This window comes from Rhodanobacter sp. G1, assembly GCF_055397855.1.
This window is the reverse complement of the sequence record NZ_AP039674.1, coordinates 3,262,542-3,371,532: the sequence shown is the minus strand read 5'-3', so window position 1 is coordinate 3,371,532 and position 108,991 is coordinate 3,262,542. Positions and strand designations below refer to the sequence as shown.

The 108,991-nt window shown below is 68.6% G+C and carries 107 protein-coding genes, 2 tRNA genes and 1 pseudogene (2 of these 110 only partly in view); 57 read left to right on the top strand and 53 right to left on the bottom strand.

What is annotated here, in order from left to right; translation table 11 throughout:
- A protein-coding gene (gene ligB / locus ACZ5Z2_RS14970; protein ID WP_464759397.1) for an NAD-dependent DNA ligase LigB crosses the window boundary here: on the top strand, positions 1-149 show its 3' end. It extends 1,537 nt beyond the left edge of the window; the window shows 149 of its 1,686 coding nt (coding positions 1,538-1,686); the start codon falls outside the window, past its left edge; the stop codon is at positions 147-149.
- Positions 150-223: 74 nt separating this feature from the next.
- Here the strand turns inward: ligB and ACZ5Z2_RS14965 are convergent, their stop codons facing one another.
- Complete coding sequence (locus tag ACZ5Z2_RS14965) at positions 224-643, bottom strand: YchJ family protein (protein ID WP_464759396.1); 420 nt, start codon at positions 641-643, stop codon at positions 224-226.
- A gap of 5 nt (positions 644-648) precedes the next feature.
- A complete protein-coding gene (locus ACZ5Z2_RS14960) occupies positions 649-846 on the bottom strand; it encodes a hypothetical protein (protein WP_464759395.1) in 198 nt (65 codons plus the stop codon).
- 166 nt (positions 847-1,012) lie between these two features.
- Here ACZ5Z2_RS14960 and ACZ5Z2_RS14955 point away from each other — a divergent pair, with 166 nt between their 5' ends.
- The 3 genes from ACZ5Z2_RS14955 to ACZ5Z2_RS14945 are packed head-to-tail and all read left to right on the top strand — an operon-like array spanning position 1,013 to position 2,218.
- On the top strand, positions 1,013-1,201 hold the full coding sequence (locus ACZ5Z2_RS14955; protein WP_464759394.1) for a hypothetical protein: 189 nt from the start codon (positions 1,013-1,015) through the stop codon (positions 1,199-1,201).
- On the top strand, positions 1,198-1,614 hold the full coding sequence (locus ACZ5Z2_RS14950) for an AHH domain-containing protein (RefSeq protein WP_464759393.1): 417 nt from the start codon (positions 1,198-1,200) through the stop codon (positions 1,612-1,614). Before ACZ5Z2_RS14955 ends, ACZ5Z2_RS14950 begins: the two co-directional genes overlap by 4 nt.
- 13 nt (positions 1,615-1,627) lie before the next feature.
- Entirely contained in the window at positions 1,628-2,218 is a 591-nt protein-coding gene (locus tag ACZ5Z2_RS14945) for a hypothetical protein (RefSeq protein ID WP_464759392.1), read from the top strand.
- Positions 2,219-2,297: 79 nt separating this feature from the next.
- Here the strand turns inward: ACZ5Z2_RS14945 and ACZ5Z2_RS14940 are convergent, their stop codons facing one another.
- Entirely contained in the window at positions 2,298-2,849 is a 552-nt protein-coding gene (locus tag ACZ5Z2_RS14940) for a HutD/Ves family protein (protein ID WP_464759391.1), read from the bottom strand.
- A 132-nt stretch (positions 2,850-2,981) separates the two neighbouring features.
- Here ACZ5Z2_RS14940 and ACZ5Z2_RS14935 point away from each other — a divergent pair, with 132 nt between their 5' ends.
- From ACZ5Z2_RS14935 to ACZ5Z2_RS14920, 4 genes are read left to right on the top strand one after another with little or no spacing between them, the layout of a single operon-like run.
- Positions 2,982-4,421 (top strand): Wadjet anti-phage system protein JetA family protein, encoded by a 1,440-nt coding sequence (locus ACZ5Z2_RS14935; protein WP_464759390.1) that lies wholly within the window; start codon positions 2,982-2,984, stop codon positions 4,419-4,421.
- A gap of 10 nt (positions 4,422-4,431) precedes the next feature.
- On the top strand, positions 4,432-5,064 hold the full coding sequence (locus ACZ5Z2_RS14930; protein ID WP_464759389.1) for a DUF4194 domain-containing protein: 633 nt from the start codon (positions 4,432-4,434) through the stop codon (positions 5,062-5,064).
- Positions 5,051-8,476, top strand: a complete 3,426-nt coding sequence (locus ACZ5Z2_RS14925; RefSeq protein WP_464759388.1) for an SbcC/MukB-like Walker B domain-containing protein — start codon at positions 5,051-5,053, stop codon at positions 8,474-8,476. Before ACZ5Z2_RS14930 ends, ACZ5Z2_RS14925 begins: the two co-directional genes overlap by 14 nt.
- Complete coding sequence (locus ACZ5Z2_RS14920) at positions 8,473-9,681, top strand: Wadjet anti-phage system protein JetD domain-containing protein (RefSeq protein ID WP_464759387.1); 1,209 nt, start codon at positions 8,473-8,475, stop codon at positions 9,679-9,681. Before ACZ5Z2_RS14925 ends, ACZ5Z2_RS14920 begins: the two co-directional genes overlap by 4 nt.
- Here the strand turns inward: ACZ5Z2_RS14920 and ACZ5Z2_RS14915 are convergent.
- The 6 genes from ACZ5Z2_RS14915 to ACZ5Z2_RS14890 form a co-directional block, all read right to left on the bottom strand.
- A complete protein-coding gene (locus tag ACZ5Z2_RS14915; RefSeq protein WP_464759386.1) occupies positions 9,664-10,329 on the bottom strand; it encodes a hypothetical protein in 666 nt (221 codons plus the stop codon). The genes ACZ5Z2_RS14920 and ACZ5Z2_RS14915 overlap by 18 nt on opposite strands.
- A gap of 84 nt (positions 10,330-10,413) precedes the next feature.
- Entirely contained in the window at positions 10,414-11,799 is a 1,386-nt protein-coding gene (locus ACZ5Z2_RS14910; protein WP_464759385.1) for a methyl-accepting chemotaxis protein, read from the bottom strand.
- A 124-nt stretch (positions 11,800-11,923) separates the two neighbouring features.
- Positions 11,924-14,182, bottom strand: coding sequence for an ankyrin repeat domain-containing protein (locus tag ACZ5Z2_RS14905; RefSeq protein WP_464759384.1), 2,259 nt, complete (start codon positions 14,180-14,182; stop codon positions 11,924-11,926).
- 465 nt (positions 14,183-14,647) lie between these two features.
- Complete coding sequence (locus tag ACZ5Z2_RS14900) at positions 14,648-16,084, bottom strand: M20/M25/M40 family metallo-hydrolase (protein ID WP_464759383.1); 1,437 nt, start codon at positions 16,082-16,084, stop codon at positions 14,648-14,650.
- Positions 16,085-16,236: 152 nt separating this feature from the next.
- Positions 16,237-16,647, bottom strand: a complete 411-nt coding sequence (gene mscL, locus ACZ5Z2_RS14895; protein ID WP_464759382.1) for a large-conductance mechanosensitive channel protein MscL — start codon at positions 16,645-16,647, stop codon at positions 16,237-16,239.
- A 103-nt stretch (positions 16,648-16,750) separates the two neighbouring features.
- Positions 16,751-17,437: a fumarylacetoacetate hydrolase family protein gene (locus tag ACZ5Z2_RS14890; RefSeq protein ID WP_464759381.1), complete on the bottom strand. Its 687-nt coding sequence runs from the start codon at positions 17,435-17,437 to the stop codon at positions 16,751-16,753.
- A gap of 127 nt (positions 17,438-17,564) precedes the next feature.
- Between ACZ5Z2_RS14890 and ACZ5Z2_RS14885 the strand changes: the two genes are divergently transcribed.
- The 5 genes from ACZ5Z2_RS14885 to ACZ5Z2_RS14865 all read left to right on the top strand — a co-directional run bounded on the left by ACZ5Z2_RS14885 (position 17,565) and on the right by ACZ5Z2_RS14865 (position 23,406).
- Positions 17,565-18,806: an efflux RND transporter periplasmic adaptor subunit gene (locus ACZ5Z2_RS14885; RefSeq protein WP_464759380.1), complete on the top strand. Its 1,242-nt coding sequence runs from the start codon at positions 17,565-17,567 to the stop codon at positions 18,804-18,806.
- 71 nt (positions 18,807-18,877) lie between these two features.
- Positions 18,878-19,564: an ABC transporter ATP-binding protein gene (locus tag ACZ5Z2_RS14880; RefSeq protein WP_464759379.1), complete on the top strand. Its 687-nt coding sequence runs from the start codon at positions 18,878-18,880 to the stop codon at positions 19,562-19,564.
- 181 nt (positions 19,565-19,745) lie between these two features.
- Entirely contained in the window at positions 19,746-20,909 is a 1,164-nt protein-coding gene (locus ACZ5Z2_RS14875) for an ABC transporter permease (RefSeq protein WP_464759378.1), read from the top strand.
- Positions 20,910-20,919: 10 nt separating this feature from the next.
- Positions 20,920-22,227 (top strand): ABC transporter permease, encoded by a 1,308-nt coding sequence (locus tag ACZ5Z2_RS14870; protein ID WP_464759377.1) that lies wholly within the window; start codon positions 20,920-20,922, stop codon positions 22,225-22,227.
- 102 nt (positions 22,228-22,329) lie between these two features.
- Entirely contained in the window at positions 22,330-23,406 is a 1,077-nt protein-coding gene (locus ACZ5Z2_RS14865; RefSeq protein WP_464759376.1) for an alpha/beta fold hydrolase, read from the top strand.
- Here ACZ5Z2_RS14865 and ACZ5Z2_RS14860 read toward each other — a convergent pair.
- From ACZ5Z2_RS14860 to ACZ5Z2_RS14845, 4 genes are all read right to left on the bottom strand, one after another.
- The gene (locus ACZ5Z2_RS14860; RefSeq protein ID WP_464761722.1) at positions 23,378-24,769 is read right to left on the bottom strand and encodes a short-chain fatty acid transporter; all 1,392 of its coding nucleotides are present in this window, start codon (positions 24,767-24,769) and stop codon (positions 23,378-23,380) included. The genes ACZ5Z2_RS14865 and ACZ5Z2_RS14860 overlap by 29 nt on opposite strands.
- Before the next feature lie 101 nt (positions 24,770-24,870).
- Positions 24,871-25,770 carry a drug/metabolite exporter YedA gene (yedA, locus tag ACZ5Z2_RS14855; protein WP_464759375.1) on the bottom strand — a complete coding sequence of 300 codons (900 nt, stop codon included), beginning with the start codon at positions 25,768-25,770 and terminating at the stop codon, positions 24,871-24,873.
- Between the two features lie 204 nt (positions 25,771-25,974).
- Positions 25,975-26,847 (bottom strand): methylated-DNA--[protein]-cysteine S-methyltransferase, encoded by an 873-nt coding sequence (locus ACZ5Z2_RS14850; RefSeq protein ID WP_464759374.1) that lies wholly within the window; start codon positions 26,845-26,847, stop codon positions 25,975-25,977.
- Positions 26,848-26,928: 81 nt separating this feature from the next.
- Entirely contained in the window at positions 26,929-27,201 is a 273-nt protein-coding gene (locus ACZ5Z2_RS14845; RefSeq protein WP_464759373.1) for a hypothetical protein, read from the bottom strand.
- Positions 27,202-27,279: 78 nt separating this feature from the next.
- Between ACZ5Z2_RS14845 and ACZ5Z2_RS14840 the strand changes: the two genes are divergently transcribed.
- Together ACZ5Z2_RS14840 and ACZ5Z2_RS14835 are read left to right on the top strand one after the other, a co-directional pair.
- Positions 27,280-27,639 (top strand): Rieske (2Fe-2S) protein, encoded by a 360-nt coding sequence (locus ACZ5Z2_RS14840; protein WP_464759372.1) that lies wholly within the window; start codon positions 27,280-27,282, stop codon positions 27,637-27,639.
- Positions 27,640-27,678: 39 nt separating this feature from the next.
- Entirely contained in the window at positions 27,679-28,959 is a 1,281-nt protein-coding gene (locus tag ACZ5Z2_RS14835) for a nucleotide sugar dehydrogenase (RefSeq protein ID WP_464759371.1), read from the top strand.
- Here the strand turns inward: ACZ5Z2_RS14835 and ACZ5Z2_RS14830 are convergent, their stop codons facing one another.
- From ACZ5Z2_RS14830 to ACZ5Z2_RS14810, 5 genes are all read right to left on the bottom strand, one after another.
- Positions 28,960-30,801 carry an SLC13 family permease gene (locus tag ACZ5Z2_RS14830; protein WP_464759370.1) on the bottom strand — a complete coding sequence of 614 codons (1,842 nt, stop codon included), beginning with the start codon at positions 30,799-30,801 and terminating at the stop codon, positions 28,960-28,962.
- A 288-nt stretch (positions 30,802-31,089) separates the two neighbouring features.
- Positions 31,090-31,791, bottom strand: a complete 702-nt coding sequence (gene trmB / locus ACZ5Z2_RS14825; protein WP_464759369.1) for a tRNA (guanosine(46)-N7)-methyltransferase TrmB — start codon at positions 31,789-31,791, stop codon at positions 31,090-31,092.
- Between the two features lie 220 nt (positions 31,792-32,011).
- Positions 32,012-32,812 (bottom strand): thiazole synthase, encoded by an 801-nt coding sequence (locus ACZ5Z2_RS14820; protein WP_464759368.1) that lies wholly within the window; start codon positions 32,810-32,812, stop codon positions 32,012-32,014.
- Between the two features lie 66 nt (positions 32,813-32,878).
- The gene (thiS, locus tag ACZ5Z2_RS14815) at positions 32,879-33,079 is read right to left on the bottom strand and encodes a sulfur carrier protein ThiS (protein WP_464759367.1); all 201 of its coding nucleotides are present in this window, start codon (positions 33,077-33,079) and stop codon (positions 32,879-32,881) included.
- Positions 33,080-33,155: 76 nt separating this feature from the next.
- Positions 33,156-35,378: a DUF6600 domain-containing protein gene (locus tag ACZ5Z2_RS14810; protein ID WP_464759366.1), complete on the bottom strand. Its 2,223-nt coding sequence runs from the start codon at positions 35,376-35,378 to the stop codon at positions 33,156-33,158.
- Positions 35,379-35,549: 171 nt separating this feature from the next.
- On the opposite strand from ACZ5Z2_RS14810, the gene ACZ5Z2_RS14805 reads away from it, so the two are divergent.
- The 6 genes from ACZ5Z2_RS14805 to ACZ5Z2_RS14780 all read left to right on the top strand — a co-directional run bounded on the left by ACZ5Z2_RS14805 (position 35,550) and on the right by ACZ5Z2_RS14780 (position 39,840).
- A tRNA-Gly gene (locus tag ACZ5Z2_RS14805) sits at positions 35,550-35,623 on the top strand.
- A 60-nt stretch (positions 35,624-35,683) separates the two neighbouring features.
- Positions 35,684-36,151: an ATP-dependent zinc protease family protein gene (locus ACZ5Z2_RS14800; RefSeq protein WP_464759365.1), complete on the top strand. Its 468-nt coding sequence runs from the start codon at positions 35,684-35,686 to the stop codon at positions 36,149-36,151.
- Positions 36,148-37,071, top strand: coding sequence for a 30S ribosomal protein S6--L-glutamate ligase (rimK, locus tag ACZ5Z2_RS14795; RefSeq protein ID WP_464759364.1), 924 nt, complete (start codon positions 36,148-36,150; stop codon positions 37,069-37,071). Before ACZ5Z2_RS14800 ends, rimK begins: the two co-directional genes overlap by 4 nt.
- Positions 37,072-37,182: 111 nt before the next feature.
- Entirely contained in the window at positions 37,183-37,665 is a 483-nt protein-coding gene (locus tag ACZ5Z2_RS14790) for a hypothetical protein (protein WP_464759363.1), read from the top strand.
- A 61-nt stretch (positions 37,666-37,726) separates the two neighbouring features.
- A complete protein-coding gene (locus tag ACZ5Z2_RS14785; protein WP_464759362.1) occupies positions 37,727-38,164 on the top strand; it encodes a BlaI/MecI/CopY family transcriptional regulator in 438 nt (145 codons plus the stop codon).
- Positions 38,161-39,840 (top strand): TonB family protein, encoded by a 1,680-nt coding sequence (locus ACZ5Z2_RS14780; RefSeq protein ID WP_464759361.1) that lies wholly within the window; start codon positions 38,161-38,163, stop codon positions 39,838-39,840. The genes ACZ5Z2_RS14785 and ACZ5Z2_RS14780 overlap by 4 nt, the downstream gene beginning before the upstream one ends.
- Positions 39,841-40,080: 240 nt before the next feature.
- On the opposite strand, the gene ACZ5Z2_RS14775 is transcribed toward ACZ5Z2_RS14780, so the two are convergent.
- Positions 40,081-40,879 (bottom strand): IS5 family transposase gene (locus ACZ5Z2_RS14775; RefSeq protein WP_464759360.1). Its coding sequence is split into 2 segments (ribosomal slippage): positions 40,081-40,609 and positions 40,608-40,879, totalling 801 coding nucleotides; the frame shifts between segments, so codons are not numbered across the junction.
- 108 nt (positions 40,880-40,987) lie between these two features.
- Between ACZ5Z2_RS14775 and ACZ5Z2_RS14770 the strand changes: the two genes are divergently transcribed.
- Together ACZ5Z2_RS14770 and ACZ5Z2_RS14765 are read left to right on the top strand one after the other, a co-directional pair.
- Positions 40,988-41,674, top strand: coding sequence for a response regulator transcription factor (locus tag ACZ5Z2_RS14770; protein ID WP_464759359.1), 687 nt, complete (start codon positions 40,988-40,990; stop codon positions 41,672-41,674).
- Positions 41,675-41,880: 206 nt separating this feature from the next.
- Positions 41,881-42,957: a sensor histidine kinase gene (locus ACZ5Z2_RS14765; protein WP_464761721.1), complete on the top strand. Its 1,077-nt coding sequence runs from the start codon at positions 41,881-41,883 to the stop codon at positions 42,955-42,957.
- Between the two features lie 9 nt (positions 42,958-42,966).
- Here ACZ5Z2_RS14765 and ACZ5Z2_RS14760 read toward each other — a convergent pair whose 3' ends face one another.
- From ACZ5Z2_RS14760 to ACZ5Z2_RS14750, 3 genes are all read right to left on the bottom strand, one after another.
- Complete coding sequence (locus ACZ5Z2_RS14760; protein ID WP_464759358.1) at positions 42,967-43,401, bottom strand: hypothetical protein; 435 nt, start codon at positions 43,399-43,401, stop codon at positions 42,967-42,969.
- Between the two features lie 72 nt (positions 43,402-43,473).
- Positions 43,474-44,421, bottom strand: coding sequence for a serine/threonine protein kinase (locus tag ACZ5Z2_RS14755; protein ID WP_464759357.1), 948 nt, complete (start codon positions 44,419-44,421; stop codon positions 43,474-43,476).
- A 259-nt stretch (positions 44,422-44,680) separates the two neighbouring features.
- A complete protein-coding gene (locus tag ACZ5Z2_RS14750) occupies positions 44,681-45,118 on the bottom strand; it encodes a hotdog fold thioesterase (protein ID WP_464759356.1) in 438 nt (145 codons plus the stop codon).
- 29 nt (positions 45,119-45,147) lie between these two features.
- Here ACZ5Z2_RS14750 and ACZ5Z2_RS14745 point away from each other — a divergent pair, with 29 nt between their 5' ends.
- Positions 45,148-46,233 carry a 2Fe-2S iron-sulfur cluster-binding protein gene (locus tag ACZ5Z2_RS14745; protein ID WP_464759355.1) on the top strand — a complete coding sequence of 362 codons (1,086 nt, stop codon included), beginning with the start codon at positions 45,148-45,150 and terminating at the stop codon, positions 46,231-46,233.
- A gap of 3 nt (positions 46,234-46,236) precedes the next feature.
- On the opposite strand, the gene ACZ5Z2_RS14740 is transcribed toward ACZ5Z2_RS14745, so the two are convergent.
- Genes ACZ5Z2_RS14740 through ACZ5Z2_RS14730 form a run of 3 tightly spaced genes read right to left on the bottom strand, consistent with a single transcriptional unit; the run spans position 46,237 to position 47,658 of the window.
- The gene (locus ACZ5Z2_RS14740; protein WP_464759354.1) at positions 46,237-46,683 is read right to left on the bottom strand and encodes a rhodanese-like domain-containing protein; all 447 of its coding nucleotides are present in this window, start codon (positions 46,681-46,683) and stop codon (positions 46,237-46,239) included.
- A 58-nt stretch (positions 46,684-46,741) separates the two neighbouring features.
- Positions 46,742-47,149: a hypothetical protein gene (locus ACZ5Z2_RS14735; RefSeq protein ID WP_464759353.1), complete on the bottom strand. Its 408-nt coding sequence runs from the start codon at positions 47,147-47,149 to the stop codon at positions 46,742-46,744.
- 50 nt (positions 47,150-47,199) lie between these two features.
- Complete coding sequence (locus ACZ5Z2_RS14730; protein ID WP_464759352.1) at positions 47,200-47,658, bottom strand: YiiD C-terminal domain-containing protein; 459 nt, start codon at positions 47,656-47,658, stop codon at positions 47,200-47,202.
- 152 nt (positions 47,659-47,810) lie between these two features.
- Here ACZ5Z2_RS14730 and ACZ5Z2_RS14725 point away from each other — a divergent pair, with 152 nt between their 5' ends.
- From ACZ5Z2_RS14725 to ACZ5Z2_RS14705, 5 genes are all read left to right on the top strand, one after another.
- Positions 47,811-48,485, top strand: coding sequence for a PAS domain-containing protein (locus tag ACZ5Z2_RS14725; protein WP_464761720.1), 675 nt, complete (start codon positions 47,811-47,813; stop codon positions 48,483-48,485).
- 82 nt (positions 48,486-48,567) lie between these two features.
- Positions 48,568-49,323: a uroporphyrinogen-III synthase gene (locus ACZ5Z2_RS14720; RefSeq protein WP_464759351.1), complete on the top strand. Its 756-nt coding sequence runs from the start codon at positions 48,568-48,570 to the stop codon at positions 49,321-49,323.
- Between the two features lie 52 nt (positions 49,324-49,375).
- Positions 49,376-50,479: a uroporphyrinogen-III C-methyltransferase gene (locus ACZ5Z2_RS14715; protein WP_464759350.1), complete on the top strand. Its 1,104-nt coding sequence runs from the start codon at positions 49,376-49,378 to the stop codon at positions 50,477-50,479.
- On the top strand, positions 50,476-51,729 hold the full coding sequence (locus ACZ5Z2_RS14710) for a heme biosynthesis HemY N-terminal domain-containing protein (RefSeq protein WP_464759349.1): 1,254 nt from the start codon (positions 50,476-50,478) through the stop codon (positions 51,727-51,729). The genes ACZ5Z2_RS14715 and ACZ5Z2_RS14710 overlap by 4 nt, the downstream gene beginning before the upstream one ends.
- A 157-nt stretch (positions 51,730-51,886) precedes the next feature.
- Positions 51,887-52,906 (top strand): alpha/beta fold hydrolase, encoded by a 1,020-nt coding sequence (locus ACZ5Z2_RS14705; protein ID WP_464759348.1) that lies wholly within the window; start codon positions 51,887-51,889, stop codon positions 52,904-52,906.
- Positions 52,907-52,909: 3 nt separating this feature from the next.
- Here ACZ5Z2_RS14705 and ACZ5Z2_RS14700 read toward each other — a convergent pair whose 3' ends face one another.
- The 3 genes from ACZ5Z2_RS14700 to polA form a co-directional block, all read right to left on the bottom strand.
- Complete coding sequence (locus ACZ5Z2_RS14700; RefSeq protein WP_464759347.1) at positions 52,910-55,195, bottom strand: DNA helicase II; 2,286 nt, start codon at positions 55,193-55,195, stop codon at positions 52,910-52,912.
- A 26-nt stretch (positions 55,196-55,221) separates the two neighbouring features.
- A complete protein-coding gene (locus tag ACZ5Z2_RS14695; protein ID WP_464759346.1) occupies positions 55,222-55,440 on the bottom strand; it encodes a hypothetical protein in 219 nt (72 codons plus the stop codon).
- Positions 55,441-55,810: 370 nt separating this feature from the next.
- A complete protein-coding gene (gene polA, locus ACZ5Z2_RS14690; RefSeq protein ID WP_464759345.1) occupies positions 55,811-58,576 on the bottom strand; it encodes a DNA polymerase I in 2,766 nt (921 codons plus the stop codon).
- Positions 58,577-58,669: 93 nt separating this feature from the next.
- On the opposite strand from polA, the gene ACZ5Z2_RS14685 reads away from it, so the two are divergent.
- The gene (locus tag ACZ5Z2_RS14685; protein ID WP_464759344.1) at positions 58,670-59,206 is read left to right on the top strand and encodes a DUF2782 domain-containing protein; all 537 of its coding nucleotides are present in this window, start codon (positions 58,670-58,672) and stop codon (positions 59,204-59,206) included.
- A gap of 262 nt (positions 59,207-59,468) precedes the next feature.
- Here the strand turns inward: ACZ5Z2_RS14685 and purH are convergent, their stop codons facing one another.
- The 10 genes from purH to cutA all read right to left on the bottom strand — a co-directional run bounded on the left by purH (position 59,469) and on the right by cutA (position 69,226).
- Positions 59,469-61,076, bottom strand: coding sequence for a bifunctional phosphoribosylaminoimidazolecarboxamide formyltransferase/IMP cyclohydrolase (gene purH / locus ACZ5Z2_RS14680; RefSeq protein ID WP_464759343.1), 1,608 nt, complete (start codon positions 61,074-61,076; stop codon positions 59,469-59,471).
- A 123-nt stretch (positions 61,077-61,199) separates the two neighbouring features.
- The gene (locus tag ACZ5Z2_RS14675) at positions 61,200-61,487 is read right to left on the bottom strand and encodes a helix-turn-helix domain-containing protein (RefSeq protein WP_464759342.1); all 288 of its coding nucleotides are present in this window, start codon (positions 61,485-61,487) and stop codon (positions 61,200-61,202) included.
- 160 nt (positions 61,488-61,647) lie between these two features.
- The gene (locus ACZ5Z2_RS14670) at positions 61,648-62,493 is read right to left on the bottom strand and encodes a zinc-ribbon and DUF3426 domain-containing protein (RefSeq protein WP_464759341.1); all 846 of its coding nucleotides are present in this window, start codon (positions 62,491-62,493) and stop codon (positions 61,648-61,650) included.
- Between the two features lie 45 nt (positions 62,494-62,538).
- Complete coding sequence (gene prmA, locus ACZ5Z2_RS14665; protein WP_464761719.1) at positions 62,539-63,441, bottom strand: 50S ribosomal protein L11 methyltransferase; 903 nt, start codon at positions 63,439-63,441, stop codon at positions 62,539-62,541.
- Between the two features lie 169 nt (positions 63,442-63,610).
- Positions 63,611-64,975, bottom strand: a complete 1,365-nt coding sequence (gene accC / locus ACZ5Z2_RS14660) for an acetyl-CoA carboxylase biotin carboxylase subunit (protein WP_464761718.1) — start codon at positions 64,973-64,975, stop codon at positions 63,611-63,613.
- Positions 64,976-64,996: 21 nt separating this feature from the next.
- A complete protein-coding gene (gene accB / locus ACZ5Z2_RS14655; RefSeq protein ID WP_464759340.1) occupies positions 64,997-65,458 on the bottom strand; it encodes an acetyl-CoA carboxylase biotin carboxyl carrier protein in 462 nt (153 codons plus the stop codon).
- A gap of 59 nt (positions 65,459-65,517) precedes the next feature.
- Complete coding sequence (gene aroQ / locus ACZ5Z2_RS14650; protein WP_464759339.1) at positions 65,518-65,958, bottom strand: type II 3-dehydroquinate dehydratase; 441 nt, start codon at positions 65,956-65,958, stop codon at positions 65,518-65,520.
- Between the two features lie 140 nt (positions 65,959-66,098).
- Positions 66,099-66,674 (bottom strand): TlpA family protein disulfide reductase, encoded by a 576-nt coding sequence (locus ACZ5Z2_RS14645; RefSeq protein WP_464759338.1) that lies wholly within the window; start codon positions 66,672-66,674, stop codon positions 66,099-66,101.
- On the bottom strand, positions 66,671-68,833 hold the full coding sequence (locus ACZ5Z2_RS14640) for a protein-disulfide reductase DsbD family protein (protein WP_464759337.1): 2,163 nt from the start codon (positions 68,831-68,833) through the stop codon (positions 66,671-66,673). Before ACZ5Z2_RS14640 ends, ACZ5Z2_RS14645 begins: the two co-directional genes overlap by 4 nt.
- Positions 68,834-68,899: 66 nt before the next feature.
- A complete protein-coding gene (gene cutA, locus ACZ5Z2_RS14635; protein ID WP_464759336.1) occupies positions 68,900-69,226 on the bottom strand; it encodes a divalent-cation tolerance protein CutA in 327 nt (108 codons plus the stop codon).
- Positions 69,227-69,462: 236 nt separating this feature from the next.
- Between cutA and groES the strand changes: the two genes are divergently transcribed.
- The 4 genes from groES to ACZ5Z2_RS14615 all read left to right on the top strand — a co-directional run bounded on the left by groES (position 69,463) and on the right by ACZ5Z2_RS14615 (position 75,354).
- Entirely contained in the window at positions 69,463-69,756 is a 294-nt protein-coding gene (gene groES, locus ACZ5Z2_RS14630; RefSeq protein WP_049623107.1) for a co-chaperone GroES, read from the top strand.
- Positions 69,757-69,859: 103 nt separating this feature from the next.
- Positions 69,860-71,503 carry a chaperonin GroEL gene (gene groL, locus ACZ5Z2_RS14625; protein WP_464759335.1) on the top strand — a complete coding sequence of 548 codons (1,644 nt, stop codon included), beginning with the start codon at positions 69,860-69,862 and terminating at the stop codon, positions 71,501-71,503.
- A 266-nt stretch (positions 71,504-71,769) separates the two neighbouring features.
- Positions 71,770-73,584, top strand: coding sequence for a DNA helicase RecQ (recQ, locus tag ACZ5Z2_RS14620; RefSeq protein WP_464759334.1), 1,815 nt, complete (start codon positions 71,770-71,772; stop codon positions 73,582-73,584).
- Positions 73,585-73,671: 87 nt separating this feature from the next.
- Positions 73,672-75,354, top strand: coding sequence for a cation:proton antiporter domain-containing protein (locus ACZ5Z2_RS14615; RefSeq protein WP_464759333.1), 1,683 nt, complete (start codon positions 73,672-73,674; stop codon positions 75,352-75,354).
- Between the two features lie 3 nt (positions 75,355-75,357).
- Here the strand turns inward: ACZ5Z2_RS14615 and ACZ5Z2_RS14610 are convergent, their stop codons facing one another.
- The 6 genes from ACZ5Z2_RS14610 to ftsY all read right to left on the bottom strand — a co-directional run bounded on the left by ACZ5Z2_RS14610 (position 75,358) and on the right by ftsY (position 80,182).
- Positions 75,358-75,615, bottom strand: a complete 258-nt coding sequence (locus ACZ5Z2_RS14610) for a hypothetical protein (protein ID WP_464759332.1) — start codon at positions 75,613-75,615, stop codon at positions 75,358-75,360.
- A 972-nt stretch (positions 75,616-76,587) separates the two neighbouring features.
- Positions 76,588-76,663: transfer RNA gene (locus ACZ5Z2_RS14605), tRNA-Phe, on the bottom strand.
- A 35-nt stretch (positions 76,664-76,698) separates the two neighbouring features.
- Entirely contained in the window at positions 76,699-76,977 is a 279-nt protein-coding gene (locus tag ACZ5Z2_RS14600) for an oxidative damage protection protein (RefSeq protein WP_464759331.1), read from the bottom strand.
- Entirely contained in the window at positions 76,974-78,035 is a 1,062-nt protein-coding gene (gene mutY / locus ACZ5Z2_RS14595) for an A/G-specific adenine glycosylase (protein WP_464759330.1), read from the bottom strand. The genes ACZ5Z2_RS14600 and mutY overlap by 4 nt, the downstream gene beginning before the upstream one ends.
- On the bottom strand, positions 78,032-79,108 hold the full coding sequence (locus ACZ5Z2_RS14590; protein ID WP_464759329.1) for an AsmA family protein: 1,077 nt from the start codon (positions 79,106-79,108) through the stop codon (positions 78,032-78,034). Before ACZ5Z2_RS14590 ends, mutY begins: the two co-directional genes overlap by 4 nt.
- Positions 79,109-79,120: 12 nt before the next feature.
- Positions 79,121-80,182 carry a signal recognition particle-docking protein FtsY gene (gene ftsY / locus ACZ5Z2_RS14585; protein WP_464759328.1) on the bottom strand — a complete coding sequence of 354 codons (1,062 nt, stop codon included), beginning with the start codon at positions 80,180-80,182 and terminating at the stop codon, positions 79,121-79,123.
- A gap of 77 nt (positions 80,183-80,259) precedes the next feature.
- Here ftsY and rsmD point away from each other — a divergent pair, with 77 nt between their 5' ends.
- The 8 genes from rsmD to bla all read left to right on the top strand — a co-directional run bounded on the left by rsmD (position 80,260) and on the right by bla (position 86,885).
- Complete coding sequence (rsmD, locus tag ACZ5Z2_RS14580; RefSeq protein ID WP_464759327.1) at positions 80,260-80,820, top strand: 16S rRNA (guanine(966)-N(2))-methyltransferase RsmD; 561 nt, start codon at positions 80,260-80,262, stop codon at positions 80,818-80,820.
- 27 nt (positions 80,821-80,847) lie between these two features.
- A complete protein-coding gene (coaD, locus tag ACZ5Z2_RS14575) occupies positions 80,848-81,405 on the top strand; it encodes a pantetheine-phosphate adenylyltransferase (protein WP_464759326.1) in 558 nt (185 codons plus the stop codon).
- The gene (locus ACZ5Z2_RS14570) at positions 81,398-81,901 is read left to right on the top strand and encodes a hypothetical protein (protein WP_464759325.1); all 504 of its coding nucleotides are present in this window, start codon (positions 81,398-81,400) and stop codon (positions 81,899-81,901) included. Before coaD ends, ACZ5Z2_RS14570 begins: the two co-directional genes overlap by 8 nt.
- 53 nt (positions 81,902-81,954) lie before the next feature.
- Positions 81,955-82,215, top strand: coding sequence for a YfhL family 4Fe-4S dicluster ferredoxin (locus ACZ5Z2_RS14565; RefSeq protein WP_464759324.1), 261 nt, complete (start codon positions 81,955-81,957; stop codon positions 82,213-82,215).
- Positions 82,212-83,936 carry a gamma-glutamyltransferase gene (gene ggt, locus ACZ5Z2_RS14560; RefSeq protein WP_464759323.1) on the top strand — a complete coding sequence of 575 codons (1,725 nt, stop codon included), beginning with the start codon at positions 82,212-82,214 and terminating at the stop codon, positions 83,934-83,936. Before ACZ5Z2_RS14565 ends, ggt begins: the two co-directional genes overlap by 4 nt.
- Positions 83,937-84,014: 78 nt before the next feature.
- Positions 84,015-84,881: an MBL fold metallo-hydrolase gene (locus ACZ5Z2_RS14555; RefSeq protein ID WP_464761717.1), complete on the top strand. Its 867-nt coding sequence runs from the start codon at positions 84,015-84,017 to the stop codon at positions 84,879-84,881.
- Positions 84,881-85,912 (top strand): TMEM43 family protein, encoded by a 1,032-nt coding sequence (locus ACZ5Z2_RS14550; RefSeq protein WP_464759322.1) that lies wholly within the window; start codon positions 84,881-84,883, stop codon positions 85,910-85,912. Before ACZ5Z2_RS14555 ends, ACZ5Z2_RS14550 begins: the two co-directional genes overlap by 1 nt.
- An 88-nt stretch (positions 85,913-86,000) precedes the next feature.
- On the top strand, positions 86,001-86,885 hold the full coding sequence (gene bla, locus ACZ5Z2_RS14545) for a subclass B3 metallo-beta-lactamase (protein ID WP_464759321.1): 885 nt from the start codon (positions 86,001-86,003) through the stop codon (positions 86,883-86,885).
- A gap of 546 nt (positions 86,886-87,431) precedes the next feature.
- Here the strand turns inward: bla and ACZ5Z2_RS14540 are convergent.
- The 4 genes from ACZ5Z2_RS14540 to ACZ5Z2_RS14525 form a co-directional block, all read right to left on the bottom strand.
- On the bottom strand, positions 87,432-88,814 hold the full coding sequence (locus ACZ5Z2_RS14540; protein ID WP_464759320.1) for a leucyl aminopeptidase family protein: 1,383 nt from the start codon (positions 88,812-88,814) through the stop codon (positions 87,432-87,434).
- Positions 88,815-88,875: 61 nt separating this feature from the next.
- Positions 88,876-89,574, bottom strand: coding sequence for an HAD family hydrolase (locus ACZ5Z2_RS14535; protein ID WP_464759319.1), 699 nt, complete (start codon positions 89,572-89,574; stop codon positions 88,876-88,878).
- Between the two features lie 11 nt (positions 89,575-89,585).
- On the bottom strand, positions 89,586-90,848 hold the full coding sequence (locus tag ACZ5Z2_RS14530) for a LysM peptidoglycan-binding domain-containing protein (protein WP_464759318.1): 1,263 nt from the start codon (positions 90,846-90,848) through the stop codon (positions 89,586-89,588).
- A 253-nt stretch (positions 90,849-91,101) separates the two neighbouring features.
- The gene (locus ACZ5Z2_RS14525; protein ID WP_464759317.1) at positions 91,102-92,499 is read right to left on the bottom strand and encodes a DegQ family serine endoprotease; all 1,398 of its coding nucleotides are present in this window, start codon (positions 92,497-92,499) and stop codon (positions 91,102-91,104) included.
- A 333-nt stretch (positions 92,500-92,832) separates the two neighbouring features.
- Between ACZ5Z2_RS14525 and ACZ5Z2_RS14520 the strand changes: the two genes are divergently transcribed.
- The 6 genes and pseudogenes from ACZ5Z2_RS14520 (at position 92,833) to ACZ5Z2_RS14495 (ending at position 98,917) form a co-directional block, all read left to right on the top strand.
- The gene (locus tag ACZ5Z2_RS14520; RefSeq protein ID WP_464759316.1) at positions 92,833-94,995 is read left to right on the top strand and encodes an adenosylcobalamin-dependent ribonucleoside-diphosphate reductase; all 2,163 of its coding nucleotides are present in this window, start codon (positions 92,833-92,835) and stop codon (positions 94,993-94,995) included.
- Between the two features lie 307 nt (positions 94,996-95,302).
- A pseudogene (locus ACZ5Z2_RS14515) lies at positions 95,303-95,380 on the top strand (histidine biosynthesis protein HisIE); the annotation flags it as partial.
- Between the two features lie 471 nt (positions 95,381-95,851).
- Complete coding sequence (locus ACZ5Z2_RS14510) at positions 95,852-96,583, top strand: TSCPD domain-containing protein (RefSeq protein WP_464759315.1); 732 nt, start codon at positions 95,852-95,854, stop codon at positions 96,581-96,583.
- Between the two features lie 44 nt (positions 96,584-96,627).
- Positions 96,628-97,671, top strand: coding sequence for a hypothetical protein (locus ACZ5Z2_RS14505; protein ID WP_464759314.1), 1,044 nt, complete (start codon positions 96,628-96,630; stop codon positions 97,669-97,671).
- A gap of 76 nt (positions 97,672-97,747) precedes the next feature.
- A complete protein-coding gene (locus ACZ5Z2_RS14500) occupies positions 97,748-98,251 on the top strand; it encodes a hypothetical protein (RefSeq protein WP_464759313.1) in 504 nt (167 codons plus the stop codon).
- A 126-nt stretch (positions 98,252-98,377) separates the two neighbouring features.
- A complete protein-coding gene (locus ACZ5Z2_RS14495; RefSeq protein WP_464759312.1) occupies positions 98,378-98,917 on the top strand; it encodes a DinB family protein in 540 nt (179 codons plus the stop codon).
- A gap of 91 nt (positions 98,918-99,008) precedes the next feature.
- Here the strand turns inward: ACZ5Z2_RS14495 and ACZ5Z2_RS14490 are convergent, their stop codons facing one another.
- On the bottom strand, positions 99,009-100,322 hold the full coding sequence (locus tag ACZ5Z2_RS14490; protein ID WP_464759311.1) for a glycoside hydrolase family 2: 1,314 nt from the start codon (positions 100,320-100,322) through the stop codon (positions 99,009-99,011).
- Positions 100,323-100,611: 289 nt separating this feature from the next.
- On the opposite strand from ACZ5Z2_RS14490, the gene ACZ5Z2_RS14485 reads away from it, so the two are divergent.
- The 5 genes from ACZ5Z2_RS14485 to ACZ5Z2_RS14465 all read left to right on the top strand — a co-directional run bounded on the left by ACZ5Z2_RS14485 (position 100,612) and on the right by ACZ5Z2_RS14465 (position 103,908).
- Positions 100,612-100,974 carry a hypothetical protein gene (locus tag ACZ5Z2_RS14485; RefSeq protein WP_464759310.1) on the top strand — a complete coding sequence of 121 codons (363 nt, stop codon included), beginning with the start codon at positions 100,612-100,614 and terminating at the stop codon, positions 100,972-100,974.
- Positions 100,975-100,982: 8 nt separating this feature from the next.
- Positions 100,983-101,441, top strand: a complete 459-nt coding sequence (locus tag ACZ5Z2_RS14480) for a DUF3828 domain-containing protein (RefSeq protein ID WP_464759309.1) — start codon at positions 100,983-100,985, stop codon at positions 101,439-101,441.
- Positions 101,442-101,776: 335 nt separating this feature from the next.
- A complete protein-coding gene (locus tag ACZ5Z2_RS14475; RefSeq protein WP_464759308.1) occupies positions 101,777-102,388 on the top strand; it encodes an OmpH/Skp family outer membrane protein in 612 nt (203 codons plus the stop codon).
- 163 nt (positions 102,389-102,551) lie between these two features.
- A complete protein-coding gene (locus ACZ5Z2_RS14470; protein ID WP_464759307.1) occupies positions 102,552-103,472 on the top strand; it encodes a M14 family metallopeptidase in 921 nt (306 codons plus the stop codon).
- 61 nt (positions 103,473-103,533) lie between these two features.
- Positions 103,534-103,908: a YciI family protein gene (locus tag ACZ5Z2_RS14465; protein WP_464759306.1), complete on the top strand. Its 375-nt coding sequence runs from the start codon at positions 103,534-103,536 to the stop codon at positions 103,906-103,908.
- Positions 103,909-103,930: 22 nt separating this feature from the next.
- Here the strand turns inward: ACZ5Z2_RS14465 and ACZ5Z2_RS14460 are convergent, their stop codons facing one another.
- Positions 103,931-104,689 (bottom strand): META domain-containing protein, encoded by a 759-nt coding sequence (locus ACZ5Z2_RS14460; protein ID WP_464759305.1) that lies wholly within the window; start codon positions 104,687-104,689, stop codon positions 103,931-103,933.
- A gap of 107 nt (positions 104,690-104,796) precedes the next feature.
- Here ACZ5Z2_RS14460 and ACZ5Z2_RS14455 point away from each other — a divergent pair, with 107 nt between their 5' ends.
- Both ACZ5Z2_RS14455 and ACZ5Z2_RS14450 read left to right on the top strand, forming a co-directional pair.
- Positions 104,797-105,510, top strand: a complete 714-nt coding sequence (locus ACZ5Z2_RS14455) for an HAD family hydrolase (protein WP_464759304.1) — start codon at positions 104,797-104,799, stop codon at positions 105,508-105,510.
- Positions 105,510-106,052: a PIN domain-containing protein gene (locus ACZ5Z2_RS14450; protein WP_464759303.1), complete on the top strand. Its 543-nt coding sequence runs from the start codon at positions 105,510-105,512 to the stop codon at positions 106,050-106,052. Before ACZ5Z2_RS14455 ends, ACZ5Z2_RS14450 begins: the two co-directional genes overlap by 1 nt.
- On the opposite strand, the gene ACZ5Z2_RS14445 is transcribed toward ACZ5Z2_RS14450, so the two are convergent.
- The gene (locus ACZ5Z2_RS14445) at positions 106,010-106,285 is read right to left on the bottom strand and encodes a hypothetical protein (protein WP_464759302.1); all 276 of its coding nucleotides are present in this window, start codon (positions 106,283-106,285) and stop codon (positions 106,010-106,012) included. The two genes, ACZ5Z2_RS14450 and ACZ5Z2_RS14445, sit on opposite strands and share 43 nt — an antisense overlap.
- A gap of 92 nt (positions 106,286-106,377) precedes the next feature.
- On the opposite strand from ACZ5Z2_RS14445, the gene ACZ5Z2_RS14440 reads away from it, so the two are divergent.
- Positions 106,378-106,563: a CPXCG motif-containing cysteine-rich protein gene (locus tag ACZ5Z2_RS14440; RefSeq protein ID WP_464759301.1), complete on the top strand. Its 186-nt coding sequence runs from the start codon at positions 106,378-106,380 to the stop codon at positions 106,561-106,563.
- A 7-nt stretch (positions 106,564-106,570) separates the two neighbouring features.
- Here the strand turns inward: ACZ5Z2_RS14440 and pncA are convergent, their stop codons facing one another.
- The gene (gene pncA, locus ACZ5Z2_RS14435; protein WP_464759300.1) at positions 106,571-107,212 is read right to left on the bottom strand and encodes a bifunctional nicotinamidase/pyrazinamidase; all 642 of its coding nucleotides are present in this window, start codon (positions 107,210-107,212) and stop codon (positions 106,571-106,573) included.
- Between the two features lie 79 nt (positions 107,213-107,291).
- Here pncA and ACZ5Z2_RS14430 point away from each other — a divergent pair, with 79 nt between their 5' ends.
- Positions 107,292-107,666: a hypothetical protein gene (locus ACZ5Z2_RS14430; protein ID WP_464759299.1), complete on the top strand. Its 375-nt coding sequence runs from the start codon at positions 107,292-107,294 to the stop codon at positions 107,664-107,666.
- A 413-nt stretch (positions 107,667-108,079) separates the two neighbouring features.
- On the opposite strand, the gene cls is transcribed toward ACZ5Z2_RS14430, so the two are convergent.
- A protein-coding gene (gene cls, locus ACZ5Z2_RS14425; RefSeq protein ID WP_464759298.1) for a cardiolipin synthase crosses the window boundary here: on the bottom strand, positions 108,080-108,991 show its 3' portion. 468 nt of this gene lie beyond the right edge of the window; the window shows 912 of its 1,380 coding nt (coding positions 469-1,380); the start codon falls outside the window, past its right edge; its stop codon occupies positions 108,080-108,082.

Genomic DNA, 108,991 nt, shown 5'->3' with positions numbered 1-108,991 from the left:
GGGCCACGCTGGCCGCGCAGGATGAAGACGGCTGGCGTGCGCGCGGCGCCAGTGCCGCGCGTGCCCGGCAACTGGCCGCTTTCTTCGCCCAACCCGAGGTGCGCGCCCTGGCCGTCCAACTGCATGCGGCCGGCGTGCCGGGCTTCTAGAACCCGCGTCCCGGGTCACGTGGGAGCATGCCTTCGTGCGCGATGGCTTTCGTCCTGGCCGAAGCCAGGGGCCGTCATGCGCCTGGGTGTTCCTGCATCAGTTCGCCGTCCACGTAATACCAGCGCCCCGCCTCGCGCACGAAACGGCTGATCTCGTGCTGGCGCTGCGCGCGCCCGCCGCCCAGGCGGTAGCGGGCCACGAATTCCACCGTGGCGTGTGCGTCGTCGATGCGCCGCTCCTCGCGCACGTCCAGGCCCAGCCAGGTGGGCGCGGGCTGTTGCGCGGCGAGCCGCAGCGAGGCGGGGCGGGTGTCGGCGTGCCAGGTGGCCAGCAGATAGTCCTCGCGCCTGAGCACGTAGGCGCTGTAGCGCGAGCGCATCAGTTGCGCGGCGCTGTCGGCCACGGCGTTGCCGTCGTGCAGCGGGCCGCAGCACGCGGCGTAGCCGGCGGGATTGCCGCAGGGGCAGGGCGTGAGCGTGTCGACCGCCTTCAAGGCGATCAGGCAGGCCGGCCGCGCAGCACGCGGGCCGGCAGCATCAGCAGGGCGCCGAGGAAGGAGAACACCGCGCCCACCGTGATGCCCACCAGCCGGAACGGCAGGCAGACCAGCCACACGATGGGATAGAGCACCAGCGCCAGCAGCGCGAGCGGCCAGCAGAACACCAGCAGCAACAGCCAGAGCAGGAAGGCGGCCATGGCTTCACCTCGACGGTCAGGGGTGTTCATTCTGGCGCGAATTGCGCCGCGCCGGACAGATGACGCATGGCAGGGTTTCAGCGGGCGAAACCGGTGTCGTTTGCCATGGCATACTGACTCACCGCCAAGAATGGCAGCAAGCCCGGGCGCAGCCAAAGGACAGGCCATGACGGCAAAGCCGCACGAACTCCAGACGACCGGTGTGTTGGCACCCACCGTGCCAGCCGCGCTGCTGGATCTGACGCTGGCGGCCAACCGCATCGCTGGCCAATCCCGCGACGTCAACTCGTACCAGTTGCGCAACCAGCTGCTGACCCGCGAGGAAAAGCGCGCGTACGCTACCGCAACGGCATGACCCTGCCGACGTCGGCGGAAGTGCTCAGTGCAAATGCGGAGCGCCGCGACTACAACCACCGGCGAACCTTGTCGCGGAACCTTGTTCAAGGGACGGCCCGGTCGCGCCCGGCGGAGGTGTGTGCCCATCACATTGTCGCCTTGCGTGCATCGGAAGCAGAGCTTTCGCGCAAACGAATTTTCGATTGTGGCATTGGCATCAACGATGTCGATAACGGGGTCTTCTTGCCCAGCTCCTCCAACAAGTTGCCCGGCCACCCTGACGCACCGCGCCACGATCCTCATCACCATGAGGAATACCACTTTACTGTTTACGCCGAACTGCGGCGTGTAAAGCCAGGAGATGCCAACGCATGTCGCGCCACATTGAAGAATCTCCGGACAGCGATATTGACTGGCTTGCTGCCGCTTTGACGTGGATACATCGATGACGATCTGGGAATTGCGTTGCGCCTCCATCAACGATTTTTCGATGGTGGTTCCGCTTGATACGCGTGACATGCGCGCTTACTTGTTCGATGCCAATGGCGAGCCGCTCGACTGGAGGCATGTGCCCCGCATCGGCTTTGCCGACAGCTCGCGCAAAAAGCATAAAAAGCCGCCCGCCGATATCAGTGCCATGGTGCCGGGTGCGCTGGTGCTGAGCGCCCGTGCGTACGAGGTGCTCGGCCCGTTCCTCGCCCAATTCGGGCAGCTGCTTGAGCTTCGCAGCGAGACGGGGCTCGATCCGCGTCATTTCTACAACGAGGCGGCGCCTGGCACGCGGTATTTCTATAACGTCACCCACCTGGTGTCGTGCGTGGATGCCGAGCACTCGGAGCGCAGTGCGCTCGGCCACATACGGCTTGAAGTGTTCGACACGTCGAATGTGCCCAGCGAGGCCGCCGTGTTCAAGGATCCGGCGACGGCGATGTCGCGCATCTATGTCAACGATGCCGGCAAGGCGATCATCGAGGAGTTGGTCGCGTCGGCCGGGCTGAGCGGCATCGAGTGCGCGCCGCCCAAGCCCAGCCTGTAGGGAGCCAACGTATCCCGACGTTCGGGGGGTATTCCGAGGCGAATGCGCCGCGCCGGAAACGATGACGCATGGCGGGGTTTCAGGGAAACTCCACCCGAACCATCAGGGCCTCCGCGTCTGCGTCCAGCACGCAGTGGCCGGCGCCGGAGGGCAACCAGGCCTGCTCGGCAGCGAGCGGCCCGTCGTCGGTGTCGATCTGGCCGCGGGCACAGAACACCAGCGCCGTGTGTGGCGCCAGCACGTGCCGCCCCGGCCTATGCACGGCGGTGAGCATGCCGCGCACGCGTTCGCGTCGGCACATCAGGTTGAAGTCGCGGCTGGGGCCGCCGGCCAGCGCCACGTCCACGCCCAGCTCGCCGGGGAACGCAAACGGCGCACAGGGCGTGGTGAGCGCGTGCGTGCGGCCGTCGGCCAGGTGCATGGTGAAGCCGTCGCCGTCCAGCAGGGCGATCACGCGGTCGATGCCGGGGAAGGCGGAGAACGGCGCGGCGCTGTCCACCTCGGCGATGCTCACGCGCCACAGGAAATCGTCCATGCCCGCGCCGGCCGGATGCACGAGCAGCTCGCGCGTGCGGCCCTGGCCGTTCTTCCAGGGCCGGGCGGGGCAGTCGGCGAGTCTGACGATGGGCATGGCGCGCCTCGGGTGTTGCGGGTGCCGCATGGTAGCGGCGCGCGGCCGCCCGTCCGCAAGTTTCCACTGCGCCATGCGGCATAATTCCGGTCGATCGACAGAGACGCTGGACATGACCGGACGGATTCCCGCTTGAGCACCGATGTTGCGCCGCCCCTGTTCGCGGTCGTGCCGGGCGGGTTGTTCGCGCCGCTGGCCAGTCCCAACCGCGAGCGCTACTGGGCCCTGCTGTGCCGGCTGTTCGACGAGCTGTTCGGCCCCAACGCGCCGCTGCCGCCCAGCATCGGCTTCCCGCGCCGCGAGATCACCGCGGCGATCGAGCGCTACCTGCTCACCGACGATCCGTGGGTGAGCGAGGAGGGCGACCTGCCCGGCGCCTCGCTGCCCGAACGCGCGAACGCGATCTACGAGCGCTTCCGCTCCAGCGGCTGGCTGCGGCAGGAGCGCGTGGGCGCGCGCGAGATGGTGGCGATGCTGCCGCAGGTGGCGCAGTTCCTCTCCGCGCTGGTGGAGTTCGCCGAGCACGGCCCCACCTTCGTCTCCGCCAAGGTGCGCTCGATCGAGCTGCAGTTGCGCCAGGTGGTGGAGGGCCACGCCTTCGGCGACGCGCTGGACGAGGCCGCCGACCAGGCGCGCCGGCTGCTGGTGTCGCTGTCCTCGATGAGCCTCAAGGTGCGCGACCTGATGCCGGAGCTGAGCCGCGCGGAAACCACCGCGCAGTTCGCGCGGCAGTGGTTCGAGCGCTACGTGTCGAGCTTCTTCGTGGGCGACTACGCCGACCTGCACAAGGCCGACCACCCGCTGGCGCGGCGCAGCGCGATCCTAGCGATGGCGCAGCAGGTGGAAGGCACCGCGCTTCACGACACCGTGCTGGGCTGGTACCGCGAACACCTCACCGGCGGCGACGACACGCGCGCGGCGGAGCGCCTGCAACGCAGCCTGCGCCGGCTGCGCGAGCTGGAACGCATCGACGAATACCTCGGCCGCCTCGACGAGGACATCCGCCAGGCCAATCGCCGCGCGCTGGCCTTCCTCGACTACCGGCTGCGCGCGCCGGCGAAGCTCGACGTGCTGCTCAGGCGTGCGATCCGCGGCGCGCTGAATGCGCCGGAAGACGCCTTGCGCCTGCCGGTGGCACCGGGCGCGCTGATGGACGAATCGCAGCTGCGGCCGCCGCGCCGCAAGCCGCAGCCGATCCCGCGCAGCGCCAGCGTCGTCGAGCATCCCACGCCCGAGCAGCTCGCGCGGCTCAGCCTGCTGCGGCGGATGAAGCGCGCGCGGCTGGTCAACGCCGAGGACATGGCGCGCTACGTGGCGCGCCACCTGCCGCACGCGGGCAGCGTCGATTCCGCCCGGCTCGGCATCGCCTCCATCGAAGACCTGCGCGCCTACCAGACCCTGCTCACCCTGGCGCTGCGCAGCCACCGCATCGGCGGCCTGCGCCGCGACGATCCGCTCGGCCGCGTCGCGCGCGGCTTCCGCGTGGAGCTGCTGGACGCGGGCGAGCGCGCCGACAACGGCTACCTGCGCGCGCCGCGCTTCGTCGTCCACCGCCTGAAGAACATCGCCTGAAGGGCCACGCATGAAACGCAGCTGGAACCAGTTGAGCCAGCAATCCAACGGCATCCACCTCGCCGCCGATTTCGAGCGCGCCGCCTACCGGCTGGTCACGGAGCAGGTGCTCTACGCCAGCGACCGCGCGGCGCGCACGGCCTACCACCTGGTGGAAGACCACTTCGACGACTACGTGGCCGCGCTGGCGCCGCTGGGCATCCGGCTGGAGCGCAACGCGCACTACCGCTACATGGTCGCCATGCCCGCGCACGGCGAGGGCGCGCCGGTGACGCTGGAGGAAACCCTGCTGCTGCTGGTGCTGCGCCAGCGCTACGACGAGGCCGCGCGGCAGGGCCAGATCGAGGAGCAGGGCGAGGTGGTGGTTGAACTGCCCGAGTTGCAGGAGGCCTACCAGGCGCTCGCTGCCCGCGCGATGCCCGACGTCGGCGCGCTGCGCGCGCTGGCGCGCACGCTCAGGCGCTGGGGCGTATGCCGGCTGGTGGAATCCGAGGGCGACGATCCGCAGCCCTTCCACCTGCGCGCGCGCCCTGCCATCGTGGAGATCGCCGGCGAGCAATGGCTGCAGCGGCTGGATCAGCACAATCGCGACGACGCGGACGCCGGCGACGACGCCACGGAGGACGACGATGCAACTGCTTGAGCGCGTGCACCTGGTGCAGTTCTTCCTGTTCGAGGCGCAGACGCTGGAGCTCGACGCCACCAGCGCCATCATCGCGCCCAACGGCGCGGGCAAGAGCGCGCTGCTCGACGCCTTGCAGCTGGTGCTGCTGGGCGGCGACCGTTCGCGCATCCGCTTCAACGCGCAGGCTGGCGGCAGCGCCCGCGCGCGCAGCATCCGCGACTACTGCCTCGGCGTGTACCGCAGCGGCGAGGAAGGCCGCAAGCGCCGCACCGCCACCACCTACGTCACCCTGGTGTTCCGCGACCAGGACACGGGCGCGACGCTCAGCGCCGGCATCGCGCTGGGCGCCTCCGCCGACGAGCCCGACCACCGCATCTACGGCCAGTACATCGTGCCCGGCGTGGCGCTGGAACTGGCCGACCATCTCGAGGCGAACGGCCGTCTGCCGCTGGAATGGGCCACGTTCAAGGAACTGGCCGTGCGCCGCTGCCGCGAGGCCGGCGGCAAGCCCGAGCTGCACACCAGCAGCGAGCGCTTCGTCAAGGATCTGCTGTTCCGCCTGCGCGCCGCGCCCGCCGCGCATCCCGATGTCAACGCCTATCGCAAGGCGTTCCAGAACGCGCTGAACCTGCAGCGCGTGGAAGACGTGGATCTGTTCGTGCGCACGCTGGTCGCCGAGGATCGCCCCACCGACATCGCGCGCTTCCGCGCCCTGCTGGAAACCTTCCGCCAGCTCAAGGAGAAGATCGAGCAGGTGGTGGCGCGCATCGCCGCTGCCGAGACGGTGGATGCGCAATACGACAGGATCGCGCAGCAGGCCACGCGCGCGGCCAGCCACCGCGCGCTGGGCGCCGAGTACGCGCGCGACCTGCTCGCCGAGCAGGTGGAGCAGGCCGAGCTGGCCTGCGCGGCCGCCGCCGACCAGTTGGCCGGCACGCGCCGCGCGCTGGAGGAAGCCGGCTACGAGCAGCAGGCCGCCGAGGACGCCCACGCGCAGGCCAATGCACGCCTGCAAGGCAGCCAGGGCTACGGCGAGCAGGCGCAGATCGACGAACTGGCCGGGCGCGACCGCGCGGAACTGGCGCGGCTGAAGAGGGAACTCGCGCGCGACGTCGCCTTCGTGCGCGAGCAGTGGCAGGCGCTGGGTGCGCTCGGCCTGCCCGGCGTGGATGCCGACGCGCTGGCCAGCGCGCAGGCCAGCTGGAATGCGTGGCACGAGGCGCTGTCGAAGCTCACCGACGAGGCCGCGCTGCCGTGGCCGGCGGAATCCATGCACGGCGAGGCGCGGCAGGCGCTGACTGCCGCACGGCCATTGATCGACGCGCTGGACGGCCACGCGCGTACCCTGCACGCGCGCTTCGACGAGGCGCAGGGCAAGCTCGCCGCCGCGCGGCAGAACCAGAAGCGCCTCGCCGCCGGCCAGGCGGAGCTGAACGCCGACGTGGTGCGCCTGATGGGCTACCTGCGCGACGAGGGCATCGACGCGCGGCCGGTGTGCGACCTGGTGCGGGTGGACGATGCCGCGTGGCAACCGGCGATCGAGGCCTACCTGCGCAGCAACGTGGAGGCGCTGCTGATCCCCGCCGCCGACGAGGAGCGCGCGGTGAAGCTGTACCGCGCGCTGGCCGGCGGTCGCAGCGTCTACGGCGTCAAGCTCGCGCTCTCCAGCCAGAACCGCCGCGGCCGCGGCGCCGGGTCGCCCGAACCCGGCAGCGTGGCCGCGCTGCTCGGCGGCGACAACGCCGAGGCGCTGGCCTACCTGCGCCGCCAACTGGGCGAGCTGCGCTGCGTGGACAGCGAGGCGCAACTCATCGCCAGCCGGCAGGGCCTCACCCGCGACGGCCTGCTCGCCAAGGGCGGCAGCATCGAGCGCCTGCGCCTGCCCGCCAGCGGCGAGCTCCGCATCGGCGCCACCGACAACCGCGCACGCCTGCGCGTGCTGCGCGAGGAGATCGACGCCGCCGAACGCGCGGTGCGCGCGCTGGAACCCGAGCTGCGCCGTACCGAAGCCTGCCAGCGCGGCCTCGCGCGGCTGGCCAACCCCGACGAGGCCGCGCAGGCGCTGCGCGACCGCGTGCTGGAACACCGGCAGGTGGAGCAGCGCTATCGCGCGGCGCTGGAGAACCGCGATGCCGCGGCCGATCCCGACCTGCTGCGCCTCGCCGAACAGGTGCGCGAGCTGCACGACCGCCTCGCCGCATGCCGCAAGCTGCGCGACGGGCTGCTCGGCAAGGTGGCGGTGGACGAAGGCGCCGAGAAGAACGCGCAGCGCCTGCTCGAAGGCTTGCAGGCGCAGGAAGACCTGGTGGCGCAGCGCGCCGTGGAGGCGTTCCGCCATCCCGACGTCGACCCCAACCGCGTCGAGCGCCTGCGCGAGGAACTGGACGCGAAATACCCGGCGCTGGAAGAGCGCAGCCGGCGCTGCGAGGAGCGCGCGCAGGACAGCGACAGGCAACTCGGGAACCTGCTGCCCGAGGCGTGGAGCGCGCTGGCGCAATACGCCAAGGATCACGCCCTCGCCATCGAATTCGACACGGTGGACTGGCGCGCCGCGCGCCGCCTGCTGGCAAAGGAGCTCGCCCACCTGCGCGACAGCGAGCTGGCCAACTACAGGGAGGAAGCCGACCGCGCGTACGCCACCGCCACGGAAACCTTCCGCAGCAACGTGGCCAGCACGCTGCACGACAACTTCGACCGCCTGCGGACGCAGGTCAACACGCTCAACCGCACGCTGCGCGCCAGCCCCGCCTTCTCCAACAACGAGCGCTACCAGTTCCACCACGAGGTGGCGCCCGAATACCGCGAGCTGTACCGCTTCATCCAGCGCGTGGTCGAGGTGGGCGGCGAGGACAACCTCTTCGACGGCGCGGGCGAGGTGCCGGCGGCGTTCCGCGAGCTGATCGAGGACAACGCCGCGCAGCGCGGCGCCGCCTCGCCGCTGGACGACTACCGCCGCTTCTTCCGTTTCGAGGTGCAGATCCGCCACGACGACAAGGTGATCGGCTCGCTCAGCGAGCGCATGCGTTCCGGCTCCGGCGGCGAGCACCGCGCGCCGCTGTACGTGATCGCCGGCGCCGCGCTGGCCGCCGCCTACGGCAAGAGCGAGGCGCATCCCGGCGGCATCGGCCTGATCCTGCTCGACGAGTTCGGCGACAAGATCGACGCGCAGAACGCGCGCGCCACCGTGGACTACCTGCGCTCGCTGGGCCTGCAACTGGTGCTGGCCGCGCCGGACACCGCGCAGGGCACGCTGTCCGGCGTGCTGGACAGCTACATCGAGCTGTTCCGCGACGGCGACCTGCTGCAGGCCATGCGCATGGAGATGACGCAGGAAGCGCGCGAGCTGCTGCTCAGCGACCAGTTCGACCTGCATCCCGAACTGCTGGCCGAGGAAGCCGCGCGCATCGCCCGCGAGCAGGCACAGGCGTGAGCCCCGCGCGGCGCGTGCTGGAACGCCTGCTGCGCCGCGCCGAGAGCGCGCGGCGGCGCGGCGCGGACGAGCGCGTGTCGCAGCCCATGGCCAGCGTGGCCGAATACACGGCCAGCCTCGCCGCGCTGCCCGAGCTGGAAGCCTTCCACGCCGAGATCGCGCTGGCCGAACGCACCGGCGCGATTGCCGTGCAACGCGACGCGCATCGCGGCGACGGCACGAAGCTGCTGCGCCTCACCGTGGCCGACCTGCCCGTGTTGGCGCGCCACCTGGGAGCAGCCTTGCTGGACGAACGCGTGGCGGAAGCCGAGCGTTGGCTGGCGCCGTGGCGCGCCCGCTTCCCGGTGCTGGACGAAGCCGTCGCCGCCTGGCGCCAGGGCCGCAAGCTGCGCGGCCACGGCCCCGAAGCCGCCGCCGAACTGGCCGATGCCGCGCGCGCCGTGGCGGCGCGTGCGGACGACGCCGGCCACGAGCGCATCCTGCGCCGCGAGAGCGCGCGCCTGTTCGGCGACAGCAAGCGGCTGGAAAAGCTCACGCCGTGGCTGGAGCTGCTGGTCACCGGCGAACTGGCCGCCAGCGGCCTCGCCCGGGAGGACGTGTGGTCGTCCATCGGGCTGCGCCGCGAGCCGCAGCCTTTGCTGCTGGCGGGGCGCGGCACGGCGACGCTGGCCGACACCGTGTTGCCGTTGGTGCGGCCCTACCTGGGGCTGCCGGTCGAATCCCTGCAGTCGGTGGCCACCACGGCGCGCTGCGTGCTCAGCATCGAGAACCTCGCCAGCTTCCACGATGCGGCGCAGGCGGAAGGTTGCGCCGACGCGCTGCTGCTCTACACCGGCGGCATGCCCTCGCCGGCGTGGCGCGCGGCCTACGTGCGCGTGCTGCGCGCGTTGCCGCCGGCGATGGCGGTCTTCCATTGGGGCGACATCGACGAAGGCGGCTTCCGCATCGCCGCCGCGCTCGCCGCCGCGGCGAACGAGGCGGGGCGCATGCTGTTGCCCTGGCGGATGTCGCCGGCGGCGCTGCCGCCCGCGGTGGCGCAAGGCGCGGAAGCGCCCGATGCCGCGCTGCTCGCCGCGATGCAGCGCTGGGCCGTGCGCGCCGGTTGGCCGCAGGTGGCCGAGGCGCTGGCACGGCAACCGATCCGTCTTGAACAGGAACGGCTCGATCCCGCGATGCCCGAACCGGATTCAACCGGCGGCGGATGAGCGCAGCAGATCCGACCGGTCGCCGAAGTCGAAAGCCAGTTGCCGCGGAACGCGTTCCGCGCGTCGCCGGCGCCAGGGCCCGAGCTGCGGCGGCGCGTTGCCCGGTTCGCGTTGAAGCGGAATCGGAAGCTGGTGGGCGGCCAGCCACCTTGCCCTGGCGCAGCAGCGGTAGGCGTGGGAAGCGGAGATCAGCAACCGGGCGGCGACGGTGCGCATGCGCCGGTCGTGCAGGCGCAGCAGCATCACCCAGGCCAGCGCCAGCGAGAGCGGCAGGCGATCCTCGTCCGGCGCGTCCGCCGCCGTGGCTTCGGCATCCAACAGCCCGGACAGCGTGTCGCGCCCTTCGTCGCTGACCAGGCGGCGGGCCAGCGGGTGGGCATCGTCGTCGCCGAACCCATGATCCAGCCGCACGCCGGAACGGAACCAGCGGCCGGCGTGGTACAGCCTGCGGTACAGGCGATGGATCACCTGCCGCTGGAATTCCGTGTCGAGAAAGTCGGGCGCCCGGCCCTGCTCGACGGCCAGTTCGCACGCTTCCAGCCACGCCTGCTGGCAGACGTCCGCCTGGCTGTGCTCGCCGCGGGTAGCGCGGGCGAGTTGCGCCAGGTCGGCTTTGCGTTGTGCGAGGAAATGCGCGAACCCGTCCATCGGCGCCTCGCGGGCAGTATCGACGGAAGTGCGTTTTACCCCGGGTTTGCGACAGCGGTATGAAGGCGCGCCCGGATCGGTTGCTCAGCTTGCGCTGCCCGCCTGCAGTTCGGCGATGGTGCGGCTTGCCTGGGCCAGGCCGTTGGCTTGCGCGCGGGCATCGTCGGCGATCTGCCGGATCAACTGGCCCACCTGGCCCGACGAGCCGGTGATGGCCTGCATCGACTGGCCGGCGCGCTCGGCATGGCCGGCGCAGCTGGTCACGGCATCGGTGGTGCTCTGCACCAGGGCCTGGATGTTCCTGGCGGACTCGGCGCTGCGTTGCGCCAGCGCGCGCACCTCCTGCGCCACCACCGCGAAGCCCTTGCCCAGTTCGCCGGCGTGCGCGGCCTCCACCGCGGCGTTGAGCGAGAGGATGTTGGTCTGGAAGGCGATCGAGTTCATCACCGAGATGATCTCGCTCATGTCCCTGGAGTGCTGGTTGATGTCGGCGATGTCGGCCACCAGCCGCGCCACCAATGCGCTGCCGGCGTTCGCGCTCTCGGTGGCTTCGGCGGCCAGCCTGTTGGCGGTCTGCGCCTCGCCGGCGATCGCGGGCACGGTGGCGTTGAGCTCCTCGACCGAGCGGCGCAGCGCCTGCGCGGCCATCGTCTGGCGCGTCACGTCGGTGGCCAGCTTGACCACCTTGTGCGGCCGGCCCGAGGCGTCGAGGATGGGGTTGTAGCTGGCCTGCAGCCACACCGGACTGCCGTCGCGGCGCACGCGCTTGTACAGGCCGGCGTTGTACTCGCCGTCGTGCAGGCGCTTCCAGAATTCGGGGTAGGCCGCGCTTTCGCGCTCCTTCTTTTCGACGAACATGCGGTGGTGCTGGCCGATCACCTCGTCGCGCCGGTAGCCCATCGCGGCGAGAAAGTTGTCGTTGACGTCCTGCACGACGCCATCGAGGTCGAAGGTGATGACGGCCTGTGCGCGGTCGATGGCTGCGAGCCTGCCCTCCATGTCCGCCGCCGCGAGGCGTTGCTCGGTGACGTCGGTGGCGTGCTTGACCACGCGGCGCACGCGTCCGAGCGGGTCGCGGATCGGGCTGTAGCTGCCCTGGATCCAGACCTCGCGGCCGTTGGCGTCGATGCGCCGGAACAGGCCGCTGTGCGGCTCGCCCTCGCCGAGCCGCCGCCAGAACTCGCGGTAGGCCTCGCTGCCGCGCTCGGCGGGATCCACGAACATGCGATGGTGCTGGCCGACGACCTGCTCGCGGTCGTACCCGAAGCAGCGCAGGAAGTTGTCGTTGGCCTCCAGGATCGTGCCGTCCGGCGCGAACTGGATCACCGCCTGCACGCGGTCGATGGCCTCGACGCGGCCGAGCAGGTCATGCCGCTCGCGCTGGTCTTGCCATGCCTGCCGCAGTTTGCGCAGGTGCTCGAAGCGCAGGCCGCGCAGGCGATCGAACAGGGAATACAGGGTCGTGGTCATACGGCTCTCCCCGAGCTCGGGCGTCATCCTTCTCGCCACGATAGCGGCAGGGACGGACGGGACTTGAGGAGCAAGCGGCTGTTTCGTCACCGGCTGCGCGTGCGGCAAACGCGCCGCACGCGCATCAGAACAGCCACTGCGCGGCCTGCGCGCGCTGGCGCGCATCCAGGTGCGGGTTCGGCGGCGTGGGGCCGTAGCCCAGCAGGTAGTCGATGGCGCGATGGCCCTTGGTGTCGGCCTGCTGCGGGTCGGCGCCCGCGTCCAGCAAGGCCTTGATCAGATCCGGCGAGCCGTTGGCGGCGGCGTACATCAGGGCGGTGCGGGCGTCGTCGCCGAGTGGCTGGCTGAAGCCGCCCTGGACGCCCCAGGTGGTCGCGTTGACCGCGGCGTGCTGTTGCAGCAGCAGGTTCGCGATGCCGGCCTGGTCGAATTGCGCGGCTTCCATCAGCGCGGTCTTGCCGATGGCGTTGCGTTCGTCGACGTCGGGTTCGTGCTGCAACACCTGCGGGAAGGCCGCGGGGTCGGCCACCGCGACCAGCAGCAGCGGATCCACGCCGGCGTACTGGGCGCAGGCGCTGATTTCCGGGGCATCGGTGTGATCGTTGCCGTCCAGCTGCTGCGCGATGTCGTGCAGCGACGCGTGTTCCAGCAGCATCCTCCGCAGCGATGTCGCGGGAACGCTGCCGCCACAGTTTCCTCCCCACGTTGCCATGAACAAGGCGATCTTGGCGGCCTGCTCGCTGTCGGCACGGTCGAGGTGCATCTGCTTGCGGTAGTAGGTGGAAAGCTGGTCGTGGGCGGCGACGTAGAGCTTGCGCAGGTATTGGCTTACGGCGTAGTTGTTGAGGCTGGTGTAGCCCCAGACCTGGTACGGATAATCGAAACTGGGGGTGGGCGCGTGGAGAAGATTCGCTTGCAGGAAGTATCGCGGGTTCAGTCGTAGTTGCTCATTGGCAGCGTTTTGCGCGGTCGCCAAGCCATAGCCCGCCGAGCCTTGGAATGAATCGATGAAGTTGCCGTCGGCCTCGGTGGAAGCTGTTTCGAAGGCTGTCACTGCCTTGGCTGGGAATCCCATGCGTTCGAAGTCGCTCTCGGCGCAACCCGAGCGGGGCATGAAGTTGTCGCGGTTGCTGCCGTAGTACTCGTCGGTGGCGGCGATAAGCGCAGGGTGTGCAATCAGGAGCGGACAGGGAATGTCGTAGTACGAGCTGTTCGTGATGCCGGTTTCTGAAGCCAGCCGAATGATATTGAGCAGCGAATCGTCGCTGCCGTCGTAGGGCATAAGCGGGAAGTCGTTGACCTTTCCTGGTGAAGATGTCGCTTTCTGGTACAGGTCGCTTTGCAGTGCGCGGATGATGGCGTCGCGCGCAGGCGTCCGTGGCTCGAAGCTGTGCAGGAACAACGCGTAGTCGAGTTCGCCCTGTGCGTCCACGTGGGAATAATGTTCGAGGATGGGGGCGGCCTGCTGCGGCTGCGTGTCCATCTCATCGAGTGCGGCGTAGCGGCTTCCGGATGGTGACAGGGCTGGTTCGCTGCTTGCAGCGACAGCCCGGCTCGCGGCGGGCGGCGGCGTGACGTGCGGGTTCAACTGCCCTGGATGGAGCGCGAGCGCTTCGTCTTTCGAGTAGTCGACCGGCCCATCCACGGGGCAATCGAGCACGGGGCCACCCAGCGCCTTGAGCATGTTGTCAGCCGCGACGAACTGCGGCACGCGCCCGATCACCGTGCGGCAGGGCAGGCGCACCCACGTTCCGTCCACGGGCGATGTGGTCGCAAAGCCGATGCCCATCACGTTGCCTGTGCGGTCGAACGGGTTGCCAAGCATCCTGAACAAGCTGCCATCCACGTCGCGCAGTGCGGCGTAAAGACGGATCAGTGGTGACTGGTTTTGTGTGGCCGAGGCGAAGCTCCGGTAGAACCCTGAGTTGTCTGTTTTCCAGTCATAGCTCTTTTGCCCAGGGAATGTCGGGCGAAACTCATCGGCGGCTTGCTCGGCTTTCGCGATCGACGCATCCATGCCCTCGAAATCGCCGCGCAGGAAATCGGCGTAGGCATCGACGATCTGCACACGGGCATCGGGCACAACGCCCTTGGGCGCCGGCCAGACGGGCTGTCCCGCCGACACGCGATCGAGGTTGGACTGGATGACGACCATCAGGCCGCGGGGATCGCCGGCGTTCTTCCATTCGTCCGCGTCGACGGCGACCTTTGGCCTGGCGCTGGACGCGCATCCCGGCTGCCCTGCAGCGCAGGCCGGGCTTGCCGGCGACATGCTGGCGCCGGCGGTGAAGCACGGTACGCACAGCGCAAGCATGGCGAGCCAGCGTGCGTGCGCGATGCGGGGCCGGGTGATGGGCGATGTGGTGCGGGCCGCTTCCTGCATGGTCGAGTCTCGATGTGCGGAGATGAACCTGTCGCTGGTTCAGGGAGGGTCTGGTTGATCGACTTCCTGCTCGTCATCCCGGCCTTCGCCCACTGCTGTCCGGAATAATCTGGGGATGGTGTCGAAGGATGAAGGCCCGCGCCGCTTGCACGAAGCATGGCGAGAAGGCGACTTCATTTCCGATAACGACCACCTATCCAGACTGTCATCCCGGCGAAGGCCGGGATCCAGTAGCGACCATGTTCGCTCAGGCCGCACGGCCACTGGATGACTCGCTTCGCTCGCCCCTTCGGGGCCGCCCTGCGGGCGTTCTGCGCGCTTCGCGCTTGTCCGGCCTGCGCCGGAATGACGAGAAAGACCCCGGCCACGAATGTTCAAAATTATTCCGGACAGTAGTGGGCCTGCGCCGGGATGACGAGCAAAATCCGAGCTCGCCTGAGGGCGCTGTCGCGGCGAGAGGCAGCCTCACTCCTCGGCGCCATCCCCGGCGAATGCTTCCGGCGCGGAACCGAAATCGCCATCGGCCTGCGCCGCCATGTACGACCACGCCGCGTACGCCGCCACGTTCTGCGCCAGTTCCTTGGGATCGACCTTGTCCAGCGTGTCGTTGCTGGTGTGGTGCCAGTCGAAGTAGCGCGTGGCGTCCTGGTCGAGGGTGAGCGCGGCCATGCCTTTTGCGTGCATGGAGCCGAGGTCGGAACCGCCGCCGCCGGGTCGCGCGGCGTCGTAGGCCACGCCCAGCGGCTCGAGCACGGCAGCGATCTGTTCGATGGCGTGGCGCGCCTGCGGCTTCACGCTGGCGCTCATGCGGTAGACCTTGCCGGCGCCGAGGTCGGAGTCGGTGCCGAGCATGAAGTCCGCGACTTCCTTCGCGTGCCTGTCGGCGTAGGCACGCGCGCCCCACAGGCCCATCTCCTCGTTGGCGAAGGCGATCACGCGGATGGTGCGGTCGGGGCGCTGCGGCAGGTCGCGGATCAGCTTGGCGGCGGCCATCGAGATGGCGATGCCGGCGCCGTCGTCGATCGCGCCGGTGCCGGGATCCCACGAGTCCAGGTGCCCGCCGATGGCGACGACCTGGTTCGGGTATTTGCTGCCGGTGATCTCGCCGATCACGTTGGCGCCGGTGTATTCGCCCACGATGCCGCAGTCGAGGTTGAGCTTCACCGTCACCGGCTTGCCGTAGGCCAGCACGCGTTCGAGCTGGTCGGCGTCGGGGTTGGACAGCGCGGCGGCGGGGATGCCCTTGTCGCCGGGCTTGAAGCCGGTGACGCCGGTGTGGGCGATGCGCTCGTGCGCGTCGGTGCCGGCCGAGCGCAGCAGGTAGCCGGCGGCACCCTTTTCTGCGGCGATCACCGGGCCGGCCGTGCGCACCGCCGAGCCCATGCCGTAGTCGTGGCCGTCCTGGTGACGCTGCATGCGGTAGCCCACGTAGACGATCCTGCCCTTGATCGCGGCGGGGGCGGCGGCCTTCAGCGCGGCGAGGCTGTCGAAGCCGACGACTTGCGCGGTAAGCCCGCCCTTGGGCGTACCCGGCGAATAGCCCAGCGCGGTGAGCACGAGGTGCTGCGGGAACGGTGCCACGATGGCGCCGCTCTCATGGCGTCGCACCCACTTGGGATAGGTCGCCGGCTCGGTGTAGACCTTGTCGAAGCCCAGCGCCTTGAACTTCGCCACCGCCCAGTCGCGGGCGCGCTGGTCGGCGTCGCCGCCGGCGAGGCGCGGGCCGATTTCGGTGGTGAGCGATTGCAGCACGGCGTAGGCGGTGCCGTCGTGCAGTGCCTTGTCGCGCAACCGTTCGGCCGTCTTTACGGCCGCATCGGGGATGACGGTGTCGGCGGCGCTGGCCGCGCCTGCGGCAAGCAGCAGGCCGGCGGCGAGCAGGGTGAGGGCAGGGCGGCGCATGCGCGGGATTCCCGGTTGGAGTGGGTTTTGCCCGTCATCCCGGCGCAGGCCGGGATCCAGTTGGGGCTGCGCTACATCCGAGCCCCGTGATCGCTGGATTCCGGCCTGCGCCGGAATGACGGCCAGGAAACAGGATGCCGAATCCTTACGGCCTACTGCTTGTTCTTCAGCAGGTCGCGGATCTCGGTGAGCAGGGCCACGTCGGCCGGCGGCGCGGCGGGCGTCTCTTCCTGCTTCTTCTGCAGGCGGTTCACTACCTTGATCAGCATGAAGATCGCGAAGGCGACGATGACGAAGGTGATGATGGTGTTGATGAAGCTGCCGTAGTTGATCGCCACCTCGGCGATCTTGTGCTTGGGATCGCTGTCGTCGGCGGGCTTGAGCACCCATTTCATCGCGGAGAAATCGATGCCTCCGGTGAGCACGCCGATCGGCGGCATGATGACGTCGCTGACCAGCGAGCTGACGATCTTGCCGAACGCGCCGCCGATCACGATACCGACGGCCATGTCCAGCACGTTGCCGCGCATCGCGAATGCCTTGAATTCCTGCAGCATGCTCATTGGTGCTACTCCCCGTGGGTGATAAGCCGGATGGCTGGAGAGACTCTAGCGCAGCATGCGCTGTTCCGGCATGCGGGCCGGGGTGGCGGAATCCCGCGGCGGTTCAGGCGACGCGGCCAGCCAGTTCGGCGTAGCCGGCGAGTTCGGCGTGGAAGCGGTCGCCGCGTTCCAGCGCGGCCACGCCGGCGGGCGTGCCGGTGAACACCAGGTCACCGGGCTGGAGCTCGAACAGCGTGGAGAGCGCGGCGAGGACGTGCGGCACGTCGTGGATCATCTCGCCCAGCCGTGCGTGCTGGCGCAGCGTGCCGTTCACCGCGAGGCGCAGCTCGGTGTCCGGGCCGGGCAGGGCGCCGTCGAGCCTGCGCAGCGCCGACACCGGCGCGGAATGGTCGAAGGCCTTGGCCACGTCCCACGGATGACCCTTGGCCTTGGCCTGCGCCTGCAGGTCGCGGCGGGTGAGATCCAGCCCCACGCCCACGCCCCACACCAGCGCGGCGGCGCGCTCCGCCGGCACGTCGCGGCCGCCCGCGCCCAGCGCCAGCACCATCTCCACTTCGTGGTGCAGTTCCTGCGTGGCGGAGGGATAGGGCACGTCGGCGCCGTCGGTCACCACCGCGTCGGCCGGCTTGCAGAAGAACATCGGCCGGCCGGGTTCCACGGCGGCGCCCATTTCCTTCGCATGGTCGGCGTAGTTGCGGCCGATGCAGAAGATACGGCGTACCGGGAAGCGCAGCGTGCTGCCGAGTACCGGCAGGCTGGGGATGGCATGCGGGGCGATGGCGTAGTCCATGCCGCCTAGCGTAGCGCCTCGTGGACGCCGGATGACAGCTGTCACGCGCGACGCCTGATGCTTGCCCGTGTCGCGCGCAGGGTGCCGAACCTACCGTATCCGGCATGAAACCATCGAGGGGACTGCGGTGAGCAATACCGATCTGCTGAAGGAATTGCGCATCGAGCGCCACCAGCGCGAGGCACACGACGGGCGCATGCCGCGCTGGCCGTGGATCGCTGGTGCCGCGGTGCTGCTGCTGGCGCTGATCGGCGGCGGCGCCTGGTGGGCGATGGGCCATCGCGCCATCGCGGTGCAGACCGCCATGGCGGTGTCGCCGGCCAGCGACCCGGGTGCCGGCGCGGTGCTGCAGGCCACCGGCTACGTCACCGCGCGGCGGCAGGCCACGGTGTCGGCGCAGATCACCGGCACGCTTACCGCGGTGCTGATCGAGGAAGGCGATCACGTGAAGAAGGGCCAGGTGCTGGCCCGGCTGGACGACAGCGCCTACAAGGCCGCGCTGGATGCGGCGCAGACGCAGGCCGCCGCTGCGCATGCGCTGGTGGCCCAATACCAGGCCCAGCTGGCGCAGAACCTGCGCGATGCCGCGCGCCAGCAGTCGCTGGCCGTGCAGGGCCTGGTGCCGAAGCAGACGGCGGAGCAGGCGTGCACGCTGGCCGACAGCACGCGCGCCCAACTGCTCGCGCAACAGAAGACCGCGGCGTCGGCCGACGCGCAGGTGGCCGAGGCGCGGGTCAACTTCGACTACTGCGTGGTGCGCGCGCCGTTCGACGGCGTGATCACCACCAAGGACGCCCAGGTCGGCGAGATCGTCTCGCCGTTCTCCGCCGGCGGCGGCTTCACCCGCACCGGCATCGGCACCATCGTGGACATGGATTCGCTGGAAGTGGACGTGGACGTCAACGAGGCCTACATCGGCCGCGTGAAGCCCGGCATGCCCGCCGAGGCGGTGCTCGACGCCTACCCGGACTGGCGGATTCCCTCTCACGTGATCGCCATCGTGCCCGCCGCCGACCGCGGCAAGGCCACGGTGAAGGTGCGCGTGGCGCTGGAGCGGAAGGATGCGCGCATCGTGCCCGACATGGGCGTGCGCGTGTCCTTCCTCGAACAGAAGTCGACGGACGTGGCGCAGGCGCCGAAGGGCGTGCTGGTGCCGGCGAAGGCGATCGTGCAGCGCGACGGCCGCAGCGTGGCGTTCGTGGTCGCCGGCGGCAAGGCGCACTTGCGCGCGGTGCAGCCGGCGGCGCAGGACTACGGCGACATGAAGCTGATCCCGGACGCGCTGCAGGCGGGCGACGCGGTGGTGCTGTCGCCGCCGGCCGCGCTGCGCGACGGTTCGGACGTCCAGACGGAAAAGCCCTCCCACTGATTGACGCGCCCGCAACGGGCGGGCGCGGGCATCGAACCCTCCATCCGGCCAACATCCATCGGAGCAACGCCATGGACACACTGATCCAGATTCGCGACCTCTCCAAGGTCTACCAGCGCGGCAAGCAGAAGGTCGAGGTGCTGCACCACATCGACCTCGACATCGCCGAGGGCGACTTCCTCGCGCTGATGGGGCCGTCGGGCTCGGGCAAGACCACCTTGCTCAACCTGATCGGCGGCCTCGACTCGCCTACCGCCGGAAGCATCAGCGTGGCCGGTTCGCGCATCGACCAGCTGGGCGGCGGCGCGCTGGCGAAGTGGCGCGCGTCCAACGTGGGCTTCGTGTTCCAGTTCTACAACCTGATGCCGATGCTGAGCGCGCAGAAGAACGTGGAACTGCCGCTGCTGCTCACCAAGCTCTCGGGTGCGCAGCGCCGGAAGAACGCGGCCATCGCGCTGCAGCTGGTGGGCCTGGCCGAGCGCGCCTCGCACAAGCCCAGCGAACTCTCCGGCGGCCAGCAGCAGCGCGTGGCGATCGCCCGCGCCATCGTCTCCGATCCCACCCTGCTGGTGTGCGACGAGCCCACCGGCGATCTCGACCGCCAGAGCGCGGAGGACGTGCTCGGCCTGCTGCGCACGCTCAACCGCGAGCACGGCAAGACCATCGTGATGGTCACCCACGACCCCAAGGCCGCCGAGTACGCCGATCACACGCTGCATCTGGACAAGGGCACCCTGGCCGGGCAGGTGGCGGCATGAACGCGCACTTGCTTTCTCCCTCTCCCCGTCGGGGAGAGGGCTGGGGTGAGGGGGCAATCTTGCTGCGTGGCTCGATGAAACTACGCTCCGAGATATTCCCTCGCGAGCACGCGCCCCTCATCCGCCCTCTGGGCACCTTCTCCCCGAGGGGGAGAAGGGAAAATGCCAGGGAGTCAACGCCATGAAATATTTCCACCTCATCTGGGCCGCGCTGTTCCGGCGCAAGTCGCGCACCTTCCTCACCCTGGTGTCGATCATGGCCGCGTTCGTGCTGTTCGGCCTGCTCGACTCGGTGCGTCAGGCCTTCGACGCGGGCGACAGCGTGGCGGGCGCGGGCCGGCTGATCGTGAACTCGAAGATGTCGATGCAGCAGCCCTTGCCCGAAAGCCTGGGCGCGCGCATCGCCGCGGTGCCGGGCGTGGCGTCGGTGGCCTCGGCGAACTGGTTCGGCGGCGTCTACCAGGATCCGCGCAACCAGGTCGTCAGCTTCGCGGTGAGCCCGAACTACTTCGACCTGTATCCGGAACTGGATCTGCCGGCCGACCAGCGTGCCGCCTGGGACAAGACGCGCACCGGCGCCGTGGTGGGCGCCGCGCTGGCCAAGCGCTTCGGCTGGAAGATCGGCGACAAGATCCCGCTGCAGTCCACCATCTTCCCGTCCAAGGCCAGCGGCAACAGCACCTGGACGTTCGACATCACGGGCATCTTCCATGCGAAGGATCCCCGCGACGCCGGGCGCGAGCAGATGCTGATGTTCCACTGGAAATACTTTGACGAGAACAACGCCTTCGGCGCCGGCACCGTGCACTGGTACGTGGTGAAGGTGGCCGACCCGGCGCGGGCCGACGCGGTGGCGAAGGCGATCGACGCGATCTCGGCCAACTCCGACCACGAGACCCGCGCGCAGACCGAGCAGGCGTTCCAGGCCTCCTTCATCAAGCAACTGGTGAACATCGGCCTGATCGTCAGCGCGATCATGGGCGCGGTGTTCTTCACCCTGCTGCTGCTGACCGGCAACACCATGATGCAGGCGGTGCGCGAGCGCACCTCGGAGCTGGCGGTGCTCAAGACCATCGGCTTCTCCAGCCGCAGCGTGCTGGCGATGGTGCTGACCGAAGGCGTGCTGCTGCTGCTGCTCGGCGGCGTGGTCGGGCTGGCGCTGGTGTCGCTGATCGTGCCCGGCATTGGCGCCGCCAGCGGCGGCATGGTGCCGGTGCATGCGGTGTCCGGCAGCACCTGGTTGGCCGGCGTGCTGCTGATGGTTCTGATCGGCGTGGTGGTGGGACTGCCGCCCGCGTGGCGCGCGATGCGCCTGAATATTGTCGACGCCCTGAGCGGCCGGTGAGGAGCACGCCATGAAGAAATTCCTGATCAATTTTGGCCTGCTGGTGCTGGTCGCGGCGGCACTGACGGCATGGACGGCGCTGCCGTGGTTCGGCGTCGCGGCGCTCGCCGTGGCGCTGGCGCTGTGGATGGCGCTCACGCGCAGCGGCCGCCAGGCCGGCTCGGTGACCGCGGTGGGCGTGGGCACGTTGCGCCAGCGGCTGGGTTCGTCGTCGGTGATCGTGGTCGGCATCGCCGGCGTGGTCGGCGTGCTGGTGGCGCTGCTGGCGATGGGGCAGGGCTTCCAGGCCACGCTGCAGAGCGGCGGCCGCGACGACACCGCGATCGTGCTGCGCGGCGGCTCGGTGTCCGAATCGCAGTCGGTGCTCACCCGCGACGACGTGGACGCCATCGAACAGGCGCCGGGCATCGCGCGCGATGCCGCCGGCAAGCCGCTGGCCTCGGCCGAGCTGGTGGTGGCCGCGAACATGCGCAAGAAAGGTTCCGACGACGAGGCCAACGCGCAGCTGCGCGGCGTGGACGATGCGGCCTGGGCCTTGCGGCCGAAACTGAAGATCCTCGCGGGCCGCGCGTTCAAGCCGGGCCTCAACGAACTGGTGGTGGGTCAGGGCGCGCAGCGCGAGTTCGCCGGCCTGGACGTGGGCGACGAAGTGAAGCTGGGCCGGCAGAGCTGGAAGGTGGTCGGCGTGTTCGCCAGCGGCGACGCCTACGATTCGGAACTGTGGGCCGACCGCCAGGAAGTGGCCTCGGCCTACCGCCGCGGCAACAGCGCCGAATCGGTGCTGGTGAAGCTCACCGGCGCGGCGGCATTCGATCCGTTTAAGGCGGCGCTGGCCAGCGATCCCAAGCTGAAGGTGGAAGCCGACACCACGCGCGAGTTCTTCGCGAGGCAGTCCGAAGGGCTGGCCAAGACGATACGCGTGGTGGGCATCGTTGTCGGCGTGATCATGGCCATCGGCGCGATGTTCGGTGCGCTCAACTGCATGTTCGCCGCGGTGGTCGCGCGTGCCCGCGAGATCGCCACCCTGCGCGCCATCGGCTTCCGCAGCGTGCCGGTGGTGGTGTCGGTGATGCTGGAAACCATGCTGCTTGCCCTCGCCGGCGGCTTGCTTGGCGCGCTGCTGGTGTGGCTGGTGTTCGACGGCTACACCGCCTCCACGCTCAACGGCCTCACCGACGTGATGTTCCAGTTCAAGGTCGGCCCCGCGCTGATCTGGACGGGCCTGAAGTGGGCCTTGGCGATCGGCTTCGTCGGCGGCCTGTTCCCCGCCGTGCGCGCGGCGCGGTTGCCGGTGACCACGGCGCTGCGGGAGCTGTGAGCCTGAAAGTCCATCTCCCGGCGGGAGATGGGTGAGGGTTGGCGGCTGTCCGCGATGCGGGCGCTATGATCGCCCGCATCCAATCGTCGCAGGGGAAGCGGAATGCGTCAGGGAAGATGGTGGAGCGTGCCATGCACGGCCTTGGCGATGCTGGGGCTTTCCGGATGCGTGGGCTTCGTGGCGCGACAGATCGAGCATCCGGGACGCTCCAACCAGAAGTCGCTGGCACCCTTTCGCCAGGTGCTCGGGCAGTCGGGCTTCCGCTACGACGCCATGCAAACGCGGCAAGGCGTGCGCATCGCCTACTGGTATGGCCAGCCGCGCGCTTACGGCGTGACGCAGGCGGTTTCGGAACAGAGCGAAGGCGGCCATGTGGCGTTCCGCGTCGCATTCCGTTTCAAGGCACAGGCGGATGCCGCACCGTTGCCGGCACGCGGCAGCGTCGTGCTGCTGCATCCCTGGGGCACCGAGGGCAGCGCCATGACGGGCTGGGGCTTGGCGTTCGCCGGGGCGGGCTATGTGGTGGCGATGCCCGACCTGCGCAGCCAGGGGCGTTCCGAAGATGCCCCCGTGGGTTACGGCCCACGCGAGGCGGAAGACGTTGTCGATCTGGTGCATCAGATGGAAGCAGCGCATCGCCTGCCTGCCCCGCTGTACCTGCTGGGCGCTTCCTATGGCGCCACGGCGGCCCTGTTCGCCGCGCCACAGTTGCCCGAGGTGCGTGGTGTGATTGCGCTGGAGCCGTATGCGGATGCCGTGGACGCGATCCACCGCGCGCCAGGCAGCGGCCTGTTCGGCCATCGCTGGCTGGCACGCTGGATTGATTCGCACGAGCTGGACGAGGCCATCGCACGCGCCGACCGCACGCTGGGCGTGAACCTGGCACGGATCGATCCGGGTGCCGCCCTGGCGAGAACGCAGGTCTGTACCTTGATCCTGGGCGGCGAACACGACACGTTGATTCCGCCGTCCGCCCTGCGCGGCCTCGCGCGGCATTCGCCGCAAGCGCGCTTCGTGGAGGTCGACGGCGAGGGGCACCTCACGCTGCCGATGCGCACGGATCGGCTGTTTCCACCGATGCTGAAGTGGATCGACGCCCTGCCGGATGCGCCCGGCAAGGCATGCCCCGGCTACGCGCCGTTGCCAGCGGCTACGGCATCACCGGCGGCACGTAGCTGAGCGTCAGCCCCAGCAGCCACAGCAGGCCGATCACCAGCGGCACGTGCACCAGCAGTTGCACGAAGGTATAGCCCACCACGTCGCGTGCCTTCAGGCCCAGCACGCCGAGCAGGGGCAGCATCCAGAACGGGTTGATCAGGTTGGGCAGCGCCTCGGCGGCGTTGTACACCTGCACCGCCCAGCCCAGGTGCACGTGCAGGTCGTTCGCCGCCTGCATCACGTAGGGCGCTTCCACCAGCCACTTGCCGCCGCCGGAAGGCACGAAGAAGCCGAGGATGGCGGAGTACGCGCCCATCACCGCGGGAAAGCTGTCGGTGCTGGCCACGTGCACGAACAGCTGCGACAGACGGTGCGCCAGCGTCACGCCGCCCGCGCCCTGCGCATGGGTGAGCAGGGCGGCGATGCCGCCGTACAGCGGGAACTGGATCAGCACGCCGGCCGTGCTCGGCACCGAGCGCGCCACCGCATCGAGGAAGCTGCGCGGGCGCCAGTGCAGCAGCAGGCCCACGGTGAGGAACAGGAAGTTGTAGGTGTTGAGGTTGGCGATCGCGCTCACCACCGACTTGGTGGCGAACTCGTGGCCCAGCCAGCCCAGGCCCAGCAGGCCGATCAGCACCGCCAGCAGCGGGCTGTATTCCAGCCACTCGCCGGGGCGCTGGCGCGGCGGCAAGGGCGGCACGGCCGTCGCCTCGCTCACGCCGAAGTAGTGCGCCGTGCGCGCGTTGCGATCCGATGGCGCGGTGAACCAGCACACCAGCAGCGAAGCCGCGATCAGGCAGGCGGTGAGCGCGAAGGACTGCCACAGGAAGATGGTGCTGGTGAACGGCAGCACGCCGGTGATCGCCAGTAGTCCGGGTGGCATGCTGGCCGGGTTCGCCTGCAGCTGTGCCGCCGACGAGGACAGGCCCATCGCCCACACCGCGCCGAGGCCGAGGTACGCCGCCGCGCCGGCCGCGCGGTAGTCCATGCGCAGCGTCTCGCGCCGCGCCAGCGCGCGCACCAGCAGGCCGCCGAACACCAGCGAGAAGCCCCACGACAGCAGCGAGGCCAGCATGCTCACCAGCGCCACGTAGCAGATCGCGCCGCGGCCGGTTTTCGGGAAGCGTGCGAGGAAGTCGATGAAGCGCGCCACCACCGGCGCGGTGGCCACCACATAGCCGCCGATCACCACGAAGGCCATCTGCATGGTGAACGGGATCAGGCTCCAGAAGCCGTCGCCGAACGCGTTGACGGTGGCCACGGGCGTCGAACCGAAGGCCAGCGCGGCGATCGCCACGACCGCCACGCCCAGCGCCGCGAACACCCACGCGTCGGGGAACCAGCGTTCCGACCATGCCGCGCAACGCAGCGCCAGCCGCGCCATCAGGCCTTCGTTCGTGCTGTTCATGCCCGGGATTCCTCGCCTGCGATGCCGCGGGCATGGTGGCGCGCGGCCGGCGCGCGGGGCAAGCCGACCAAGGTCGATCAGGCGCGTTTCTGCCGCGCCAGCGCGATGGCCGCCACGCCGAGCAGGATGATCGCCATGCCGGCGATTTCCGACGGCACGATGCGCTCGCTCGCCAGCAGCGCGCCGAACAGCACCGCCACCGGCGGGTTCACGTAGGCGTAGCTGGTGGCGAGCACCGGGCGCGCATGCTTGAGCACGTAGAGGTAGGCGCTGAAGCCGATCAGCGAGCCGAACACCACCAGGTAGGCCAGCGCGAGGTTGGCGTGCAGCGCGGGGTGCGCGGGCAGGCGCTCGCCGCCGCCGAAACCCATCAGCAGCAGCGACGCGCTGCCGCACAGCATCTGCGCGGCGGTGTTCATCGGGCCGGCCGGCATGTCCTGCCGCTTGCTCCACACCGAGCCGAACGCCCACGCGGCGGCGGCCAGCAGCAGGGACAGCGCGGCAAGGCGCGAACCGGCGAGGTCGCCGCCGAGATTGAGCACCACCACGCCGGCGAAGCCGATCGCGAGGCCCAGCATCTCGCGCCGGTTCGGCACATGCCCGTACCAGCTGCCGAACAGCGCGGCAAACAGCGGCATGCTGGCCACCGCCACGGCGGCGATGCCCGAGCTCACGCGTTCCTCGGCGAAGCACACCAGGCCGTTGCCGAGGCCGAGCAGCAGGGTGCCGACGAAGGCCGCGTTGCGCCACTGACGCAAGGTGGGTGGCGTCACGCCGCGCAGGCGCAGGAAGCCGAACAGCAACGCACCGGCGATCAGGAAACGCACGCCGGCCAGCAGGAACGGTGGCCAGCCTGCCAGCGCGAAGCGGATGCCGAGGTAGGTCGAGCCCCAGATCACGTACAGCGAAAGCAGGCCCACTGGCACCAGCAGGCGGGAGCGGTCGTGCGCCGCAATGGCGGCCGTGGTGTCGTTCATGGGGTGGCTTCGGCGGTGCCGCATCGTCGTGGGGAGGCGACGGCAGCGTGCATGATGGAGGAGGCGCGTGCGATGCGATAGCGAGCCTTGCGCAAGGCAGGCTTGAGGCGGCCTCAAGGCGGAAGCCGGATGTGAGTGAAGAAGAGTGAGCGGATGGAGCAGGGCTGGAGAGGCGCCTTGCCTTCTCTCACTTCTCGTTCTTCTTCACTGACTCCTTGGAAGTTCCGCGTGGCGCCGCTCGCGCGCCAGCAGCTCGCGCTTGCGCTGCACGCCCCAGCGCCAGCCGCCGGGCGAGCCGTCCTCGCGCACCACGCGGTGGCAGGGCACGATCAGGGCGAGGCGGTTGTTGCCGCAGGCGTTGCCCACCGCGCGCGCGGCCTTCGGCGCACCGATCGCGGCGGCCAGCTCGCCGTAGCTGCGCGTCTCGCCGGCGGGAATGCGGGTGAGCGCGTTCCACACCCGCCACTGGAACGCGGTGGCGGCCACGTCCAGCGGCGGCAGCGCGGGAGCGCCGGCATCGCTCCAGCCCAGCTCGCCGGCGATGTGCGCGATCACCGCGTCCAGCCACTCTTCGCGGCCGGCGTCCACGCGCTCGCGCGCGGCCTGCGGGAACTCGCCGGCGAGGCGCGCTTCCAGTTCCGCGTCGTCCGTGCCCAGCGTCACCGCGCAGATGCCGCGCGCGGTGGCCGCCACCAGCAACTGGCCCAGCGGCGTGGCGGTGGTGGTGTAGCGGATGCTGGCGCCCGCGCCGCCGGCGCGGTAGCTGGCCGGCGTCATGCCGAGCAGGCGGTCGCTGTGCTCGTACACGCGGCTGCCGGAGCCGAAGCCGGCTTCGTACACCGCATCGGCGACGGCCGCGCCGTCGCGCAGCGCGGCCTTGAGCTGGCCGAAGCGGCGGGCGCGGTGGTATTCCGCCGGGCTCATGCCGTAGCGGCGGCGGAATGCGCGCTGCAGATGACTGGCGCTCAATTGCGCGAAGCGCGCGAGCGCGTCCAGCGTGGGCGCCTCGTCGGCGCGTTCGATGTGCGCGCGCACGCGTTCGAGGGTGTCGTCGGTGGAGGAGGGCTGGGCGTTCATGGCGTCGTCCGCTGCGGTATGTCGCCATGGTGTGCCGGCGTGGCGCCGCGCGCCATCCGGATCTTGCGCGCCGGCGTCGCGTCAGCGCGCGACCGGCCCCTGGCGGATCACCACGAACTCGCCTTCCAGCACTTCCGGTGCCGGCTTGCTCGTGCGCACCGTCGAGGCCAGCGACGAATGCGCCCGCTTCCACTGGCGCCACGCCAGCCACAGGCCGCCGCCGAGCAGCAGCACGCCGGCCAAAGCCAGCCCGAACACCAGCAGCACGGCCACCACGGCCACGCCGACCAGCAGCGACAGTGCGCGCGCCAGCGGATGGCGGGAACGGCGGGGCGAGGGCAGGTGGATGCGCATGTGTTAAAAATCCGTGTGCTAAAATCAAGGACTTACGCGTGCAACGATGAGGCCATCCGGCCCGCAGGACAAGTGCCGATGGACACCGTTTCCCCTTCCTCCCTGCTGTGCCGGCTGGACGCGATCCCCGACGGCGGCGCCACCGCGGTCGAGGATGTGGTCGCCGCCGATGGCGAAAGCGTGATCGTGGCGCGCCGCGGCGGCGAGGTGCGCGCGTGGCTCAACATCTGCCCGCATGCCGGCCGCCGGCTGGACTACGCGCCGGGCATGTTCCTGCTCAAGGACGAGCTGCTGATCTGCGCCGTGCACGGCGCCAGTTTCGACCGCAACGACGGCGTGTGCGTGGCCGGCCCCTGCCGCGGCGAGCACCTGCGCGCGCTGGCGGTGGAAGTGCGCGGCGACGAGGTGTGGCTGGCGGCGCGGGATGCGGCGGGCTGATCCGCTACGCTGTCGGGCATCACCGTCACGGAATTCCGCATGAAAGACATCGAACAGGCCAGGCTCGCCATCGTCGGCTTGGGCTACGTGGGCCTGCCGTTGGCGCTGGAGTTCGGCAAGCGGTTCGATACGGTGGGTTTCGACATCGACGCCGACCGCGTGGCGCAGTTGCGCGCGGGCACCGACCGCACCGGCGAGGCCACGACCGAGGAACTGGCGGCGGCCGCGCGCCTGCGCTACGCCACCGACCTCGGCGCGTTGCGCGACTGCAACGTGTACATCGTCACCGTGCCCACGCCGGTGGACGCGCACAAGCGCCCCGACTTCACGCCGCTGGTGCGCGCCAGCGCGGCCATCGGCAGCGTGCTCGAGCGCGGCGACGTGGTGATCTACGAATCCACCGTGTATCCGGGCGCCACCGAGGAAATCTGCGTGCCCGAGCTGGAGCGCGCCTCCGGCCTGCGCTTCAACGCGGACTTCACCGTGGGCTACAGCCCCGAGCGCATCAACCCCGGCGACGCGCAGCGCCGGCTGCCCGACATCCCCAAGATCACCTCCGGCTCCACGCCGGAAACGGCGGCGTTCGTGGACGCGCTGTACCGGCGCATCATCCGCGCCGGCACGCACCTGGCGCCCAGCCTCAAGGTGGCCGAGGCGGCCAAGGTGATCGAGAACACGCAGCGCGACGCCAACATCGCGCTGATCAACGAGTTCGCGCTGATCTTCCACCGGCTGGGCATCGACACCCAGGACGTGCTGGCCGCGGCCGGCACCAAGTGGAACTTCCTGCCGTTCCAGCCCGGCCTGGTCGGCGGCCACTGCATCGGCGTGGATCCCTACTATCTGATCCAGAAGGCGCAATCGACCGGCTACTACCCGGACATCCTGCTGGCCTGCCGCCGCATCAACGACGCGATGGGCCAGCACGTCGCCGCCGAGGTGGTGCGGCTGATGATCGCGCAGGGCCAGGCGATACGCGGCAGCCGCGTGCTGGTGCTCGGCCTCACCTTCAAGGAGAACTGCCCCGACCTGCGCAACACCCGCGTGGTGGAGCTGGTGCGCGAGTTCGAGGCGCTGGGCGCGCAGGTGGACGTGCACGATCCATGGGCCGACGCGGCGGAGACGGAGGCCGAGTACGGCATCGGCCTGTTGCCGCAGTGGCCGCACGCCGGCGCCTACGACGCCGTGGTGCTGGCGGTGGCGCATCGCCAGTTCCGGGAGCGCGCTGCCGAGGAGATGCGTGCGCTGGCGAACGCGCGCGGCGTGCTCTACGACATCAAGGGCGTGCTGCCGCGCGGCGTGGCGGACGGCCGCCTGTAGTCAGCGGAACAGCAGGTTGATCGACACCAGGGTGACCACCAGCATCACCAGGGTCAGCGGCATGCCCACGCGCAGGAAATCCTTGCCGCGGTAGCCGCCGGGGCCGGTGACCATCATCAGCGCGGGATGGCCGGAGCTGAGCAGGAAGGTGTTGGACGAGGACACCGCCACGATCAGCGCGTAGGCGGATGGATTGCCGCCGGTGGCCACCGCCACCGAGATGGCGATCGGCACCATCATCACGGTGGCGCCCACGTTGGACATCACCTGCGAGAACAGCAGGGTGAGCACGGCCAGCGTGGCCTGCAGCACCCACGGCGAGGCGTGGCCCAGGTAGTGCAGCACGTACTGCGCCAGCCACGCGGCGGTGCCGGTGGCGTCCATCGACCAGCCCAGCGGAATCAGGCAGGCGGTGACGAAGATCGTCTTCCAGTTGATCGCCTTGTACGCCTCGTCCATGTTCAGCACTCCCGACAGCAGCATGCCGACGGCGCCGCACATCATCGCCACCGAGAGGTCGAGGTTGGTGAACAGGGCGAGGCACTTGGCCAGCACGAAGAAACCCACCGCCTGCCAGATCTTGCCGGGGCGCTGCTCCTCCTTCGGGATGTCGGTGACCACCACCAGGTCGCGGTCTTCCGCCGCCAGCGAGAGGTCGCGCCAGGTGCTGTGCACCACCACGGTGTCGCCCGCGCGCAGCTCGACCTGGCGCACGTCGTCGCGGTACACCTTGTCGCCGCGGTTCACCGCCAGCACCGAGATGCCGAAACGCTTGCGCAGGCGCAGGCCGCCCACGGTCTGCTTGATGAAGCGCGACACCGGGGGGATCACCACCTCGGAAATGCCGGCGCGCGTCGGGTTGAACAGCTCGCTCAGCTGGCGCATGCGCGTGGACAGCTTGCACAGCTGGTTGTTGGCGAAATTGCCGAGCTGCTCGCGCGGGCCCAGCACGCCCAGCACCGAGCCCACCCAGATCACCAGGTCGGCCGGCGGCGCCATGCGCGATTCGCTGCCGCTCTTGATGGCGAGGATCAGCGGCGCGTCGTGCAACTGCTCGGCCTCGCCGATGCTCATGCCCACCAGCGGGCTCTCGGCGGTGACGGTGAGCTCGGCGGTCTCGCCGGCGATGCCGTAGGTGTCGGCGAAGTAGCTCTCGGTGCGGCCGGGCGTCACCTTGAGGCGTTCGTCCTCGTGGCCGGGCAGCAGCTTGCGGCCGAAGAAGTAGAAGTAGCCGATGCCCACCGCGGCCAGCGCGAGGCCGGTCGGGGTCACGCTGAACAGGCCGAACTTCGGGATGGTGTGCGCGCCGGGCAGCAGGTTGGCGTTCGCGCTGGCGATCAGGTCGTTCAGCACGATCAGCGGCGAGTTGGCGATCAGGGTGGTGTTGGTGGCGGTGAGGATGCAGAACGCCATCGGCAGCAGCAGCCGCGACAGCGGCACGCCGGTGCGCGCGGACAGGCGGCTGGACACCGGGATCATCAGCGCGGCCAGCGCCTGGCTGGGGATCACCGCGGAAAACAGGCTGGCCATGATGTTGATGACCAGGCCGAGGCGCGACTCCACGCCCTTGGCCAGTCGCATCACCATGTGCGCGGTGAGGTTGAGCACGCCGGCGCGATCCAGCCCCTCGCCCATGATCATGATCGCGATGATCGCGATCACCGCGTTGCCGGCGAAGCCGTTGAACACGCGGTCGGAGGGGATCACCCCGGTAAGGCCGATCACCACCACCACCAGCAGCGCCACCATGTCGGCGCGGATCCATTCCAGCACCAGCATCAGCATGGTGAAACCCACCAGCCCGAGCACCAGGATCATTTCGGGGGTGAGCGCAAGCGGCATCAGCGCGCTCCCCGGCGGGGCGTCGAATCGTGGAGTGGCAGTGGCGAATTCACGCTGCGGCGCTCGTCCCTGGCTGGGTCGGGGAAGTATAAGCGGCGAGGTGCAAGGGCTGGTGAATCGCCGCCACGCTGTTGCAGTTTTCCCCTCTCCCCTTTGGGGAAAGGGTTAGGGTGAGGGGCGGGGCTTGCGATGATGTTCATTTCAAGCGAGGGGCTTTCGCAGCGAGGCCCCTCACCCCAGAGGGGAGAGGGAGCAAGCGAAACGCCGCCTGGGAGGGCGGCGTGGCTTTCATTTCATTGACGCTTGGTAGAGCAGATCCCACACCCCGTGCCCCAGCTTCAGCCCGCGCCGCTCGAAGTGGGTCTCGATGCGCCATGCCGGCTTCTCGGCGTACTGGCCGGGGGCGACCGCGTTGCGCCAGTCGGGCGCGGCTTCCATCGTTTCCAGCATGTGCTCGGCGTAGGGCTGCCAGTCGGTGGCCAGGTGCAGCAGGCCGCCGGGCGCCATGCGCGAGGCGAGCAGGGCGACGAAGTCGGGCTGGATGATGCGGCGCTTGTTGTGGCGCTTCTTGTGCCACGGGTCGGGGAACCAGATGCGCGCCTCGGCCAGCGTGCCCGGCGCGATCTCGTGCTCCAGCACCTCCACCGCATCGTGCCTGTACAGGCGCACGTTGCGCGCATCGCGCGCGGCCAGCGCGTTCATCAGCCGGCCCACGCCGGGGCCATGCACTTCGATGCCGAGGTAGTCGCGCGCGGGATCGTGCTCGCTGGCCCAGGCCAGCGCCTCGCCGTTGCCGAAGCCGATTTCCATCACCAGCGGCGCGGCGCGCCCGAAGCGCGCGGCGTAGTCCTGCGCGCTGCCGGTGTAGTCGATGCCGTAGCGCGCCCAGTGCTCGTCGAAGGCGCGCTGCTGCGCCGGCGTCATGCGGCCTTCGCGCAGCACGAAGCTGCGGATGCGGCGGAGGTGTTCGGGCGGGGTGTCGTCGGTCATGGCAAGCAAAATGTATCGAGTGATCCCCTCTCCTCTTGGGAGAGGGTGCCGGCAGGCGGGTGAGGGCACGGGCAGAGCGAGTGGGTGCGAGTCAGCGCCAGACATCCATGCCGCGCTTCGACCGAACCCTCACCCCCGACCCCTCTTCCTCGCTCCTCAAAGCAGGGCCATCCATGGCCCTTCCCCGCGTCCAAAGGGAGAGGGGGGGGAAGGCGTGCGGTCAGGCGATGGTGCCGTCGATCGGGCTGGAGGCCGAGGCGTAGCGCTTGCGCGGGATGCGGCCGGCCTTGAACGCGGCGCGGCCGGCCTGGATCGCCAGCTTCATCGCGTGCGCCATTAGCACCGGATCCTTCGCGCCGGCGATGGCGGTGTTCATCAGCACGCCGTCGCAGCCCAGCTCCATCGCCACGGCGGCGTCGGAGGCCGTGCCCACGCCGGCATCGACGATGATCGGCACCTTGGCGTTCTCCACGATCTCCAGCAGGTTGTAGCGGTTCTGGATGCCCAGGCCCGAGCCGATCGGCGCGGCCAGCGGCATCACCGCCACGCAGCCGATCTCTTCCAGCCGCTTGGCCAGGATCGGGTCGTCCGAGGTGTAGACCATCACGTCGAAGCCGTCGGCCACCAGCGTCTCGGCGGCCTTCAGCGTCTCCACCACGTCGGGGAACAGGGTCTTCTGGTCGCCCAGCACTTCCAGCTTCACCAGCTTGTGGCCGTCCAGCAGCTCGCGCGCCAGCTTGCAGGTGCGTACCGCATCGACGGCGTTGTAGCAGCCGGCGGTGTTCGGCAGCAGGGTGAATTCGCTCGGCGGCAGCGCGTCGAGCAGGCTGGGCGCGTTCGCGTCCTGGCCGATGTTCACGCGGCGGATCGCCACGGTGACGATCTCCGCGCCGGCGGCCTGCGAGGCGGCGCGGGTCTCGTCGAAATCCTTGTACTTGCCGGTGCCGGTGAGCAGGCGCGAGGCGTAGCTGGTGCCGGCGATGACCAGCGGATCGGCGACGTCGAGGGTCTTGAGGTTCATGGGGATGCCTTGCAATGGCGGCGTCCGGCGCGAACGTCGCGGGGTGCGGGAAGCGGGCGCGTGGACTCAACCGCCGCCGATGGCCTGGACGATCTCGACCTGGTCGCCTTCGGCGAGCGTGCGGCTGGCGTGCTGGCTGCGCGGCACGATCTCGTGGTTCAGCTCCACCGCCACGCGCCGGCCGCCGTAGCCGGCCGATTCCAGCAACTGGGCGACGGTGGTGGCGGGAGCGCAAACGTGCGGCTGGCCGTTGAGCGTGATCTGCATGCGCCCATTGTAGCCGCAGGCGCCGCCGACGCCGAATCGGCGCCTCGCCATTGCATGGCGAGGCGCCCGCGGAGACTCAGTGTTGCTGGTCGTCCCTGCGCGGCGGCGGCCTGCGCACAGGTTCCGCGTGCGGCTGCGCGGCCGCACGAGCGGGCTCGGAGCGCGGCCACGGCTGTTCGAAGCGGGGCTGTGGGGGCTGGTAGCGCGGCTGCGGTTGTTCCTGGCGAGGTTGCGGCGGCTCGTAACGGGGTTGTGGCTGTTCGTAACGAGGCTGCGGCTGGTAGTTCGGCCGGGCGTATTCGCGCGGCTGTTCCTGGCGGGGCTGCACGTATTGCGGCGCGGGGGTGTGCTCCAACGGCGCGGGCCGCGCTGGCGCGCGCTCGAAGCGCGGCGGTTGCGGCAGCGTGTTGGCCGGGCGTTCGTTGGCTTGCGGCCTCGGCTGCTGCGGGCCGGCGATGTAACTCACGCCCGGCCGCGGCGCCTGCCGCAGTTCGGCCGGTGGCGCGCGGCGGATCGGTTCGACCGCGGGCAGGCTGCGCTCCCCTGCCTGCGGATGGGCGAAGCGGGCCGAAGGCAAGGCGTCCGCGCGTGCCGGCGCGGGTTCCATCCGGGGCACATTGGGCAGGCCGGCGACGGGCGTCGCGCCCGCCGGATGCATCGGACGCGGCAGGGTCGGCGCGCTGCGGATCGGCTGGGCCTGCGCCCCGGCGGCCGGGTGCGGTGCGCCACGGGTGTTCAGCACGCGCACGTTGGCGAATGGCATGTGTTGCGGCACGCGTGCGGCGGCCGGGGCGAAATCCGGGTGCGCCGAGGGCAGCGTCTTCGGCGGCGGCGTGCGCGCCACCACGTCGCGGCGGAAGTCCGCGGTGGGCAGCATGCGCAGACGCGGGTTGCGCGAGGCTGCCGCGTCGCGCGGCGCGGGGCGCAGCGCGGCCACGCCGCGCGCCAGCACCGGCGCGGCGGCGAGCTGGCGCGGATCGGCATGCATCATCTCGCGCTGCACGCGGCGGCCACTGGCGAAGTTCGCGCCGGACATCGCGGTGAAGCCGTGCGGCGCGCCGCGGTTGAGGTAGTGCAGGTCGCGCGGCGTGCGCCCCTCGCGATAGAAGTTGTACTGGTTGTTGATGTTGTTGATCACCGTGTTGCGGTACATCGTGTTGCGCACGTAGATGTTGGTGACGTTGACGCGGTGGTAGTAGTCGCGGTTGCAGTGGTACCACGGGTTGTAGACCTCGCCCGGGCCCAGCGGGAACCAGCCCACCGGCGCGCTGCCGATGCCCACGGACACGCTCACGCCGCCACCCACGAAGGCCACCAGCGCCGGCGCGTACACCGGGCGCGCCACGCGCGGCCCCGGGATCCAGCCCCAGTGGCGGCCGATGAAGGCCCAGCGGCCATAGTGGTAGGGCGCGAAGCCCCACGGCGTGTCGTCCACCCAGGTCCAGCCCCAGGGCGCGATCCAGGCCCAGTGGCCGTCGCGGTACGGCGCCCAGTCCGCCGGCACCTGGCTGGGGTACCAGACCGCGCCGTAATCGGGCGAGTCCTGCCAGCTGCCGTACTGGTCGAGATCCTGGTAGCCGACCACGTCGCTGGAAACGTAGCGCGCGGCGTCGGACTGCGCATAGCGCCGGTCGCGCTGGCTGCACCACGCGTCGAAGGCGTCGCCGCCGCCGTAGTCGCTGATCGAGAGCGCCGCCAGCGAGGGGTCGTCGAACTGGTAGCTGCGCCCGGCGAACACGTCGTGCTGCGCGTTGTCCTGGCCGTACACCGTGGCCTGGCCGTCGAACACGGTGACGCGCGTGCCGTTGCCGCCGTTGTCCACGTCGATGCGGTAGGTGCCGGGCTGGTTCACCACCAGCGCCAGCGTGGGCGTGTCGATCTCGTAGCTCTGGCCCTGGCCGAGCTGGCGCACACTGAGGTTCAGCGTGCCCTGGGTCAATTCCACCTGGGCGATGTTGTCGTCGAGGTTGAGCAGGCCGACGTCGGTGCCGCCGTCCAGGCGCAGGTTGGCGCCGCCCAGTTCCAGCTCGGCGCGTGCGCCGTCGCCGGCGGAAAGGCGGTCGCCGGTGGTCAGCGGCCGGTTGAGGTCGGCGCTGGCCCAGTCCTGGCTGCCGGCAGGCAGGAAGCCGAGGTCGCCGGCGATGTAGGACAGGCGCGCCGTGCGATCCGGCGGCGCCGCGCCGCTGCCGTCGTCGGCGGATTGCGCCTGGGCCAGCGCGGCCGCGCCGCACAACAGCAGCACGGCCAGCGGCCGCCAGCCGCGGCGCCAGGAAGCACACAGGAAAGCAGGCACGCGCATTGGAGTCTCCGGTTCCATCCGCATGGTGCGGGGGCGGCCCGATTATGCGCACGCCGCGGCGTGCGCATGGTTGGGTTTTCGTGCGGCGCGCGCCAGCGGTTCAGCCGCCGGATATCCGGCGCCGGCGATTCCCACCGTGCCGCTTCCCGGTTACCATCCACCGGCCAATGCGCGGGTGTAGCTCAATGGTAGAGCTGTAGCTTCCCAAGCTACTGACGAGGGTTCGATTCCCTTCACCCGCTCCACCCTCGTTCGTATCGAGCCGGCCAGCCCCCATCGCCACCCCAGCGAGCGCGACCACACCGATGACCGATCCGGCTGTCCCGAGTCCGATCGTGCTGGGCTGGCGTGAACGGCTGGCGTTGCCGCAACTGGGCATCGCCCAGCTCAAGGCCAAGCTCGACACCGGCGCGCGCAGCAGTGCCCTGCACGTGGAGACGCTGGACAGCTTTTCGCGCGACGGCGCGGTGTGGCTGCGCTTCACCGTGCGCGCCGGGCGGCATGCGGCGGACGCCGTGTGTTGCGAGGCGCGGGCGCTGGATCGGCGCATGGTCACCGACACCGGCGGACGCCGCACCGAGCGCTGGTTCATCCGCAGCGAAATCCTGCTGGCGGGGCAGCGCTTCGAGGCCGACATCAACCTGACCGATCGGCGCCACATGCTGTTTCCCATGCTGCTCGGCCGCAGCGCCCTGCACGGGCGCTTCGCGGTCGATCCCGCGCGCGCCTACACCCAGCCCAGGCTGCCGCTGGCGGCCACGGATCGCCCATGAAGATCGCCATCCTCTCGCGCAACGCGCGGCTGTACTCGACCCAACGGCTGGTGGACGCGGCGCGCGCGCGCGGCCACGTGGTGCGCGTGCTCGATCCGCTGCGCTGCTACGTGCGCATCGCGCCCGACGGAGTGGCGATCCGCTACAAGGGCAAGCCGGTGCGCGACCTCGACGCGGCGATCCCGCGCATCGGCACGCAGAGCACGTTCTACGGCACCGCGGTGCTGCGCCAGCTGGAAATGATGGGCGTGTACACGCCCAACTCTTCCGATGCCGTGCTGCGTGCGCGCGACAAGCTGCGCAGCCTGCAGATCCTTGCCGCGCAGGGCATCGCGATGCCGGTCACGGTGTTCGGCGACAACCCCGACGACACCGGGGATCTGCTCGCGATGCTGGGCGAGCCACCGCACGTCATCAAGCTCAACGAGGGCAGCCAGGGCACCGGCGTGGTGCTGGCCGAAAAGCGCAGCGCCTCGCAGAGCGTGATCGAGGCCTTCCGCGGCCTGTACGCGAACTTCCTGGTGCAGGAGTTCATCGCCGAGGCGAAGGGCTGCGACCTGCGCTGCTTCGTGGTCGGCGGCAAGGTGGTGGCGGCGATGCAGCGCGAGGCCAGCCCCGGCGATTTCCGCGCCAACCTGCACCGCGGCGGCAGCGCGGTGAAGATCAAGCCCAGCGCGGCGGAAAAGCGCATCGCCGTGCAGGCCGCCGCCGCGCTGGGACTGGGCGTGGCCGGCGTCGACCTGCTGCGCTCGGAGCGCGGCCCGCTGGTACTGGAAGTAAACGCCTCGCCGGGGCTGGAAGGCATCGAGGCGGCCACGGGCGTGGACGTGGCCAGCGCCATCGTCGAACTGCTGGAAGCGCAGAAGAAGCAGACGCCTCGATATCCGCCGATACAGGCGGCAGTCATACGAAGAAAATAGTACGAAGTTTTTCGTTGACTGGTTGGCGATGCGTACCTACCATTGGCAACGAGGGGGTCGGCGTCGAGCATCCCGCTGCGGGAAGCGGTTTGATCCAGTCGGAGGATGGGCATGAAATCGAGAATATGGTTGCTTGGAGTGGCGGTGTCCGCACTGCTCCATACGATGGTGGCTTATGCTTACAAGACTGAGGTAATTGTCAAGGCCGATAATAAAGATGATTTTTCTGCAGTAGTAGCAGCGATCCATCAACAGATGGTGCCAGGTGGACGCTACGAGTTCGTGGACGCAGTCGAGCGTAACCAGATCGACACAAATTTCAGTGAAATGCAGTCGCTTTTTGAGAAATTTGGCACTGTGGCGCAGATGAATCAGGCGGCGAAGGTGCGGCTCTTCAACGATCAGGAGGCAATCAATGCCATCTTGACTCGACGTGATGACAAGCGGTTAATTTGCCGTTCTATGCCGCCAACTGGCTCGCTCATTCCTAGGACTAGTTGCAAGACTTACCGTGAAATCCAAGTTGAACAAATGAACACCAAGGACTATATGCAGCGGCTGCAACAAGTGCCGCAGCCGGTGGGTGGTCGTTGAAGCTGGCTGTAGAGACTGATTGCAGAATAATGCATGAACGTTAGCACTGCCACGGACGGCGGTGTATTTGAAGATGATGGCAGGGCAGTGGGCGCACAAGGTGATAGTGATGAAGTCAACATATGGCACCGCACTGCGACCTACTGAAGCAGAGCTGGAAATCCTGAATGTGCTGTGGGCGCACAAGGGGTGTACCGTGCGTGAGGTGCATCGAGCACTGTATCGCAATGGTGGTGGTTACACCACGGCGTTGAAATTGATGCAGGTGATGCACTCCAAGGGACTGGTGGAGCGTGACGAGGCACAGCGAGCACATGTATACAGGGCAGCAGTAAGCAAGGAGCGTACACAGCGACGCTTCCTTCGAGAGTTGGTGCATCGCGTGTTCGATGGCTCATCTTCGCAACTGGTGTTGCATGCATTGGGTAGCCAGCGCGCCAGTCGCGAAGAATTGAGTGAGATCCGAAAGTTGCTAGATAAGCTCGATCAGGAGGCATGATGGACGTGCTTTCGCAGGGCCTTGTCGATATGCGTCTGGTTGGTTGGACGCTGGTGAATTTCTTATGGCAGGGCATACTGATCGGTTTAGCGTATGCCTTGGCTAGGGTATTGCTGCCGCGTGGCAATGTGCGCTATCGAATGGGTATGTTGGCGCTTCTGATGATGGTGTTGTGTCCGGTCGCCACGGCATGGCAACTTTTTGGCACATTGGACTCGATGGATGTTTCGCCTCCATTTCCAGTCTTTGCAACGCACGCTGCAGTGGCGGTCGATAGTGCGGTAATGAATGTGCCGACATTCGATGTCGCTTGGCAACATGGGATCGATAATGCATTGCCATGGGCAGTGTCGGCATGGCTGATCGGTGTGCTTTTTCTCTCTTGGCGCACGTCACGACAATGGCGTCGCTTACGAGTCATGGTGCGAATGGCGGAGTCGCTGCCGGTATGGCAGCGGCATGCAGAGAGAATGGCGATGCGCTTTGGTCTGCGCCGGCCGGTGCGAATATTGCGTAGCATCGCAGTGACTTCGCCAGTGCTAGTAGGTTGGCTGCGGCCAACCATTTTGTTGCCAATGACGGTAATTACCAAGCTTCCAGCAGCACAAGTCGAATGGATTCTTGCTCATGAACTGGCTCATCTGTGGCGTTGGGATCCGCTGGTAAACCTACTGCAGGTAATGCTGGAAACGCTACATTTCTATCATCCGGTAGTGCACTGGGTGTCGAGAGATGTGCGTAATGAACGGGAGCTATGCTGCGATGCTCTGGCATTATCGCACCATGGGGGTGAGCCACGCGAGTTTGCTGCGACATTGGCTGCTCTAGGTGAATTGCAGGCTGCGCGTGAAGCCTTGCTACTTGCTGCAGGTGGTGGCCTGCTATTAGAACGAGTACAGCAACTGACTACTCCCGAGTCTCGTGTTGCCGGAGATACGCACACTTCTGCGCACTGCGTAATGGCTGCGCTGGGAGTGATTTTGCTGGCGGTAGCTCTGCAGCTGACATGGCAACAGGCTAGGATTTGCCGGCAGTTAGTGCAATCGTTGGGGGTGTGGAATGTGACGCAGGCGCAACCTTGGCAATCCTTCATTTGGCAGTTGCCAGATCTTGCTCTAGTACGGCTGCCTGCCGTGGCTCCAATCCAAGTTGAGGTATCAAAATCTAAAGATTTGTCGCCTGCGATTGCTCCGGCCTTGCCATTGCAGATAGTTGTACGTGACTCGATGCAGGACGTACAGACGATATCATCATTGAAATATTTCATGCGCATGGTTACTTTGCCGCCAATCAAGCCAGTTACATCGGCATTTTCAGCAGAGGCGACGCCGCGTGTGATTAGTATTCGTCAGCCCATTTACCCGGTGACAGCGTTGCGGCAAGGTGTTAAAGGGAGAGTGGTGATCGAGTTCACCTTGGCGGCAAGTGGTGGGGTGCGCAACATGCATGTGGTAGCTGCTGAGCCTGCTGGGGTATTCGAGCGAGCCGCATTGCAGGCATTGGGTAGCTGGAGATATGCAATGCCAGATAGGGGTGCAACCAGTCAACGGTATCGCCAAGCACTGGTTTTCGATCCCACATCCGATACTGTGTCTGCGGTGGATGAAGTGCATGCTATAAGTGGCGCTTGTCGCATGGTAACCGGCTCGCTTATATGCCGCCACTATGGTGATTAGGAGTGAGGATGATTCACCTGTATGAATGGCTGGCAAGTGAATCCATCAGGGCTGATTCTATGCGAGCGCCGCCTTGGTTAACCAAGGCATAACTGTATGGCTAGTATAAAGGCTGAGCTGTCGGCTCGTCCGAAATGTGCCGGGAGATCCGGGGGCGATGTGTGGCGGTAACGGGGCTAAGCCTGAACTCGGATGCATCGGTGTGTCGATGCATCCGGGTTTTTTTGTCTTAGAACCTGTTCACGATCTCCTGAGCAGTACTGCCAAGAAAGCCAGGTGGATGAACTGCAAGCTAGTGTTGAGCTGGCGCTCGCAGTTCTTCCATAGCCTTCGGTTCTTCTCCAACCAAGCAAAGCTGCGTTCGACCACCCAGCGCTTGGGCATGACCTTGAACGTGCGCAGCTCGCTGCGTTTGGCGATCTGCACCGTGACATGCTCGCCCAAGACCTCCTGCACGCCCAGGGCAAAGGGCTGGCCCACATAGCCGCTATCGGCCAGTACGCTTTGCACGTGGCCCAAACCCGCCTTGCAGCGCCCGAATGCCTGCAAGGCGCCCTTGCGATCGGTCACCTCCGCCGTGGTCACCGCGATGGCGTGCGGCAAACCTTGCGTGTCCACCGCGAGGTGCCGCTTGATCCCCGACACCCTCTTGCCCGCGTCATAGCCCTTCTGGCCCGCGGTGTCGCTGTTCTTCACGCTCTGCGCGTCCACGATCAAGAACCGGCTGCAGGCGCTGCGCCCCTGTCTCACGCGGGCCGCGCCAACCTGATTTTTTGAGCGCCCGCTCCAGCAGGCTCACTCCAGCATCATCCGGTTCGCTCCATTGGGCGAAGTACGCGTGCACCGTGCGCCACTTCGGGAAATCGCTGGGCAACGCCCGCCACTGGCACCCCGTACGCAGCAGGTACAACACCGCGCACCACACCTCGTACAAATCCACCGTGCGGGGCTTGGTTCGCTTGCGGGCTTGCTCCAGAAGCGGACGAATCGGCTCGAACCGCTCCCGACTCACATCACTTGGATACGTCTTCTTGCGCATCCAGGCATTGTCATGCTTTTAGGGATGATCGTGAACAGGTTCTTAGGTTTCGAATGCTAAGCTTGGCGTCGACCGGCCTATGTTGCCGGAGTTTTTGCGGAGCGACACATGCGCGTACTGGTGATCGAAGACAACAGCGACATCGCGACCAACATCGGTGACTACCTGGAAGACCGCGGCCACGTGGTGGACTTCGCCGGCGACGGCGTCACCGGCCTGCACCTGGCGGTGGTGCACGATTTCGACGTGATCGTGCTCGACCTCACGCTGCCCGGCCTGGACGGCCTGGAGGTGGCGAAGAAGCTGCGTCACGAGGCGCATAAGCAGACGCCGATCCTCATGCTTACCGCGCGCGACGCGCTGGAGCAGAAGCTCACCGGCTTCGAGTCCGGCGCCGACGATTACATGACCAAGCCGTTCGCGCTGCAGGAGCTTTCCGCGCGCCTGGAAGTGCTGGCGCGCCGCGGCAAGGGCCCGCAGAGCCGCGTGCTCAAGGTCGCCGACCTCACCTTCAACCTCGACACGCTCACGGTGAGCCGCGCGGGCAAGGCGATCCAGCTCAACCCGATCGGCCTCAAGCTGCTGCAGGCGCTGATGGAATCCAGCCCCTCGGTGGTGACGCGGCAGGATCTGGAGCAGAAGGTGTGGGGCGAGGAACTGCCCGATTCCGATTCCCTGCGCGTGCACATCCACGGCCTGCGCGCGGCCATCGACAAGCCCTTCGACAAGCCGCTGATCCACACGCGGCATGGCATCGGCTACCGCATGGTCGAGCCTGACGCAGTCCAGGCCTGATGCAGTCCCGCCGCAAGCTCCGCTTCCGCCTCGTCCTCTCCTTCGCGCTGTTCGGCTTCGGCCTCAGCGCGTTGTTTGCCGTGGCTTCGTTGTACGTACGCGCGAAGGTGGAGGATCAGCTGGTGGTGTCGGCGTTGCAGCAGGATGCCGACAGGTACGTGCAGCAGATGCACGAGTCGCCTGGGCAACCGTTCTATTCCAAGCTGATGACCGGCTGGGGCTGGAGCGACCGCACTCTCTACAAGGCTCCGCTGGCCTGGCAGAACCTGTCCAGTGGCGTGCATGACATCCACGAAACCGACGAGGACGGCCACCTTCGTCACTACAAGCTTGCGGTGAGTCGTCGCTACGGTTTGATTGCATACGTCAAATACGACGTCAGCCGTGACGACTTGGGCAAGCGACAGTTGGTGGTCGGCGTGATTGGCGCCGTGTTCCTGTTCGGACTGCTCTCGCTGGCCATCGGCCTGTGGCTGTCGCGCAAGGTGCTGAAGCCGGTGACGTCGCTTGCGAAGCGTATCCGCGATTTCCGCAAGGCCGGCAAGGCCGAGCCGCTGGCGCAGCATTTCGCCGATGACGAGGTGGGCGAACTGGCGCAGGCGCTGGACGATTATTCGGCGCGGCTCACCGCGATGGTGGAGCGCGACCGCGAGTTCAACTCCGACGTCAGCCACGAGCTGCGCACGCCGCTGGCGGTGATCGCCAGCACCACCGAACTGCTGCAGGGTTCGCCCGACCTCACGCCCAAGCTGGCCGAGCGCCTCAAGCGTATCGAGCGCGCTTCGCGCCAGGCCACCGAGCTGATCGAGGCGCTGCTGCTGCTGTCACGCGCCGAGCGGCGCGGCCCCACCCGCGGCGAAACCACCGAGGTGGCCAAGGTCGCCGCCGACGTGATCGAGAGCCAGCGCCCGCAGGTGCGCGGCAAGCCGCTGGAAATCGAACTGGACGCGCGCGAGCCGCTCAGCGTCAACGCGCCGGCCTCGGTGCTGTCGGTGGCGCTCACCAACCTGATCGGCAACGCGATCAAGTACACGCTGGAAGGCACGGTGCGCGTGGAAGTGGGTGCGGGCCGCATCGAGGTGATCGACACCGGCCCCGGCATCAAGCCCGAGGACGCCGAGAAGCTGTTCCAGCGCGGCGTGCGCGGCGAAGGCGCGGGCGGCAGCGGTGCGGGCCTGGGCCTCGCCATCGTGCGCCGGCTGTGCGAACTCTACGGTTGGCAGGTGGCCATGCGGCCGCGCAGCGACACCAACGGCGCCATCGCCAGCATCGTGTTCGGCTGAGTCAATCCATCAACGCAGCTTCAGCACCAGCCACGACAGCAGCGCCAGCAGGTTGATGCCGAGGTGCGCGGCGACCCGCTCGCCGACGGCGAACCGGAAACCCTGCCAGGCGAAGTGCGATGACAGCTCCAGGTGCGGCGGCAGGTGCAGCGTGGCGAACACGTTGACGTAGCCGCCGCAATACAGCGCATAGGTGAACAACGGCGTGGCGATCAGGGGCAGTTGCAGCAGCTGCGCCCAGCCCGACCAGCGCACGCCGCGCGCGTCGTTCTCCAGCAGCAGCACGCCGGCCACCAGCACGAAGGCGTACAGCGCCAGCCCGATCAGCGCGACCACGCTGTCGCCCGCGCGGAACGGCAGCAGGCGGTAGAGCATCAGAATCATGCCGTAGCAGCCGCCGGCCACTTCGAGGATGCCGATCAGGCGGAACAGGATGGTGCGCACGCGGTTGTCTCGCTCGAAAAAGGGAAGCTTAGGTTATCGGCGCAAAAAGCGCGCTGCCTCTGGCGGAGCCGGTCATTCCAGCGCATCGGCCAGCTCGTGCAGGTCGGCGATGTGCTCGTCCCACCAGCGCGCCTCGGCCGCGAACGGGAATGCGGCGGGGAAGGCGGGATCGTGCCAGCGCTGGGCGATCCAGCCGGCGTAGTGCAGCTGGCGCATCGCGCGCAGCGCGGGCACCAGCGCGAGTTCCGCAGGGTCGAAGTCGCGCAACTGGGTGTAGCCGTCCAGCAATGCGCGCATCGCCGCGTCGTCGCTGGCGAGCATCCACAGGTCTTGCACCGCCGGGCCCATGCGCGCGTCGTCGAGGTCGACGAAGTGCGGGCCGGCGTCCGTCCACAGGATGTTGCCGGGATGGCAGTCGCCGTGCAGGCGCAGGCTGCGTACCGGGCCGATGGCGTCGAGGCGCGCGGCGACGGCCGTGTCCAGCCGCTGTGCCGCCTGGCGGTAGTGGCCGTGCAGGTGTGCCGGCAGCAGCTTCGAGGCCAGCACCGCCTGCATCGGCTGCGCGATCATCGTGATGCGATCCAGCGTGCCGCGGTGCGCGAACGGGCGCCGCGCGCCCACCGCATGCAGGCGCGCGAGCAGGCGACCCAGCCATTCCAGTTGTTCGCGCGATTCCAGCGCCGGCGCGCGACCGCCGTGCCGTGGCGCCAGCGCGTAGCGGAAGCCGCCGTGGTGCAGCAGGCTGCGGCCGTCGAACGCCAGCGGCGCCACCATCGGCACCTCGTCGGCGGCCAGTTCCTGCGCGAAGGCATGTTCCTCGAGGATGGCCGCGTCGCTCCAGCGACCGGGGCGGTAGAACTTCGCGATCACCGGCGCCGCGTCCTCGATGCCCACCTGCCACACGCGGTTCTCGTAGCTGTTGAGCGCCAGGAGCCGGCCATCTGGCCAGAGGCCGCAGACTCCCGCGGCGTCGAGTACGAGGTCGGGAGTCAGATGGGCGTAGGGCGCCGGCTCAATCATACGAAGCTCCATGGCCGAAAACATGCACATGACCCGGGCGCATGCGAAGGCGAACCCGCTCGGCACGCTCGCCTCCTCTCCCCTGCGGGACGCGGGGAAGGGCAATGGATGGCCCTGCTCTGAGGAGCGAGGAAGAGGATTGAGGTGAGGGGCGGGTGCTTGCCATGACCTCCATCGAAAGCGGCTTTGATATAGCGATATCGCAAGATCGGCCCCTCACCCCGGCCCTCTCCCCGAAGGGGAGAGGGAGCAAGGCACCTCATCGCGCCACCGCTTCCGCCGGCACCACCGCCATGGTGATGCGCGACATGCACACCAGCTTCCCGCGCTCGTCCTCGATGCGGATCTCCCACACTTGCGTGCTGCGGCCGAGGTGCAGCGCCTTCGCGGTGCCGGTGACGGTGCCTTCGCGTACGCCGCGCACGTGGTTGGCGTTGATCTCCAGCCCTACCGCGCGGAATTGCGCCGGGTCGAGCGTGAGCATGGCGGCGGTGCTGCCCAGCGTCTCGGCCAGCGCCACCGAGGCGCCGCCGTGCAGCAGGCCGTAGGGCTGGTGGGTGCGGGCGTCCACCGGCATGGTGCCGCGCAGCCAGTCCTCGCCGATGGCGGTGATGCGGATGCCCAGCGCCTGCATCAGCGTGTTGGCGCTCCATGCGTTGACGCGCGCGAGGTCGGTGTCCTGCTGCCAGATGCCCATGGTCGTGGTTGCCTGCGGGAAAAACCGCATTGTCGGATCAAGGCCATCGCGGCGACAATGCGCGCGTGTACACCGTCACCCTGAAAAGCACCGGCCGTCGCTTCGACGTGGCCGCGGGCGAAACCGTGCTGGAGGCCGCGCAGCGCGCCGGCATCGCCTTGCCGTATTCGTGCCGCGCGGGCGTCTGCGGCAGTTGCAAGGCCACCTTGCTGGCCGGTCGCTGCGAGTACCCGCGCAACCCGCCGCTGGCGCTGGACGCGGACGAGCGCGCGCATCGCGCCGTGTTGCTGTGCCAGGCGGTGCCGGCCAGCGACCTGCTGCTGGAAGCGCGCGAGGTGGCTTCGGTGGAGGATGTCGCGCGCCGCCAGCTCGCCGTGCAAGTGGCCAGCAAGCGCCTGCTGGCGCCCGATGTCACCGGCCTCTACCTGCAGCCCGCCGACGGCGAGCCGCGCCTGCAATGGCTGCCGGGGCAATACCTCGACGTGCTGCTGGACGAAGGCCGGCGCCGTTCGTTCTCGATCGCCAACGGGCCGCAGGCGGACGGCGCCATCGAGCTGCACGTGCGTCACGTGGCCGGCGGCGGCTTCACCTCGCAGGTGGCCAACACGCTGGCCGTGGGCGATACGATGCGCATCGAGGCGCCGCTGGGCACCTTCGTGGCGCGCGAGGATTCGGAGCGGCCGATGGTCTTCGTCGCCGGCGGCACCGGCATCGCGCCGGTGAAGGCCATCGTCGAGCACTTCATCGAGCTTGGCACGCGTCGCACGATGGAGGTGTACTGGGGCGTGCGCCGTGCGGCGGATCTGTACCTGCTGCCGCAGATCGGGCAATGGCAGCGGCAGGCGCGGCGACTGCGCTTCCACGCGGTGCTGTCGGAGGAGGGGCCGGCCTCGGGCCTGCGCATGGGTCTGGCGCACGAAGCGGTGCTGGCCGACCACGCCGACCTCTCGGCGCACGATGTCTACATGAGCGGGCCGCCCGCGATGGTCGACGTGGCGCGCCACCGCTTCGCTGCGGCGGGCCTGCCGGAAGAGCGGCTCTACTACGACTCGTTCGAGTACGCGCCGGACGTGCTCGCGCAGATCATCGCGGCACGGGCGGGCATCCATCCGTAGCCGCTACTTGTTGCCCTTGGCCACCGGCAACTGCGCCGCATGCCACGACAGCACGCCGCCGCCCAGGGTGTGGACTTTCTGGAAACCGGCCTTGACCAGCCGCTGCGCGGCCTTGGCCGAGTTGCCGCGGCCGTCCTTGTCCATCACCACCACCGGCAGCTCCTTGGCCTTGGCCAGATCCTTGTGTTCGGGGTCGAACTGGCTCATCGAGACGTGGCGCGCGCCAGGCACGTGCATCTTCTCGAAGTCGGCGATCGCCGAGAGGTCGATCAGCAGCGGGTTGTCGCGGTTGATCAGGTGGGTGAGGCCGCCTGGGGTCAGCTCCTTCACCTTGCCGAACAGCAGGGCGACCTGCGCCACGATCAGGCCGACCAGCAGGATCGCGAACAGCGCGGCCAGCGCCGCATGGTTGCCGATGAACTGGGGCAGCTTGTGCAGGAAATCGTGCATGTCGGTTCCACGGGCGCGACGGCCGCGCCGGTACGGTGAAACCGCCGATTATACGGGTTCAGTCGCGGTCGATGTCCGGCAGGCCGCTTTCCAGCCACCAGTGCTTGACCTTGTCGTCGTAGCGCCAGATCTGGCGCGCGACGATGCTGCGCTCGACCTGGGTGTGGACGTTGATGACGCTGATCTTCACCGTCTGCTGCACTTCGCTGTCGCTCAGCGGCACCGGGCCGGTGCCGTCGTCGTAGTCGCTCACGCGCAGTTGCTGGTAGCGCTGCAGGTCGAAGTCGGTGGGCGGGTGCGCCTTCAGCACCTCGGGGTCGACGAACTGCAGCGCGCTCTGCAGGCCGTTCCAGCGCACCGCGTTGGCGTAGGCGTTGAGCGTGGAAACCAGGCTGTCGTTGCGGATGTTCTGCGCGCAGCCGACGAGCAGCAGGGCGGCGGCGAGCGATGGCAGGATGCGGCGCATGGGTGTCCTCCCCGGAAGTCCGTCCATTCTGCGGCGCCGGGCGCGCCGCATCAATCGCGGCGCTTGGCGACGAAGCGGGCCGACAGCGTGGCGGCCGGCTTGCCGTCCGCGCCGGGCACGTGGCACGCCACCTCGATGCGCGCCTTGCCGCGCGCCTGCAGGGTGTCGAAGAAGGTGGCCCAGTCCGCCTCTGCCGCGAGCCGCGCCTCGGCGTGGAAATCCGCCCACACCGGCTGTAGATAGCGCACGCTGGATTCGCCCACGAACACGTCGCAATCGTGGCCGCGTGCGCGCAGCGCGAGTTCGACCAGGCCCCAGCCGGTCAGCGTCATCAGGCTCACCAGGCTGCCGCCGAACGCGCAGCCCTTGTCGTTGACGTTCGGCGCCAGCGGCGCGCGCAGCGCAAGCCTGTCCCCGTCGTGGGCCAGCAGTTCGAGATCCATCGCGCGCGCCAGCGGGATCTCGTCGCGGATGAAGCGGGTCAGGTCGTGGGCGGCGGAAGCTGTCATGCGGCGGATTGTAGTGCGACGCATGCCGCGCACGGCCTCCCTGGGATGCGCAATCCAGCATAATGGCCACTGCGCCGCAGGCCCGTGCAGGCGCGCGCCTCCACCGCCATCCGCCGGAACCTGTCGTGGACGTGAAGCTCTCGGCCGAGGACATGCAGACGCTGTTCGACGCGCTGCCCGACATCGTGTTCTTCGTGAAGGATCGCTCCGGCCGCTACACGCACGCCAACCTCACCCTGGTGCGCCGGCTGCGGCTGAAGCGGCGCGAGGACGTGATCGGGCGCCGCGCCGTCGACCTGTTCCCCAGCGTGCTCGGCAATTCCTACGCCGCGCAGGATAGTCGCGTGCTGTCGGGCGAGGCCATCGTCAACCAGTTGGAGGTGCATCTGCTGCCGAATCGCGCGTCGGGCTGGTGCCTCACCTGCAAGCACCCGTACCGGCAGCGCGGCGAAGTGTGCGGCGTGCTCGGCATCTCGCGCGACCTGCCGCATCCCGACGGCCGCCATCCTACCTATCCGCGCCTGGCGCGCGCGATGGAGCACCTGCAGAAGCACTATGCCGAAGGCGTGCGCGTGGGCGCGCTGGCCAAGCTGGCCGAGCTGTCGGTGGCGCAACTGGAGCGGCACTTCCGCCGCGTGTTCCAGCTCACCCCGCAACAGGCCTTGACCAAGCTGCGCATCGAGGCGGCGATGCGCCTGCTGCGCGGCGCCGGCAGCGTGGCCGACATCGGCCTGGCCTGCGGCTTCGCCGACCAGAGCGCGTTCGCGCGCCAGTTCAAGGCCACCGTGGGCATGACCCCGCGCGAGTTCCGCGGCCTGCACGACTGAGCGGCCCGGCCGGCCCGCGGGAACGCGCGGCTATACTCGCGGCCTGTTGCCCGCGCGATGCGGGCTGGCCGCCGGGCGCCGCATGGGTCGCAAGCCGCACATTCCGTCGTTGCATGGCCGCGTGGTGGTGATCACCCGGCCTGCCGGCACGGCGGCCGCACTGGCGCGGCGCGTGCGTGCGTGCGGCGGCGAGCCGCTGCTGCTGCCGGGATTGTCGTTGCGCGCCAGCGATGCCCCAGGACTGCGCACGGAGATGCGCGCCGCCCTGAAGGACGACCTGCTGGTGTTCGCCAGCCCCGCCGCCGTGCGTTTCGCCGCCGCGTTGGCGCCCTTGCGCAGCAAGGCCGTGGTGCTGGCGGTGGGGCAGGGCACGGCGCAGGCGTTGCGCGGCCACGGCGTGCGCGCGCAGGCGCCGTTGCGGCAGGACAGCGAGGGGTTGCTCGACTTGCCGGCGACGCGGGACTTGCGCGGCAAGCGCGTGGCCTTGATCGGCGCGGCCGGCGGCCGCGGCCTGCTGCGCGAGCAATTGGCCGCGCGTGGCGCGCAATTGCGCGAGCTGCACGTGTACCGGCGCATGCCGCCACGGCTGGATCGCCGGCACGTCGATGCCGTGTTGGCGCTGCCGCACTCGGCGCGCGTGCTGCTCTCCAGCGCCGAGGCGCTGCACAACCTGGTGGATCGGCTGCCCGCGCCGGCCTGCGCGCGCCTGCGCACCGCGGTGGCCGTGGCCAGCAGCGAGCGATTGGCGCAGGCGGCGCGCAAGGCGGGCTTCGCGCGTATCGTGCTGGCCGACTCTGCGCTGGCGGCCGACCTGCTCGCTGCATCGGTACGGCGCTGATCTTTACACGCTTGCAACGAACGGCCCGTGCCTGCCTGATAGCATTCCGGGCATGACCGAACACGAGCCCACACCGTCCGCCACGCCTGCGCCCACGCCGCGTGCCACGAAACCCGCCACGCACGATGTCGCGCCGCGCGGCGGCAGCATCGCGCTGGCACTGCTGCTGGCCTTGCTGGCCTTGCTCGCCGCCTTCTACGTGGGCTGGCGTCAGTGGCAGCAGAAGGCTGGCGTCCATGCCGCTGTGCTGAACACGATGGATTTGCTCAATCGAGTGAATGCGTTGGAGCACAGGCTGGATGGCCTGAAGGGCGGCAATGCCAGCGTGTCCCAGCGGCTGGATGCCTCCGACCAGTTCGACCGCACGCTGCAGGCCGCGCAGCAGGCGCAAGGCGATCGCCTGCGCCAGTTGGAAGACGCGGTGGGCAAGCTTTCCGAGAACACGCTTTCCGCGCACGACGCCACCCTGCTCGATGAAACCGAATCGCTGCTGCGCATGGCCAAGGAACGCTACGAGCTGTTCCACGACGCACAGGGCGCGGCGTCCGCCTACGCGCTCGCCGCGCAGACGCTGGCCGCGGTGAACGACGGCGCGTTCGCCGGCCTGCGCCAGGACGTCGATGCCGAACGCCTCGCCCTGCTTGCCAGCCAGCCGACCAGCCAGGCCGAGGCGCTGGGCAAGCTCGCCGCGCTGCGTGCCGCGGTGCCCACGCTGCCGCTGAAACCGCTGGACGCGCCGGCGAGCGCAGCGTCGTCCGGCGCATGGTCGCGCATCGCGCACGCGCTGGCCGGCGTGATCAGCGTGCAGCGCGACGACGGCGCGCCGCTGGCGGTGGCCGATGCGCGTTTTGCGCGCGAGCTGGTGGCGCTGGATCTCGCGCAGGCGCAGGCCGCGCTGCTCGCACACGATCCCAAGGCTTACGCTGCGGCCCTCCACCGCGCCGATGCCGGGCTGGCCGGGCAGTTCGACGGCAGCACCGACGATGTGCGGCAGGCGCGCGCCACCTTGAAGCAACTGGCCGACGCCGTGCCGAACGACACGTCTGTGCGCCTGGGCGCCGCGCTGGCCGAACTGCGCAGCCTGCGCGCGGTACACGCGTTGTCGAACAGCCCCGCGCCCGCGACCAGCACGCCGGCCAAGGGAGCGGCGCGATGAGCCTGTGGCGCTGGATCCTGCTGCTGGTGATCGCCGCCGCGCTGGCTGCGTTCGGCTGGCACTGGGTGGCGGCCGATCCCGGCTACGTGCTGGTGCGCCTGCGCGGCTGGCGCGTGCAGACCACGGTGGTCGCCGCGGTGGTCATCCTGCTCGTGGCGTGGGGTGCACTTGTTGCCGCATGGCGCTTGCTGCGCTGGCCGTTCGGCGCGTTGTCGCGCCGGCATCGCCGGCTCAGCCGCAAGCGGTTGGGCGAGGGCCTGATCGCCTTGATGGAAGGCCGCCACGGCGACGCCGAGCGCGACCTGAACCGTGCGTCTCGGCTGGGCGCGTTGCGCGGCCCCGCGCTGCTGGCTTCCGCCGAAGCCGCTTCGCGGCGCGGCGAACACGGCCGCGGACTGGAGATCCTCGCCGAAGCCTCGCAAGCCGCACCGCAGGCCGCGCGCGTGTTGCGCGCACGCATACTGCGCCGCGACGGCAAGGCGGCCGAGGCCGTGGCCCTGCTCGCGCCCGACGCCGACAAAGCCGCGCTGCCGCCCGGCGGCTGGCGCGAGCTGGCACTCTCCGCGCTGGCCGTGGGCGATGCGCGCCGCGCGCTGGCCGCGCTGGAACCGCTGCAGAAAAGCGGCGCGCTGGGCGCGCGCGGCTATGCCACGCTGGAAGCCAGGGTGCTGGCCGCCGCCATCAACGCCGCGCCCGACGGCGCCGCGCTCAATACGCTGTGGTCGCAACTGCCCAAGGCCCAGCGCCGCGCCACCGCAGCCATCGACGCCTACGCACGCCGCGCCGCCGGCTTCGGCCTGGTGCTGCCGGCGATGGACGAACTCGAATCCGCGCTGCGCCGCGAATGGTCGCCCGAACTGGTGGAAGCCTACGGCGTGCTCGCCGGCGGCGACTTGGCCGCGCGCCTCGGCCGCGCCGAAGGCTGGCTGTCCGATCATCCCAACGATCCCGCGCTGCTGCTCGCCGCCGGCCGCATCTGCGTGCGCTCCCGGCTGTGGGGCAAGGCCCGCCAGTACCTCGAACGCTCGCTGGCGTTGGAACCGAGCAGCGGCGCGTGGGAAGCACTGGGCGACGCGCAGGCCGGCCAGGGCGACGCCGCGCAGGCGCAACGCTGCTACCGCAACGCGCTGGCCATGGCGCGCGGCGAAGTCGTGCAGCCCGAGTCTTCGGACACGGCCGGCGTGATCGACACCCGCGCCATCGCGATCGAGGAGCGCGACGAGCACGGCGTGCCGCGGCTGCGCGGCTGACCCCGATCCTTCAGTTCCTCCGGGATGCCGGTGCGCGAGCGCAGACGCGGCTGGTTGCGTGACGCAAGGCCGCATGGTGCCGGCGCCTCCCGGCCCTGGCCGCGAACTTCCGTCCCGGTGTCCTGTCCCAGCAAGCTACACCGCACCGGAGACGCGCATGGAAAGCCGGCACGCTGGATTGTTGGGCATGGCTTGCATGAGCCTGCTGATGGTTGCCCCCGCCATGGCCGCGCCATCGGCGCCTGCGAAGACACCGGACAGCTATGCCAGGCCGGGCCGATTGGTCGTGATCGGCCCGGGGCGCAGCCTTGATCTGCGTTGCAGCGGCAGCGGGCCGACCACGGTGCTGCTGGAGTCCGGCGCGCACGCCGATTCGGCGAGCTGGTTCCGCGTGCAGCCGATGCTGGCGGCTTCGGTGCGCGTCTGCTCCTACGACCGCGCAGGCTACGGCTTCAGCGGCGAAGGCCCGCTGCCGAGAGGGATCGATGCCGACGTGTCCGACCTGCACGCGCTGATCCATGCGGCCGGGTTGCGCACGCCGCTGGTGCTGGTCGGCCATTCACTGGGCAGCAACATCGTGCGGCGCTACGCCAGCGAGCATCCCGGCGATGTCGCCGGGATGGTGCTGGTCGATCCGCCCGCGCAGGATCTCGGCCGTTTCATGTCGGCGCAGTGGATGAAGGACGATGCGACGCTGGATCGGCAGCGCGATGCGTTCATCGCGGATTGCGAACGGGGAGCGGAGCGTGGCGAGCTGGCCAGGCCACCGCACGCGCTGGCGCAGTGCGTCGGCGAACCGGCGCCGTGGCAGAGCAGGGCGGTGGCCGCGGTCGATCACGCGCGCATGCTGCGCCCGGCGTTCTGGCACACCATGCGTTCGGAGCTGGCGCAGAACGTGCCGGTGTTCGCGTCGCCGGTGCCGGCGAGCGAGTCGCATGGCGACCTGCCGCTGGTGGTGCTGCAGGCCGCTGGAACCTATGCCGATGCACCCGCCGACATGCGCACGCGGCTGGAGGCGGCGCGCGCCGCGACCCAGCACCGCATCGTGGCGACTTCGACGCGCGGCCAACTGCGCAAGGTGGCCGACACTTCCCACGACATCGAGCTGGATCAGCCTCGGGCCGTGGTCGATGCGGTCGCGCAGGTGCTGCAAGAGCTTGCGCCGGCCCGCGGCTGAGGATTACAGCGGCGTGAGGTTGGCATAGGCCGCCACCAGCCACTTGCTGCCGGCGTCCTCGAAATTCACCTGCAGCCGGGTGTGCGGGCCGCTGCCTTCCGCGCTGACCACCACGCCTTCGCCGAAGCTGGGGTGGCTGACGCGCTGGCCGAGCTTCACCGGCAGGTCTTCCTGTAGCGAGGCGCTTTCGGCATGGCGGCCGGCACCGGCGTAGAGCGGCCGGCTCACCTGCACGCGGGGGCGTACTTCATCGACCAGCGAAGCGGGAATCTCGGCGAGGAAGCGCGACGGACGCGCCAGCATCTCGGTGCCGTGCATGCGGCGCGACTCGGCGTAGCTGACGACCAGGCGTTCGCGCGCGCGGGTGATGCCCACGTAGGCGAGGCGGCGTTCCTCTTCCAGCCGGCCTTCGTCCTCGGTGGAGCGCTGGCTGGGGAACAGGCCTTCCTCCAGCCCGACCAGGAACACCAGCGGGAACTCCAGGCCCTTGGCCGAATGCAGCGTCATCAGCTGCACGCAGTCGTCCCAGGCCTCGCCCTGGCCTTCGCCGGCTTCCAGGGCGGCATGCGAGAGGAAGGCGGACAGCTCGTCGAGGCCGGCGTCGATATCTTCCTGCGTGCGCTCGAAGCGGCTGGCCACGTTGACCAGCTCGTCGAGGTTCTCGATGCGCGCCTCGCCGTTGCCGCGGCTGTCCTTCTCGTAGTGGTCGCGCAGGCCGGTGTGGGTGAGCACGTGGTCGATCCGTTCGGCGAGGGGCAGCGTTGAGGCCCTCTCCCCTTCGGGGAGAGGGTTGGGTGAGGGGTCGTCCGAAGCGGAGACTTCCGGCAAGTCCGGCCCCTCACCCCGACCCTCTCCCCGGAGGGGAGAGGGGGAAAAGGTACGGGCCATGTCGTCAATCAACGCGAGGAAGCCTTTCACTGCATTCTTTGCGCGCCCGGCCAGTTCGCTGCCCGCAAGCTCGGCGAGCGCGGCCTCCCACATCGACGTGGTGTCGTGCCGCGCCCGGCGGCGCAGCACGTCCAGCGTGCGGTCGCCGATGCCGCGCGGCGGCGTGTTCACGGCGCGCTCGAACGAGGCGTCGTCGTGGCGATTGGCGGTGAGGCGCAGGTAGGCCAGTGCGTCCTTGATCTCGGCGCGGTCGAAGAAGCGCTGGCCGCCGTAGACGCGGTAGGGGATGTTGCGCTGGGTGAGCTGTTCCTCGAAGTTGCGCGACTGCGCGTTGGAGCGGTAGAGGATGGCGCAGTCGCGCGCGTTGCCGTGCTCGGCGACGTATTCGCGGATGCGCTCGATCACGAAGCGCGCCTCGTCCTGCTCGTTGTACGCGGCGTACAGCGCGATGCGTTCGCCTTCGCCGCCGGCCGTCCACAGCTCCTTGCCGAGGCGGCCGCCGTTGCGCGCGATCACGTGGTTGGCGGCCTTGAGGATGGTGGCGGTGGAGCGGTAGTTCTGTTCCAGCTTGATCGTGCGCGCGCCGGGGAAGTCGCGCAGGAACTGCTGCATGTTCTCCACCTTCGCGCCGCGCCAACCGTAGATCGACTGGTCGTCGTCGCCCACCGCGAAGACCTTGCTCGCGTGGCCGGCGAGCACGCGGATCCAGGCGTACTGCAGCGCGTTGGTGTCCTGGAACTCGTCGATCAGCAGGTGCCGCCAGCGGTTCTGGTAGTGCTCCAGCACGGCGGGGTTCTTCAGCCACAGCTCGTGCGCGCGCAGCAGCAGCTCGGCGAAATCCACCAGTCCCGCGCGGCGGCAGGCGTCCTCGTAGGCCTGGTAGATGCGCACCAGGGTGGCGGTGACGGGATGGTCGCGGTGCTCGATGGCGTCGGGACGCTTGCCTTCGTCCTTCCAGCCGTTGATCGTCCAGGTGGCCTGGCGCGGCGGGAAGCGCGCCTCGTCCAGCCCCAGTCCGGCGACCACGCGCTTCACCAGCCGCTGCTGGTCGTCGGCATCGAGGATCTGGAAGCCTTCCGGCAGGCCGGCCTCGCGCCAGTGCCGGCGCAGCAGGCGATGGGCGATGCCGTGGAAGGTGCCCACGGTGAGGCCCTGCGTGCCGCCGGGGATCAGCGATTCCAGCCGCGCGCGCATCTCGCCCGCGGCCTTGTTGGTGAAGGTGACGGCGAGGATCGCCCACGGCGGCACGCGCTCCACCTGCATCAGCCAGCCGATGCGGTGGGTGAGCACGCGGGTCTTGCCGGAACCGGCGCCGGCGAGGACGAGGTAGTGGCCGGGCGGAGCGCAGACGGCTTCGCGCTGCGCGTCGTTGAGCGAGTCGATCAGGTGCGAGACATCCATCGCACCCATTGTAGCGGCTGCGGCGATCAGCCCTTGCGCAGGATGCCGCCCAGCACCAGCAAGGCGCCCACCACGATGCCGGCGATGCCCAGCCACTGCGGCACGGCCTTGTCGTGCGTGGCGGTGAGCTTGGCCGAGCCGAGCTGGAACAGGGTGTCGCTGGCCTGGTAGCTGCCGTGGCCGAACACCACCCACAGGCCCGCGACGAGCAGGACGAGGCCGACGATGATCAGGGCGAGGCGCATGGGTTCTTCCAGTGCAGTGGGTGGTGGAGAGAGTATGCCGGCTCTGGGTGTGATTCGGAGCGGCTCTGAAGTCAATCCGGAGCATCGCTTTTCTGAAAAGTGCGGCCATGGATGGCCGCCCGTTTGATCTTTGTGTTCATGGATGAACACAAAAAAGGCCCCGAAGGCCAGGGGGTGCCTTCGGGGCCGGTGGAGGCGGAAGCCCAGGGGAGAGGTTCCGCGTCCGGGTGGCTGTCCAGGGAGGTGTCCAGCCGCGGGTGCCGTTGCGTACACCCGAGTATTAGGAACGCGCGTGGGAGGAAAAGTTCTACAGCGGGTGCAAAGAAAAGTCAGGATTGGTTCATTTCACGGAAAGCCAACAAATGGACGTCTAATGCGCCTCGTCCCAATTTGCGCCGACTCCCACCTCGACCAGCAGCGGCACGGCCAGTTGCGCCGCGCCCTGCATGCGTTCGCGCACCGCTTCGCGCACTTCGTCAACCGCATCGGCGCGCACCTCGAATACCAGTTCGTCGTGCACCTGCATCAGCATGTGGGCGTCGTCGCGCTCCTTGAGCCAGCCGGCCACGGCGATCATCGCCCGCTTGATGATGTCGGCGGCGCTGCCCTGCATCGGCGCGTTCACCGCGGCGCGCTCGGCGCCGGCGCGATGGGCCTGGTTGCGGGACTGCAGGTTCTCCAGGTACAGGCGGCGGCCGAAGATCGTTTCCACGTAGCCATCGCGGTGCGCCTGCGCGCGGGTGGCCTCCATGAAGGCGTGCACGCCGGGATAGCGGGCGAAGTAGCGCGCCATGTAGTCGCCGGCTTCGCCGCGATCGATGCCCAGCTGGCGGGCGAGGCCGAACGCGCTCATGCCGTACATCAGGCCGAAGTTGATCGCCTTGGCGGCGCGGCGCTGTTCCTTGCTCACTTCGTCCGGGGCGACGCCGAACACTTCGGCCGCGGTGGCGCGATGCACGTCGCCGCCTTCGTGGAAGGCCTTCAGCAGGCCCTCGTCGCCGGAGAGGTGGGCCATGATGCGCAGCTCGATCTGCGAGTAGTCCGCCGCCATCACCTTCCAGCCGGGCGGCGCGATGAAGGCCTGGCGGATGCGGCGGCCTTCCTCGGTGCGCACCGGGATGTTCTGCAGGTTCGGGTCGGTGGAGGAGATGCGCCCGGTGGCCACCGCGCCCTGGTGGTAGCTGGTGTGCACGCGGCCGGTGCGCGGGTTCACGGTGCCGGCCAGCTTATCGGTATACGTGGAGCGCAGCTTGGCGAGGCCGCGGTAGTCGAGGATCAGCCGCGGCAGCGCGTGCTCGTCGGCGATGGCTTCCAGTGCTTCCTCGTTGGTCGAGGGCTGGCCGGTGGGCGTCTTGAGTTTCGCGGGCAGGCCCAACTGGTCGAACAGGATCGCCTGCAGTTGCTTGGGCGAGTCGAGGTTGAAGTCGCGGCCGGCCTCGGCGTAGGCCTGCTGCTGCAGCTCGTGCATGCGCTTGCCGAGCTGTTGGCTCTGCCGGCGCAGCTCGTCCACGTCGATCAGCACGCCGCGCTGCTCCATGCCGGCCAAGACTGGAACCAGCGGGATCTCGATGTCCTCGTACACCTTGCGTAGGCTGGGGACGCTTTCCAGCAGCGGCCACAGCGCGTGGTGCAGGCGCAGGGTGACGTCGGCGTCCTCGGCGGCGTAGCGGCAGGCGGTGTCCAGATCCACCTGCGAGAACGAGATCTGCTTCGCGCCCTTGCCGGCCACTTCCTCGTATTTCACGGTGTCGTAGCCGAGGTACTTCTTCGCCAGTGAATCCATGTCGTGGCGCGTGGCGGTGGCGTTCCACACGTAGGATTCCAGCATGGTGTCGTGGCGCACGCCCGCCACCGCGATGCCGTAGTGCGACAGGATATTGATGTCGTACTTCGCGTGCTGGCCCAGCTTGGGACGGCTGGCGTCCTCGAACACCGGCTTGAGTGCGGCCAGTGTCGCGTCGCGCGGCAGTTGCGAGGGCGCGCCGGGATAGTCGTGCGCCAACGGGATGTAGCAGGCCTTGCCCGGCTCCACTGCCAGCGACAGGCCCACGATGTCGGCCAGCATCGGGTCGAGCGCCGTGGTTTCGGTGTCGAAGGCGATCAGCGGCGCGTCGCGCAGCCTGTCCAGCCAGGCGTCGAGCTGCGGCTGCGTGGTGACGAGTTCGTACTCGCCGGGAGCCGCTGGCTCGAAGCCCCTCGCCCCTTGGGAGAGGGGTTGGGGTGAGGGTTCGGTGGTGCCGTGCACTTCGGTCGTACCCTCACCCCCGGCCCCTCTCCCGGAGGGAGAGGGGAGTGAGGCATCGAGTTCCTTCAGCGCCGCCTTGAACTCGTAGCGCGTGTACAGCTCGCGCAATGCGTTCGTGTCGGCATCGCGCAGCGCGAGGTCGGTGGCTTGCTGTTCCAGCGCCACGTCGGTCTTGATCGTCACCAGCGCGCGCGACAGCGGCAGTTGCGGCAGCGCTTCGCGCAGGCTCTCGCCGATCTTGCCGCCGACCTTGTCCGCGTTCGCGATCACGCCGTCCAGCGAGCCGTATTCGGCGATCCACTTCGCGGCGGTCTTGGGGCCGCACTTGGGCACGCCGGGCACGTTGTCCACGCTGTCGCCGACCAGGGTGAGGTAGTCGACGATGCGCTCGGGCGGCACGCCGAATTTTTCCTCGACGCCGGCGCGATCCATCGTGGTGCTGGTCATGGTGTTGACCAGGGTGACGCCGGGGCGCACCAGCTGGGCCATGTCCTTGTCGCCGGTGGAGATCTCCACCGCGATGCCCTGCGCGTGCGCCTGCAGGGCGAGCGTGCCGATCACGTCGTCGGCCTCCACGCCGGGCACGCGCAGGATCGGGAAGCCCAGCGCGCCCACGATGGCCAGCATCGGCTCGATCTGCGCGCGCAGATCGGCCGGCATCGGCGGGCGGTTCGCCTTGTAGTGCTCGTACATCTCGTCGCGGAAGGTGGGGCCGGAAGCGTCGCTGACGAAGGCGACGTAGTCCGGCCGCTCCTTCAGCGTGGAGCGCAGCATGTTGACCACGCCGAACAGCGCGCCGGTGGGCTCACCCTGCGCGTTGGTCAGCGGCGGCAGCGCGTGGAAGGCGCGGTAGAGATACGAGGATCCGTCGATCAGGATGAGCTTGGGCATGCGCGCATTCTTGCATGCGGCGCGCAATGCCGCGGTTCACGGGAGCATCGCCGGCACGCTGCTATGCTTCGCGCCTCCTTCGAGGTCGCCGCCATGAAAACCGCCGCCTGCCTGCTTGCCGTTACTGCCTTCATCGCGCTGCCTGCGTGGGCGCAATCCGCCGGGGGCCAGCTGCCGCAGTTCGCGCCGGCGCCGCCGCCGCCGGGAATGAACGACCCGGGCGTGAAGGCGGTGGCGCCGCCGGCCCAGCCGGCGTCGTCAGGCACCAGCGGCAGCACGCCCGCGACGGTCACCGCCACGCCGGTGCCCAGCAAGCCGATTCCGCTGCCCGCGATGCCGGGCGACAAGGGCGCGCCGAAGACGGTCAGCGGCGATTCGCCGGCGGACGATGTCAGCGTGCACACCGAAGGCGATTCGGTGTACCAGGAATACCGCCGCGGCGGCCGCGTCTACATGGTGGTGGTCACGCAGAAGAACGGCCTGTCCTACACCTACATGGTGGACAACAACGGCACGATGCGCGCCACCGACGGCGCGCCGCCGGTGCGGCCGGTGATGTACAAGATCCTGGAGTGGGGCAAGAGCCGGCCGGCCGCGTCGGACGACGGTTCGCAGGACGACACGCACTGATCCGATGGGTTTGCTTTCGCCGCTTTTGGTGTGATGGAGTGCCAAGTCCGGGGAAATGCTGATTTTGCTCGTCATCCCAGCGAAGGCTGGGATCCAGCGCCTTCAGCTATTGAACGTAAAGGCACTGGATGACTCGCTGCGCTCGTCCCTGCGGGGTCAGCCTTCGGCTGTTCAACACGCGCAGGGCGTGCTTTTGTCCTGCTTGCGCAGGAATGACGAGCAGGAAGCCGATTGATCAGGCCTTCCTTTGCTTCCACCACTTTCAGTGGCGGAAGTGCCTCATCCCCGTGAACACCATCGCCATGCCGTGCTCGTCGGCGGCGGCGATCACCTCGGCATCACGCATCGAGCCGCCCGGCTGGATCACCGCGCTGATGCCCGCCGCGGCCGCGGCGTCGATGCCGTCGCGGAACGGGAAGAACGCGTCGCTGGCCATCACCGAACCGCGCACTTCCAGCTTCTCGTCGGCGGCCTTGATGCCGGCGATCTTCGCGCTGTACACGCGGCTCATCTGGCCGGCGCCGATGCCGATGGTCTGGCGATCCTTCGCGTAGACGATGGCGTTGGACTTGACGAACTTGGCCACCTTCCACGCGAAGATGAGGTCGTCGATCTGCGCGGGCGTGGGCGCCACCTTGGTGACCACCTTCAGGTCTTCCGCCTTGACCATGCCGGTGTCGGCGCTCTGGATCAGCAGGCCGGAGCCGACGCGCTTGACGTTGTTGCCGGGATGCGCGGCGACCAGGTCGGTGCCCGGCGGCAGCGGGATCTCCAGCACGCGCACGTTGCCCTTCTTGGCGAACGCCTTCAGCGCATCGTCGGCGTAGGCCGGCGCCAATACCACTTCGACGAACTGGCGCGACACGATGGCCTGCGCCGTGGCGCCGTCCACCTCGCGGTTGAACGCGATGATGCCGCCGAAGGCCGAGGTCGGGTCGGTCTGGTAGGCGAGGTCGTAGGCCTTGCCGATGCCGTCCAGGCTCACCGCCACGCCGCAGGGATTGGCGTGCTTCACGATCACGCAGGCCGGCTTGACGAAGCTGCGCACGCACTCCCACGCGGCGTCGGCGTCGGCGATGTTGTTGAAGGAGAGTTCCTTGCCCTGCAGTTGCCTGAACGTGGCCAGCGTGCCGGCATGCGGATACAGGTCGCGGTAGAACGCGGCCTGCTGGTGCGGGTTCTCGCCGTAGCGAAGATCCATCAGCTTGACGAAGCGGCCGTTGGCCTGCGCGGGGAAGGCCTCGTGGCCGGCAATGGCCTCGTGCGCCTCGTCGAGCTTCAGGCCGCTGAGGTAGTCGCTGATCGCGCCGTCGTAGCTCGACACGTTGTTGAATGCCTCGACCGCGAGCTTGAAGCGCGTGGCGCGCGAAAGGCCGCCGTGCCGCTCGATTTCGGCGAGCGCCGCTTCGTACTGATCCGGCGAGGTGAGCACGCCCACGTCGTTCCAGTTCTTCGCCGCCGAACGCAGCATCGCGGGGCCGCCGATGTCGATGTTCTCGATCGCCTGCTCCAGCGTGCAGTCCGGCCTGGCCACGGTGGCCTCGAACGGGTACAGGTTGAGCACCAGCAGGTCGATCGGCCGGATGCCGAGTTCGCCCATCACCGTGTCGTCGGTGCCGCGCCGGCCGAGCAGGCCGCCGTGCACCTTGGGGTGCAGGGTCTTCACGCGGCCGTCCATGATCTCGGGGAAGCCGGTGAGTTCGCTGACGTCCTGCACCGCGATGCCGGCCTCGCGCAGCGCCTTGGCGCTGCCGCCGGTGGAGAGCAGTTCCACGCCCTTCGCGGCGAGCCGGCGACCCAGTTCGATCAGGCCGGTCTTGTCGGAAACGCTGAGCAGGGCGCGGCGGACGGGGACGACGGGGGCGGACATGGCGGCTTCCAGGCGGGAAAGCCGCGAATTATAGCCCAGTCGGCGGCATGGCCATCGTTTGGACGGCCAAATGCGACATTGCGGCGGGCGAAGTCGCGGCGGGCGGGATCGCGGCCGGCGCGGTTACAGCAGGCCGTGCGCGGCCAGCTTCTTGCGCAGCGTGGCGCGGTTGATGCCAAGCGCCACGGCGGCGCGGCTCTGGTTGCCGTCGTGGAACGCGAGGACTTCGCGCAGCAGCGGGCCTTCCACCTCGTGGATCACCAGCGCATGCAGGCCTTCGCCGCAGTCCGCGTCGCCGAGGTCGGCGAGATAGCGGCGCACGGTGCGGCTGACGCATTCGCCCAACGCGCTCTGCGAGGCGACCGGGCGGGCAGCCTCGGCGGTGGGCAATCTCACGGCATTCACTGACATTTCCCTCGGCGTGTTTCGCGCGGCTGCGTGGCCGCTGTTCTGATGATTCTGCATGGCCGCCTTGGCGACCATCCGCGCATGCCATGGGCGAAACGCGGGACGGTGGAGTCTACCCGTGCGGCCGGTGGATTTTAAGTGCCACCGGTGTCACAAAGCGGTGTTACTCAAAGTCGAACTCGTAGGCAACCGCTGCGTCGCCGGGATCCTGCACCTCCAGCAGCAGCGCGGTGGTGGCGTCCGGCGCGAGGCCGTGGTGCAGCACGGTCGGGTCGTCGAGGTAGTCGGTGGGCAGCAGGCGGCGCATCGACAGCCGATGGCCCTGCGCGTCGGACAGGGTGACCACCACCACCGGCCAGGGTTGCGCGAATGCGGCGTCGTTGCGCAGGCTGAGGCTGATCATCAGCGCATGTGCGGCGTTGGGGTGCGTTTCGACGTTGCTGGCGAGCAGGTGCAGTTGCCCTGGCGCGGCGACCAGCGGCAGGCTGCAGTCCAGCAGGTCGCAGGCGCTGCGCAGCCAGCCGCCGGCCTGCGGATCGCGAACCAGGTTGTCGCGGTTCACCCAGGCGAGTTGCGCCGCCAGCAGCAGCGCCAGCGCGCCGCAAACCAGCACCCATGGCCAGCGTCGTTGCGGGTTGATGTTGCGATGCGCGCGATGTTTGCGTTCGGCGCGCGAGGGCTTGCGCTTGTGCGCGTCTTTCGCGAAGCGCGGCGCGAACACCAGCTGCGAGAAATCCTCCGTTGCCGCGGCGGCGGTCGGCGCCGCGACCACCACGACGGGTGCGGGCGGCTGCGGGCGGTACACCACCAGTTCGACGCGCGGCGGCGCCAGCGCCTGCTCGTTCAGCGGCAGCTCATCGAACGGCTCCGGCGGCAATTGGTCGCTCAGCGTGGCGAGGCTGTCGAAGCCGGCGCCGCAATGCCCGCACAACACGTAGCCGTGCGCCTGCACCAGCGTCTGTGCGCCGAGCGAGAACACGGACAGGCATTCGGGACATTGCGTGTACATGCGGGTCGCCGCGTTGAACGAACCGCAAGCTTAGCAGGCCGGATGTTATCGGCCGCGACGCGTTCCGCTGATGCGCACCCAGCCGTCGTGCGTGTCCACGCGCAGCGCGTCGAACCACTCGGCGTAGCGCGCCAGCAGTTCGTCCTGCTGGCCGTCGAGGATGCCGGAGATCGCAAACGGCGCGCCGGGTTTCGCCGCCGCCGCGAACACCGGCGCGAGTTCGCCCAGCGGGCCGGCCAGGATGTTCGCCACGAACACGTCGGCGGCGGCCTTCGGCTCGTCGCCGGGCAGATGGACGTCCAGACGTTCGGCCACGCCGTTGCGCCCGGCGTTGTCGCGCGAGGCGAGCAGCGCCTGCGGGTCGTTGTCCACGCCCACCGCATGCGCGGCGCCGAGCTTGAGCGCGGCGATGGCGAGGATGCCCGAGCCGCAGCCGTAGTCGATCACCGACTTGCCGGCGAGATCGAGCCCGTCCAGCCATTCCAGGCACAGCGCGGTGGTGGGGTGCGTGCCGCTGCCGAAGGCGAGGCCGGGATCGAGCCGCACCACCACGCGTTCGTCGTCCGCCGGCGGCTCGATGTTCCACGGGTAGATCCACAGGCGCCGGCCGAAGGACATCGGCTGGTACTGATCCATCCACACGCGTTCCCAGTCCTGGTCTTCCACCACGCGGAAGTCCAGCTGATCCGGTTCCACCCACGGCAGCAGTTCGCCCAGCGCGGCGGCGAGGCCGCGCCGATCCGCGCCTTCGTCAAACAGGGCATTCAACGTGATCGTGGGCCACAGCGGCAGTTCGCCCACGCCCGGTTCGAAGATCGCCTGTTCGTCCGGCGTCTCCGCGTCGGCGTCGCGCAGCGTGATCGACAGCGCGCCGAGATCCTCCAGCGCTTCCTCCGCGCGGGGCTGCTGTTCGATGCGGGCGGTGAGAGAGAGTTCGAGGAAGGGCATGGGCAGTTTCACTCCCTCTCCCCTTTTGGGGAGAGGGTTGGGGTGAGGGGTCACTCTCGCGGTGAGGTGTGTTCAGGCGGGCTTCGATCAGGGTTCTCGCAAGCCCCGGCCCCTCACCTCAATCCTCTCCCCGGAGGGGAGAGGAGGCAAACGCAAGGAGCGCGCTGCTTTATTGAAGCGGGCCCTTTTCCTTCTGCTCCGCCATCCGCTTTTCGAGATAGTGGATGTTCTGGCCGCCCTGCTGGAAGCCCACGTCGGCCATGATGCGCTGCTGCAGCGGGATGTTGCACTTCACGCCCTCGATCACCGTCTCGGCCAGCGCGAGGCGCATGCGCGCGATCGCGGTGGCGCGGTCGGGGCCGTAGACGATCAGCTTGCCGATCATCGAGTCGTAGTTCGGCGGGATCTTGTAGCCGTCGTATAGGTGGGTGTCCACGCGCACGCCGGGGCCGCCCGGCGCCTCGAAACGCTTCACCGTGCCGGGGCAGGGCAGGAACGTGTCCGGATCCTCGGCATTGATGCGGCACTCGATGGCATGGCCGTTGATCTTGATGTCTTCCTGCCGGATCGAGAGCTTCTCGCCGCCGGCGATCAGCAGTTGCTCGCGCACCAGATCCACGCCGGTGATGAACTCGGTCACCGGGTGTTCCACCTGGATGCGCGTGTTCATTTCGATGAAGTAGAAGCGGCCGTTCTCGAACAGGAACTCGAAGGTGCCGGCGCCGCGGTAGCCGATGCGGATGCAGGCATCCACACAGACCTTGCCGATCTGGGCGCGCAGTTCCGGCGTGATGCCGGGTGCGGGCGCTTCCTCCACCACCTTCTGGTGGCGGCGCTGCATGGAGCAGTCGCGCTCGCCGAGGTGGATGGCGTTGCCCTGGCCGTCGGCCAGCACCTGGATCTCCACGTGGCGCGGGTTCTCCAGGAATTTCTCCATGTAGACCATGTCGTTGCCGAAGGCCGCCTTGGCCTCCTGCTTGGTCATCACGATGGAGTTGCCCAGGTGCGCCTCGGTGCGCACCACGCGCATGCCGCGGCCGCCGCCGCCGCCGGCAGCCTTGATGATCACCGGGTAGCCGATCTCGCGGGCGATGCGCAGGTTTTCGTCGATGTCCTCGCCCAGCGGGCCGCCGGAGCCGGGCACGCAGGGCACGCCCGCGGCCTTCATCGCCTTGATCGCCTCCACCTTGTCGCCCATCAGGCGGATCACGTCCGCGGTGGGGCCGATGAAGACGAAGCCCGACTTCTCCACCTGCTCGGCGAAGTCGGCGCGTTCGGACAGGAAACCATAGCCGGGATGGATGGCCTGCGCGTCGGTGATTTCCGCCGCGGCGATGATGCGCGGGATGTTGAGGTAGCTCTCCGCCGACGGCGCCGGGCCGATGCAGATGGCTTCGTCGGCGAGGCCGACGTGCTTGAGGTTGCGATCCGCGGTGGAGTGCACCGCCACGGTCTTGATGCCGAGACTGTGGCAGGCGCGCAGCACGCGCAGGGCGATTTCGCCGCGGTTGGCGATGACGACTTTTTCGAGCATGGGCATGGTGGCTCAGCCGGCTCAGGCGATCACGAACATCGGCTGGTCGAATTCGACCGACTGGCTGTTCTCGACCAGGATCGCCTGGATGGTGCCGCCCACGTCGGCCTCGATCTGGTTGAACATCTTCATTGCCTCGATGATGCCCAGCGTGTCGCCGGCCTTCACCTGCTGGCCCACCTTCGCCAGCGCCGCGGCGCCCGGCGTGGCGGCGGCGTAGAAGGTGCCAACCATCGGCGCCTTCACCACGTGGCCGGCGGGCAGGGCGTTGGCGGCGGGCGCGGCCTCCACCGCGGCGGCCGGTACGGGTGCGGCGACGGCCGCCACCGGGGCGGCGGCCACGGCGACCGGCGCAGCCATGGCCACGCCGCCCTTGGGCACGCGCGACAGGCGCACCACTTCCTCGCCTTCCTTGATTTCCAGTTCGGCGAGGTTGGACTCCTCGAGCAGGTCGATCAGCTTCTTGATCTTGCGCAGATCCATGGGATGGCCTTCATGTCATGGCGTCGCCCACGGGCGACGGGAAAGGGAATTCGAATCGGCTACGCCGCCAGCCGGGCGATGGCCGCGTCCAGCGCCAGCCGGTAGCTGTCGGCGCCGAAACCGCAGATCACGCCGACCGCGATGTCGGCCAGGTACGAGTGGTGCCGGAACGGCTCGCGGGCGTGCACGTTGGACAGGTGCACCTCGATCAACGGAATCGCCACCGCCGCGAACGCGTCGCGCAGCGCGATGCTGGTATGGGTGAACGCGCCGGCGTTGCACAGGATGGTCGCCACCTGCTCGTCGCGCGCCTGATGCACGCGGCCGACCAGTTCATGCTCGGCATTGGACTGGAAGCACGCCAGCTCGTGCCCGGCGGCCTGCGCCTGTGCGGCCAGCCGGCCGTTGATGTCGGCCAGCGTGTCGCGGCCGTAGATGGTCGGCTCGCGTGCACCCAGCAGGTTGAGGTTGGGCCCGTGCAGAACGAGGATCTTGGCCACGCCATGCCTTCGACGACGTCCGGACGACCCGGAACGGGGCGCAGTGTGCGCGCAGTTGTGGATGTTGTCCAGTTCGGCGCAGATCGGCGATGTTCGATGGAGAAGCCGTGCGTCGGCGTATGTGCGAAGGGATTCTGCGATCATCCCCGGCTGCTGGGATCAAATGGGCGGCCATCCCTGGTCGCACTTCCGGTGAACCATCGATTGAGCGTGGCCGCGTCCAGTGGCCCGCGATGCGTGGCGATCACGCGCCCATCGGCATCGATCAGCACGCTGTACGGGAGTATCTCGCCGCTATCGCCCCACAACAGCGAAGTGCTTGGCGATTCCAGCCGCCCCAGCAGGACGGGGTAGCGCACGGCATGGTCGGCCAGGAAGGCGCGAACGTGCGCGGGATCGTCCATCGCGATTCCCAGCACGATGGTGCCGTTTTCGCCGAACTTGGCCTGGGCACGATCCAGCGCCGGAAGCTCGTCCAGGCACGGCCCGCACCAGCTCGCCCAGAAATTCAACAGCAGGCGATGGCCGCGGTAGTCCGTCAGCCGATGCGTGCGGCCCTGCGGATCCGGCAGTTCCAGCGCGGGCGCCGGCTCGCCGATCCGCGCCACCGTCGCGCCGGCCGGCACGTGCGCCAGCCGGCTTTCGTGCTGCAGCCAGCCACCCAGCGCAGCCGCCAGCACGGCCGCGGCCAGGATGACCAGGTTGTCGCGGCTCACCGCGCCGTCTCGTCCAGCGCCCGTTCCACCAGTGCCGTGGTCAGCACCGTGGGCAACTGCCGGCCCGCGCCACCACCCTTGGGGAACACCACGTACAGCGGCACGCCCGGCGAGTGGTACTGCTGCAGGAAGGCGGTGATCGCCGGATCCTCGTTCGTCCAGTCGCCCTTCATGTAGATGGCGCCGTCGTGCTTGAGCGCGGCGCGGAACGCGGCGCCGGCCAGCACGGTGTGCTCGTTGGCCTTGCAGGTGATGCACCAGTCGGCGGTCATGTCCACGAACACCGGGGTGTTGGCGGCGCGCAGCTCGGCGAGCTTCGCGGCGCCGTATGGCACGGTGCCTTCCTGGGCCGTCGCGGCGTTCGCCGCAGCCGGTACCTGCGCGAGCAGGTACAGCGGCGCCAGCGTGGCCAGCGTCAGCAGCGCAGTCAGCGCATGGCGCAGCGGGCCGCGCCCGCGGCTGCGCTCGAACCACCACAGCGCCAGCGCCAGCAGCACCATCGCCACCAGCAGCAGGCCCACCGCATCGGCACCGCGCTGGTTGGCCAGCACCCAGGCCAGCCACGCGGCGGCGAGGTACATCGGGAAGGCCAGTACCTGCTTCAGCGTCTCCATCCAGCGGCCCGGCTTCGGCAGCAGGCGCGCCAGCGCAGGTACGTAAGCGATGGCGAGGAAGGGCAGGGCCAGGCCCACGCCCAGCAGGAGGAACACCAGGAGCGCGTGGACGGCCGGTGCGGCGAAGGCATAGGCCAGCGCGCTGCCCATGAACGGCGCGGTGCATGGGCTGGCCACCACCACGGCGAGCACGCCGGTGAAGAAGTCGCCGGCCATGCCGTTGCGGTTCGCCAGCGCGGCGCCCGCATTGCCCAGCGAGGCGCCGAACTGCACCACGCCCGACATCGACAGCCCCAGCGCGAAGATCACGCAGGCCAGCACCGCCACCAGCAGCGGCTGCTGCAACTGCGTGCCCCAGCCCAGCGCATGGCCGGCCGAGCGCAGGGCGAGGATGCCGGCACCCAGCGCGAGGAAGCTCGCCAGCACGCCTGCGGTGTAGGCCAGCGCATGGCGGCGCCGCTGCGCGGGGTTCCCGCCGCTTTCCAGCAGGCTCACCGCCTTGAGCGACAGCACCGGCAGCACGCAGGGCATCAGGTTGAGGATCAGGCCGCCGCCCAGCGCCAGCAGCAGCGCGGTGAACAGGCTGGTCTGCAGCGGGCCGGTGGGCGCGGCCGTGCCGGGTGTGGCGATGCCCTTGGCGGTCGCGCCGCCGGTGAGGTCGATGGTGGCGTCGCGCTTCATCGGCGGATAGCACACGCCGCCGTCCTTGCAGCCGAGGAAGCTCGCCTCCAGCGTCACCTGCCTGCGGCCTGCCGTGTCGCCTTCGATGGAGACGGGCAGATCAAGCTCGCCGAAGTACACCGTGATCGTGCCGAGCTGCGCATCCTGATGCTGCACGCCGCCCGCCGGCCACGCGGGCGTGCCTAGCGTCAGGCCGTCGGCGTCCTTGAGCTTGAGCGCGATGTGGTTGCGGTAGACGTAGTAGTCCTTCGGCATCGACCAGCGCAGCAGCAGGTGGTGTTCGTCCTGCGCCAGCGCGGAAAAGCGGAAGGCCTGTTCCTGCGGCAGCGGCACGGACGACGTGCCGTTGCCGTCCGCGCCGAGCTGCTGCAACGCGCTGCCCAGCGTGTTGCCCGCGGCGGACGCCGGCGCGGCGCCCGGCAGCGGCAGGTCGAGCTGCTCGGTATGCGGCGGATAGCAGATCTTCGGCTCCACCTCGTGGCAGCCCTGGTACTGCACGCTGAGCGTCAGGCGCGTGGCGCCCGGCGCCACGGTGTAGGGGATGCTGGCGTCGACGGCGTGATGGTAGGTTTCCACCGGGCCGATGTACGGGTCGTCGTGCTTCTCGCCGGGCGGCAATTGCGCGTCGCCCAGCGTCACGCCGGGGCCGGCGGTGAACTTCATGCGGCCGCGGTAGAGGTAGTAGTCCTGCGCGATGTCCCAGTGCAGCTTGAGCGTGCCGGGCGTAGCTGCATCCGCGCTGAGCTTGTACGCCTCGGTGACCGGCAGGATGTTGCCGTCCTGCGCCTGTGCGGCAGGGGCGAGCGCGGCCAGCAGGCCGAGTAGCCAGCCGGCGAGCAGGGCGCGGGGGAAAAGCTTGTGCATCACGACTCCGGCGGAACCGCCCGGCGGGGGCGGGTGACCATTATGACGACAGCGGCCGGGCGAGGTTCACGGCGCGACGTTCGCCCGCACCCAGTCCAGGTACGCCGCATGGCCGAGTTCGACCGGCAGCGCGATCAGCTCGGGCAGCTCGTAGGGATGCAGTTCCAGCAGGCGTGCCTTGAGCGCCTCGAAGCGCTCGGCCGTGGTCTTGATGAGCAGCAATTCCTCACCATCGGTGTGCACTTCCCCCTGCCAGCGGTAGGTGGAAAGCACGCCCGGCAGGCGGTTGACGCAGGCGGCCAGCCGTTCGCCCACCAGCGCTTCCGCCAGTTTTTGCGAGCTGGCGGCGTCGGGGCAGGTGCACAGACACAACAGGATAGCGGGGTCGGTCATGGCGGCGGCCGGCGGGTCGGGCGGCCCACGGTAGCAGACGCCTCTTGAAACCCGCCCGCACCCGCCCCATCCGCCGTTCCAGGGTCGGAACCCGCCGGATCGGGCTTGCCGTCACTTGCGGCGGAGGGGCTTGAATCGCCAGAATTGGCACTCATCTTTGACGAGTGCTAACAGCGGCCCGCGGGCCGGCCTGTCAGTCCTCAACCTTTTCCGTCAACACAGCTTGGGAGCCACCCATGAGCAAACTGCGTCCGCTGCACGACCGCGTCATCGTCAAGCGCCTGGAAGAGGAGCGCGTCTCCGCCGGCGGCATCGTCATCCCCGACAGCGCCACCGAGAAGCCCACCCGCGGCAAGGTGATCGCCGCCGGCACCGGCCGCATTCTGGAAGACGGCAACGTCCGTCCGATGTCGCTGAAGGAAGGCGACGTGGTGCTGTTCGGCAAGTACGCCGGCCAGGAAATCAAGATCGACGGCGAAGAGCTGGTCTTCCTGAAGGAAGACGACATCGTGGCGGTGATCGAGGGCTGAGCGCGCTGATCGCGCTCGCCCGTCGCTTGAAGCCTGCTTCGGCAACGCTTTCGAAACGACAAACCCCTTTCCTTAATTTCAAAATTTTTGAGGCAAAAATTTTATGGCCGCTAAAGAAGTCCGCTTCGGCGAAGACGCCCGCTCGCGCATCCTGAAGGGCGTGAACACGCTCGCCAACGCCGTCAAGGTCACCCTGGGCCCGAAGGGCCGCAACGTCGTGCTGCAGAAGAGCTTCGGCGCCCCCACCGTCACCAAGGACGGCGTGTCCGTGGCGAAGGAGATCGAGCTGGCCGACGCCTACGAGAACATGGGCGCGCAGATCGTCAAGGAAGCCGCCTCCAAGACCTCCGACAACGCCGGCGACGGCACCACCACCGCCACCGTGCTGGCCCAGGCGTTCATCCGCGAGGGCATGAAGGCCGTCGCCGCCGGCATCAACCCGATGGATCTGAAGCGCGGCATCGACAAGGCCGTGATCGCCGCCGTGGCCGAGCTGAAGAGCCTCAGCAAGCCCACCGCCGACGACAAGGCGATCGCCCAGGTCGGCACCATCTCCGCCAACTCCGACAGCGCGATCGGCGACATCATCGCCACCGCGATGAAGAAGGTCGGCAAGGAAGGCGTGATCACCGTCGAGGAAGGCTCGGGCCTGGAGAACGAGCTGGACGTGGTCGAGGGCATGCAGTTCGACCGCGGCTACCTGTCGCCGTACTTCATCAACAACCAGCAGAGCCAGCAGGTCGAGCTGGAAGACCCGTTCATCCTGCTGTACGACAAGAAGATCTCCAACGTGCGCGAGCTGCTGCCCGTGCTCGAAGGCGTGGCCAAGGCCGGCAAGCCGCTGCTGATCGTCGCCGAGGAAGTGGAAGGCGAGGCGCTGGCGACCCTGGTGGTCAACACCATCCGCGGCATCGTCAAGGTCGCCGCCGTCAAGGCACCGGGCTTTGGCGACCGCCGCAAGGCGATGCTGGAAGACATGGCCATCCTCACCAACGGCCAGGTGATCTCCGAGGAAGTGGGCCTGCAGCTCGAGAAGGCCACCGTGGCCGACCTGGGCCGTGCCAAGAAGATCGTGGTCACCAAGGAAAACAGCACCATCATCGACGGTGCCGGCGAAGCCGAGAAGATCCAGGCCCGCATCAAGCAGATCAAGGCGCAGATCGAGGAGACCTCCTCCGACTACGACCGCGAGAAGCTGCAGGAGCGCGTGGCCAAGCTGGCCGGCGGCGTGGCGGTGATCAAGGTCGGCGCGGCGACGGAAGTCGAGATGAAGGAAAAGAAGGCCCGCGTGGAAGACGCCCTGCACGCCACCCGTGCGGCGGTGGAAGAAGGCGTGGTGCCGGGCGGCGGCGTGGCGCTGATCCGCTCGCTGAAGGCCATCGAGAGCCTGAAGGGCGACAACGAGGATCAGAACCTCGGCATCGCCATCACCCGCCGTGCGCTGGAAGCCCCGCTGCGCGAGATCGTGTTCAACGCCGGCGCCGAGCCGTCCGTGATCGTCAACCAGGTCAAGGAAGGCAAGGGCAACTACGGCTACAACGCCGCCACCGGCGAGTTCGGCGACATGATCGAGTTCGGCATCCTGGATCCGACCAAGGTCACCCGCTCGGCGCTGCAGTACGCTTCCTCCGTGGCCGGCCTCGCCATCACCACCGAGGCGATGGTGGCCGAGCTGCCGAAGAAGGAAGAGCACAACCACGGCGGCGCCCCCGGCGGCATGGGCGGCATGGGCGGCATGGATTTCTGATCCGGCCCCGGCCGTTCGCCCTGAGCCTGTCGAAGGGCAAGCACCACGAAAAACCCCGCTTTGGCGGGGTTTTTCTTTAGGAAAGCCCTGATTTTGCTCGTCATCCCAGCGAAGGCTGGGATCCAGCGCCTGTGGTTCATGGAATACAAAGGCGCTGGATTCCTGCTTTCGCAGGAATGACGGGTGAGAAGGCGGTTGATCAGAGCATCCTTAGTGCCGCTTCCTCGGAAGAGAGCAGGGCATCGCCATTTGCTAGCATTCCCCGGATGCCCCGCACCCCTCTCGACATTCTTCGCAACGTCTTCGGTTATCCCGGCTTCCGCGGCCAGCAGCAGGCCATCGTCGAACACGTGGCGGAAGGCGGCGACGCGCTGGTGCTGATGCCCACCGGCGGCGGCAAGTCGCTGTGCTACCAGATTCCCGCGTTGCTGCGGCAGGGCACCGGCATCGTGGTCTCGCCGCTGATCGCGCTGATGCAGGATCAGGTGGACGCGCTGCGCGCCGCGGGCGTGGCGGCGGCCTACCTCAACTCCAGCCTCGACGCGCAGGCGCAGCGCGAGGTGGAGCGGCAGTTCATGGCCGGCGAGCTGGATCTGCTCTACGTGGCGCCGGAACGCTTGCTTACCTCGCGCTTCCTCGGCTTGATGGAGCAGACGGAAATCGCGCTGTTCGCCATCGACGAGGCGCACTGCGTGTCGCAGTGGGGCCACGACTTCCGTCCCGAGTACCGCGAACTCACCCTCCTGCACGAGCGCTTCCCGCAAGTGCCGCGCATCGCGCTCACCGCCACCGCCGACCCGTGCACGCGCGAGGAGATCGTGGAGCGGCTGGCGCTGCGCGAGGCGCGCCAGTTCGTCTCCAGCTTCGACCGGCCCAACATCCGCTACCGCGTGATGCTGAAGTACAACCCGCGCACGCAGCTGATGCAGTTCATCGACGGCCACCGCGGCGCGGCGGGCATCGTGTACGCGCTCAGCCGCAAGAAGGTGGACGACACCGCCGCGTGGCTGGCCGAGGCCGGCATTGAGGCCTTGCCGTACCATGCCGGCCTCGACGCCGCCACGCGCGCGAAAAACCAGCAGCGCTTCCTGCGCGAGGACGGCGTGGTGATGGTGGCCACCGTCGCCTTCGGCATGGGCATCGACAAGCCCGACGTGCGCTTCGTGGCGCACCTCGACCTGCCGCGCAGCATGGAAGGCTATTACCAGGAGACCGGCCGCGCCGGCCGCGACGGCCTGCCTGCCGAGGCGTGGATGATCTACGGCCTGGCCGACGTGGTGACGATGAGCCAGATGATCGCGCAGTCCGAATCGGCGGACGAGCGCAAGCGCATCGAGCGGCAGAAGCTGGAATCGCTGCTGGCCTACGCCGAGGCCACGCGCTGCCGGCGCGAGCTGCTGCTGGGCGCGTTCGGCGAGGACTACCACGGCCCCTGCGGACGCTGCGACAACTGCGTGGAACCGCCACGCACCTGGGACGCCACCGTGCCCGCGCAGAAGGCGCTGTCGGCGGTGTACCGCAGCGGCCAGCGCTTCGGCGCCGGCCACGTCATCGACATCCTGCGCGGCGTGGACAACGAACGCATGGGGGCGCTCGGCCACGACAAGCTGAGCACCTTCGGCATCGGCGCCGACATGGACGAGAAGGGCTGGCGCTCGGTGTTCCGCCAGTTGCTCGCCGCGGGTCTGCTCGCCACCGACGCGGAAGGCTACGGCACGCTGCGCCTCACCCCCGCCAGCCGCGCCGTGCTCGGCGGCGGCGAGCGCGTGCTGCTGCGCGAGGACGCCAAGCCGCAGCGCTCCGCGCGCCGGCGCCGCGACAGCCAGCTCGTCACCGGCGCCAACCTCGGCATCGAGGCCTACGAGCAGCCGCTGTGGGATGCGCTGCGCGCCCTGCGCACCCAGCTCGCGCGCCAGCAGGGCGTGCCGCCCTACGTGGTGTTCCACGACGCGACCCTGCTCGCCATGCTGCGCGCGATGCCCGCGAACGAGGGCGAGCTGGCCCAGGTCAGCGGCGTGGGCGAAGCCAAGCTCGCGCGTTACGGGCGCGATTTCCTCGCGGTGATCAACGCGGCGGAGTGAATCCCGCGCGGCGCGCTTGTGCGCGTCGCCGAATCTCCTTACAAGGGAAGCCGCAGCGCACGCACGGACCATTGCCGGGGAACGCCCATGCACGAAGCACCGCTCATCGCCACCCTCGTCAGCGGCATCGTGCTGGCCTTCGTGTTCGCCGCGCTGGCGCATCGGTTGAAGCTGCCCGCACTGGCCGGCTACCTGCTGGCCGGCGTGGTGGTGGGGCCGTTCACGCCGGGCTACGTGGCGGACGGCCACATCGCGCACGAGCTGGCCGAGGTCGGCGTGGTGCTGCTGATGTTCGGCGTGGGCCTGCATTTCTCGCTGAAGGATCTGCTCTCGGTGAAGTCGCTCGCCATCCCCGGCGCGCTGGGGCAGATGGCGGTGGCCACCGTGCTGGGCGTGCTGCTGGGCTGGGCGCTGGGCTGGCCGTTCGCGCAGGGCTTCGTGTTCGGCCTGGCGCTGTCGGTCGCCAGCACGGTGGTGCTGCTGCGTGCGATGGAAGAACGGCGACTGCTGGAAACCGAGCGCGGCCGCATCGCGGTGGGCTGGCTGATCGTGGAAGACCTCGCCATGGTGCTGGCGCTGGTGCTGCTGCCCGCGGTGGGCGGCGCGCTGGCCGCGGGGCAGGGCGTCTCGTTCGGCGCGCTGGCCGGCACCGTGGGCATCGCCATCGGCAAGGTGATCCTGTTCGTGGCGTTGATGCTGGTGGTGGGCGCGCGGCTGATCCCGTGGCTGCTCGCGCGCGTGGCGGTCAGCGGCTCGCGCGAGCTGTTCCGCCTCGCCGTGCTGGCGATCGCGCTGGGCGTGGCGTTCGGTGTCGCCGGCCTGTTCGGCGTGTCGTTCGAGCTGGGCGCGTTCTTCGCCGGCATGATGATGGGCGAGTCGAAGCTGGCGCACGACGCGGCCGAGGAAACGCTGCCGCTGCGCGACGCTTTCGCCGTGCTGTTCTTCGTCTCCGTCGGCATGCTGTTCAACTACCGCGTGCTGCTCACCGAGCCGCTGGTGGTGCTGGCGGCGCTGGCGATCATCGTGCTGGGCAAGTCGCTGGCAGCCTTGCTCATCGTGCTGGCTTCGCGGCGGCCGCTGCGCACCGCGCTCACCATCGCGGTGAGCCTGGCGCAGATCGGCGAGTTCTCCTTCATCCTGATCGGCGTGGGCGTGGCGCAGCACATGGTGTCGAAGGAGGCGCAGGATGTGCTGCTGGCCGCGGCCATCGTCTCCATCCTGCTCAACCCGCTGCTGTTCAAGCTGCTCGACCGCGCCAAGCCGTGGCTGGACGCGCGCGAGGCGGCGATGAATTCCGCGGCGGCGCTGCGCGACGAACCGGTGTCCGAGCAGGCCGGCGATCTTTCCGGCCACGTCGTGGTGGTGGGTTACGGGCGGCTGGGGCGCCTGCTGTGCGACGAGCTGCGCGCGCACGGCAGCCCGCTGCTGGCGATGGAGATGGAACACGAGCGCGTGGAGGCATTGCGCGCGCAAGGCATCCGCACGATCTCCGGCCAGGCCTCGCGCGACGAAGCCCTGGCCGCCGCCAACCTTGGCGCGGCAAAGGCGCTGCTGGTGACCGTGCCGGATGCGTTCGAGGCCGGCGAGATCGTGCGCGTCGCGCATCGGCTCAATCCGGGATTGACGATCTGCGCGCGGGCCAGCTCGGGCGCGGCCGTTGCGCACCTGCACGGACTGGGCGCGGATTTCGTGGTGTCGGGCGAACGCGAGATGGCGCGCGGCATGCTCGACCGGCTCTCCATGGACGCGGCGGAAGCAGCCGCGAGCTGAGCGTCAACCGGCCAGCAACCAAGTCCTGTCGTTGGCGCAGGCTTGCGCCAATCGTGCCGGCGGTTCAGCCAGGTAGCGCCATTCGTCCAGCGTGGAGGGCAGCCGAGCACGCGGGCAGCTCGCTTGCAGATATACCAGCGCGGCGGCCGCATCGTCGTGCCGAGCCAGCTCGCAACCTTCCAGCAGGCTGCGCCAGCGCCGCCCATGCCGCACGATGCGGAACAGGCCGAACTTCGAGGGAGCGACGTACTGCGCAGGCATGGTCGGAACGTTTGCAGGACGATGCGCGAAAGTCTCGTCGCCATGTGTGGCGTGCTGGTGATCTGCGGGTGGCAGCGCAGTGACAGTCCGGAAAGCGGCAGACGACGTGGTTGTGCCCGGTTTGCCTGGCACGCGGCCCTGACGCAGCGCCTGCGAAGCCGATGCAACGCTGAGCGTGTTGGCCAGCGCCGAGCCTGAGAGGCTCGCGCGCGGACTGCACAAAGGTATCCTGGCGCTGGAGCGCAAGTGCGCTGAGGGACGTGGCGACGAGCTGCTCACCCGAGAGCGTGAGGTGTGTGCCCCGTGGCGTACTGCATCCGAGACACTGCCGGCTCTTCGTGCGGCCCTTGCGGATCTGGAGCGCGAACATGACCTCGCTCACTGATCGCCTGGCCAAGCTGGAGGAGCGCATGGGGCAACAAGACCCCTGCGCGTCATCTGCGTCGACGAGCATGCTGACCACGACGAGGCGGTGCAGTGCTAGCGGCAGGAGACCGGCTGCCACGGCATCGTGGTGGCAATGGGAGAGGTGGACATGACGCTGCGAATGTCCGAGCCGCTGCGAGGTGGCAAGTCTGCGTCCTCAGCGATGCGGCAGATCCAACGATCAGCGATGGCGAGATCCCTTCAGATCCCTGGGGTTCACAGGTGCGTGGCCCGAGTGCGCTGGATTACGTACAAATTGCTTTGTCGATTGGAACCGCGTCGCATGGTCGACGACGACCCCGACCTTCTTACCGGAATACACGGAGTGGATATCGGCAACAGTCAAGGTCGGTGGCGATGTGCTCATTCGAGTGGCCTGCGGTATGGGATGAACCACCGACCATACTCGCTATTCCCCGGTCACGTTCGGAGCAAGTGCCCTATGCGCCACACCAAGACACTCTGCAAGTGTGCGTAGAACTGTGCATAGCAAAAAGGGCAGCGACTGCGAAAGTCGTTGCCCTTCAAGGTCTTGCGAGAATCCAATGGTGGCCGGGGACGGAATCGAACCGCCGACACGGGGATTTTCAATCCCCTGCTCTACCAACTGAGCTACCCGGCCAGAGCCGCGCATTAGACCGAATGCGCGGCTTGCCGTCAAGACTCGGCGTCGGGCGGGGTGTAGCCGGGCGCCTGATCCACCTCGCCGCCGAACAGGAATTTCTCCATCTGCTCGGCCAGGTATTTGCGCGCGGCGGGATCCAGCGGGTTGAGCCGGTTCTCGTTGATGAGCATGGTCTGGTGGGCCAGCCATTCCTGCCACGCGGGCTTGGAGATTCCGGCGTAGATGCGCTGGCCCAGCGGGCCGGGCCAGGGGGCGAAGTCGAGGCCTTCGGCGTCGATGCCGAGTTTGACGCAGTGGACGATGCGGCTCATGCGGTGGATCCTTCGAGGTTCTGCAGCAGCTTGCGCACGGGTGCGGGCAGGCCGAGTGCGGCGAGGTCGCTGGCGTCGCACCAGCGCAGCCCCGGATTGTCGGCGATGCCGCGCGCGGCCGCCGCGCCGTCGAACAGCAGCGGTTCGACGCGCAGCTTGTAGTGGCTGAACACGTGGGTGAAAGGGACGAGCGGCTGCGCATCGTCGATGCGCGCGTGCTGTCGCGCGTGACGCCACGCGGCGTCGATGTCCGTGGCCTCGGGCAGGCTCCACAGGCCGGGCCACACGCCCTGCGGGCCGCGCCGTTCCAGCAGCACGCGGCCGTGCGCGTCGCGCAGGATCAGCATCACGGTTTCGCGCGTGGGTGTGATCTTCGCTGGCTTCGGCGACGGCAGTTGCGCGACGAGGCCGTCGCGCAGGGCGACGCAGTCCGCGGCCAGCGGGCAGGCTTCGCAGCGAGGCCTGGCGCGCGTGCACACGGTGGCGCCCAGATCCATGATCGCCTGTGTGTAGTCGGCCACGCGCGTGGCCGGCGTGTGCGCATCGGCATGCTGCCAGAGCAGCTTCTCCACCGCGCTTTCGCCGGGATGGCCGTGGATGCCGTGGTAGCGCGCCAGCACGCGCTTGACGTTGCCGTCGAGGATGGGGAAGCGCAGCCCGTGCGCCTGCGCGAGGATGGCGCCGGTGGTGGAGCGGCCGATGCCGGGCAGGGCGGCCAGCGCGTCGAAGTCGTGCGGCAGTTCGCCGCCGTGGCGTTCCACGCAGAGTTGGGCGGCGCGATGCAGGAAGCGCGCGCGGCGGTAGTAGCCCAGGCCGGACCACAGCGCGAGTACCTGGTCTTCCGGCGCGGCGGCGAGGTCGCGCAATGTCGGTAGCGCGGCGACGAAGCGCTCGAAGTAGCCGATCACGGTGGCCACCTGGGTCTGCTGCAGCATGGTTTCCGAAAGCCACACGCGGTAGGCATCGCGCCGGCCGTCGGATGACGCGCTTTGCCAAGGCAGGTCGTGGCGGCCGTGGTCATCGAACCACGCCAGCAGGGCGGCGGCGAACGGTTTCACTTGGCGGTGCCGTTGGCGCCCGGTTTGGCCGGCGCGCTGCTGGCGGCGGCGGGTGCGCTGGCGTCGGCCTGCACGCTGAGGCCGGTGATGGACAGGTTGCCGATCTGCACCTTCGCCAACTGCAGCGTGCCGTTGCCGGGCGGCAGGCCGGGTTGCGGGGGCGCCTGGGCGCCGGTTGCCGAGCTCAGCGCGTTCCACCAGCGGGCGAGCGCCAGCGGCGGCAGGCTGAAGTCGGCATGGTTGTCCGGGCCTGACAGCTTCAGGTGCAGCAGCAGCGGGTCGGTCTGGTTGGCGGGCGTGAGCGTGAGCGCGATGTCGTGGCTGTCGGCCTTGGCCTGCTTGAACTTGCCGTCGAGCCGCGCGGTCGCGTTCGCCGCGCCGCGCCAGCGAGCGCGGCCGTGCAGCACGAACGTGGTGCTGTTGTTCTGCGAAAGATGCAGCTGGATGTCGTCCAGTTGCAGCACGCCGGCCTGCATGCGTGGCGTGGTGGCCAGGCGCAACTGCAGCGGCGCGCCCGAGGTGGTGGTGGCCGACATGTAGAGCAGGAACGGGCTGTCGGGCGCCAGCGTGCCCGCGGTCAGCGCGACGTTGTTGAGCAGCAGCCGGTCGCCATGCACCACGCTGCCGTGTTCGACCCTGATGCCGGTATCGATGCGCGGGATCGCGGGTGCGGCATCCGCGGGCAATGGCGGTTGCGCGGCGAGCCAGCTTTGCAGGGCGTCCAGATCCACGCGCGGCCCGTCGACTTCCATCTGTGCGATGGCGACGGGGCCGCCGAGCAGGGTGCGCCACGGCAGCACCAGCCGGCCGCTGGATGCCAGCAGGATAGGAGTGTCCTCGCCATCGGCACTGATCGTGATGCCGCGCAGATCCAGCGCCGGGCGCGGGAACACGGTGGGGCTGGCGGGGTTGTCCAGGTTCAGCACGAGGCCGGCCTGCCGCGCCTGCGCCTGCAGCATCGCGGTGAAGCGTTCGGGCCGCAGCAGCAGGTAGGCCGAGAACGCCAGCACCAGCAGCACGGCGACCGCCAGCACGCTCGCGGCCATCAGCAGGCGTCGCAGCCGAGGTGTCACGTCAGGCCCGCATCAGCCGTGGCCGGCCGCGGGCAGCAGGCCGTCGACGAAGGCGGCGGCGTCGAACGCGCGCAGATCGGTGGCGGTCTCGCCCAGGCCCACGAAGCGGATCGGCAGGCCGAACTCGCGCGCCAGCGCGAACACCACGCCGCCCTTGGCGGTGCCGTCGAGCTTGGTCACCACCAGGCCGGTGACGCCGACGATCTGGCGGAACTGGCGCACCTGGTTCACGGCGTTCTGGCCGGTGGTGCCGTCGATCACCATCAGCACCTCGTGCGGCGCCTCGGGGTCGAGCTTCTTCAGCACGCGGGCGATCTTGCCCAGCTCGTCCATCAGGCCGCCCTGCGTGTGCAGGCGGCCGGCGGTGTCGGCGACGAGCACGTCGGCGCCGCGCGAGCGGGCGGCCTGCAGCGCGTCGAAGATCACGCTGGCGGCGTCGGCGTCCTGGCCTTGCGAGATCACCGGCACGCCGTTGCGCTCGCCCCAGGTCTTGAGCTGCTCGACGGCGGCGGCGCGGAAGGTGTCGCCGGCGGCCAGCAGCACGTTGCGGCCTTCGTCGCGCCACCTGCGGGCGAGTTTCCCGATCGTCGTGGTCTTGCCCACGCCGTTGATGCCCACGGTGAGCACCACGAAGGGCTTGTGGCCGGAAGGATCGAGCGGCTGCTGCACCGGCTTGAGCAGCGCCACCAGCGCGTCGCGCAGCGCGTTGCGCAGTTCGGCCGCGTCGGCGAACTCGCGCTTGTGCATGCGCTGGCGCAGGCCCTCCACCAGCGCGGTGCTGGCTTCCACGCCCACGTCGGCGGTGATCAGGGTGGTTTCCAGCTCGTCGAGCAGGTCGTCGTCGAGCTTGGGATTGCGGCCGAACAGCGAACCCAGCCCACGGCCCAGCGCGCTGCCGGCGAGGCGTTCGCGCCAGCCACGCCTGGAGGGTGCGGTTTCGGCCGCTTCGCCGGCAACGGTTTCGACGGGCACCTCGACCGGGGCGGCGGCTTCCGGCACTGCGTTCGCCGCAGGCGCGTCGGGCGCGGTGCCGTGCGGAGTCCCGGCAGCCTTCTTCTTCCAGAAATTGAGCATTGCGGAGGCGATTCAAAGACAATGGGCGGCATGCTAACACCCCCATCCGTACCGGCCGCTGAGCCGGGGTCGGCCGCATGAGCGGCCGCATCCGCGTCATCGGCGGCAGCCTGCGCAATTCGCGGCTGGACGTGCCCGAACTGCCCGGCCTGCGGCCTACGCCGGAGCGGGTGCGCGAGACGCTGTTCAACTGGCTGGCGCCGGTGATCGAGGGTACGCGCGTGCTGGATCTGTGCGCTGGCACGGGGGCGCTGGGCATCGAGGCGCTGTCGCGCGGCGCGGCAGCCGCCACTTTCGTGGAACCGGATGCAGGCGCCGCGCGGGCGCTGCGCGACAATCTCGCGCGGCTCAAGGTCGCCGGCGGCGAGGTGGCGGCGACGGATGCGCAGGGCTTCCTGCGCGTCGCGTCGCGGCCGTTCGACCTGGCTTTTCTCGATCCGCCGTTCGCGGCCAACCTGTGGAGCGCGCTGGCGCAGGGCCTGGAGCAGGGCGGCTGGCTGGCCGAACGGGCATGGGTCTACCTGGAGTCGCCGCGCGACATGGCGCCGGCCGTGCCCGCGGGCTGGTCGCTGCACCGCGAGGGGCGGGCCGGCGAGGTGCGTTTCGCGCTCTATCGGCGTGCGCTTCCGTTAAGCTAAGGGTAGCTCCCACAGCATCCCCGGCTCGTGAACCAAACTTCCGGCAATCCCCGCCTGGCTGTCTATCCGGGCACCTTCGACCCGATCACCAACGGCCACGCCGACCTGGTGGCGCGCGCCGCGCCGCTGTTCGAGCGCGTGGTGGTGGCGGTGGCCGAGAGCCCGAACAAGGGCAAGGGCCCGGGTTTCAGCCTCAACGAGCGCATCGCGCTGGCGCGGCTGGCGCTGGCCGACCTGCGCAACGTGGAGGTGTGCGGCTTCGATTCGCTGCTGGCCGACTTCGTGGCCGAGCTCGGCGCGGGGGTGATCCTGCGCGGCCTGCGCGCGGTGTCGGATTTCGAATACGAGTTCCAGCTGGCCAGCATGAACCGCCACCTGATCCCGCAGGCGGAGACGCTGTTTCTCACGCCGGCGGAGCAATACAGCTTCATTTCCTCGTCGCTGGTGCGCGAGATCGGCCGCCTGGGCGGCGATATCTCCGGTTTCGTGCATCCGGCGGTGCAACAGGCCATGCGGCAGCGCTGGCACAAGGGCCGCAACGCCCATCCCAAGCAACCCGAAACAGAAGGTGACCATCATGCGTAAGTTCGCTCTCATCGCCGCCATCGCGCTGGCCGCCGGCCTCGCCCTGGGCGGTTGCTCGAAGGGCTCGGATCAGGATCAGCAGGCCGCGCAGCAGGCCAAGGCGGTCACCAAGCCCACCGACGTCAACGACGCCAAGGCGTGGCAGGCCTACCTCGGCCCGCTGGTGCAGAAGAACCTGCAGGGCATGGCGGCGCAGCAGCCGTACGTCTACTTCGTCACCCCCGGCCAGACCGACGACGACAAGGCGCAGAACGGCCGCCAGCTGGACAACGTGCAGGGCACGGTGGCGCGCGGCGTCACCCCGGGCAACCTGCTGGCCTTCGTCGGCCCGGTGTCTGCCACCACGGCCGACATGGTGGTGGCGGCGTTCAAGGATGCCCAGCCGGGCACGTTCAAGGACGTGATCGTGCTGTTCATCGGCGACCAGGCCGACGAGCAGCGCGTGGCCGACGCGGTGAAGGTCACCGGCGCCACATTCCGCTTCGTGCAGATGTGATGGATGGCGTGCGGCGACGGCGCCACGCCGTCGCCGCACCACGCGAAACAACGATGTCCCTGAAAATCCTCGACACCTGCGTCAACTGCGACGTCTGCGAACCGGTCTGCCCGAACAAGGCGATTTCGCTGGGCGAGGAGTACTACGTGATCGACCCGGCGCTGTGCACCGAGTGCGTCGGTCACCACGACGAGCCGCAATGTATCGAGGTGTGCCCGGTCGAGTGCATCATCGTCGACCCCGGGCATGTCGAGTCGCATGAAGCGCTCGAACTCAAGTACCGCCACCTGATGAGCCAGGAGCCTGCCCCATGAACTTCTCCCTGCATGGCCGTGCCCTGCTGCTCGGCCTGTTGTTGACCAGCGGCGCGGCGTTGGCCGCCGATGGCGCGCCGAAAACCGCGCCGGCCGCCGCCAGCGCGCAACCGGCGCAGCGGCCCGGCCACGCCGGCATCGCCAGCGCGAACTTCCTCGCCACCAATGCCGGTTTCGAAGTGCTGGCCAAGGGCGGCAACGCGTTCGACGCGGCGGTGGCGGTGGCCTCCACGCTGTCGGTGGTGGAGCCGGAAAGCTCCGGCCTCGGCGGCGGCTTCATGGCCACGCTGCACATCGCCAAGGGCGACCGCGACGCGTTCATCGACGCGCGCGAGACCGCGCCGATGGCGGTGAACCCGAAGGATTACCTCAACCCCGACGGCACGCCCAACCGCGACGCCGCACTGAAGGGGCCGCTCTCCGCCGGCATCCCCGGCGAGCCGGCCGGCCTGGTGCTGCTGGCGAAGAAGTTCGGCAGGTTGCCGCTCAGCGTGTCGTTGCAGCCCGCGATCCGCATCGCGCGCGAGGGCTTCAAGCCCGATCCGCGCCTGCTGGGCTCGATCAAGGACGAACAGAAGAATCTCGAACGCTGGCCCGCTTCCGCCGCCAAGTTCCTGCCCGGCGGCCAGCCGCCGGCCGCAGGCGCCATCTGGCGCGATCCGGAGCAGGCGCGCACCTTGGAGCTGATCGCGCAGAAGGGCGACGCCGGCTTCTATCGCGGCGAAGTGGCGCAGAAGCTGGTGGACGCGGTGCATGCCGCCGGCGGCAACTGGACGCTGCAGGATCTGGCGAACTACCGCGCCAAGGAGCGCGCGCCCATCGTCGTCGACTACCAGGGCTACCGGATCGTCACCGCGCCGCCGCCGTCCTCGGGCGGCGTGGCCATCGCCGAGATCCTCAACATCCTGCGCGGCTACGACCTCGCGAAGATGGATCAGGCGCACCGCGTGCACTACATCGTCGAGGCGATGCGCCGCGCGTTCCGCGACCACAACGACTATCTCGGCGACCCCGACTTCGTGCAGATGCCGCTGGCGATGCTGCTGTCGCCGTACTACGCCGACGGCCTGCGCCAGAGCATCCTGGCCGACCAGGCCACGCCCTCGTCCATGCTGCCGCATGAGACGGCGCACGATCCGGGCATGCACACCACGCATTTCTCCATCATCGACAAGGACGGCAACATGGTGGGCATCACCTCCACCGTGAACTACGTCCTCGGCTCCACCTTCGTCGCCAAGGGCACCGGCGTGCTGCTCAACGACGAGATGGACGACTTCGCATTGGTGCCGGACAAACCCAACGTGTACGGCCTGCTGGGCAGCAAGGCCAACGCGCCGGCGGGCGGCAAGCGCATGCTGTCCTCGATGTCGCCCAGCCTGGTGGTGGGCAAGGATCGCAGCGCGGTGATCGGCTCGCCCGGCGGCTCCACCATCATCACCCAGGTGCTGGAAGGCATCCTGCATTTCATCGATGGCCAGAGCGCGCAGCAGATCGTGGCGGACAAGCGCTACCACCACCAGTTCCTGCCCGACGTGGTGTACGTGGAGGACGGCGTGTTCGATGCCGCCACCAGCGCCGAATTGCAGAAGATGGGCTACACGCTCAAGCCGCGCGAACCCTGGGGCTTCATGAACGTGGTCACCTGGGATCACAAGACCAACACGCTCGACGCCGCCAGCGATCCGCGCCGGCCGTCGGGGCTGGGCAAGGTGGAGTGATTCTTCGGTCATTCCGGCCTTCGCCGGGATGACGGGCAAAGGCGGCGTGTGGCGATGTTCGGATTCGAGGTTTTCGACGTGGAGCTTTTTTCGATTCCCGGCAACTCCCAGCAGCTCGACGGCGGCGCCATGTTCGGCAACGCACCGAAGGCGATGTGGTCGCGCTGGATCGCGCCGGACGGGCAGAACCGCATTCCGCTGGCCTGCCGCTGCCTGCTGGTGAAGGGCGTGACGGTGGACGGCGTGCCCGGCCGCAACGTGCTGTTCGAGACGGGCATCGGCGCGTTCTTCGAGCCCTCGCTGCGCGAACGCTACGGCGTGGTGGAGGATCGCCACGTGCTGCTCGATTCGTTGGCGGCGGTGGGCCTCACGCACGAGGACATCCACGCCGTGGTGCTGTCGCACCTGCATTTCGACCACGCCGGCGGCCTGCTCGCCGCGTGGCAGGAAGGCCAGCCGCCGCGCCTGCTGTTTCCCAACGCCACCTTCGTGGTGGGTGCGGCGCACTGGCAGCGCGTGCTGAAGCCGCATCCGCGCGACCGCGCCTCGTTCATTCCCGAATTGCCGCAACTGCTGCTGGACAGCGGCCGGCTGGAGCTGGTGGAAGGCGAGCGCTCGAAGGCGCTGGGCGACGCGGTGCGCTTCAGCTATTCGGACGGCCATACGCCGGGCCTGATGCTGGCCGAGGTCGGCGGCGTGGTGTTCTGCGCCGACCTGATCCCTGGCCGAGCCTGGGTGCACCTGCCGATCACCATGGGCTACGACCGTTTCCCCGAGAAGCTGATCGACGAGAAGCGCGCCTTCCTCGACGACAAGCTGGCGCGCGGCGTGCGGCTGTTCTTCACCCACGACCACGCCTGCGCCGCGGCGCGCGTGGTGCGCGACGAGCGCGGACGCTACGGCTGCGCGGACGAATTGCCGGAGCTGCACGGGAGCCTCGCCTGATGCGCGCCATCGCCCTGCCGCGCAGCGTGCTGGCCATCGCGGCCGGCGCGGTGCTGCTGGTGCTGGCCGTCGCGCTGGCGGTATCGACCGAACGCAGCGAGGAAGGCTACCGGCTGGCGCTGCGGCAGCATGGCGGCGCGGTGCTGGATCTCGGCGGCAACGCGGAGCCGCAGCCCGATCTGCAAGGCAAAATGGTGCGCGTCAGCGGCACGCCGCACGTGGTGGCGCCGCCGCTGGACAGCGACTTCAACCAGCAGGCGGACACGCCGCTGCTGACGCGCAACGTGGCGATGTTCCAGTGGCGCGAGCTGCGCCTGGGCGACAGCGTCACCTACGAAATGGACTGGTCGGATACGCCGCAGGACGCCAGCCGCTTCGCGCAGATGAACGGCCACATCAACCCCGGCCCGTTCCCCATCCAGGCCCAGCGCTTCGTGTCCGAGAGCGTGCAGCTCGACGGCTTCACGCTGGATCCGGCGCTGGTGCATGCGCTGCCGGGCAGCGAGCCGGTCGCGCCCGACATGAAGTCGCTGCCGGGCAACCTCGCGGCCAGCTTCGCGCTGCACGACGGCGCCCTGGTCACCAGCGCCGTGCCGGGCGATCCGCGCCTGGGCGACCTGCGCGTGAGCTGGAGCGAGGTACCCCTGCAGCAGGTCACGATCATCGCCCGCGTGGACGGCGACCGCCTGGTGGCGGTGCCGAACGCCGACGACGGCAAGGGCTACGAGGTGAACGTGGGCGACAGCGCGCTGCTGGACATGCGCCCCGACATGGCGGCGCAGCCCGCGCTGACCTGGCCGCTGCGCGTGCTCGCCGTGCTGCTGGCGGCGCTGGGCGCGGGCCTGCTGCTGGCGCGCGACGCGAAGCGCATCGATCCGCTGGCCGCGCTCGGCGGCGGCCTGCTCGCGGTGGGCGCGTTCGCCGCGCTGCCGTGGCTGGGCGGCAGCGCGGTCGCCGTCGCTGCATGGTTCGCGGTCGCGCTGGCTGGCCTCGGCTTGCTGCTGTGGCGGCGCCGCGCTTCGCGGCGCTGATATCTCCGTCCGCGAAATGCCCGCATCGCGCCTGCGGCAAGCCCGCCGCGTCGGCGATGCTGCGCGACCGCCTTCACGGAGAACCAGCATGCACCAGCGACTGCCCGTCATCGCCGCTTTGGCGCTGGCCCTGATCCTGCCTTCGGCGCATGCCGCGCAAGCCGGGGCCGGCATTCCGCACAGCCAGTGGAACGCGCCGCAAAAACCGTTCCGCATCTACGGCAACACCTGGTACGTGGGGCCGCACGGGCTGACCTCGCTGCTGCTGGACACCGGGCGGGGGCTGGCGCTGTTCGACGGCGACCTGCCGGAATCCGCGCCGCTGATCGAGGCGCACATCCGCGAACTCGGTTTCCGCGTGCGCGACGTGAAGTGGATCCTCAATTCGCACCCGCACGCGGATCACGCGGGCGGCATCGCCGCGCTGCAGGCCGCCAGCGGCGCGCAGGTGCTGACCAGCACGGCAGGCGCGCGCGAACTCGCGCTGGGCGGTGCCGACCGCAGCGATCCGCAGTTCGGCGCGATGCCCTACTACCCGCCGGTGAAGCGGGTGCGCGTGGTGCGCGATGGTGAAACCGTGCAGTTGGGCAAGGTCGCGGTCACCGCGCACTACACGCCGGGCCATACGGCCGGCAGTACCTCGTGGACGTGGACTTCATGCGAAGGCCGGCGCTGCTTGCGCATCGCCTACGCCGACAGCCTCAGCGCCGTCAGCGCCCCGGACTACCGCTTCGTCGACCACCCCGCCTATGTCGCCGGGTTCCGCCGTGCCATCGCCACCGTGGCCGCGCTTCCGTGCGACGTCCTGCTCACCCCGCATCCCGACGCCAGTGGTTTCTGGGAAAAGGTCGCCAAGCGCAAGTCGCCCACGGACGTGGCGCCGCTGGTCGATGGCCAAGCCTGTCGCGACTACGCGGCCGACGCAGGGAAGAACCTGGATGCACGGCTGGCGAAGGAGCGCGCGAAGCGTTGATCCACGCGTGCTTCCCCTGAGGGTCTGTTCAATATCTCCAATATCTCCGTGCTGTTCACGCCGGCAACCTTTCGAGCGAAGGCTTCAATTGCGCCCGTTAGTGTTTTGTGCACCTTGCAGCATCCGTCCGCATCAGGATGACGATGGCGAGTGTCCTCAGTTCCCAGATATGGTGCGGTGTGGCCGCAGTGAAGCTCGTGTCGCGAGGCGTTGATCCAACCTCCTCGACACGACCTGCTTGTAGTGCCGGCGGATTGAATCAGGCCGTTTCTCTTGGTTCCTTCTCTTTAGGCCAGTAAAGAGAAGGGACTCGGGCGCCGGAAGGCGACCGAAAGCCCGCCGCAGGCGAGCCAGTGTGCGGAATCGAAAGGTTGTCGCGAGCACCCGCCCCTCACCCTAGCCCTCTCCCCGATGGGGAGAGGGAACTTGCCCCGTGCTTGTCCGCGGCAGACGACCACGGAGCTTTGTCCCTTGCGACAATTGCAAAATCACCCAGCCGCAAACCGGAAAAGGCTGACAGGAGATTTTGAGCAGGCCCCGGGTGCTTCATTCCTTGCCGTAGCGCTGCCGCAGCAACTCGAACAGTGCGCGCAGGCCCATCGCCTCGCCGCCGCGCGGGCGGCCGGGGCGGTCGGCGTCGTTCCAGGCGTAGGTGTCCAGGTGCAGCCAGGGCAGGCCGTCCGGCACGAAGCGTTCCAGGTACAACGCGGCGGTGATCGCGCCGGCGTGGCGCGAGGGGCCGGCGTTGGCGAAGTCGGCGAGGTAGGAATCCAGCATCTTGCGGTACGGGCGCCACAGTGGCAGCCGCCACAACGGGTCGTCCACCGCCTTGCCGGCGGCCAGCGCGCGCTCGGCCAGCGCGTCGTCGTTGCCGAACAGCGCAGGCAGGTCGGGCCCCAGCGCCACGCGCGCGGCGCCGGTGAGCGTGGCGAAGTCGATGATGAGTTCGGGCTGCTGCTCGGCGCCGTAGGCCAGCGCGTCGCACAGCACCAGCCGGCCCTCGGCGTCGGTGTTGTCGATCTCCACGCTGTGGCCGGCGCGCGTCACCACCACCTCGCCGGGGCGCAGCGCGTTGCCGCTCACCGCGTTCTCCACCGCGGGCACCAGCAAGGTGAGGCGCACCGGCAGCTTCGCCTGCATCACCAGTTGCGCCAGCGCGATGGCGTGCGCGGCGCCGCCCATGTCCTTCTTCATCCAGCGCATGCCGTCGCTTGACTTGAGGTCGAGGCCGCCGGTGTCGAAGCACACGCCCTTGCCCACGATCACCAGCCTGGGGTGCTGCTCCTTGCCCCAGGCGAGCTCCACCAGCCGCGGCGCGCGATGGCTGGCGCGGCCCACGGCATGGATGGTGGGGAAGTTGGCCTTGAGCAGTTCGTCGCCCACCCACTCGCGCACCTTCGCCTTGTGCGCCTTGCCGAGCCGCTTGATCGCGTCGCCGAGCTGCTCGGGGCCCATGTCCTCGGTGGGCGTGTTGACCAGGTCGCGCACCAGCGCGGTGGCCTCGGCCAGTGGCTGCACGGCGGCGAGCGTGGCGGCGTCCACCGCCAGCGTGGCCGGCGCACGCTTGGCCTTGCGGTAGCGGTTGAACTGGTAGGCGCCCAGCGCCCAGCCCAGTGCGGCTTGCGCCTGGTCGAGGCGCAAGCCTTCGGCGGCGAGCTGGTAGGTGCCTTCCGGCAGCGTCGCCGGCAATGCGGCGAGCGCGGCCAGCGGGGCCTCCGCATCCACGCCCACCAGCACGCGCACGGGCTTGCCGTGCGCGTCGGCGAGCAGGATCGCGCTGCCGGGCTTCGCGTCGAAGCCGTTCGCCTCCAGCCAGCGGCGCTGCGCGGCGTCCAGCCGTTTCTTCGCGGCGGCGAGGTGGCGGGCGTCGGTGGCCTCGATGGCGATGCGGTGGCGGGGAGCGGCGGAGTGGTCGAGCAGGACGGACATGGACGGCCTCGTGGCGTGCGTGCTTCGCAGCCGCCAATGATGCGCCCATGTGGCCGCGCGGTCACGTCGCGGCGTGCGCTTCCAGCCAGTCGGCGAGTTCGCCGAGGTCGTGCAGCTCGAGTTCGGGCGGTGCGCCCAGCGCCTCGGGCCAGGCTTCGCCGTGGCGGTTGATCCATGCCGCGCGCAGGCCGGCGCGGTGCGCGCCGAGCACGTCGAGTTCGGGATCGTCGCCCGCATGCAGCACTTCGTGTGGCGCCGCGCCGAGCCGTGTGGCGGCGGCGAGGAAGATGCGCGGATCGGGCTTGGCCGCGCCCACGTCGCGCGAGCAGACGTGGTGGGCGAAGTGCGCCTGCACGCCGGTGCGCGCGAGGTCGGCGTTGCCGTTGGTGAGGCTGGCCAGCGGCCAGCGCGCGGCGAGGCGTTGCAGCGCGGGCAGGCTGTCGGGCCAGAGCTCCACCGCGTTGCGCGCGGCGAAGTAGATCTCCCACAGCGTGTCCAGCGGCGCGTCGGCGATGCCGCAGGAAGCGAAGACGTGCTGCTGGGTGAGCCGGCGCTGGGTGGTGAAGTCGTGGGCCAGGTCGGGCCGCGACTCGGCCACCTGCGCGCGCAACGCGCGCATGGCCGGGATGGGCCATGCGCGGGCCACCTCGGGCCAGTGTTCGCGCAGGTAGTCGTCCACCGCACGATCGGCGAGTTCGAGCGCCGGCAGCACCGGCCACAGGGTGTCGTCGAGATCGAGCGTGACGGCGCGGATCGGCACGGCGTCGGGTGTCAGTCGCGGCTGACCTGCAGCGACTGGCCGAGCCGGATGTTGTCGTTCTTGAGGTGGTTCCAGTCGCGCAGGTCGGCCACGCTCACGCCGTTCCTCTCGGCGATGACGGACAGGGTGTCGCCCTTGGCCACGGTGTAGGTCTTGGCCGCGCCACCTGCGCTGGCGACGGTCGCCGGCTTGGCGTTCGCCGCATTGCGGCTGTCCATCGCGGCGCGGGCGATGGCGGTGCGCTCCGAGGTCGGGGCGATGGCGGAGGCGGCGGCGTAGCTCGCGCCGGGCGCGGAGATCGGCGGGGCGGCCGGCGCCTTGGCCTTGCTGTCGGTCGCTTCGGCGAACAGCGTGTCGCGGCGCGGCTGATCCTTCGCCACCAGTCCGATGCCATCTTCGTACGGCAGCACCGAGTGGTTGCGCAGCACGGCCTTGGCCTTGTCGGTCTGCAGGTAGTCGAGGAACTCCTGCACCGCGGCGGCCTTGGCGCTGTTCGGGTTGCTCACCAGGTACAGCGGCGCGTACAGCGGATAGCTGCCGTCGGCGATGTTCGCCACGCTGGGCGCGACGTCGTCGATCGGGATGGTGCGCAGCTTCGGGTTGCCGCTGACGTCGGCCAGCGTGGACAGGCCAAGGCTGTTCGGATCGAGCGCGACGCCTTGTTCCAGCGCCTCGGTGTTGAGATAGAAGCGCGACGCGGAGATCTGCTGGTCGCCGCGGCCGAACAGCAGGCTGCGCAGGCTGTATTCCAAGCCGTCGTTGGGGCTGATCACCGCGTACAGGTCGATCGGCGCGTCCACGCCGCCCACGTCCTTCCAGTTCCTGATGCGGCCGAGGTAGATCTCGTGCAGCTGGCGCGCGGTGAGGTTGCGCACCGGGTTCGACGGGTTGGCGATCATCACCAGCGCGTCCCACGCCACCGGCGTGAAGACGAGGCGGTTGTTCTCGGGGCTGCCGTCGCCGGGGCGCGCGCTGCCGCCGATGTCGGCGGTGCCGCCGGCCACCGCGTCGATGCCCGAGGCGGTGTTGAACGGCTGCAGTTCGATGCGGCCATGGCCGCTGCGCTGCCACTCCTTCGCGATGTTGTCCATCACCGCGCGGCCGGTGGTGACGTCGCCGCGCCAGATCAGCGTGGATTTGCTGGCCTTGCTGCTGGCGGCCGCCTTGTGGCGGACGGCGGCATGGGGCGTCGATTTCGTCGCGGCAAGCGCGGGGACGGCGAGGCAGGCGCCGAGCAGGAGGACAGGCAACAGGCGGACAGCACGAACGGACATGGCGGTGGAATACCCCGACAGGATTGGATGGCGAAGGAGCGAGGGCGGCGGCGCGTGATCCCGGCCGGCGCACGAAAGTGGACGAACGTCGGTTATTTCAGCGGCTGGGGTGGAAAACATCAAGCGCGCACCCGCGCCATTGCGACGCAGGCACGCCCACATGCGTGCGCCGCTTCACGTTGCGCGCCATGCGTCGCCGCATGGCGCGCGGCCATCGTCGCCCGCTGGCGACGGCGCCCAGCCTGTCACCCATTCATTGAACGAGGACGTAATGCGTGCCCTCGTCGTCGGCCACCACCAGCGCGAGCTGGCGCGGCCGCACGCCGGCCAGCTCGCGCAGCATGCGCAGGTCGGTGATGCGCATGTTGTCCACGCCGATCACCACGTCGCCGGCGACGAGGCCCGCGGTGGCGGCATGGCTGTCCGGCCGCACCGCGCTCGCCACGACGCCGTACAGGCCCTGGTTGCGCTGTTCCTTGCTAAGTTCGGTGAAGGTGACGCCGGCGAGGCGGGGATCGAGCCGGGCGCCGTCGATGCTGGCGAGCTGCTCCGGGCGCAGCACGGCGCTGACTTCGCGCGCCTTGCCGTTCCGCAGCACGCCCAGCTTCACCGTGCTGCCCACCGGCAGCAGGCCTTCGGCGTTGCGCAGGTCGTCGACGCTGCGCAGCGGCTTGCCGTCGACCGAGGTGAGCACGTCGCCGGGTTGCAGGCCGGCCTGTTCGGCGGGCGAGCCGGCGTCCACGCCGGCCACCACCACGCCGTGATCCTGCGCGAGGCCGAGCAGGCGCGCGATGCGCGGCGTGACGTCCTGCGACTGCAGGCCCAGCGTGCCGCGCTGCACCTTGCCGTGCGCGATCAGCTGCCGCATCACCTCGCTGGCGAGGTTGCTGGGGATGGCGAAGCCGATGCCCACATTGCCGCCCGAAGGCGAGAAGATCATGGTGTTGATGCCCACCAGCTGGCCGCGCAGGTTCACCAGCGCGCCGCCGGAGTTGCCCGGGTTGATCGAGGCGTCGGTCTGGATGAAGTTCTGGTAGCGCCCCGAGCCCGAGGATTCCGGGCCGAGGCCGGAGCGGCCCAGCGCGGAGACGATGCCCGAGGTCACCGTTTCGCTGAGCCCGAACGGCTCGCCCACCGCCACCACGTAGTCGCCCACGCGCAAGGCTGAGGAGTCGGCCACCGGCAGCGCCTGCAGGCCGGTGGCGTGGATCTGGATCACCGCCACGTCGGTGTCCGGATCGGTGCCCACCAGCCTGGCCTTGAACGTGCGGCCGTCCTGCAGGGTCACGGTGATGTCGTCGGCGCCGCCCACCACGTGGTTGTTGGTGAGGATGTAGCCCTTGGCCGCGTCCACGACCACGCCCGAACCCAGGCTCTGCTCCACCCGTTCGCGTGGCGTGGCCGGCAGGCCGAAGAACTGGCGGAACACCGGGTCGTCGAAGTACGGGTTGCGCACCTGCACGCGCGTCTTGCTGGAGATGTTCACCACCGCCGGCGTCACGTGTTCCAGCATCGGCGCCAGCGAAGGCATGGGCTGGTCGCCCACGGCGGGCGGCATGGCGGCGCGGCTGGCGATGGGCAGGGCGACGCCGACGAGCAGCGCGCAGGCGCCGGCAAGACGGAGCGGGAAACGGGGCGAGCGGAACGACATCGGACTTCTCCTGCCGGATGCGGAAACGGCGCGCTTTCGACTGCCGCGGGCGGCATCAGGTTCCCGCACGCGGCGTGGCGCCGAAGATGGACGCGACACTTTACATCGCGCCTCCCCGGCGCTACCTTGCCAACGGTTAGCAACCACAACATCTTGTGCTTGTTTGCGATCGAGCGGACAAGTACTGGTGGGGTGAATCGCTTCGCGGGGAGCAGTCCGGCATCCGGTCGGCAAGGCGTGGCCGCGGCATCCAGCCGCTCCGGGCAACGCGATGCGACGACGGCAACCAACAACAAGGCCGCAAGGCCGCACACGAACGAGGTCAGGGAACCGATGAGCACAGCGCGCGTGCCAGCCACGGGGTCGGAACTGCAACGCGATGCCGCCGCGGCGATCCCGCTGCAACCTGCCTCGCAGGACATCTGGGACAAGAAATACCGCCTGCGCACCAAGGCCGGCGAGCCGGTGGACGCCGATGTCGACGGCACCTGGCAGCGCGTGGCGCGCGCCCTGTCCGAGGTGGAAGCCACGCCCGAGCTGCGCGAACACTGGAACGAGCGCTTCCTGTGGGCGCTGCGCCGCGGCGCGATCCCCGCCGGCCGCATCACCTCCAACGCCGGCGCGCTGGAACACAAGCCCGCCACCTCCACGATCAACTGCACCGTGTCCGGCACCATCCGCGACTCGATGGACGACATCCTGGAGAAGGTGCACGAGGCCGGCCTCACGCTGAAGGCCGGCTGCGGCATCGGCTACGAGTTCTCCACGCTGCGTCCGCGCGGCGCGTACGTGTCGGGCGCGGGCGCGTACACCAGCGGCCCGCTGTCCTTCATGGACATCTACGACAAGATGTGCTTCACCGTGTCGTCCGCCGGCGGCCGCCGCGGCGCGCAGATGGGCACGTTCGACGTCAGCCATCCGGACGTGAAGGAATTCATTCGCGCCAAGCGCGAGGACGGCCGCCTGCGCCAGTTCAACCTCTCGCTGCTGGTCACCGACGGCTTCATGCAGGCGGTGGAGCACGACCACGACTGGCCGCTGGTGTTCCCGGTGCACGTCAAGGAGCGCGACGAGATCGACCTCGACGATCCGGCCAAGGTGGTGTGGCGCGAATGGCCCACCCACGAGAACTACGTCGACCGCGCCGACGGCCTGGTCGCCTGCAAGATCTACGGCCACATCCGCGCGCGGCACCTGTGGGACATGATCATGGTCTCCACGTACGACTACGCGGAGCCCGGCTTCATCCTGATCGACAAGGTCAACGAGATGAACAACAACTGGTGGTGCGAGCACATCCGCGCTACCAACCCGTGCGGAGAGCAACCACTTCCGCCGTACGGCTCCTGCTTGCTCGGCTCGATCAACCTCACCACCTTCGTGCGCGATCCGTTCGGCCCCAAGGCGCGCTTCGACTGGGACGAATACCGCGAGGTAGTGAAGGTGTTCACCCGCATGCTCGACAACGTGGTGGAGATCAACGGCCTGCCGCTGGAGCAGCAGCGCAACGAGATCATGAGCAAGCGCCGCCACGGCATGGGCTACCTCGGCCTCGGCTCCACGCTCGCCATGCTCAAGATGCGCTACGGCAGCGCCGAGGCGGTGGGATTCACCGAGGAGGTCTCGCGCGAGATGGCCGTAGCGGGCTGGGAAGTGGCGCTGGATCTGGCGAAGGAGAAGGGCGTCGCGCCCGTGCTCGCCAGGGACTACACCGTCACCGGCGACATGCTGCGCCGCCGCCCGGAAATGGCGCGGGACGGCTGGAAGGTCGGCGACGCCATCCCCGGCCGCGTGCTGCACGCCAAGTACAGCCGCTACATGCAGCGCATCGCCGAAGTGGCGCCCAACCTGGTGAAGGATCTCGCCGAAACCGGCGCCCGCTTCACCCACCACAGCTCGATCGCGCCCACCGGCACCATCTCGCTGTCGCTGGCCAACAACGCCAGCAACGGCATCGAGCCCAGCTTCGCCCACCACTACTCGCGCAACGTGATCCGCGAAGGCCGCAAGACCAAGGAAAAGGTCGAGGTCTACAGCTACGAGCTGCTGGCCTACCGCGCGCTGATCAACGCCAGCGCGATGCCGTACTCCGACGACCCGCAGGCCAAGCTGCCCGACTACTTCGTGGCCGCCGACGACATCAGCCCCAAGCAGCACGTGGACATCCAGGCCGCCGCGCAGAAGTGGGTCGATTCGTCGATCTCCAAGACCGCGAACGTGCCCACCGACTACCCCTACGAAGACTTCAAGGACATCTACTTCTACGCCTACAAGCAGGGGCTGAAGGGCTGCACCACCTTCCGCTTCAATCCCGCCGCCTTCCAGGGCGTGCTGGTGAAGGACGCCGACCTTGCCAACACCCTCTACCACTTCGAACTGGAAGACGGTAGCGTTATCGAACTTCGCGGCAACGAGGAAGTGGAATACGACGGCGAAACGCATACCGCCGCCAACCTGTTCGATGCCTTGAAGGAAGGCTATTACGGCAAGTTCTGACACGCAGTCCACGAACGCAACGATCACCGCCGAGGGGTACACCCGCATGTCCATCGATACCGAAGTCGAAGTGCAAAACAGTGTTGTGCCGGCCGCCCCCGCGGAACCGGTGATCGAGGCGCCGGCCACCGCCGCGCCCGCGCCGGCTGCTCCGGCCGTGGCGCCAAAGAAGGCGGCGCCAAAGAAGGCGGCAGCCAAGAAGAAGGCTGCGCCGAAGAAGGCCGCCAAGAAGAAAGCCGCGCCGAAGAAGGCTGCAGCAAAGAAGGCCCCGGCCAAGAAGGCTGCCGCGAAGAAGGCGGTCAAGAAGGCTGCGAAGAAGGCTGCGAAGAAGGCTGCGAAGAAGGCCGTTGCGAAAAAGCCGGCGGCCAAGAAGGCGGTGAAGAAAGCCGTCAAGAAGGCCGCGAAGAAAGTCGCGAAGAAGGCCGTCGCCGCCAAGAAGGCGGTGAAGGAGGTCGCGAAGAAGGTTGCCGGCAAGGCGAAGAAGGTCGCCAAGGCCGCAAAGAAGGTCAGCAGCAAGAAGACGGCGAAGAAAGCCGCTCCCAAGAAGACAGCCAAGAAGGCTGCCGTGAAGAAGGCCGCCAAGGCGGTCAAGAGGTCCACTGCCAGCAAGAAGGCGAGCGTCAAGTCGGCGAAGAAACCCGCTGCCAAGAAGGCCGCCCGCAAGAAGTAAGTCCCGAAGCAGCCGGCCCGGCCTCGCGCCGGGCCGGCTGTTTTTCTCTCAGCGGCGGCGCGCTTTTGCTCGTCATTCCGGCGAAGGCCGGGGTTCAGTGCCTCCCGCTTTCGCCGGAATGAAGAGTTCCGGAAAGTCCGCAAGTTTGTTTTCTACGCGCCGCCGTCCACTCAGGTAAAGAACACCATGGCGATCAAGATCGAAAAGAAGATCAAGGGCTACAACGTCGTCAAGCCCGAGGACAAGGCCGTGCCCGCCGCCGCACCCGAGACCAAGGCCAAGGCCGCCGAGCCGCGCCAGGCCGAAGTCATCCAGATGCACGAGAGCTTGGAGCGCCCCGAGCAGCTCATCGGCTCCACCTTCAAGATCAAGTCGCCGCTGTTCGAGCACGCGCTGTACGTCACCATCAACGACATCGTGCTCAACGCCGGCACCAAGCACGAGCAGCGCCGCCCCTTCGAGATCTTCATCAACTCGAAGAACATGGATCACTTCCAGTGGATCGTGGCGCTCACCCGCATCCTCTCTGCCGTGTTCCGCAAGGGCGGCGACGTCACCTTCATCGTGGAAGAACTGAAGGCCGTGTTCGACCCGCGTGGCGGCTACTTCAAGGCCGGCGGCGTCTACATGCCCAGCATCGTGGCCGAGATCGGCGCGGTGATCGAGCAGCACATGAAGAACATCGGCCTCATCCACGACCCCGAGATGAGCGACAGCCAGCGCGCCCTGATCGCCGAGAAGCGCGCCGCCTACGAAGCCGTCAGCAGCAAGAAGGCCGACACCTCCGCTGCGCCCGTCGAATCCAACGGCAGCTTCCCGCCCGGAGCCACGCTCTGCCACAAGTGCAATACGCAGGCGCTGGTGCTGATGGACGGGTGCCAGACTTGCTTGAATTGTGGGTATAGCAAGTGCGGTTAACCAGTTTTAGTAAATTTGCCTGAGCGCGCCTACGGGGGGGGGTGATGGATGGATCCTACTATCGAGTGCCAGATGACAGGCGCTATTGGGTGGTGCGTGCGGATGCTGGTGATTTTTTGCCGCATTTTACTACGGCAGGCGTTATCGCTATCGGGCATGTTGATGAGGCTGTCTCGAAAAAGCCCGATCAATTGCCGAAGGATGCCAATTGGGCGACCTTTCATGCGAATTTGGTAAAGGCGCGCGAGCAAGATGGGCAACGCCCTCGCGGCATTAGTTCATTAATTTCGCAGGCAAAAGCCTTTGTTAATGACATTAAAGAAGGTGACTGGATTATTTGTCCTGGTGGTGGTCTTCTCAGGATTGGGGTTGTAACAGGCGAGGCATACTGGGATGACAAGCCTGTGGTGCTCGTTGATCGCGAAAAGCGACCATCAGTCATGAGCTTTATGCTTCGTCGGCAAGTAACTTGGGGGCCGACCGTTTATAGGGAGGAGTTCTCTAGCCCCTTGCAGCGCTCTCTATTTGCAAATCAGACTGTCTTCAACATCGATAGTCACTGGGAAGCAATTTATCATACGATTTATCCCGCATTTTCACGGAACGATGCGCTGTATCTTTCAGCGAGGATATCGACAGACGGTCGTATTAATAACGTTGATGTCGCATCATTCCTGCTTACGCTTAGTGATATTGAGTTGACAGTACGGGCTCTTCATGACGGCCTATCTAATTCGAACTTTGATGAGAAGTTGGCCGGTTATACTGAATCGGGCAAGTTGAGTTTGGCAACAAAGGCCGAGTTCTACTCTCCGGGAGATATATGGGTTCAACTGATTGGCGGGGCGGGCGAGCTTTTTTCTGGAAGTAAATGGATGGCAGCAGTAGTTTTTGCTTATGGCATGCTGTTTGGTAATCAGAAGCTTGGTTTTGATGGAATTTTGGATTTGGATACGCGGCACAAGATCCGCGACATCATTATTGATCGCATGAAGAAGCGGCGTGTTGAGGCTGCAATAGATAGGATGGATGTTGCGCTGCCAAACAAGGACACCGCTCCACTCGAGTCCAAAGATCAAAATACGTAGTGAAGGCTCAAATTTGTTTGCTATATCTTGGCTTGGACTTGGATCCAGGTATTTTTAGACTCCAAAGGTCACTGTCATGGAAATTGTGATCGGAGTATTAGCCGGCCTTCTTACTTCCGTGGTGCTCGCACTGTTAAGAAAGGCCGTGCATGAATGGATTATTCCTTGGTATCGGCTCGTAACCTATAAAGGTCTATTGCTTGAAGGGAGTTGGTTTCGAGTCGCGAATTCTCAAAAGACACTGCTTGAAATTAAGCGGGAGTGTGAGCGTCTGTCAGGAAAGGCTACGGCCACCAGCTTTCATCAAAATGCAGGGTTGCACATCGACGACATAAGAACGTTTGATCTTGAGGGGTATATTTATGGGCGATTTGTGATTATCACCCTAAAAAATACTGATAGATCGCGCCTCGGAGTGGTGAGCTTCTTGTTGCAGATTGAAGGTGATGGCACCTGCCTTAAGGGGGCGTCAAGTTGGTACGCGCCACTCATGTCCTCAATTCGGTTTGGGGATGTGGCTTTTTTTCGAAGTGAAGAAAGAGCGAACGTCTTCCTGGCGGAAGAGAACAGGGCAGAGTAGAGGTCAAGAAAACGGGAAAAGGTGTCAGGGACAATTTTTACTTCATGGCAGGTTCCGCACGGCGAGACGTGGCCTTTCCCCGTACCAGCCGCTACCGTTCAGCCTTTCTTCCTTCTTGGAAACTCCATGTCCCTCAAGGCCGATTTCGAGCTGATGGCCCGCTACAACCAGTGGATGAATGCGTGCCTCTACGCGCAGGCCGCGAAGCTGGATGAGGCGGAACTGCGGGCGGATCGGGGCGCGTTCTTCGGTTCGATCCTGGCCACGCTGGCGCACATCCTCGCGGCCGATACGCACTGGCTGAAGCGCTACGCCATGGCGATGCCGGGAGTGGCTTCGCTGGACTACGTGAGCGCGATGCCGCTGCCTGCGCTGGTTCGCGGCAATGTGTCTCCCGATTTTGTCCGGTTGTGGGCGGATCGCGAGACGATGGACGCGGCAATCATCGCGTTCACCGCCGAAGCCGACGACGCGTTGTATGCGCAGTCCTTGAGCTATGTGAACACTGCCGGCGAGTCGCACACCAAGCCGGCCGGGCTGGTGCTGCGCCATGTGTTCAATCACCAGACCCATCATCGCGGACAGGTCACCACCTTGTTCAGCCAGCTGGGCATCGATGTTGGCGTCACCGATCTGTCGGCATTGATTCCCGAGTGCGACGGCTGAACGAGCGGCGCGTCGGTGCTTGCAGCGTGGTGAAGGCGTGCGTCATGCTGCCCGGAGCGGCGAGCCAAGCGGGGCGAGATCGTCGCATTACCTATCGCTGCGTTTCGTCTGGCTGCAAGATCCGCACGATCAGAAAGGCAAGCAACGGGATGGCGATCGCGTAGACATACTGCGTCCGCGACACGCCGATACCGAACGGAAACCAGATACCCGGCACGCCGACCGTGTCGAGCAGCTCGCCGCCGAACAGCGAGGCCGCAACCGAGGCCAGCGTGACGAGCGCCAGGATTCGCATCGGGCCGCTGCGGATCATGCGCAGGCCGATCACGACGAACAGCGCGATCGATGCCAGCCGGCTGATGCTGATCCAGGTCGCCGAATGGATCGCGGTGCCGACGAACGCGGCGACCGCCAGCGCCAGCGCCGCCACGTCGATGCTTCGCCATGGACGCGGGCACCAGCGGTTCCATGCCCATGTCCAGGCGGCCACCGTCGGTATCCACATCACCGACGCCAGCCACGCATAGGTGGCCAGGCTTTGCAGGTCGGTCCATGCGGTGATGGCGTTGTTGAGGCGCCGCGCTGCCATGAGTGCGAGCGCGATGCTGGCGAGAACCAGGAAGCCCTTGCAGCTGCTGCGCGACCAGCACGCGAGCGCCAGGCCGATGAGCGCCAGCATGGCGACCGGCTCGACCACCTCGACGATGTAGCCGGCGATGGTTCGCTGCCATTGCACGCGGTGCAGCGCATCGCTGGTCAGCCGCGGCGCCAGGATGGGCGCGGTGTGCATGCCGCCGCCATCGGGGCTGCTGGCCGAGCCTGGATCCATGTAGGTGCGCACGGCGAGCACGCCGCGGGTGACTGCCGCATCGGTGGGCAGGGCGAACTGCAGTGGCCGCGTGCCAACGACGCGCGGGTTCGGGCCAAGCCGGCCCGAACCGCCCAGCAACCGGCCGTTCCAGTACAGTTCGTAGCCGTCCTCGACGAGGGTCGGCCCGAGGATGTCCCATGACGCGTGCTCGGCCGGCACCGTCACCGCGCGCCGGTACCAAGCGTAGCCGTGGTAACCGGGATGGCCGTGCGCCATCCAGCCGCCCACGTAATCGGGCAGGCCCACGTCGCCGTCGTGGCTGCCCGGCGGAGCGGTCATGTCGATCATTTCCCAGCCGCTGTCGTCCGTATCGGCACTTGCCCAGCGCGGATCGTCGCCGACGTGGAACCGCCAGGAACCATCGAGCAGGGTGGCGGCGGCGCGCAGCGGCTGCGGATCGGGTCGGCCGCCGCTCGCCAGGTCGGCGATCACGACGGCCAGAGCCACCAGCGTCGCCACGACGATGCCGACGAACAGCTTGCGTTGCGTCGCGTCGATCGGCGATGCCGTTGGAGGTATCGGTTGGGACGTCATGCGAAAGATGCCTCGATATTTTTCGGTCAGCCCGTATCGCGCACGCGGGATTTCGCGTTACCCGGCGCGGGAATCATCGCCACCCCCGATGCCGGCGGAAAGGCCGGCAACGGCAAGGCGTCCCGGACGCCGTCGGAGAGCTGGCCGATCCATCGGCGGAAGGAGGTGCCAAGGGAAATCCCCGGGGACAATGCGAGCGTAACTCTGCTACTGTCCTGCCGCCCATGCTGGATTGTCCATCCGTTTTTGACGCCAGCCTCTTTGTGGCTTGCCTGGTGGAGGATGCCTGATGCCGTGGGACAAGAACGCAGCGGCCACCCATGCCGACAACCACGCGCGTAGCCGTAGCACGGGCAATTGCGCGCGATATGTCCGGGAGGCCGTCGATGCCGGCGGCGTCACGCTCGGGCACACGCATTACGCGAAGAACTACGGGCCTATCCTGGTCGCGTCGGGATTCCAGCAGATACACGGTGTTCCGCAGAAAGGGGATGTCGCCGTGATCCAGCCGGCCCCCGGGCATCCTGCCGGGCACATGGCCATCTTCGACGGGGCGAACTGGGTTTCCGATTTCAAGCAGCTGCACGGCCTTTATCCCGGCCCTGCGTACCGGAGCGCCCGGCCGGCCTACGTCGTCTATCGCCATCCGTGAGGTGTGGAATGAACAGGCGTCTTTCCGTGGCGTTCGTTGCGTTGCTGGTCATGGCGGCGATCCTGTTGCCGATGCCCGCGCTGGCCGCCGGCAAGACTGACGATCCAGTGGCCCAGACCCGGGCTTTCTACGCCTGGTTCATCGCCCACGACACGGATGCCGGCTACCCGCTGGCCAGCCCCGACATCTACCGCTACGTGGCGAAGGAAACCGTGGACAGGCTGCGCGAGGACTATCGCCGCAGCGGGCCGCCGGGCGATGTCGATTATTTCCTGAAGGTGCAGGATTACGACACGCGCGACTGGCTGGCGCACATCGCGACGCAGCCCGCGGTCATGCTCAGCGCGGTGGCTGTCGTCCCGGTGACCTTGGGTTCGACGGACAAGGTGGGCGTGCTGGTCTTCCTCAAGCGCAGCAATGGAAGCTGGAAGATCATCAAGGTGGACGACACTCGCGGTTATCCGTGAGTCCGTTGGTGGAGGATCCGGCAAGCGCGCCCTGCGCGGCGTATGTCGTGGCGCTGGGCCGCCGTTCGTAGAGCCCGACTGCCTGACTACACGTCCTTCCCCGGTACTGATCCGGAGAACTCCTGCCGCGGAGCAAATGGCTGGAACGCACAGTCCGCAGGCCAGCACGCGAGGCGCATTGCTTCGGCACGCGGGCGAACCCGCCCTGCATCATGGCCCCAGTTTCCCGCTTGCGCGCAGCCATCCCGCAGACAGCTTCGCCCTAGTAGGATGGCGGTTCGCCTGGGGCCGTCGCGGCCTTCGGCATCCTTGAACCTTGCCATCGGATACCACCCATGAACCTGCACCGCACCTTGCTCGTTGCCGCGCTGGCCGCCGCTAGCGGCCTTTCCTTCGCCCCCGCCGCATCGGCGCAGGCCGCTGCCGCCCCCGCCGCCAATCCGCTGGGCGGCAATCCGGTGCCGGGCGTGTGCATGCTTTCGCGCGAGGCGGTGTTCGCGCAGTCCAAGGTGGGCCAGGCCGCGAGCGAGCGCCTGAAGTCGCTGGCGACGCAGCAGCAGTCCGCGCTGGAAAGCCAGCGCAAGCCGCTGGACGCTGACATCCAGGCGTTCCAGCAGAAGGCTTCCACGCTCACCGAGGCGCAGCGCAAGCAGCAGGGCCAGGCCCTGCAGCAGCGCATGCAGGCTTTCCAGGCGCAGGCCGGCCAGCTCGAGCAGCGCATCCAGCTCACCCGCGGCAAGGTGATGGAGCAGATCGGCCAGCAGGCGCAGCCCCTCGTCAACAGCTCCTACAACAGCCATCACTGCGGCCTGCTGCTGAACCGCGACGCGGTGCTGGGCGGCAACACCAGCAACGACCTCACCGGCGACGTGGTGAGCGGCCTCGACGCCAAGATCACCTCGCTCAATTTCAACCTCGAGCCGCTGCCGGCCAGCACCGGCAAGTAATCGCGCAGCGAAACCGGATGGCTGCCGCGCGCATCGTGCGGCAGCCATTCTTTTTGCCCGGATCGTGCGGGTGGCGTCGCGGATGGCGCGGAATCCCGCACAACCGCCGGGGCCGGACTGGCCCGGTGCTAGAGTGAAAAGCCATCCCGCAGCGGAACCCGCCATGATCCACGACGCCTTCTATCCCATCGGCATCCCCGGCAAGCCCTGGGGCGCCGCGGAAGTCGCCGAATGGCGCGCGCGGCAGCGCCGCCTGCGCAGCTACGCGGACGAGGTGCAAGACCGCATCGTGGCCTTGCGCGCGAGTTTCGACGTGGCCGAATACGGACGGCTGGACTACGCGCCGGAAAGCTACCCGTTGTTCTTCGTGAAGAGCCGCGACTGGAACGACGCGCTGCCGGTGATGCTGCTCACCGGCGGCGTGCACGGCTACGAAACCAGCGGCGTGCACGGCGCGCTGCAGTTCCTCGAACGGGAGACGGCGCGCTACGCGGGCCGCATCAACCTGCTGGCCGTGCCCTGCGTGAGCCCATGGGGCTACGAGCGCATCCATCGCTGGAATCCCGACGCGCTCGATCCCAACCGCAACTTCCGTGCGGACAGCCCGGCGCAGGAATCCGCCGCGCTGTGGCGCCTGCTCTCGCCGCTGCGCGACACCGCGCGCCTGCACATCGACCTGCACGAAACCACCGACACCGACGAGAGCGAGTTCCGCCCCGCGCTGGCCGCGCGCGACGGCCAGCCGTTCGAGCCGGGCACCATTCCGGACGGCTTCTACCTGTGCGCGGACAGCGCGCGGCCGGAACCGGCCTTCCAGCAGGCGGTGATCGCGGAGGTGGCCAAGGTCACCCACATCGCGCCGGCCGACCCCGACGGCACCATCATCGGCTCGCCAGTGGTGGCGCACGGCGTGATCGAATACGACTGCCGCAAGCTCGGCCTGTGCGCCGGCATCACCAATGCGCGCTACCGCACCACCACCGAGGTCTACCCGGACAGCCCGCGCGCCACACCTGCACAATGCAACGACGCGCAGGCGGCGGCGGTGTGCGCGGCGATCGACTACGTGCTGGCGCACGGCTGAGGGCGCGTCCGCCGAATGTGTGCGAGCATCGCGCTTCCCTTCGCCGCGATGCGAGCCCGCCATGAAATACCTGCTGATGGTCTACAGCGACGACTGCCTGCTCGACGCCCTGCCGCCGGGCGAGTTCGACACGCGCATGCATGCCTGCATCACGCACGCGGACGAGCTGCGCGGGCAGGGCAAACTGCTCGACGCGCAGCAGCTGGAAGCGCCGGCCAGCGCGAAATCGGTGCGCATCCGCGCGGGCAAGACCTTCGTGCTGGACGGCCCGTTCGCGGAGACCAAGGAATACCTCGCCGGCTTCAACCTGGTCGAGGCGGACAGCGAGGAAGAGGCGATCCGCATGGCTGCCGAACTGCCGTGGGCGCAGACCGGCTGCATCGAGGTGCGGCCCTTGCGGGATTTCGAGGCGGTGCGCAAGCGCGTGGGCGCGTGAGCACCGCCGCCGCGCCGCGCCGTCACGGCTTCGGAATGCTGGTCTCCACCACGGTGTCCAGCACGTAGGCCGCCGGCGCGCCGCCGGTGGCGTAGCGCGTCACGCGCACGATGTTGTGCACGCCGTCCTGGTGCGTGTAGCCCTCGATGCCGGGCAGCGCATGCCATCCCCCCGGCGTGCCGGTCTTGAGGCCGTTCGCGTCGTAATGGATCTCGCGCACGTTCAGGCAGGGCTGTTTCTGCTGGCATGGCACCTTCTGCGCCGCCACTTCGAGGAATTCGGTGGTGCCGGTGCCACCGTAGCGGGTTTCGGCCGTGGGCACGCCGTCGAACTCCAGCGTGTCGCCGGCGGCCGTGCGCAGCTGCAGTTGCGGCTTGCCGCCCTGTTGCACGACCGCGATGGCGGGGTGGCTGGCGAGGCGCTGGCCGATCAGGCCGTCCAGCCGGTTCAGCGCCTGGTCGGCGCAGGCCATCATGGTGTGCATCATCGGGCCGACGATGAGCTGGCCGTTGGCGATGCGGTAGCTGCCGCCCATGCCGTTGCAGGCGTTGCGCACGCTGACACGGCCGTCGACGAAGTCCAATTGCAGCGGCTTGTCCGCGCGCACGAACAGCGCGGCGATGCGCTGCCCGTCGTGGTCGGTGGCCTGCGCCAGTTGCCAGTGGTAGCCGCCGAGCTGTGCGGCGTCCGGCGTGGCCGCGTCGGCGGCCGGCGGCACGGCCGCGCAGGCGGCGAGGGCGGCAAAAGCGAGCGGCAGCAGCAACGGCAGATGGCGGCGCATGGCGTTCTCCGTGTGGTGGCGGTGCAGGCTGCGAGCTTAGGCCAGCCGCCGCGCCGTGGCGATGTCGCGGATAATGCGCGCTTCCCGGCGATTCAGGTAATGCGGCCATGCTGAAGATGGTGGGCTTCGACGGCGACGATACGCTGTGGCGCAGCGAGGACTATTACCGCGAGGCCAGCGCCGCGTTCGCCGCCATCGTGGGCAACTACGCCGACCTGGCCGACAGCGCGGTGCATGCGCGCATGCTCGCCACCGAGCGCAGCAACCTCGCGCTGTTCGGCTACGGCGCCAAGGGCATGACGCTGTCGATGGTGGAAACCGCCATCGCGCTCAGCGACGGCCGCATCAGCGCGCAGGACATCCACCGCCTCGTCGAGATCGGCAAGCGCGTGCTGCAGCATCCGGTGGAGCTGCTGCCCGGCATCCGCGAAGCGGTGGCGGCGGTGGCGGAAGCGCAGGCGGTGGTGCTGATCACCAAGGGCGACCTGTTCCATCAGGAAAAGAAGGTGGCCGAATCGGGCCTGGCCGGGTTGTTCCGCCGCATCGAGATCGTCTCCGAGAAGGACACGGCCACCTACCGGCGCCTGCTCGACGAATTCGGCGTCGCGCCGCACGAGTTCGCCATGGTGGGCAACTCGCTGCGCTCGGACATCGAGCCGGTGCTGCGCCTCGGCGGCTGGGGCGTGCACATGCCTTACCACGTGACCTGGGCGCACGAGCTGGAAAACAGCCTCGACCCGGGGGATGCGCCGCGCATGCGCGAGGTGGCGGACGCGGCCGGCATTCCCGCCGCGCTGGCGCAACTGGCCGCGCTGGCCTGATGGCGCCGCCGCGCCTGGTGCTGGACACCAACGTCTGCCTCGACCTGTTCGTGTTCGGCGATGCGGCGTGCGCCGCGTTGCGCGCCGCGCTGGATGCCGGCGCGGTGGAGGCGGTCGCCGACGCGGCCTGCCGCGACGAATGGCTGGCCGTGCTTGCCTATCCGCAATTGGCGCTGGATGTAGCGCGGCGCGAGGCAGCCATGGCGGCGTTCGATATGCGGTTGCGCCTGCTGTCCCCGTTATCCCGATACAAGCCGGGAGCCGGCGACTTTGGCGCCTCGACGCACGAGTCACTGGATTCCTGCCTTCGCAGGAATGACGGAGCCACGCCGAAGCTGCCGCGCTGCGCCGATCCCGACGACCAGAAGTTCCTCGAACTCGCCCAGGCCGGCGGCGCGCAATGGCTGCTCAGCCGCGACAAGGCATTGCTGAAGTTGGCGAAGCGCACGCGTCGCGACCACGGTTTCGACATCGTGACGCCGCAGGCGTGGTCGCGCGCTTACGCAGGGCTGGCCGGCGCCTCGTCGGCGAAGCCGGTGTAGCCGTCCGGGAACACCGGGGTGCCGTCCTCCTCCAGCGCCAGCACGGCGGCCAGCGCGTCGTCCGCGGCGCGTTCGGCCACGTCCTGGTGGCGGAAGCTGCGGTTCTCGCAGATCGCGTAGTACACGGGGAAGCCGTGGCCGTGCGGCAGCACCGACAGCCACGCCGTGTAGCGCGAGCCTTCGAGGCTGGCGCCGGAGCGCACGGTGTAGTCCGGGAATTCGCGTTCGGCCATCGTCGTCGTCCGTCCGGCGGGGACGACATTGTACGCGCTGCGTCGACACGGGATGTGCCAAGGTGCGCGCGTCGCGGTTGCCGGAGCCCGCCATGGCCGTGCCTTATCGCATCGACTGCCCGTATTGCGGCGAAGTCATCGAACTGCTGCTGGACGATTCGGTGGCGGATCAGTGCTACATCGAGGATTGTGCCGTGTGTTGCCGGCCGATCGCGCTGGCAGTGGCGTTCGCTGTGGATGGCGTGCCGCGCGTGCGGGCTGCGCGCGAGGACGAGTGAGGCGTGTTCAGTCGTCCAGCCGGACGAGGGCGATGCCTTGCGCGTCCAGCGCGGCGCGGGTGGCTTCGTCGCCGGCCGGGGTCACCGGGCGCGAGAGATCCCACAGCACGCCGACCTTGAAGCCCTCCGCCAGGGCGTCCTGTGCCGACCACAGCACGCAGATGTCGCGCGCGAGGCCGCACAGCAGGATCTCTTCCACGCCGCGTTCGCGCAGCCAGCCGGCGAGGCCGGTGGCGGGGCGCGTGCCGCGCGGGCCGTGGTTTTCGCGAAAGGCGCTGTAGGAATCCACGCGCGGGTCGCTGCCCTTGCGCAGGATCAGGTTCGCCGCCGACCAGTCGATGCCCGCATGCAGCGCAGCCCCCGGCGTGCCCTGCACGCAATGATCCGGCCACAGCGTGTGCAGGTGGCCGTGCAGATCCATGGACTGGAACGCCTGCGCGTCCGGATGCGAGCTGGCGAAGGAGATATGGCCCGGCGGATGCCAATCCTGCGTGGCCACCACGTGCTGGAAGCGGCGCCCGCGCAGCAGGCGGGCGATGCCGGGCACGACGGCATCGCCCTCGTGGCAGGCCAGCGCGCCGCCGGGCATGAAGTCCGGCTGCACGTCCACCACGATCAGGGCGGTGCGTTCGGTAATGGCGAAAGGCATGGCGATCCCGCGTGCGAGGCAAGGGTGCGAGTCTAGCGCGCAGGCATAATGCGGGTGGAAGCAAACGGAACGGGATGCGATGAACTACGACCAATCGTGGATGGGTTACGGCTGGATCGGCGGCCTGGAGGCCGGCGCGATCAGCCTCGGCGTCGGCCTCGCGCTGTATCTCGTGTTCCATGGGTTCGGCCGGCGCAACGGCTGGAACGACGCGAAGCAGATCGGCTGGTCGTACTTCCTCGCGCTGCTGCTCAGCGGGCGCGCGGATTTCTGGAACCTCTTCTATTTCAACTACGCGCGCCTGCAATCGCTGCAGCTGCTGCAGGCCAAGCTGGCCGAAGTGCACGATCCGGACGGCATCGGCACGCGCGTGCTGTGCGAACTGCTGGGCGCGGCGGTGGGCGTGTTCGTCGCGTGGCTGCTGTGCGGCAGGCACTGGCGGCACGACTCCTGAGAGCCTGTTCACGATCTCCTTGTTGCCCCGGCAACTCCCTCGCGTCATCCCGGTGCCGGCCCACTGTTGTCCGGAATAATCTGGGGATGGTGTCGAAGGATGAAGGCCCGCGCCGCTTGCACGAAGCATTGCGAGAAGGCGACTTCATTTCCGATAACGACCACCTATCCAGACTGTCATCCCGGCGAAGGCCGGGATCCAGTAGCGACCATGTTCGCTCAGGCCGCACGGCCACTGGATGACTCGCTTCGCTCGCCCCTTCGGGGCCGCCCTGCGGGCGTTCTGCGCGCTTCGCGCTTGTCCGGCCTGCGCCGGAATGACGAGAAAGACCGCGGCCACGAATGTCCAAAATTATTCCGGACAGTAGTGAGCTTTCGCTGGGATGACGCTTCATCGGATAAGTCTGGATATTCCTAAAGGATCGGGTCGAACAGCCGCGCCACATGCATCGCCACGCGGCGCAGGTAGGGCGCCGCGTGGTATTCACGGGCGTCCACCTCGCGCGACTGGGCGAAGTCGCGTTCCAGCATCGCTTCGACCTGGCGCGCGAAGTCCGCATCCAGCACCAGCGCGCTGGCCTCGAAGTTGAGCCGGAACGAACGGGTGTCCAGGTTGACGCTGCCCACCGCGGCGCAGTCGTCGTCCACCAGCAGCACCTTCTGGTGCAGGAAGCCGGGCTGGTAGCGGAACACGCGCACGCCGGCGCGCAGCGCGTAGTGGGCATGCAGGGTGGAGGCCAGGAACACGGTGCGGTGATCGGCACGCGCCGGGATCAGCACGCGCACGTCCACGCCGCGGAAGGCGGCCAGCTGCAGCGCGGCGCGCACCGAGTGGTCGGGCACGAAATAGGGCGTGGTGAGCCAGATGCGCCGGCGCGCCGCGTTGATCGCGGCGGTGACGAACAGCGAGCCGGTTTCCTGCGGGTCGGCCGGGCCGCAGGCGACCGCGAGCACGCGCGCATTCCCGTCCGTTGCCGGCGCCGGGTGCAGCGGCGGCGGCGCGCCGGTGATCCATTCCCAGTCGTCGGCGAACAGTTGCTGCAGATCGGCCACCGCGGGGCCGGCGAGTTCCATGTGCGTGTCGCGCCACGGCGCCAGCGGCGGCTTCAGGCCGAGGTATTCGTCGCCCACGTTGAGGCCGCCGATGAAGGCGCGCGCGCCGTCCACCACCACGATCTTGCGGTGGTTGCGGAAGTTGAGCTGGAAGCGGTTGCGCAGGCGGTTGGTGGCGAAGGGATGGATCGCCACGCCGCCGGCGCGCAGCGTTTCCACGTAGCGGCGCGGCAGGTCGTGGCTGCCCACGCCGTCGTACAGCACGCACACGCG

What these genes read in the sequence shown, in the direction of transcription:
- ACZ5Z2_RS14960 (WP_464759395.1), bottom strand. Translation starts at nt 846, where the DNA reads ATGGCCGCCTTCCTGCTCTGGCTGTTGCTGCTGGTGTTCTGCTGGCCG.
- ACZ5Z2_RS14955 (WP_464759394.1), top strand. Translation starts at nt 1,013, where the DNA reads ATGACGGCAAAGCCGCACGAACTCCAGACGACCGGTGTGTTGGCACCC.
- ACZ5Z2_RS14950 (WP_464759393.1), top strand. Translation starts at nt 1,198, where the DNA reads ATGACCCTGCCGACGTCGGCGGAAGTGCTCAGTGCAAATGCGGAGCGC.
- ACZ5Z2_RS14945 (WP_464759392.1), top strand. Translation starts at nt 1,628, where the DNA reads ATGACGATCTGGGAATTGCGTTGCGCCTCCATCAACGATTTTTCGATG.
- ACZ5Z2_RS14940 (WP_464759391.1), bottom strand. Translation starts at nt 2,849, where the DNA reads ATGCCCATCGTCAGACTCGCCGACTGCCCCGCCCGGCCCTGGAAGAAC.
- ACZ5Z2_RS14930 (WP_464759389.1), top strand. Translation starts at nt 4,432, where the DNA reads ATGAAACGCAGCTGGAACCAGTTGAGCCAGCAATCCAACGGCATCCAC.
- ACZ5Z2_RS14925 (WP_464759388.1), top strand. Translation starts at nt 5,051, where the DNA reads ATGCAACTGCTTGAGCGCGTGCACCTGGTGCAGTTCTTCCTGTTCGAG.
- ACZ5Z2_RS14915 (WP_464759386.1), bottom strand. Translation starts at nt 10,329, where the DNA reads ATGGACGGGTTCGCGCATTTCCTCGCACAACGCAAAGCCGACCTGGCG.
- ACZ5Z2_RS14910 (WP_464759385.1), bottom strand. Translation starts at nt 11,799, where the DNA reads ATGACCACGACCCTGTATTCCCTGTTCGATCGCCTGCGCGGCCTGCGC.
- ACZ5Z2_RS14905 (WP_464759384.1), bottom strand. Translation starts at nt 14,182, where the DNA reads ATGCAGGAAGCGGCCCGCACCACATCGCCCATCACCCGGCCCCGCATC.
- ACZ5Z2_RS14900 (WP_464759383.1), bottom strand. Translation starts at nt 16,084, where the DNA reads ATGCGCCGCCCTGCCCTCACCCTGCTCGCCGCCGGCCTGCTGCTTGCC.
- mscL (WP_464759382.1), bottom strand. Translation starts at nt 16,647, where the DNA reads ATGAGCATGCTGCAGGAATTCAAGGCATTCGCGATGCGCGGCAACGTG.
- ACZ5Z2_RS14890 (WP_464759381.1), bottom strand. Translation starts at nt 17,437, where the DNA reads ATGGACTACGCCATCGCCCCGCATGCCATCCCCAGCCTGCCGGTACTC.
- ACZ5Z2_RS14880 (WP_464759379.1), top strand. Translation starts at nt 18,878, where the DNA reads ATGGACACACTGATCCAGATTCGCGACCTCTCCAAGGTCTACCAGCGC.
- ACZ5Z2_RS14875 (WP_464759378.1), top strand. Translation starts at nt 19,746, where the DNA reads ATGAAATATTTCCACCTCATCTGGGCCGCGCTGTTCCGGCGCAAGTCG.
- ACZ5Z2_RS14870 (WP_464759377.1), top strand. Translation starts at nt 20,920, where the DNA reads ATGAAGAAATTCCTGATCAATTTTGGCCTGCTGGTGCTGGTCGCGGCG.
- ACZ5Z2_RS14865 (WP_464759376.1), top strand. Translation starts at nt 22,330, where the DNA reads ATGCGTCAGGGAAGATGGTGGAGCGTGCCATGCACGGCCTTGGCGATG.
- ACZ5Z2_RS14860 (WP_464761722.1), bottom strand. Translation starts at nt 24,769, where the DNA reads ATGGCGCGGCTGGCGCTGCGTTGCGCGGCATGGTCGGAACGCTGGTTC.
- yedA (WP_464759375.1), bottom strand. Translation starts at nt 25,770, where the DNA reads ATGAACGACACCACGGCCGCCATTGCGGCGCACGACCGCTCCCGCCTG.
- ACZ5Z2_RS14850 (WP_464759374.1), bottom strand. Translation starts at nt 26,847, where the DNA reads ATGAACGCCCAGCCCTCCTCCACCGACGACACCCTCGAACGCGTGCGC.
- ACZ5Z2_RS14845 (WP_464759373.1), bottom strand. Translation starts at nt 27,201, where the DNA reads ATGCGCATCCACCTGCCCTCGCCCCGCCGTTCCCGCCATCCGCTGGCG.
- ACZ5Z2_RS14840 (WP_464759372.1), top strand. Translation starts at nt 27,280, where the DNA reads ATGGACACCGTTTCCCCTTCCTCCCTGCTGTGCCGGCTGGACGCGATC.
- ACZ5Z2_RS14835 (WP_464759371.1), top strand. Translation starts at nt 27,679, where the DNA reads ATGAAAGACATCGAACAGGCCAGGCTCGCCATCGTCGGCTTGGGCTAC.
- ACZ5Z2_RS14830 (WP_464759370.1), bottom strand. Translation starts at nt 30,801, where the DNA reads ATGCCGCTTGCGCTCACCCCCGAAATGATCCTGGTGCTCGGGCTGGTG.
- trmB (WP_464759369.1), bottom strand. Translation starts at nt 31,791, where the DNA reads ATGACCGACGACACCCCGCCCGAACACCTCCGCCGCATCCGCAGCTTC.
- ACZ5Z2_RS14820 (WP_464759368.1), bottom strand. Translation starts at nt 32,812, where the DNA reads ATGAACCTCAAGACCCTCGACGTCGCCGATCCGCTGGTCATCGCCGGC.
- thiS (WP_464759367.1), bottom strand. Translation starts at nt 33,079, where the DNA reads ATGCAGATCACGCTCAACGGCCAGCCGCACGTTTGCGCTCCCGCCACC.
- ACZ5Z2_RS14810 (WP_464759366.1), bottom strand. Translation starts at nt 35,378, where the DNA reads ATGCGCGTGCCTGCTTTCCTGTGTGCTTCCTGGCGCCGCGGCTGGCGG.
- ACZ5Z2_RS14800 (WP_464759365.1), top strand. Translation starts at nt 35,684, where the DNA reads ATGACCGATCCGGCTGTCCCGAGTCCGATCGTGCTGGGCTGGCGTGAA.
- rimK (WP_464759364.1), top strand. Translation starts at nt 36,148, where the DNA reads ATGAAGATCGCCATCCTCTCGCGCAACGCGCGGCTGTACTCGACCCAA.
- ACZ5Z2_RS14790 (WP_464759363.1), top strand. Translation starts at nt 37,183, where the DNA reads ATGAAATCGAGAATATGGTTGCTTGGAGTGGCGGTGTCCGCACTGCTC.
- ACZ5Z2_RS14780 (WP_464759361.1), top strand. Translation starts at nt 38,161, where the DNA reads ATGATGGACGTGCTTTCGCAGGGCCTTGTCGATATGCGTCTGGTTGGT.
- ACZ5Z2_RS14770 (WP_464759359.1), top strand. Translation starts at nt 40,988, where the DNA reads ATGCGCGTACTGGTGATCGAAGACAACAGCGACATCGCGACCAACATC.
- ACZ5Z2_RS14765 (WP_464761721.1), top strand. Translation starts at nt 41,881, where the DNA reads ATGACCGGCTGGGGCTGGAGCGACCGCACTCTCTACAAGGCTCCGCTG.
- ACZ5Z2_RS14755 (WP_464759357.1), bottom strand. Translation starts at nt 44,421, where the DNA reads ATGATTGAGCCGGCGCCCTACGCCCATCTGACTCCCGACCTCGTACTC.
- ACZ5Z2_RS14750 (WP_464759356.1), bottom strand. Translation starts at nt 45,118, where the DNA reads ATGGGCATCTGGCAGCAGGACACCGACCTCGCGCGCGTCAACGCATGG.
- ACZ5Z2_RS14740 (WP_464759354.1), bottom strand. Translation starts at nt 46,683, where the DNA reads ATGCACGATTTCCTGCACAAGCTGCCCCAGTTCATCGGCAACCATGCG.
- ACZ5Z2_RS14735 (WP_464759353.1), bottom strand. Translation starts at nt 47,149, where the DNA reads ATGCGCCGCATCCTGCCATCGCTCGCCGCCGCCCTGCTGCTCGTCGGC.
- ACZ5Z2_RS14730 (WP_464759352.1), bottom strand. Translation starts at nt 47,658, where the DNA reads ATGACAGCTTCCGCCGCCCACGACCTGACCCGCTTCATCCGCGACGAG.
- ACZ5Z2_RS14725 (WP_464761720.1), top strand. Translation starts at nt 47,811, where the DNA reads ATGCAGACGCTGTTCGACGCGCTGCCCGACATCGTGTTCTTCGTGAAG.
- ACZ5Z2_RS14720 (WP_464759351.1), top strand. Translation starts at nt 48,568, where the DNA reads ATGGGTCGCAAGCCGCACATTCCGTCGTTGCATGGCCGCGTGGTGGTG.
- ACZ5Z2_RS14715 (WP_464759350.1), top strand. Translation starts at nt 49,376, where the DNA reads ATGACCGAACACGAGCCCACACCGTCCGCCACGCCTGCGCCCACGCCG.
- ACZ5Z2_RS14710 (WP_464759349.1), top strand. Translation starts at nt 50,476, where the DNA reads ATGAGCCTGTGGCGCTGGATCCTGCTGCTGGTGATCGCCGCCGCGCTG.
- ACZ5Z2_RS14705 (WP_464759348.1), top strand. Translation starts at nt 51,887, where the DNA reads ATGGAAAGCCGGCACGCTGGATTGTTGGGCATGGCTTGCATGAGCCTG.
- ACZ5Z2_RS14700 (WP_464759347.1), bottom strand. Translation starts at nt 55,195, where the DNA reads ATGGATGTCTCGCACCTGATCGACTCGCTCAACGACGCGCAGCGCGAA.
- ACZ5Z2_RS14695 (WP_464759346.1), bottom strand. Translation starts at nt 55,440, where the DNA reads ATGCGCCTCGCCCTGATCATCGTCGGCCTCGTCCTGCTCGTCGCGGGC.
- polA (WP_464759345.1), bottom strand. Translation starts at nt 58,576, where the DNA reads ATGCCCAAGCTCATCCTGATCGACGGATCCTCGTATCTCTACCGCGCC.
- ACZ5Z2_RS14685 (WP_464759344.1), top strand. Translation starts at nt 58,670, where the DNA reads ATGAAAACCGCCGCCTGCCTGCTTGCCGTTACTGCCTTCATCGCGCTG.
- purH (WP_464759343.1), bottom strand. Translation starts at nt 61,076, where the DNA reads ATGTCCGCCCCCGTCGTCCCCGTCCGCCGCGCCCTGCTCAGCGTTTCC.
- ACZ5Z2_RS14675 (WP_464759342.1), bottom strand. Translation starts at nt 61,487, where the DNA reads ATGTCAGTGAATGCCGTGAGATTGCCCACCGCCGAGGCTGCCCGCCCG.
- ACZ5Z2_RS14670 (WP_464759341.1), bottom strand. Translation starts at nt 62,493, where the DNA reads ATGTACACGCAATGTCCCGAATGCCTGTCCGTGTTCTCGCTCGGCGCA.
- prmA (WP_464761719.1), bottom strand. Translation starts at nt 63,441, where the DNA reads ATGCCCTTCCTCGAACTCTCTCTCACCGCCCGCATCGAACAGCAGCCC.
- accC (WP_464761718.1), bottom strand. Translation starts at nt 64,975, where the DNA reads ATGCTCGAAAAAGTCGTCATCGCCAACCGCGGCGAAATCGCCCTGCGC.
- accB (WP_464759340.1), bottom strand. Translation starts at nt 65,458, where the DNA reads ATGGATCTGCGCAAGATCAAGAAGCTGATCGACCTGCTCGAGGAGTCC.
- ACZ5Z2_RS14640 (WP_464759337.1), bottom strand. Translation starts at nt 68,833, where the DNA reads ATGCACAAGCTTTTCCCCCGCGCCCTGCTCGCCGGCTGGCTACTCGGC.
- cutA (WP_464759336.1), bottom strand. Translation starts at nt 69,226, where the DNA reads ATGACCGACCCCGCTATCCTGTTGTGTCTGTGCACCTGCCCCGACGCC.
- groES (WP_049623107.1), top strand. Translation starts at nt 69,463, where the DNA reads ATGAGCAAACTGCGTCCGCTGCACGACCGCGTCATCGTCAAGCGCCTG.
- groL (WP_464759335.1), top strand. Translation starts at nt 69,860, where the DNA reads ATGGCCGCTAAAGAAGTCCGCTTCGGCGAAGACGCCCGCTCGCGCATC.
- recQ (WP_464759334.1), top strand. Translation starts at nt 71,770, where the DNA reads ATGCCCCGCACCCCTCTCGACATTCTTCGCAACGTCTTCGGTTATCCC.
- ACZ5Z2_RS14615 (WP_464759333.1), top strand. Translation starts at nt 73,672, where the DNA reads ATGCACGAAGCACCGCTCATCGCCACCCTCGTCAGCGGCATCGTGCTG.
- ACZ5Z2_RS14610 (WP_464759332.1), bottom strand. Translation starts at nt 75,615, where the DNA reads ATGCCTGCGCAGTACGTCGCTCCCTCGAAGTTCGGCCTGTTCCGCATC.
- ACZ5Z2_RS14600 (WP_464759331.1), bottom strand. Translation starts at nt 76,977, where the DNA reads ATGAGCCGCATCGTCCACTGCGTCAAACTCGGCATCGACGCCGAAGGC.
- ftsY (WP_464759328.1), bottom strand. Translation starts at nt 80,182, where the DNA reads ATGCTCAATTTCTGGAAGAAGAAGGCTGCCGGGACTCCGCACGGCACC.
- rsmD (WP_464759327.1), top strand. Translation starts at nt 80,260, where the DNA reads ATGAGCGGCCGCATCCGCGTCATCGGCGGCAGCCTGCGCAATTCGCGG.
- ACZ5Z2_RS14570 (WP_464759325.1), top strand. Translation starts at nt 81,398, where the DNA reads ATGCGTAAGTTCGCTCTCATCGCCGCCATCGCGCTGGCCGCCGGCCTC.
- ACZ5Z2_RS14565 (WP_464759324.1), top strand. Translation starts at nt 81,955, where the DNA reads ATGTCCCTGAAAATCCTCGACACCTGCGTCAACTGCGACGTCTGCGAA.
- ggt (WP_464759323.1), top strand. Translation starts at nt 82,212, where the DNA reads ATGAACTTCTCCCTGCATGGCCGTGCCCTGCTGCTCGGCCTGTTGTTG.
- ACZ5Z2_RS14550 (WP_464759322.1), top strand. Translation starts at nt 84,881, where the DNA reads ATGCGCGCCATCGCCCTGCCGCGCAGCGTGCTGGCCATCGCGGCCGGC.
- bla (WP_464759321.1), top strand. Translation starts at nt 86,001, where the DNA reads ATGCACCAGCGACTGCCCGTCATCGCCGCTTTGGCGCTGGCCCTGATC.
- ACZ5Z2_RS14540 (WP_464759320.1), bottom strand. Translation starts at nt 88,814, where the DNA reads ATGTCCGTCCTGCTCGACCACTCCGCCGCTCCCCGCCACCGCATCGCC.
- ACZ5Z2_RS14530 (WP_464759318.1), bottom strand. Translation starts at nt 90,848, where the DNA reads ATGTCCGTTCGTGCTGTCCGCCTGTTGCCTGTCCTCCTGCTCGGCGCC.
- ACZ5Z2_RS14525 (WP_464759317.1), bottom strand. Translation starts at nt 92,499, where the DNA reads ATGTCGTTCCGCTCGCCCCGTTTCCCGCTCCGTCTTGCCGGCGCCTGC.
- ACZ5Z2_RS14520 (WP_464759316.1), top strand. Translation starts at nt 92,833, where the DNA reads ATGAGCACAGCGCGCGTGCCAGCCACGGGGTCGGAACTGCAACGCGAT.
- ACZ5Z2_RS14510 (WP_464759315.1), top strand. Translation starts at nt 95,852, where the DNA reads ATGGCGATCAAGATCGAAAAGAAGATCAAGGGCTACAACGTCGTCAAG.
- ACZ5Z2_RS14505 (WP_464759314.1), top strand. Translation starts at nt 96,628, where the DNA reads ATGGATGGATCCTACTATCGAGTGCCAGATGACAGGCGCTATTGGGTG.
- ACZ5Z2_RS14500 (WP_464759313.1), top strand. Translation starts at nt 97,748, where the DNA reads ATGGAAATTGTGATCGGAGTATTAGCCGGCCTTCTTACTTCCGTGGTG.
- ACZ5Z2_RS14495 (WP_464759312.1), top strand. Translation starts at nt 98,378, where the DNA reads ATGTCCCTCAAGGCCGATTTCGAGCTGATGGCCCGCTACAACCAGTGG.
- ACZ5Z2_RS14490 (WP_464759311.1), bottom strand. Translation starts at nt 100,322, where the DNA reads ATGACGTCCCAACCGATACCTCCAACGGCATCGCCGATCGACGCGACG.
- ACZ5Z2_RS14485 (WP_464759310.1), top strand. Translation starts at nt 100,612, where the DNA reads ATGCCGTGGGACAAGAACGCAGCGGCCACCCATGCCGACAACCACGCG.
- ACZ5Z2_RS14480 (WP_464759309.1), top strand. Translation starts at nt 100,983, where the DNA reads ATGAACAGGCGTCTTTCCGTGGCGTTCGTTGCGTTGCTGGTCATGGCG.
- ACZ5Z2_RS14475 (WP_464759308.1), top strand. Translation starts at nt 101,777, where the DNA reads ATGAACCTGCACCGCACCTTGCTCGTTGCCGCGCTGGCCGCCGCTAGC.
- ACZ5Z2_RS14470 (WP_464759307.1), top strand. Translation starts at nt 102,552, where the DNA reads ATGATCCACGACGCCTTCTATCCCATCGGCATCCCCGGCAAGCCCTGG.
- ACZ5Z2_RS14465 (WP_464759306.1), top strand. Translation starts at nt 103,534, where the DNA reads ATGAAATACCTGCTGATGGTCTACAGCGACGACTGCCTGCTCGACGCC.
- ACZ5Z2_RS14460 (WP_464759305.1), bottom strand. Translation starts at nt 104,689, where the DNA reads ATGCGCCGCCATCTGCCGTTGCTGCTGCCGCTCGCTTTTGCCGCCCTC.
- ACZ5Z2_RS14455 (WP_464759304.1), top strand. Translation starts at nt 104,797, where the DNA reads ATGCTGAAGATGGTGGGCTTCGACGGCGACGATACGCTGTGGCGCAGC.
- ACZ5Z2_RS14450 (WP_464759303.1), top strand. Translation starts at nt 105,510, where the DNA reads ATGGCGCCGCCGCGCCTGGTGCTGGACACCAACGTCTGCCTCGACCTG.
- ACZ5Z2_RS14445 (WP_464759302.1), bottom strand. Translation starts at nt 106,285, where the DNA reads ATGGCCGAACGCGAATTCCCGGACTACACCGTGCGCTCCGGCGCCAGC.
- ACZ5Z2_RS14440 (WP_464759301.1), top strand. Translation starts at nt 106,378, where the DNA reads ATGGCCGTGCCTTATCGCATCGACTGCCCGTATTGCGGCGAAGTCATC.
- pncA (WP_464759300.1), bottom strand. Translation starts at nt 107,212, where the DNA reads ATGCCTTTCGCCATTACCGAACGCACCGCCCTGATCGTGGTGGACGTG.
- ACZ5Z2_RS14430 (WP_464759299.1), top strand. Translation starts at nt 107,292, where the DNA reads ATGAACTACGACCAATCGTGGATGGGTTACGGCTGGATCGGCGGCCTG.